At 66.4% G+C, this 87,307-nt stretch carries 78 protein-coding genes, 1 tRNA gene and 2 pseudogenes (1 of these 81 only partly in view); 49 read left to right on the top strand and 32 right to left on the bottom strand.

Annotated elements, in window-relative coordinates; all coding sequences use genetic code 11:
- Positions 1 to 30: 30 nt before the first annotated feature.
- Both FHG09_RS10840 and FHG09_RS10835 read right to left on the bottom strand, forming a co-directional pair.
- Complete coding sequence (locus FHG09_RS10840; RefSeq protein WP_152347646.1) at positions 31 to 1,665, bottom strand: DNA repair helicase XPB; 1,635 nt, start codon at positions 1,663 to 1,665, stop codon at positions 31 to 33.
- A gap of 136 nt (positions 1,666 to 1,801) precedes the next feature.
- On the bottom strand, positions 1,802 to 3,940 hold the full coding sequence (locus FHG09_RS10835; protein WP_152347695.1) for a helicase-associated domain-containing protein: 2,139 nt from the start codon (positions 3,938 to 3,940) through the stop codon (positions 1,802 to 1,804).
- Positions 3,941 to 4,019: 79 nt separating this feature from the next.
- On the opposite strand from FHG09_RS10835, the gene FHG09_RS10830 reads away from it, so the two are divergent.
- The 5 genes from FHG09_RS10830 (at position 4,020) to FHG09_RS10810 (ending at position 7,927) form a co-directional block, all read left to right on the top strand.
- Positions 4,020 to 4,250 (top strand): hypothetical protein, encoded by a 231-nt coding sequence (locus tag FHG09_RS10830; protein ID WP_152347645.1) that lies wholly within the window; start codon positions 4,020 to 4,022, stop codon positions 4,248 to 4,250.
- A gap of 364 nt (positions 4,251 to 4,614) precedes the next feature.
- Positions 4,615 to 4,995, top strand: coding sequence for a cold-shock protein (locus tag FHG09_RS10825; RefSeq protein ID WP_152347644.1), 381 nt, complete (start codon positions 4,615 to 4,617; stop codon positions 4,993 to 4,995).
- Positions 4,995 to 5,960 carry a DUF3027 domain-containing protein gene (locus FHG09_RS10820; protein WP_152347643.1) on the top strand — a complete coding sequence of 322 codons (966 nt, stop codon included), beginning with the start codon at positions 4,995 to 4,997 and terminating at the stop codon, positions 5,958 to 5,960. Before FHG09_RS10825 ends, FHG09_RS10820 begins: the two co-directional genes overlap by 1 nt.
- Before the next feature lie 8 nt (positions 5,961 to 5,968).
- Complete coding sequence (locus tag FHG09_RS10815; protein WP_152347642.1) at positions 5,969 to 7,246, top strand: MFS transporter; 1,278 nt, start codon at positions 5,969 to 5,971, stop codon at positions 7,244 to 7,246.
- 183 nt (positions 7,247 to 7,429) lie between these two features.
- Positions 7,430 to 7,927: a DUF456 domain-containing protein gene (locus FHG09_RS10810; protein ID WP_152347641.1), complete on the top strand. Its 498-nt coding sequence runs from the start codon at positions 7,430 to 7,432 to the stop codon at positions 7,925 to 7,927.
- Between the two features lie 497 nt (positions 7,928 to 8,424).
- Here the strand turns inward: FHG09_RS10810 and serC are convergent, their stop codons facing one another.
- Positions 8,425 to 9,606 carry a phosphoserine transaminase gene (gene serC, locus FHG09_RS10805; RefSeq protein ID WP_227492702.1) on the bottom strand — a complete coding sequence of 394 codons (1,182 nt, stop codon included), beginning with the start codon at positions 9,604 to 9,606 and terminating at the stop codon, positions 8,425 to 8,427.
- A 102-nt stretch (positions 9,607 to 9,708) separates the two neighbouring features.
- Here serC and pdxH point away from each other — a divergent pair, with 102 nt between their 5' ends.
- From pdxH to FHG09_RS10775, 6 genes are all read left to right on the top strand, one after another.
- Positions 9,709 to 10,380 (top strand): pyridoxamine 5'-phosphate oxidase, encoded by a 672-nt coding sequence (gene pdxH, locus FHG09_RS10800; protein WP_152347639.1) that lies wholly within the window; start codon positions 9,709 to 9,711, stop codon positions 10,378 to 10,380.
- Between the two features lie 220 nt (positions 10,381 to 10,600).
- Entirely contained in the window at positions 10,601 to 12,073 is a 1,473-nt protein-coding gene (locus tag FHG09_RS10795) for an aldehyde dehydrogenase family protein (RefSeq protein WP_152347638.1), read from the top strand.
- Between the two features lie 263 nt (positions 12,074 to 12,336).
- Entirely contained in the window at positions 12,337 to 13,023 is a 687-nt protein-coding gene (locus tag FHG09_RS10790) for a metal-dependent transcriptional regulator (protein WP_152347637.1), read from the top strand.
- 482 nt (positions 13,024 to 13,505) lie between these two features.
- Positions 13,506 to 14,333 (top strand): C40 family peptidase, encoded by an 828-nt coding sequence (locus tag FHG09_RS10785; protein ID WP_152347636.1) that lies wholly within the window; start codon positions 13,506 to 13,508, stop codon positions 14,331 to 14,333.
- A 427-nt stretch (positions 14,334 to 14,760) separates the two neighbouring features.
- The gene (locus FHG09_RS10780; RefSeq protein WP_152347635.1) at positions 14,761 to 15,261 is read left to right on the top strand and encodes an HNH endonuclease; all 501 of its coding nucleotides are present in this window, start codon (positions 14,761 to 14,763) and stop codon (positions 15,259 to 15,261) included.
- Positions 15,262 to 15,406: 145 nt separating this feature from the next.
- Positions 15,407 to 16,471 carry a universal stress protein gene (locus tag FHG09_RS10775; RefSeq protein ID WP_152347634.1) on the top strand — a complete coding sequence of 355 codons (1,065 nt, stop codon included), beginning with the start codon at positions 15,407 to 15,409 and terminating at the stop codon, positions 16,469 to 16,471.
- Positions 16,472 to 16,566: 95 nt separating this feature from the next.
- Here the strand turns inward: FHG09_RS10775 and FHG09_RS10770 are convergent.
- Positions 16,567 to 16,642 (bottom strand) — tRNA-Arg (locus tag FHG09_RS10770).
- 107 nt (positions 16,643 to 16,749) lie between these two features.
- Between FHG09_RS10770 and FHG09_RS10765 the strand changes: the two genes are divergently transcribed.
- Together FHG09_RS10765 and FHG09_RS10760 are read left to right on the top strand one after the other, a co-directional pair.
- Positions 16,750 to 21,660, top strand: a complete 4,911-nt coding sequence (locus FHG09_RS10765) for a DUF4011 domain-containing protein (protein ID WP_227492701.1) — start codon at positions 16,750 to 16,752, stop codon at positions 21,658 to 21,660.
- A complete protein-coding gene (locus tag FHG09_RS10760; RefSeq protein ID WP_152347633.1) occupies positions 21,653 to 21,958 on the top strand; it encodes a hypothetical protein in 306 nt (101 codons plus the stop codon). The genes FHG09_RS10765 and FHG09_RS10760 overlap by 8 nt, the downstream gene beginning before the upstream one ends.
- A gap of 150 nt (positions 21,959 to 22,108) precedes the next feature.
- Here the strand turns inward: FHG09_RS10760 and mscL are convergent, their stop codons facing one another.
- On the bottom strand, positions 22,109 to 22,570 hold the full coding sequence (mscL, locus tag FHG09_RS10755) for a large conductance mechanosensitive channel protein MscL (protein WP_152347632.1): 462 nt from the start codon (positions 22,568 to 22,570) through the stop codon (positions 22,109 to 22,111).
- Between the two features lie 262 nt (positions 22,571 to 22,832).
- The gene (locus FHG09_RS10750) at positions 22,833 to 23,342 is read right to left on the bottom strand and encodes an SAF domain-containing protein (protein WP_227492700.1); all 510 of its coding nucleotides are present in this window, start codon (positions 23,340 to 23,342) and stop codon (positions 22,833 to 22,835) included.
- Between the two features lie 221 nt (positions 23,343 to 23,563).
- Here FHG09_RS10750 and FHG09_RS20380 point away from each other — a divergent pair.
- Both FHG09_RS20380 and FHG09_RS20270 read left to right on the top strand, forming a co-directional pair.
- Positions 23,564 to 23,623: pseudogene (locus tag FHG09_RS20380) on the top strand (hypothetical protein); the annotation flags it as partial.
- Positions 23,624 to 23,661: 38 nt separating this feature from the next.
- Positions 23,662 to 23,814 (top strand): hypothetical protein, encoded by a 153-nt coding sequence (locus FHG09_RS20270; RefSeq protein ID WP_319803258.1) that lies wholly within the window; start codon positions 23,662 to 23,664, stop codon positions 23,812 to 23,814.
- 14 nt (positions 23,815 to 23,828) lie between these two features.
- Here FHG09_RS20270 and FHG09_RS20265 read toward each other — a convergent pair.
- Both FHG09_RS20265 and FHG09_RS10735 read right to left on the bottom strand, forming a co-directional pair.
- Positions 23,829 to 23,969, bottom strand: a pseudogene (locus FHG09_RS20265) (FmdB family zinc ribbon protein); the annotation flags it as partial.
- Positions 23,970 to 24,092: 123 nt separating this feature from the next.
- The gene (locus FHG09_RS10735; protein WP_227492699.1) at positions 24,093 to 24,851 is read right to left on the bottom strand and encodes a 5-formyltetrahydrofolate cyclo-ligase; all 759 of its coding nucleotides are present in this window, start codon (positions 24,849 to 24,851) and stop codon (positions 24,093 to 24,095) included.
- A 45-nt stretch (positions 24,852 to 24,896) separates the two neighbouring features.
- Between FHG09_RS10735 and galU the strand changes: the two genes are divergently transcribed.
- The 3 genes from galU (at position 24,897) to FHG09_RS10720 (ending at position 28,780) form a co-directional block, all read left to right on the top strand.
- The gene (gene galU / locus FHG09_RS10730; protein WP_152347629.1) at positions 24,897 to 25,799 is read left to right on the top strand and encodes a UTP--glucose-1-phosphate uridylyltransferase GalU; all 903 of its coding nucleotides are present in this window, start codon (positions 24,897 to 24,899) and stop codon (positions 25,797 to 25,799) included.
- Between the two features lie 65 nt (positions 25,800 to 25,864).
- The gene (locus FHG09_RS10725) at positions 25,865 to 26,458 is read left to right on the top strand and encodes a GNAT family N-acetyltransferase (RefSeq protein ID WP_152347628.1); all 594 of its coding nucleotides are present in this window, start codon (positions 25,865 to 25,867) and stop codon (positions 26,456 to 26,458) included.
- A gap of 129 nt (positions 26,459 to 26,587) precedes the next feature.
- Positions 26,588 to 28,780 (top strand): hypothetical protein, encoded by a 2,193-nt coding sequence (locus tag FHG09_RS10720; RefSeq protein ID WP_152347627.1) that lies wholly within the window; start codon positions 26,588 to 26,590, stop codon positions 28,778 to 28,780.
- A gap of 115 nt (positions 28,781 to 28,895) precedes the next feature.
- On the opposite strand, the gene FHG09_RS10715 is transcribed toward FHG09_RS10720, so the two are convergent.
- Both FHG09_RS10715 and FHG09_RS10710 read right to left on the bottom strand, forming a co-directional pair.
- A complete protein-coding gene (locus tag FHG09_RS10715) occupies positions 28,896 to 29,405 on the bottom strand; it encodes a putative immunity protein (protein WP_152347626.1) in 510 nt (169 codons plus the stop codon).
- 73 nt (positions 29,406 to 29,478) lie between these two features.
- On the bottom strand, positions 29,479 to 30,276 hold the full coding sequence (locus tag FHG09_RS10710) for an IclR family transcriptional regulator C-terminal domain-containing protein (RefSeq protein ID WP_227492698.1): 798 nt from the start codon (positions 30,274 to 30,276) through the stop codon (positions 29,479 to 29,481).
- A 156-nt stretch (positions 30,277 to 30,432) separates the two neighbouring features.
- Between FHG09_RS10710 and shiA the strand changes: the two genes are divergently transcribed.
- On the top strand, positions 30,433 to 31,797 hold the full coding sequence (gene shiA, locus FHG09_RS10705) for a shikimate transporter (protein WP_152347624.1): 1,365 nt from the start codon (positions 30,433 to 30,435) through the stop codon (positions 31,795 to 31,797).
- A gap of 128 nt (positions 31,798 to 31,925) precedes the next feature.
- Positions 31,926 to 32,954: a zinc-dependent alcohol dehydrogenase gene (locus tag FHG09_RS10700; protein ID WP_193627358.1), complete on the top strand. Its 1,029-nt coding sequence runs from the start codon at positions 31,926 to 31,928 to the stop codon at positions 32,952 to 32,954.
- A gap of 18 nt (positions 32,955 to 32,972) precedes the next feature.
- Here FHG09_RS10700 and FHG09_RS10695 read toward each other — a convergent pair whose 3' ends face one another.
- Together FHG09_RS10695 and FHG09_RS10690 are read right to left on the bottom strand one after the other, a co-directional pair.
- Positions 32,973 to 34,430, bottom strand: coding sequence for an NAD-dependent succinate-semialdehyde dehydrogenase (locus tag FHG09_RS10695; protein ID WP_152347622.1), 1,458 nt, complete (start codon positions 34,428 to 34,430; stop codon positions 32,973 to 32,975).
- 162 nt (positions 34,431 to 34,592) lie between these two features.
- Complete coding sequence (locus FHG09_RS10690) at positions 34,593 to 35,318, bottom strand: MerR family transcriptional regulator (protein ID WP_152347621.1); 726 nt, start codon at positions 35,316 to 35,318, stop codon at positions 34,593 to 34,595.
- A 135-nt stretch (positions 35,319 to 35,453) separates the two neighbouring features.
- On the opposite strand from FHG09_RS10690, the gene FHG09_RS10685 reads away from it, so the two are divergent.
- Complete coding sequence (locus FHG09_RS10685) at positions 35,454 to 36,008, top strand: DUF2306 domain-containing protein (protein ID WP_152347620.1); 555 nt, start codon at positions 35,454 to 35,456, stop codon at positions 36,006 to 36,008.
- Between the two features lie 18 nt (positions 36,009 to 36,026).
- On the opposite strand, the gene FHG09_RS10680 is transcribed toward FHG09_RS10685, so the two are convergent.
- On the bottom strand, positions 36,027 to 36,353 hold the full coding sequence (locus tag FHG09_RS10680) for a GNAT family N-acetyltransferase (RefSeq protein ID WP_152347619.1): 327 nt from the start codon (positions 36,351 to 36,353) through the stop codon (positions 36,027 to 36,029).
- 139 nt (positions 36,354 to 36,492) lie between these two features.
- On the opposite strand from FHG09_RS10680, the gene FHG09_RS10675 reads away from it, so the two are divergent.
- Complete coding sequence (locus tag FHG09_RS10675) at positions 36,493 to 37,080, top strand: GNAT family N-acetyltransferase (protein WP_152347618.1); 588 nt, start codon at positions 36,493 to 36,495, stop codon at positions 37,078 to 37,080.
- 139 nt (positions 37,081 to 37,219) lie between these two features.
- Here the strand turns inward: FHG09_RS10675 and FHG09_RS10670 are convergent, their stop codons facing one another.
- Both FHG09_RS10670 and FHG09_RS10665 read right to left on the bottom strand, forming a co-directional pair.
- A complete protein-coding gene (locus FHG09_RS10670) occupies positions 37,220 to 38,638 on the bottom strand; it encodes an SLC13 family permease (RefSeq protein ID WP_152347617.1) in 1,419 nt (472 codons plus the stop codon).
- Between the two features lie 308 nt (positions 38,639 to 38,946).
- On the bottom strand, positions 38,947 to 40,044 hold the full coding sequence (locus FHG09_RS10665) for a YeiH family protein (RefSeq protein WP_152347616.1): 1,098 nt from the start codon (positions 40,042 to 40,044) through the stop codon (positions 38,947 to 38,949).
- An 86-nt stretch (positions 40,045 to 40,130) separates the two neighbouring features.
- On the opposite strand from FHG09_RS10665, the gene FHG09_RS10660 reads away from it, so the two are divergent.
- From FHG09_RS10660 to FHG09_RS10640, 5 genes are all read left to right on the top strand, one after another.
- Positions 40,131 to 41,048, top strand: a complete 918-nt coding sequence (locus FHG09_RS10660; protein WP_152347615.1) for a LysR family transcriptional regulator — start codon at positions 40,131 to 40,133, stop codon at positions 41,046 to 41,048.
- 99 nt (positions 41,049 to 41,147) lie between these two features.
- A complete protein-coding gene (locus tag FHG09_RS10655; RefSeq protein WP_152347614.1) occupies positions 41,148 to 42,377 on the top strand; it encodes a trans-sulfuration enzyme family protein in 1,230 nt (409 codons plus the stop codon).
- Entirely contained in the window at positions 42,377 to 42,949 is a 573-nt protein-coding gene (locus tag FHG09_RS10650; RefSeq protein ID WP_152347613.1) for a GNAT family N-acetyltransferase, read from the top strand. Before FHG09_RS10655 ends, FHG09_RS10650 begins: the two co-directional genes overlap by 1 nt.
- 184 nt (positions 42,950 to 43,133) lie before the next feature.
- Positions 43,134 to 43,895: an enoyl-CoA hydratase gene (locus FHG09_RS10645; protein WP_152347612.1), complete on the top strand. Its 762-nt coding sequence runs from the start codon at positions 43,134 to 43,136 to the stop codon at positions 43,893 to 43,895.
- 186 nt (positions 43,896 to 44,081) lie between these two features.
- Positions 44,082 to 45,713: a long-chain-fatty-acid--CoA ligase gene (locus tag FHG09_RS10640; RefSeq protein ID WP_152347611.1), complete on the top strand. Its 1,632-nt coding sequence runs from the start codon at positions 44,082 to 44,084 to the stop codon at positions 45,711 to 45,713.
- Between the two features lie 18 nt (positions 45,714 to 45,731).
- Here the strand turns inward: FHG09_RS10640 and chrA are convergent, their stop codons facing one another.
- Both chrA and FHG09_RS10630 read right to left on the bottom strand, forming a co-directional pair.
- A complete protein-coding gene (gene chrA / locus FHG09_RS10635; RefSeq protein WP_152347610.1) occupies positions 45,732 to 47,006 on the bottom strand; it encodes a chromate efflux transporter in 1,275 nt (424 codons plus the stop codon).
- Between the two features lie 142 nt (positions 47,007 to 47,148).
- Positions 47,149 to 48,012 carry a hypothetical protein gene (locus FHG09_RS10630; RefSeq protein WP_152347609.1) on the bottom strand — a complete coding sequence of 288 codons (864 nt, stop codon included), beginning with the start codon at positions 48,010 to 48,012 and terminating at the stop codon, positions 47,149 to 47,151.
- 108 nt (positions 48,013 to 48,120) lie between these two features.
- Between FHG09_RS10630 and FHG09_RS10625 the strand changes: the two genes are divergently transcribed.
- Positions 48,121 to 49,041, top strand: a complete 921-nt coding sequence (locus tag FHG09_RS10625; RefSeq protein WP_152347608.1) for a 3-hydroxyacyl-CoA dehydrogenase NAD-binding domain-containing protein — start codon at positions 48,121 to 48,123, stop codon at positions 49,039 to 49,041.
- Positions 49,042 to 49,194: 153 nt separating this feature from the next.
- Entirely contained in the window at positions 49,195 to 49,995 is an 801-nt protein-coding gene (locus tag FHG09_RS10620; RefSeq protein WP_152347607.1) for a DUF981 family protein, read from the top strand.
- Between the two features lie 14 nt (positions 49,996 to 50,009).
- Here the strand turns inward: FHG09_RS10620 and FHG09_RS10615 are convergent, their stop codons facing one another.
- Both FHG09_RS10615 and aztA read right to left on the bottom strand, forming a co-directional pair.
- Positions 50,010 to 50,363, bottom strand: coding sequence for a nuclear transport factor 2 family protein (locus FHG09_RS10615; protein WP_152347606.1), 354 nt, complete (start codon positions 50,361 to 50,363; stop codon positions 50,010 to 50,012).
- Between the two features lie 4 nt (positions 50,364 to 50,367).
- A complete protein-coding gene (gene aztA / locus FHG09_RS10610; RefSeq protein WP_152347605.1) occupies positions 50,368 to 51,069 on the bottom strand; it encodes a zinc ABC transporter ATP-binding protein AztA in 702 nt (233 codons plus the stop codon).
- Between the two features lie 30 nt (positions 51,070 to 51,099).
- Between aztA and aztB the strand changes: the two genes are divergently transcribed.
- The 7 genes from aztB (at position 51,100) to betT (ending at position 61,095) form a co-directional block, all read left to right on the top strand.
- Positions 51,100 to 51,930, top strand: coding sequence for a zinc ABC transporter permease AztB (gene aztB, locus FHG09_RS10605; protein WP_152347604.1), 831 nt, complete (start codon positions 51,100 to 51,102; stop codon positions 51,928 to 51,930).
- Positions 51,931 to 51,958: 28 nt separating this feature from the next.
- On the top strand, positions 51,959 to 53,194 hold the full coding sequence (locus FHG09_RS10600; RefSeq protein ID WP_152347603.1) for a PQQ-binding-like beta-propeller repeat protein: 1,236 nt from the start codon (positions 51,959 to 51,961) through the stop codon (positions 53,192 to 53,194).
- Positions 53,191 to 54,162, top strand: coding sequence for a zinc ABC transporter substrate-binding protein AztC (gene aztC / locus FHG09_RS10595; protein ID WP_152347602.1), 972 nt, complete (start codon positions 53,191 to 53,193; stop codon positions 54,160 to 54,162). Before FHG09_RS10600 ends, aztC begins: the two co-directional genes overlap by 4 nt.
- A 49-nt stretch (positions 54,163 to 54,211) precedes the next feature.
- Positions 54,212 to 55,459: a zinc metallochaperone AztD gene (aztD, locus tag FHG09_RS10590; RefSeq protein ID WP_152347601.1), complete on the top strand. Its 1,248-nt coding sequence runs from the start codon at positions 54,212 to 54,214 to the stop codon at positions 55,457 to 55,459.
- 221 nt (positions 55,460 to 55,680) lie between these two features.
- The gene (locus FHG09_RS10585; protein ID WP_152347600.1) at positions 55,681 to 57,063 is read left to right on the top strand and encodes an NAD-dependent succinate-semialdehyde dehydrogenase; all 1,383 of its coding nucleotides are present in this window, start codon (positions 55,681 to 55,683) and stop codon (positions 57,061 to 57,063) included.
- Positions 57,064 to 57,340: 277 nt separating this feature from the next.
- Entirely contained in the window at positions 57,341 to 58,720 is a 1,380-nt protein-coding gene (locus FHG09_RS10580) for a short-chain fatty acid transporter (protein ID WP_152347599.1), read from the top strand.
- A gap of 293 nt (positions 58,721 to 59,013) precedes the next feature.
- Positions 59,014 to 61,095 (top strand): choline BCCT transporter BetT, encoded by a 2,082-nt coding sequence (betT, locus tag FHG09_RS10575; protein ID WP_152347598.1) that lies wholly within the window; start codon positions 59,014 to 59,016, stop codon positions 61,093 to 61,095.
- A 148-nt stretch (positions 61,096 to 61,243) separates the two neighbouring features.
- Here the strand turns inward: betT and FHG09_RS10570 are convergent, their stop codons facing one another.
- Positions 61,244 to 62,086, bottom strand: a complete 843-nt coding sequence (locus FHG09_RS10570; RefSeq protein ID WP_152347597.1) for an aspartate dehydrogenase domain-containing protein — start codon at positions 62,084 to 62,086, stop codon at positions 61,244 to 61,246.
- Positions 62,087 to 62,202: 116 nt separating this feature from the next.
- Here FHG09_RS10570 and FHG09_RS10565 point away from each other — a divergent pair, with 116 nt between their 5' ends.
- Together FHG09_RS10565 and FHG09_RS10560 are read left to right on the top strand one after the other, a co-directional pair.
- A complete protein-coding gene (locus tag FHG09_RS10565; protein ID WP_152347596.1) occupies positions 62,203 to 62,823 on the top strand; it encodes a DNA-3-methyladenine glycosylase I in 621 nt (206 codons plus the stop codon).
- Positions 62,820 to 63,275: an NUDIX hydrolase gene (locus FHG09_RS10560; protein ID WP_152347595.1), complete on the top strand. Its 456-nt coding sequence runs from the start codon at positions 62,820 to 62,822 to the stop codon at positions 63,273 to 63,275. The genes FHG09_RS10565 and FHG09_RS10560 overlap by 4 nt, the downstream gene beginning before the upstream one ends.
- Positions 63,276 to 63,280: 5 nt before the next feature.
- Here FHG09_RS10560 and FHG09_RS10555 read toward each other — a convergent pair whose 3' ends face one another.
- Both FHG09_RS10555 and FHG09_RS10550 read right to left on the bottom strand, forming a co-directional pair.
- A complete protein-coding gene (locus FHG09_RS10555; protein ID WP_152347594.1) occupies positions 63,281 to 63,784 on the bottom strand; it encodes a hypothetical protein in 504 nt (167 codons plus the stop codon).
- Positions 63,785 to 64,066: 282 nt separating this feature from the next.
- Positions 64,067 to 65,245, bottom strand: coding sequence for a helix-turn-helix transcriptional regulator (locus FHG09_RS10550; protein ID WP_152347593.1), 1,179 nt, complete (start codon positions 65,243 to 65,245; stop codon positions 64,067 to 64,069).
- Positions 65,246 to 65,410: 165 nt separating this feature from the next.
- On the opposite strand from FHG09_RS10550, the gene FHG09_RS10545 reads away from it, so the two are divergent.
- The gene (locus tag FHG09_RS10545) at positions 65,411 to 66,598 is read left to right on the top strand and encodes an integrase (RefSeq protein ID WP_152347592.1); all 1,188 of its coding nucleotides are present in this window, start codon (positions 65,411 to 65,413) and stop codon (positions 66,596 to 66,598) included.
- Between the two features lie 79 nt (positions 66,599 to 66,677).
- Here the strand turns inward: FHG09_RS10545 and FHG09_RS10540 are convergent, their stop codons facing one another.
- Positions 66,678 to 67,229 carry a hypothetical protein gene (locus tag FHG09_RS10540; RefSeq protein ID WP_152347591.1) on the bottom strand — a complete coding sequence of 184 codons (552 nt, stop codon included), beginning with the start codon at positions 67,227 to 67,229 and terminating at the stop codon, positions 66,678 to 66,680.
- A 110-nt stretch (positions 67,230 to 67,339) separates the two neighbouring features.
- Between FHG09_RS10540 and FHG09_RS10535 the strand changes: the two genes are divergently transcribed.
- Positions 67,340 to 68,572 (top strand): MFS transporter, encoded by a 1,233-nt coding sequence (locus FHG09_RS10535; RefSeq protein ID WP_152347590.1) that lies wholly within the window; start codon positions 67,340 to 67,342, stop codon positions 68,570 to 68,572.
- A gap of 92 nt (positions 68,573 to 68,664) precedes the next feature.
- On the opposite strand, the gene FHG09_RS10530 is transcribed toward FHG09_RS10535, so the two are convergent.
- Positions 68,665 to 69,024, bottom strand: a complete 360-nt coding sequence (locus tag FHG09_RS10530; protein ID WP_152347589.1) for an ArsR/SmtB family transcription factor — start codon at positions 69,022 to 69,024, stop codon at positions 68,665 to 68,667.
- Between the two features lie 16 nt (positions 69,025 to 69,040).
- Between FHG09_RS10530 and FHG09_RS10525 the strand changes: the two genes are divergently transcribed.
- The gene (locus FHG09_RS10525) at positions 69,041 to 69,556 is read left to right on the top strand and encodes an SRPBCC domain-containing protein (protein ID WP_152347588.1); all 516 of its coding nucleotides are present in this window, start codon (positions 69,041 to 69,043) and stop codon (positions 69,554 to 69,556) included.
- 225 nt (positions 69,557 to 69,781) lie between these two features.
- Positions 69,782 to 70,333, top strand: coding sequence for a TetR/AcrR family transcriptional regulator (locus FHG09_RS10520; protein ID WP_152347587.1), 552 nt, complete (start codon positions 69,782 to 69,784; stop codon positions 70,331 to 70,333).
- A gap of 24 nt (positions 70,334 to 70,357) precedes the next feature.
- Here FHG09_RS10520 and FHG09_RS10515 read toward each other — a convergent pair whose 3' ends face one another.
- From FHG09_RS10515 to FHG09_RS10485, 7 genes are all read right to left on the bottom strand, one after another.
- The gene (locus tag FHG09_RS10515; RefSeq protein ID WP_152347586.1) at positions 70,358 to 71,809 is read right to left on the bottom strand and encodes an MDR family MFS transporter; all 1,452 of its coding nucleotides are present in this window, start codon (positions 71,807 to 71,809) and stop codon (positions 70,358 to 70,360) included.
- A gap of 300 nt (positions 71,810 to 72,109) precedes the next feature.
- Positions 72,110 to 73,120 (bottom strand): aldo/keto reductase family protein, encoded by a 1,011-nt coding sequence (locus FHG09_RS10510; RefSeq protein ID WP_152347585.1) that lies wholly within the window; start codon positions 73,118 to 73,120, stop codon positions 72,110 to 72,112.
- A 748-nt stretch (positions 73,121 to 73,868) separates the two neighbouring features.
- Positions 73,869 to 74,540, bottom strand: a complete 672-nt coding sequence (locus FHG09_RS10505; RefSeq protein ID WP_152347584.1) for a GntR family transcriptional regulator — start codon at positions 74,538 to 74,540, stop codon at positions 73,869 to 73,871.
- Complete coding sequence (locus FHG09_RS10500) at positions 74,537 to 75,961, bottom strand: MFS transporter (RefSeq protein ID WP_152347583.1); 1,425 nt, start codon at positions 75,959 to 75,961, stop codon at positions 74,537 to 74,539. Before FHG09_RS10500 ends, FHG09_RS10505 begins: the two co-directional genes overlap by 4 nt.
- 169 nt (positions 75,962 to 76,130) lie before the next feature.
- Positions 76,131 to 77,342, bottom strand: a complete 1,212-nt coding sequence (locus tag FHG09_RS10495) for an MFS transporter (RefSeq protein ID WP_152347582.1) — start codon at positions 77,340 to 77,342, stop codon at positions 76,131 to 76,133.
- Between the two features lie 72 nt (positions 77,343 to 77,414).
- Positions 77,415 to 78,071 (bottom strand): NAD(P)-dependent oxidoreductase, encoded by a 657-nt coding sequence (locus FHG09_RS10490; protein WP_152347581.1) that lies wholly within the window; start codon positions 78,069 to 78,071, stop codon positions 77,415 to 77,417.
- The gene (locus FHG09_RS10485; protein ID WP_152347580.1) at positions 78,068 to 79,015 is read right to left on the bottom strand and encodes an EamA family transporter; all 948 of its coding nucleotides are present in this window, start codon (positions 79,013 to 79,015) and stop codon (positions 78,068 to 78,070) included. Before FHG09_RS10485 ends, FHG09_RS10490 begins: the two co-directional genes overlap by 4 nt.
- Positions 79,016 to 79,094: 79 nt before the next feature.
- Between FHG09_RS10485 and FHG09_RS10480 the strand changes: the two genes are divergently transcribed.
- From FHG09_RS10480 to FHG09_RS10470, 3 genes are all read left to right on the top strand, one after another.
- Positions 79,095 to 79,883 (top strand): LysR family transcriptional regulator, encoded by a 789-nt coding sequence (locus FHG09_RS10480; RefSeq protein ID WP_152347579.1) that lies wholly within the window; start codon positions 79,095 to 79,097, stop codon positions 79,881 to 79,883.
- Positions 79,884 to 80,094: 211 nt separating this feature from the next.
- Positions 80,095 to 80,832: an enoyl-CoA hydratase/isomerase family protein gene (locus FHG09_RS10475; RefSeq protein WP_152347578.1), complete on the top strand. Its 738-nt coding sequence runs from the start codon at positions 80,095 to 80,097 to the stop codon at positions 80,830 to 80,832.
- A gap of 292 nt (positions 80,833 to 81,124) precedes the next feature.
- Complete coding sequence (locus FHG09_RS10470; RefSeq protein WP_152347577.1) at positions 81,125 to 81,925, top strand: sulfite exporter TauE/SafE family protein; 801 nt, start codon at positions 81,125 to 81,127, stop codon at positions 81,923 to 81,925.
- Positions 81,926 to 81,952: 27 nt separating this feature from the next.
- Here FHG09_RS10470 and FHG09_RS10465 read toward each other — a convergent pair whose 3' ends face one another.
- Complete coding sequence (locus FHG09_RS10465; RefSeq protein ID WP_152347576.1) at positions 81,953 to 82,627, bottom strand: DUF5134 domain-containing protein; 675 nt, start codon at positions 82,625 to 82,627, stop codon at positions 81,953 to 81,955.
- Between the two features lie 180 nt (positions 82,628 to 82,807).
- Here FHG09_RS10465 and FHG09_RS10460 point away from each other — a divergent pair, with 180 nt between their 5' ends.
- The 4 genes in view from FHG09_RS10460 to FHG09_RS10445 are tightly spaced (at most 38 nt apart) and all read left to right on the top strand, a layout consistent with a single transcriptional unit that may run on beyond the window.
- Positions 82,808 to 83,158, top strand: coding sequence for a BlaI/MecI/CopY family transcriptional regulator (locus FHG09_RS10460; protein ID WP_152347575.1), 351 nt, complete (start codon positions 82,808 to 82,810; stop codon positions 83,156 to 83,158).
- 11 nt (positions 83,159 to 83,169) lie between these two features.
- Entirely contained in the window at positions 83,170 to 83,946 is a 777-nt protein-coding gene (locus FHG09_RS10455; RefSeq protein ID WP_152347574.1) for a M56 family metallopeptidase, read from the top strand.
- Positions 83,947 to 83,984: 38 nt separating this feature from the next.
- Positions 83,985 to 86,015 (top strand): cytochrome c oxidase assembly protein, encoded by a 2,031-nt coding sequence (locus tag FHG09_RS10450; RefSeq protein ID WP_152347573.1) that lies wholly within the window; start codon positions 83,985 to 83,987, stop codon positions 86,013 to 86,015.
- Positions 86,005 to 87,307, top strand: the 5' portion of a protein-coding gene (locus FHG09_RS10445; protein ID WP_264674068.1) for a heavy metal translocating P-type ATPase. 986 nt of this gene lie beyond the right edge of the window; 1,303 of the gene's 2,289 nt are visible here — the first part of the coding sequence; the start codon lies at positions 86,005 to 86,007; its stop codon lies off the right edge, out of view. The genes FHG09_RS10450 and FHG09_RS10445 overlap by 11 nt, the downstream gene beginning before the upstream one ends.

Here is an 87,307-nt window from a genome sequence, read left to right as displayed (position 1 = left end):
CTGGGCCCCCGTCAGGTAGTTCGGGAGGGGTCAGCGGACTTCGATGCTGTAGCTGTAGCCCTGCTCGGTGAGGAAACGGCGGCGCTGAGCGGCGAAGTGCTCGTCGATCGTATCGGCGGCGACGACGGTGTAGAACGTGGCCGAGCCCTGATCTTCCTTCGGCCGCAGAATCCGTCCCAGCCGCTGCGCCTCCTCCTGCCGGGATCCGAAGGCTCCGGAGACCTGAATCGCCACCGAGGCGGCCGGCAGATCCACGGAGAAGTTCGCGACCTTCGAGACGACGAGGACCGGGATCTGTCCGGACCGGAACTCGCGGAAGAGCTCCTGGCGCACCGATTCGGGAGTCTGCCCGGTGAGCACGGGCGCACCGAGCTCGGCCCCGATCTCCTCGAGCTGGTCGAGATACTGCCCGATGACGAGGATCTGCGCATCCGGATGATCGGCGACGAGCTCGGAGACGATCGGCAGCTTCGCATCGGACGTCGCCGCCAACCGGTACCGGTCCTCACCATCGGCGCGGGCATACGCGGTTCGGGTGCCGCCATCGAGCCGGACCCGCACTTCATGGCAGGCGGCCGAAGCGATATAGCCGAGGCGTTCGAGTTCCTTCCACGGCACTTCGTACTGTTTGGGGCCGATGAGGGAGAAGACCTCGTCCTCGCGTCCGTCCTCGCGCACAAGGGTCGCAGTCAGCCCGAGGCGACGACGAGCCTGGAGGCTTGCGGTCAGCCGGAAGATCGGTGCCGGCAGCAGGTGCACCTCGTCATAGATGACCAGGCCCCAGTCCTTGGCGTCGAGGAGCTCGAGGTGGAGGTACGAGCCCTTCCTCCGGGTGGTCAGCACCTGGTAGGTGGCGATGGTGATCGGGCGGATCTCCTTCGTCGATCCCGAATATTCGCCGACCTCGTCTTCGGTCAGGCTGGTGCGGCGCAGGATCTCGTCCTTCCACTGCTTCGCCGACACCGAGTTCGTCACGAGGATGAGCGTCGTCGTCTGCAACCGTGACATTGTGGCCACGCCGACGATCGTCTTCCCGGCGCCGCACGGCAGAACCACGACCCCGGACTCGCCCGACAGCGACTGGTCGATGGCCTGCTTCTGATAGTCGCGCAGATGCCACTGACCACCGTGGGCATCATCGGACAAGGCGATCTCGTGGGCCTCGCCGTCGACGTAGCCGGCGTGGTCGGAGACCGGGTGACCCAGCTGCAGCAGCGCGTGTTTGAGTTCGCCGCGTTCGGAGGGATGGACGAGGACGGATTCGTCGTCGATGCGTTTGCCGAACTTGCCGACGAGGTCGGGCTGACCGGTCAGCTCATCGAGCAGTCCCGTCTCCGTCGAGGTCAGGGTCAGTCCGTGGATCGGATGGTCGATGAGGGTGAGCACACCGAAACGGTCCATGATGTCGACGATGTCGACGAGGAGCTCATGCGGGACCGGGTACTTGGCGAATTCGAGGAGCACATCGACGACGGACTCGGCATCATGGCCGCTGGCGCGTGCGTTCCACAGTCCCAGCGGAGTGATCTCGTAGGTGTGGATGTACTCCGGAGTCCGTGACAGCTGCGCGAACGGAGCGATCGCCACGGCCGCCTCGACGGCCTGGGGATGTCCCGATTCCAGCAGCACAGTCCGATCGGACTGCACGATCAACGGACCATTCATTCAGAACTTCCCTTCCCGAAGTGTGATGACACCAGAGGACACAACACGTCGTCATCCCCGATTGTTCCCGCTCCGAGCTACCTGACGGGGGCTCAGATACGTGGCGCCAGGTTGCTGGGACGCCGTCGGGTAGCAATCAGGGGGCGGGGTCGACGGAGACGATGCGGGCGACGGCCAGAGAGGCCTCGGCTCCGGTGGTGGTGACGGTTCCGCGGACGCGGCCGGCGTTGAGGGTGGCCGGCTGCATCTCGATCGTCCGTTCCTTCCCCTGCGAATCAGCGATCCGGATGAGCACGCGGCGCTTCGCCTCCGCTGCCTCCCGCAGCCGGTCCATATGCCCCAAAGGCTCATCCGTGCTCACCTGCGCGGCCGCCGCGGCCGGTGCCGAACGCAGGATCCGCATGTACTCGCCGAGGTGGCTGTCACTGACCCGCGGACGCCGCCGCACGCTGACCTCGGGTTCCGACTCGGTGATCACCCGACGCCTGCGCACCGGTCCGCCCGCCGAATGCAGCAGCGCATGATGATCACCGGCCTCGAGCAGGTGCATGGTCCGCTCCGGCCCGAGCTGAGAGATCGCCACCGTCGGGGCCAGACGTTCGAGACCGGCCGGCATCATCGCCTGATCGGAGAGGATGACATCGAGGTCGACCGGATCGTCGACGATGAGCACCGCCCGGGCTCCGGCCACACGCACCCGTCGCAGCTTCGAAGCCGTGTTCTGCACGAGGAACTCCAGCGTCGACGGCAGCTCTTCGACACTGATCTCAGCGAGTTCGGCCAGAGCCTCCTCCGGGGTGAGACCGGCCTGCATGGTGTCTTCGATGGTCTCTGCGTCGATGCGATAGACGGTGCCCTGACCACGCGCCTCTACGACGGCGTACCTGCGCAGAACATGGTGGACCCGCGGTTCGATCGGGCCCGTCGCCACAGCCGTGAGATCGGACTGGATGAGCACCGAATCGACCTCGGCCCCGAGCCCCTCGCTGACCGCGGCGATGACATCCCCGGGCACGGTCAGCGCCTCCACGGCCACACCCAGCGGAAGGATGGAGGGATCCTGTTCGGCATGCTCGGCCATCGCCCGATCCAGACCGGCGGCCAGGCGGAGACCGAACCGGCTCGGTCCGAAATGATCCGGCTGCTGCAGAGGGGTCGTCGCCAGCCCCAGGGTGACGCAGGTGTGGAGCACGGCTTCGGTCATCGCGAACTCATGGGCCGGCAGCAGCGGGTGCCGTCGCAGCACCTCGGCATGGATCCAGCCTGCCGACCGCGCCGTACCCAGACCGATGTCATGGAGGACGGACAGGACGGCGAAGCGCAGCAGCGGCATCGCCGGCACCGAGAGGCCGTAGCCCTTGAACAGGGACTTCTTCGGGGTCGCGAGCACGGTGAGGCGTTCGTTCTCACTCGCCCCCGCCGCCAGCTGAGTGACATCGAGCAGCTCACGCAGCCATGCCCCGACCAGAGCCGCCCACAGTTCGGCACGATCACCGGCGAGGACGGAATCGGCATCGTCGGCGGCCGTCCACTGCGGATCGAGCGCATCGTCGAGGACCCCGATGAGGTGCAGCGACTTCGCGGCCAGCAGCAGTGTGATCGACTGCTCGAGATTGAGATCGAGAGTGCGAGCGAGCCGGGAGACATCCCGTTTGGAGATGCCGCCGCTGGTCAGCCGGGAGATCGGGGAGACGGCGAGCTCATCGACGAGCCCACGCAGGGACGAGATCACCTCGGCCACGGCGGCCTGTTCGCTGTTGTGGATGAGCGGCTGGCTGATCGTGGCCGTGCTCGAATCGATCACGGATTCATCGATCTGCCACGGATAGGCCCGCGAGGATTCGGCCGCCGAGGTCGGCAGCAAGGTGATGGCCTCGGACTGGATCCGCCAGACCGGGCAGACAGAGAGCAGGCTGCCGCCGGCTGATCCGTCACCCGTCCCCGAACCCTCGGACCCGTCCCCGCCTGCGGGCCATGCCAGGCCGAGGTCGCGCAGTCGGGGCAGGGCCGCCTCGGCGAGGGCGGGATCGATATGCGGATTGCCGACGACCTGGATCTCCGGAGTCGTCCGGGCCGCCTTGGCCAAGGAGACGAAGACCTCGAGGGTGCGCGCCTCGAGGGCTTCGATGCCGCAGGAGACCCCGATGCGTGAGGACGCGGCCGCGGCCAGGGCCGCCATCGTCGGGGACTCGGGTTGGAGGAGGTCGCGTCGAGTCCGGACGAAGGACTCGAAGTCGGCATCTGCACTGTGGGACAGCCACTGGCTGAAGGTCATTGACATCGCAGATCAGTCTATCGCGAGGGGTACAATGGAGGGGCAGATCAGGATCAGAGAACGGACGGAAGGACGCGCATTGTCAGCCACTCGAGTCGACACGACCATCGTCGTCGCCGCGGTTGCCGCCGCAGCCATCGGGGCGCTCGGCCTCATCGGCGTCCTCGGTCAGGCCTGGATGGGACTGACCCCCAGTCCGCTGCTGACCTACCTGCCCATGATCCTCGTGCCCATCGCCATCATCCTCGCCTGCGTGGCCATGATCCGAGCAGCCATCCGACGCAGACAGACCGGGGTGGGCCACCGCTGAAACCATCACTCATGCCGCCCGCCGGTGCGGGGACGGGCATGAGTCACACCCGCACAGTGTGATCCAGACGGTGCCGATCCCCACCTCGCCGAGGCGGCCGACTGCCCGCCCGTGACCGTGATCTTCGCCACCGATCGGGCGCTCGCCGACAACGCACTCACCGCCTGCACGGACACAACGGACCGAGGCAGGGCAGGGTAGGGACCACATCGCCTGCACGATCACGGCCGCTCACTGGCGGCGGCCTGCACAGACCACTCCGGCTGCGGAATCGGATCCCGTGGCCGACCGACACACAGCCCGCACCAGCGGGCACCGAACGTTGAGCCCGCCACTGCGGGTACGACCAGACAGAAAGGACATCATGCCCACCGGACGCGTGAAATGGTTCGATGCCGAGAAGGGCTTCGGCTTTGTCATCGCCGAGGACGGCTCGCAGGCCTTCCTCCATTCCTCCGTGCTGCCCGAAGGGGTCGACGTCACCAAGGGCACCCGACTCGAATACGACGTCGTCGATTCCCGCCGCGGAGCGCAGGTGCTCAAGGCCCGCCCCCTGACCTCTCCGGGCAAGGTCGCCAAGGCCCGCCGACGTCCGGCCGTGGACATGGCAGTTATGGTTGAAGATGTCATCAAAGTATTGGATGACCTCAACAACGGACTGCAGCATGGCCGCTACCCGGATCCGACACATGGGAACAAGGTGGCCAGCCTGCTGCGGGCGATTGCCGACGATTTGGAGTCCTGATGTCATCACTGTTCAGTGATTGGCTGGCCCGGCAGACCGCCGCGCCCGCTGCCGCAAGCGACGTCGAGCAGACCACCGGTGGAGACGGGGCCGTGCAGGCCTCGACCACCGGTGAGGTCGAGCCGACCGCGGCTGGAAGTGCAGCGTCGACCGGCGACGGCACGGCCGCCTCGGCGAAGGGATCGAAGACCGGCCGTGGACGGTCAGGCACGGAGAAGGTCGTCCTCGACACCCAGCTGGCCGCGGCGATCGACATCGCCCGCACCGCCATCGCCGAGGTGGCCGGCAGCGCCGTCGTCGGCGAACACCTGGGAACGGTGGCGGAGGCGACCCGCCTGGTCACCCACTACTTCGTGTGCACCGACCCGACCTACCGCGGCTGGCGGTGGGTGGCCGTGCTCGCCCGCGCCCCGCGTGCGAAGAAGGTCACGGTCTGCGAGACCGCGCTGCTGCCCGGCCCCGACGCCCTCGTCGCCCCCGAATGGGTGCCGTGGGAGGAGCGACTCGAACCCGGTGATCTGGGTCCGCGCGATACCCTGCCGAAGCTCGACCGAGATCCGAACCTGCAGCCGGGCTTCCAGCAGACCGAGGACAATTCGGCGGACAACGTCGACCAGATCCCGAACTTCGAATTCGGTCTCGGCCGCGAACGCGTGCTCTCCTCCGACGGACTGAGTGAGGCCGCGACCCGGTGGGCGGAATCCGATGCCGGGCCCGACGGTGAGTTCGCCTCACGCGCGGCCGGACACTGCGGCAGCTGCGGATACCTCATGCCGATCGCCGGATCGCTGCGCCAGAAGTTCGGAGTCTGCGCCAATGCGTGGTCACCCTTCGACGGTCGCGTGGTCGGACTCGAATCCGGGTGCGGTGCGCATTCGGAGACCGATGTGAGACGCCCGAACAACGAGCCGGCCGAAGCCGTCGTCGACGACTTCTCCGGCGAGCTCGAGTTCCAGGAGGGCTGACTCACTCGATGTCCCAGATGTTCCGGTCGTTGTCGGAGCCGAACTACCGGCACTGGTTCGCCGGTGCCCTGATCTCCAACACCGGGACATGGATGCAGCGCACGGCGCAGGACTGGATCGTCCTGACCATGCTCACGGACAACAACGCTTCGGCGCTGGGCATCACCATGGCCCTGCAGCTGGGCCCGCAGCTGATCATGTTCCCGTTCGCGGGCAACCTCGTCGACAAGTTCGACAAACGACGTCTGCTCATGGTCACTCAGGCGCTGCTGGGATTCATCGGACTCGTCCTCTTCGTCCTCACCATCACCGACGTCATCGTCCTGTGGCACGTCTACGTGCTCGCGTTCACGCTCGGAATGCTCACGACGCTGGACAACCCGTCGCGGCAGGCTTTCGTCTCCGAACTCGTCGGTGAGAAGCTGCTGCCGAACGCGGTCAGCCTCAACTCGGCCTCGTTCAACGGCGCCCGCATGATCGGCCCCGCCGTCGCCGGTGTCCTCACCGCCCTCATCGGACCCGGCCCCGTCTTCCTCATCAGCGGGCTCGGCTTCGCAGCGACACTGACGGTGCTCATCCGCCTCGACAAGTCGAAGCTGCATCCCTCCGGTCGGCGCGGCAAGGGCGGAGTCCTCGGGGGACTGAAGTACCTGCGCAGGCGCCCGGACATCACGATCGTCCTCGTCGTGCTGTTCATCATCGCGACCTTCGGATTCAACTTCAACATCTACACCGCGACGATGGCGAAGATCGAGTTCGGCAAGGACGCCAGCGGCTTCGGTCTGCTCAACTCCGTCATGGCCATCGGCTCTGTCACCGGGGCGCTCGCCTCGGCGCGGCGGGAGAAGCCCCGGCTGCGGTTCATCTTCGGTGCCGCCGGCGGATTCGGTGTGGCCGTCGGAGTGGCATCGCTGATGCCGAACTACTACCTCTTCGCCGCCTCCCTCATGTTCGTCGGCTTCTCCTCGCTGACGATGATGACCTCGGCGAACGCCTATGTGCAGACGACCACGGCCGCGAACTACCGCGGCCGGGTGATGGCGATCTACGCAGCCGTCGTCATGGGCGGCACCCCCATCGGCGCACCCCTGGCCGGGTGGGTCGCCGATCTCTTCGGACCGCGGATGGCGCTGGTCGTGGGAAGCGCCTCGGGGATCATCGCCTTCGCCGTCGGACTGACGTGGATGATCTCGGCCAAGGACCTGCGCCTCCACCGGGATCCGAAATCGCGCATCCGCCTGCACGTGAGCTATCACGGTCGGCCTCCGGGCGGCAGCGGAGACTGATGAGCCCCAGCGGGCGAACTGAGTGCCGGCGGGGGTCGGTGCTCGACGGCCGACGTTGTGCGGGTGTCGGCACGCGTTGGGCCCGGAGGTCTGTGCTCGGCGGATCCGAAGGTTCATGTCATAGACTCTCGGACGACCGCCTCGGCGGAGGATTCGAGGTCATACGATCGAAACGGACGGACTGTGACAACTGACATCATCACCTCGGTGCTGGTCGGCGTGGCGATCCTCGTCGGCTGCCTGGGTATCATCGTGCCGGTGCTGCCCGGATCGATCCTCATCGCCATCGCGGTTCTCATCTGGGCGATCATCATCGGCGGGCCGACCGCCTGGATCATCTTCGCCATCGTCGCCGTGCTCGTCGCGGCCGGTATGAGTGCCTCGCTCGTGCTCACGGGCCGCAGACTCAAGTCCATGCAGGTGCCGAACTCCTCGGTGCTGCTGGGCGGGGTTCTGGCCATCATCGGCTTCTTCGTCATCCCCGTGCTCGGGCTGCCGATCGGTTTCGTCGCGGGCCTCTACCTCGCCGAATACTCCCGCCTCAAGGACGGCAAGACGGCGTGGAATTCCAGCTGGGAGTCGATCAAAGCGATCGGCCTAGGGGCCGGCATCGAATTCATCCTCGCCATGCTCGCCGGCATCACCTTCGGCATCGGCGTGCTCATCCACTTCTTCGCCTGAGGGCACTTCACTGTCTGAGAGAACTCCTTGGCCGGAGGCGCCTGGTGCGACGGGGCGCGCATCCCTCACCGTTCGTGGCAGCCCGTACCCGGAGCGGCTGCTCCTACAGGTACTGACGCATCCGTCACCCATAGCGGCAAAACACCTCGGTGAATCGGGGTGTTGTGCCGCGACAGGTGAGCGATGCTCAAAGTGGTCGGCGGGAGGGCAGGGCATCCCGCACCGTCGGTGGCGAATCACCCCGTTTTCGAAGGCTTTCCGAAGGTCGTGTGCGCCCGCGGAGAGCGGTCCGCACCTGCTGGGTCGACGGGCGAGGAATGGGCCGACGGGCGCGGAGTGGGCCGACGGGCAGGAGGTGGGCTGCCCGGCGAGGACCGGGGCGTCGCAGTGCCTGCTCATACACGTAGTGCCATAACACCCCGGTGCATCGGGAGGCTATGGCACTGCGTGGAGGAAAGGGACGGCCGGCGCGCCGCGAGCCGAGTTACCTGGTTGAGTTACTTGAGGGCATCGATGACGTAGTCGATGCAGGCCAGCAGCGCGCGGACGTCGTCCGGGTCGACGGAGACGAACGTCGCGATGCGCAGCTGATTGCGGCCGAGCTTGCGGTACGGCTCGACGTCGACGACGCCATTGGCCCGCAGCACCTTGGCCACGGCAGCCGCGTCGACCGACTCATCGAAGTCGACAGTGGCCACGACGGAGGAACGATCGGCCGGCTCGGTCACATAAGGGTGAGCCGCCTCGGCGGATTCCGCCCAGTCGTAGACGAGTCCGGAGGACTCACGGGTCCGCTCGGTCGCCCACACCAGGCCGCCGCTGCCGTTGATCCACTCGATCTGCTCGGCGAGCAGCAGCAGGGTCGCCACGGCCGGGGTGTTGTAGGTCTGGTCCTTGCGCGAATTCTCGATCGCGGTCACGAGGTCGAGTGAGGTCGGGATCCAGCGACCGGAGTCCTTGATCTCCTGCGCGCGGGCGATGGCGCGCGGCGACATTATCGCCGCCCACAGGCCGCCGTCGGAGCCCATGTTCTTCTGCGGGGCGAAGTAGTAGACGTCGGTCTCGGCGATATCGACCTCGAGCCCGCCGGCACCGGAGGTCGCGTCGACGACGACGAGAGCGTCCTCGGCGATGCCGGTCGGTCGTGCGATCCGGGTGGCGACACCGGTCGAGGTCTCATTGTGGGGCCAGGCGAAGACGTCGGCGGCGTTCTCACCGGTGGCCGCCTCGGCGGGGGAGGAGACGATGCCGGCTTCGGCCAGGGCCTGCGGCGACGGGATCGCGGACGTACCCGGATCGGCGCTGAGGATGAGCGAGGACCCCAGATGCGGGGCCGTGTCGGTGGCTTTCGCGAACTTCTGGCCGAACTCGCCGAAGGTCGCGTGGGCGGCCCGCTCGCGGACGAGGCCGAAGGCCGCGACGTCCCAGAACACGGTCGACCCGCCGTTGCCGAGCACCACTTCGTAGCCCTCGGGCAGGCTGAACAGCTCGGCCAGCCCGGAGCGGATGCGGCCGACGAGGTTCTTCACCGGCGCCTGGCGGTGGCTGGTGCCGAGCACCTCGGTCGCGGCCGAGGTCAGCGCCTCGATCTGGGCGGGGCGGATGCGGGCCGGGCCGGACCCGAAGCGTCCGTCGGCGGGCAGGAGGTCGTTCGGGATCTCAATATTCGTCGCAGTCACGCTCGACATTCTACGGCGGACCCTGACCGCGTCGGGGACCGGCCTGACATATGACGCAGACGCGTGCTGACTCATGTCCGTGCCGCGTCGTAGAGTGAAGGCATGAGTGAACCCGTCGACCGCCTGCCGCAGACCCGCAAGTCCTATGACTCCGCCGTCTTCGAACACCCGGACGCCGCACCCCTGGCCCTGCTTCGCCAGTGGTACGACGAGGCGGCCGACCACGTCCGCGAACCGAATGCGATGACCGTCTCGACCCTGGACGAATGGGGTCCGAGCTCGCGCATCGTCCTGCTCAAAGGTCTCGACGAACGCGGACTCCTGTTCTTCACCGACTACGACTCCGCGAAAGGTCGGCAGCTGGCCGACGACCCCCGCATCGCCGTGAACTTCCCGTGGCAGGACATGGAACGACAGGTCCGCATCCGCGGCCTCGCCGAGGCGGCCGCCCCCGACGACTCGGACGCGTACTTCGGCGTGCGCCCCCGTGGTTCGCAGATCGGGGCGACCGTATCCAAGCAGTCCCAGCCGGTGACCGATCGCGAACAGATGCAGGCCGAATACGATGCCGCGACGGCCGAGTTCGAGGGCCGGGATGTGCCGCGGCCCGATCATTGGGGCGGGTTCCGCGTACGCGTCTTCGAGATCGAATTCTGGCAGGGCCAGCAGAACCGGTTCCACGACCGGTGGGTCTTCCGCCGGGCCGACGGCAGCCACGACGTGGCCGACCTCGATGATGCCTCGGCCTGGGAAGTCGTGCGCCTCTACCCCTGAGCGCGGCAGATCTGTGTCGCGGCACGGCTCTGTGCGGCAGCACGGCCCGGCACGGCAACACGGCCCGGCACGGCAACACGGCTCGGTGCAGCAGCACGGTGCCGTGCAGCGCCGCATGCCCGTGTTGCAGAACGACTCAGCACAGGTGCCCGGGCACACAGCAGAATGGACAGTACCAGTGCGCCGCGAACAGAGACGCAGACGATGCAAAGGAGCAACGATGACTCAGGCGACCTCCGCCACCCAGTACGGACCCGAAGCGATCTTCGACAATCTCATCGGGGGCGAACGCGTCCCCAGCGATGATCGGTCGACGAACACGAACCCGTCCGACCCTTCCGATGTGATCGGCCGCTATGCCCGCGCCGATGCCTCTACGGTCGCCTCGGCGATCGACGCCGCCCGCGCCGCCGCTCCCGGCTGGGCGGACATCGGCTCTCAGCAGCGATTCGCGATCCTCGACAGAGCCGGCAGCCTCATCGCCGAGCGCGCCGACGAACTCGGCGACCTGCTCGCCCGGGAAGAGGGCAAACAGCTCGCCGAGGCCAAGGGCGAAGTGCTGCGCGCCTCGCAGATCTTCAAGTTCTTCGCCGGTGAGACCATCCGCAACACCGGAGAGGTCGTCGACTCCGTCCGCCCCGGACTCATCGCCGAGATGACCCACGAGCCCATCGGCGTCATCGGCATCATCACCCCGTGGAACTTCCCGATCGCCATCCCGGCCTGGAAGATCGCCCCGGCCCTGGCCTTCGGCAACACGATCGTGTTCAAACCGGCCGAACTCGTTCCCGCCAGCGCCTATGCGCTCACCGACATCCTCGCCGAGGCGGGACTTCCCGACGGGGTCCTCAACCTCGTCATGGGGCCGGGTTCGGTGGTCGGGGACGCCCTTCCCACCTCGGCGAAGGTCGACGCCGTGACCTTCACCGGATCCGTCGCCGTCGGACGATCCGTCATCGCATCGGCCGCGGCCCACCAGATCCGGGTGCAGTGTGAGATGGGCGGGAAGAACCCGCTCGTCGTGCTCGGCGACGCCGACCTCGAAGCGGCCGCCGATGCCGCGATCAACGGGGCCTTCTTCTCCACGGGTCAGCGCTGCACCGCGTCCTCCCGGCTCATCGTCACCTCCGATGTCCATGACGAATTCGTCGCTCTGCTCAAGGACAAGATGACAGCCCTGTCGGTCGGGGACGCTCGCGGTGACGGAGTCGCCATCGGTCCCGTGGTCTCTCAGACCCAGCTCGACCAGGATCTCGACTACATCGCGAAGGCCCGCGCCGAAGGCGGGGAGGTCACCGGCGGTGAGCTCATCGACTCGGACAGGGGCGGCTACTTCCTCGCCCCCGCCCTGGTCACCGGCACGAGACCGGGCGACACGATCAACGTCGAGGAGGTCTTCGGTCCGGTCGCCTCGGTGATCGAGGTCGACGACTACGACGAAGCGCTCGCGGTCGCCAACGACACCGAGTTCGGACTGTCTGCCGGCATCTTCACCACCTCGCTGAAATATTCGACCCACTTCAAGCGTTACGCCGAGGCTGGGATGGTCATGGTCAACGCCCCGACGGCAGGCGTGGACTATCACGTGTCTTTCGGCGGACGGAAGGGCTCGAGCTACGGGCCCCGGGAACAGGCTCGAGCGGCACGTGAGTTCTTCACAGTGCACAAGACGACCTACACGAACGCGGGCTGAGCCGTCCGTTGTGAATGCCGGTGGAGTGTGCCGATGGACGCGCCGATCGAGCCGTCAGACGGCGGCCCGCGACAAGCGTGAGCCGGGGCAGCTCCTCGACTCACGAGTTTGGCTGAACGCACGATAGGATTGGGACAGATCGCAACGGCCGCGAACGGGTTCGCCTGTGCGGGGCGGGGCAGGGTCGCGACGACCCGAAATGGTGACAGCGCCTGAAACGGTCGAAACGACCTGAAGACGAAGAGTGGAGTGGCTGGTCAGAAGTGAACGACCTCATTGATACAACCGAGATGTACCTCAAATCGATCATCGAGCTCGAAGAACAGTCGATCGTGCCCTTGCGTGCCCGCATCGCCGAGCGTCTGGATCATTCCGGGCCGACGGTGTCACAGACCGTGGCGCGGATGGAACGTGACGGACTGCTCCATGTCGGCAACGACCGTCATCTCGAGCTCACCCCGGAGGGCCGCCGGATCGCCACCGATGTCATGCGCAAGCACCGTCTGGCCGAGCGGCTCCTCTCCGATGTCGTGGGACTCGAGTGGGAGCTCGTCCATGATGAGGCCTGCCGGTGGGAGCATGTGATGAGCGAGCAGGTCGAGCGCAAGCTCGTGAAGCTGCTGCCCGAGACCTCCTCCGGACCCTACGGCAACCCGATCCCCGGCCTCGACGTCATCGGCGGTGACGCCGCGAAGAACACTGAGGTCATCGACCTCGCGACGGCAGTCGGCCGGGACGGTGCGAAGAAGCTGACGATCGCATGGTTGGCCGAACCGCTGCAGGTCGATATCCACCTGCTTCAGCAGTTCCAAGTCGCCGGCGTCCTGCCTGAGAGCGAAGTCGAGATCTCTCGCAACGGTGAATACATCACCGTGCAGGTGCCCGGTGCGCAGGACGTACTCGATCTGCCGATCGAGACCGCCTCGCATGTCTTCGCCTACCGAAGCTGAGACGCACAGAAGTCTCTGCTCGATAACGGCGAGACCGTGCTCGATAACGGCGAGGCCTTGGCTCGGTAACGGTAACGACGCGTCTGTGGCTCGATAACGGCGAGGCCGTGTTTCGGTAACGACGAGGCCGAGCAGTGGTAACGGAGGGGCAGGTGCCCCAGGTTCGATTCGTTATAAATCAGTGTGATCCGTGACCCAGGGAGTGGTTCCCCACCCCTGGGCCACGTCGTATAACGAGAAAATGTTACGGAATCTCTGAGCGGTTTTGAGCCTCTGACCTGCGGTTTTATGGAAAACATCACGGGTTCCCTCCGGTGGTTGTGACAAAAACGTGACAATCGGTCACCGATTGGTTACAGTTATTGAGGTCGTTCACGCAATGACGACTTCACAACGAGATCCGAGCGCCACGCTCGCTGTGAGATACCAAGGACCGATAGTGGCGGTTGGCCCGGAAAGCCAATAGGGACGAGAGGGAAAACGTGGCAACTAAGCAGCATGGCCGCCGCGCCGCAGATGCCAAGGTCAAGACTCCATTGACCGAGCTCACTGAACTTCTGAACGCCAACTCAGGCGTCTTCGGCCGTCGTGCAGCAGTTGTCGCTGCCAGCGGTGGTCTGCTGACCGCCGCAGTGATGCCGGCCGCCGGCCAGGGTGCCGACGACCAGAGCAAGGTCTCAGCAGAAGCCGAGACCACCCAGAAGGTTGACTTCGAGAACCAGACCGTCACCATCGGTGACGACTCGAACAGCAAGAAGGAAGAAAAGGGCGACAAGAAGTCCGATTCCTTCGGTGTCGAGAGCAAGGCCATCACCGCCGAGGCTGCTCCGAAGCCCGAGCCGAAGCCTGAGCCTTCCGAAACCTCCACCCCGGCCTCCACCGGATCCGATGACACCGCCAACAGCGGCTCATCCGACTCGGGCAAGAGCGATTCCGAAGATTCCGGCTCCGACGCCGGATCCATCGACGGCTCCAAGGCCGAGCAGGTTCTGGCCTGGGCGGCCAAGGGCGTCGGAACCCCCTACGTCATGGGCGGAACCAGCCAGAGCGGCTGGGACTGCTCCGGCTACACCTCGTGGGTCTACAGCCACGTCGGCGTGAACCTGCCCCGCACCTCCGGTGCGCAGAAGGGCGCAGGCCAGGTCGTCTCGCAGTCCGAAGCCAAGCCTGGTGACCTCGTCTGGCATCCCGGCCATGTCGGCATCTACGCCGGTGGCGGACAGATGTACGATGCCGGTTCGCCGAGCTCGGGAACTTCGAAGCGCAGCTACAGCTGGATGGGCAACGTCACCTTCATCCGCGTGCTCTGATCTTCACCGAAAAGCTCCCCGCACGACTCGACGGTCCTCGAGTCGTCCGGGGAGCTTTTGTCTGCCCGGAAGCATCGGCGTGCTTCCCATGCGCCCGCGTGCATATACCTGATTCGGTGAACGGAAGCCGAAGTTTCCGTGGCGCGAGCCGTATGAATTGGGTCACGGGCGCGCGCGGCGTTACTCTGGAGAGGATTGAGTTCCATGAACGGTGGGTGCCGGACGGTGCCGACCGCTGATTCGAAGGAAAGCAGATGGGGCATAGTCGAATAATTCGAATAGCCGCTCCAGTCTCTGGCGCGGAGTACATATCTGTCTCCGTGCCCTCTTTTCCAGGCGTCGTGCCCATGAGCACGGCGCCTTTTGTGTTCCCTGGGGCCGGGGCAGCCGGTTTCGGCCCAGAAGAGAAGAAGATGAGGGGCGAGATATGAAGACTCTCGTGCTGAACGCCGGTTACGAACCGCTGTCGATCGTTCCGTTCACACGCGCCGTGGTGCTCGTGCTGACCGGGAAGGCGACAGTGCTGGCCGCAGAGGACATTCCGGTGAGATCCGAGCACATGAGTCTCGATCAGCCCTCCGTCATCCTGCTCACCCGCTATGTGCGCCCCCCGAGCAACCGTCGCGTCTCGCTCTCCCGCCGCGGAGTCCTCCGCCGTGACGGCCACCGGTGCGCCTACTGCTCCAAGCCGGCGTACACCGTCGACCATGTCGTCCCACGTTCCCGCGGGGGAGCGAACACATGGGAGAACCTCGTCGCCTGCTGCCGCGAATGCAACAACCGCAAAGGCAACCGCACCCTCGGCGAGATCGGATGGAAGCTCAGCTCCCTCCCCCAGGAGCCCCGCCTGGGGCAGCTGTGGATGCGCGGGATCGACAAACCCGTCGAGAAGTGGCGGCCTTTCCTCGAATACTCCAGCGCCGCCTGAAAACGCGGCATCGTCCCAGATAAGGGACGGTGTTGTCCAAATGCTGGTGCAATTCGGATAACGATGTGACATAGGTGAAGTTCTCATCGTCAATGTGATTTAGGGTGGACGAAACAGAAGTTCGCTTCGACCCAAGGAGCTTGCGATGAGTGAGCAGGATCGCCCCCAGAACGCCGACCCGGCCCCGGCCGGTGAGCCCGAGGCCGTCATCGTCGGAATCGACGGTTCGCCGCCGAGCCGCAACGCCCTGGCCTGGGCGATCCAAGAAGCGCGTTCCCTGGACCGTCCGATCCGCCTCGTCGGTGCCTACACGATCCCGAGCGTGGCCGCGGCCGCAATCGACGTGTCCTATGTGCCCATCGACGACAGTTCGATCCGTGCGGCCGTGACGAACACTCTTAAGGAGGCAGCCGCCGAGGTCAAGGCCGCCGGCGTTCCCGTCGAGGCCGTCATCGAGATCGGTGACGCCGCCGGTGTGCTCATCGACGAATCGAAATCTGGCTGCCTCACCGTCGTCGGCTCCCGTGGCCGCGGCGGGTTCGCCGGTCGTCTCCTCGGCACGGTCTCGAGCGCCCTGCCGGCGCACTCGGCCTGTCCGACGGTCGTCGTCCCCGCATGCTGGGAAAACCAGGCCGAACGCCCCGCGCACCCGACCTCGTCGCGACCGATCCGGCAGGACGGCATCGAGGTCGAAACCCATGATCCCAATGCCGAGGCGATCGAAGGCCTGCGCTTCGACAGGAAGGTCGTCGTCGGCGTCGACTCCCTCGGCGCCGAGTCTCCGGCACTGTGGAAGGCCGCCCGACTGGCCGTGCGTCGAGGCTCACCGTTGCACATCGTCGCCGTGATCACCACGACGGTCATCGGACCCGAATGGCTGCCGAGCACCGCCGATCTCGAGCGGCTCGTCAATGAGGGAGCGGACAAACTCGTCGTCGCCAAACAGCGTCTGGCCGAGGAATTCCCGGATCTCGACGTCACGTGGACACTCTTCGACGGTCAGCCCGCTGAGGTGCTCGTCCGAGCTTCTGACACAGCCGAGGTGCTCGTCATCGGATCGCGCGGACGCGGCGGGTTCGCTGGCCTTCTGCTCGGTTCGACGTCGCAGTCGGTGCTGCCGTACTCGCAGTGCCCGACGATGGTCGTGCGCGTCACCCGCGATCACGGTCGCCGCAGACAGCACGAGACCCCGGCCGAGCCGGGGCTCTAGAGACCATAGGCTCAGCACGAACCGACCGAGGCGGCCGATCAATTCGATCGGCCGCCTCGGTGATGGTGGCTCATGACGAAACCAGCAAGTGATTCTGGCGCCCCCGGGCAGATTCGAACTGCCGACACCCGCTTTAGGAGAGCGGTGCTCTATCCCCTGAGCTACGGGGGCCAGGTGGTCGTCCCCAACCACGATCACCCAGTGTAGCGTAGAAGAAACCTCACTGTTCCACGGTGTGCCAGCACCTATTACGGACAGTTTCTCGTTAGGGTCGAATTGTGTCGGATTCCGTTAGAGACGAACAGTTCAAAGAACTCGGAGATGTCTTCGCCGAGTGGAAGAAGCAGGCCGCCCATCTGGGCGGTCGCGACACCATGCTTCATTTCCGGGACTCCCGTGACGGCAGCATCGACCTCTCCGGCGCTCATCCCTCCGGCCTGGCACAGCTGCTGGCCGGTCGCGCCACCCGACTCTCCAGCCTCATCCGCGACCACGACATCCTCGCCGATGCGCGCCGACGTGCGAAATCCATCCGGTCGAAGGCCGAACAGCTCGACAACGAACGCGGCATCCGCACCGCTCACCTGGCGATCGGATTCGCGTCGTGGACGGAGAAGGACGCAAAGTTCAAGTTCAACGCGCCCGTCGTCATGCGCCACATCGCGCTGGTGCCCCGCGGTTCCCGCGTCGAAGACTACGAGATCGTGCTCGACAACGAGATCACGATCAACCCGGCACTCGTCCAACACCTGCGTGAGGAATACGACCTCGAGGTGCCCGTCGACGAATGGGTCGACGCGACCGGGGGACCGCACGGCTTCGACCCGGGTCCGGCCCTCGACCGACTGCGTGATCTGGGCCAGAGCGTGCCCGGTCTGCGGATCAACCACCGCCTGATCATCTCGACGTTCGCGAACATCGCGAACCCGTTCTCCACCGACTACCTGCCCACCCAGCACCCCGTTCTGCGCGCGCTGGCCGGCGACGAAGATGTCCGCGCTCAACTCGGCGGGCCCTCCTATGTGCCGCAGCCGGGCGTCCTCCCCGACGAGAAGGTCGCCGCGGCCGAGAAGGCCGAAGCCGAGCAGAACCGTGCCGAAGCCAAGAGAGTCGCCGGCGCCGGCGCTGGGACGGATGCCGACGGCGCATCGACGTCGGCTGAGTCCGACGGAGATGCACCTGAAGCCGAGACCGGTACCGAGGCCGCGGCCGATGACAAGGGCGCGACGACTGTGGGCGAGGCGAAGTCAGCCGACACGAAGGCCGCGGACGATCCCGAAGCCGGTGCCGATACCGTTTCCGCGGAAGCGAACGCCGATGCGGATGACGACGAGGACTTCGGTCAGCCGACCGTGCCGATCACCGAGGAACCACTCGATCCGGCGAAGCCGATCGCCGGTGGCGAATCGGCGGGCGACAACACGGCTGAAGGCAAGACGAGTGCGCCGGCGGTTGACGCCGCCGCGGCGGACAAGAGCGAACCCACCACCGAGCCCGACACAGACTCTGACGCGCACGCCGATGCCGCACCCGCTGCCCAGGCTGACGGCGACGATGTCGTCCCCGCCGCGCTCCAGGAACCGATCACCCCGCTTCCGGACCGGAAGCCGCAGGAAGAGTTCCTCGTCATCGACGTCGACGGTGACCAGCAGGCAGTTGTCGACGCGGCCGTCTCCGGCCACTCCGTCGTCGTCGACACCCCACCCGGAACCGGCGCGACCCAGGTCGCCGTCGCCGTGGCCACCACTCTGGCCCACACCGGCAAGAGCGTGCTCTTCCTCGCACAGACCTCCGATGCGCTCGACGATTTCTCCACCCGCCTCGGCGAGGTCGGTCTCTCCGATTTCGCCGTCGACACCCGTGCGGGGTCGGAAGACATCCGCAAGCAGCTCGTCGGTCTCATCGCCTCGGCAGAGAAGTCCGAACGCCCGGACCTCTCCCACCTGCTGTCCGAGCTCAACGAGCAGCGTGCGACCCTGGCCGACCATGTCTCCTCCCTGCACCGCAGGCGCGAGCCGTGGGACGTCTCCGTCTACGAGACCATGCAGCACCTCGCCGAGCTGACCTCCGGTGACAACTCCCCGCAGACACCGGTGCGCTTCGACGACGACATCCTCGGCGCCAGCGAAGACCGCCGGAGTGTGCTGCGCGGCAAGCTCGGCGAACTCGCGTCACTCGGCGCCTTCACCCTCGACGTCGAAGACACCGTCTGGTTCGGTGCCGACCTCAAATCCGTCGAAGAGGCCGAAGCCGCACGCACGGTGGCCGAACGCATCGGTCGGATGATCCCCGACCTCATCGCCGCGACCGAACCGGTCCTGCAGAAGGCGAAGCTCAACCCGCGTCGCAATGTCGATGACTGGGCCCGTGCCATCCGCGTGCTTCTGCGTGTGCGCAAGACGCTGGACAGCTTCGCTCCCGATATCTACGACCATCGCCTCGACGACCTCATCGCCGCCACCGGCACACCCGAATACCGGGCCGAGGTCGGTGTCGAGATGGGCATGATGCAGCGTCGTCGACTGAAGAAGTCGGCCGCTGAGTTCCTCCGGCCCGGCGCCGAGGTGGCTGACCTCCACGACGCCCTCATCGACGTCCGCGCGCAGCGAGTCATCCTCTCCGACCTCGCCGGACACGACGGCCGCCCGCAGATTCCGCGCGGCGTCCTCGAAGCCGACGAGATCCTCCAGAGCGTCGAAGCCGATATGGCCAAGCTCTCCCCGATCCTCGAGACCACTCCCGACGGCGGGGACCTCGGATCGATGCTCATCGAGGAACTCCAGGCGCGGGCCGAAGCGATGGGCAGCGACTCGGAGAACCTCGCCGAACTGCCCGAACGCTCCCGCCTGCAGCGGGAACTCGACGGCGAAGGCCTCGGCGACCTCATGGCCGATCTGCGCCGTCGCAAGGTCGACGAATCACTCGTCGGCCCCGAGTTCGACCTCGCCTATTGGGCCTCCGTGCTGCAGACCATGGCCGGTGAAGACCCCGCGATCGGCCGCCACGACGGTGCCGCTCTCCACCAGGTCGCCGAAGGCTTCCGCGAGAACGACCGCGCCTTCGTCGCCGCCGGTGCCTCCCGCCTGCGCTATAACCATGCGCAGGCATGGAAGCGCGGAATCGACTCCGACCCCATCGCCGCCGGAGTCATCAAACAGGAGCTGCTGTCGAAGCACACCTCGACCAAGCGGATCTCCACCCAGGCACCGGACCTGCTCACGACTCTGGCCCCGGTGTGGATGGGCAGCCCGTACACGGTGCCCGAACTCTTCTCCGCACTGCCGCTGTTCGACGCGGTCGTCATCGCCGATGCCGGCCGCCTCTCGGTCGCCGACGTCGTCCCCGGGATCACCCGCGCCCGCCAGGTCATCTCCCTCGGCGACTCCCGGCTGCTCGGGCCGCGCCCGTTCTCGATCGCAGTCGATCGCTTCGGCATGGACGACGGGAATCATCCGCGGTCGGTGCAGGACCGCCTCGGCGAGTTCCTGCCGCGGATGCGGCTGTCGAATTCCTACCGGCTGTCCCCGGTCGGGCTCATCGACCTGGCCAATCGGCACTTCTACGATTCGACGATCTCGACGCTGCCGACCGCGCACACGGGTGAGGGCAGCGGCCTCGAATTCTCCTATGTCGCCGACGGCCGGGGGCCCACGGACATCGGCACGGGCCGGGTCGAGAGCCCCGACGCCGAGGTCAAACGGGTCGTCGATCTCGTGCTCAAACACGCGCGGAACCGATCGCGGGAATCTCTGGCCGTCGTCGCGCTCACCCCGCATCACGCACAGCGGGTGGCCACCGCCATCTCGCGGGCGATGAAGGATCTGCCCTATGTGGCGGCGTTCTTCAACGATTCGACGAAGGAGCCCTTCGTCGTCACCGACGCCGAACGCGTCCAGGGCATGTCGCGCGACGCCGTGATCTTCACTCTCGGCTACGGCCGGACCGTCCACGGCCGCGTCATCCACGACTTCGGCCCGCTGTCCGGAGCCGACGGTCGACGCATCCTCGCGGCCACGATGACGCGGGCCCGGAAGCGGCTGACCCTGGTCTCGAGCATCGAGGCCGAGGACTTCGACCGCAGCAAGCTCAACGGGGGAGCGGTCATGCTGCCGCGCCTGCTCGAGGAGATCGCGACCGGCGGCGTCCATCAGCCCGGACCGCACGGCGAGATCTACGATCCGCTGTTCAACGACATCGCCGACCGGCTGCTGCAGCTCGGCGTCGTCGCTCACGAGCATTACAACGGCATCGACCTGGCCGTGGCGAACTCGACCGAGGACGAGCACGGAATGATCATCGCCATTGCCGGTGACGGTCCCGAGTACGCCTCGATGCGCAGCCTGCGCCAACGCGACCGGGTGCTTCCCGAGCAGTTGAACCGCCGTGGGTGGAAGTTCATGCGCGTGTGGTCGACCGATGCGTTCGTCGACCCGCAGACCGAGACCGAGAAGATCTTCGAAGCCTGGCGTTCCACCGTGGAGACGATGAGCCCGCAGGCCGTGCTCAATGCGGCGCGTGCCGCCTCGGTGGTCGTCGGCCGCACCGGCAGCCGACCGAAGCTCGTGCCCGGTCTGCCGATGCACAAGTACTCCGCCGAGGGCCTCGACGAGATGATCGACTGGATCCAGTCGGATGCGGTCGTGCGCGGTGACGGTGAGATCAAGGATCTGCTGCGCACCGCGCTGGCGCAGAAGGGCAGCTCGACCCGGGGCGATTCCCAGCTGCAGGCCGCGGTCGACCGCTACCGTGAACGCCACGCACAGGCGAAGAAGGTCACCGGCTCCGAGGTGTTCATCCCACGCTCGAACTCGACCGGGCCCGTCGAAGACGACATCCTGCCGACCTTCGACACCGGTAAGATCCGTGCCGATGAGCTCCGGTCCGCCGGACTCGTCCAGACCGCCAGCAATGACCAGGTCCCCGAGGCGGCCGACGCCTCCGCCGACACCGTTTCGGTCGGTGCGAAGTCCGGTCCCGCCCGTGACGCCGGCGCTGGTGATGGTTCGGCTGCCGGTGCAGCGGGCTCGGACGACGTCGAAGCCGCCGGAGCAGCTGGGGCGGAGTCCGAGGACTCGGGTTCGGCCGACGCAGACTCGGCTGGAACGGAGTCAGCCGAGACGAACTCGGCCGGGACAGAGTCAGATCGGACCGCCTCGGCGAAGTCGGGGTCGAAGAACGACGATGCCTGATCGGCCCGCCGGCGCCGAGGATGCTGATCGCGACCGCGAACGAGTCGATCCCAGCGAGGGCGAGGTCGGCAGGGATCCTGAGGGTGCGGCACACACCGGCGATGGTGCCGAGGCCAGCACTGATCCTGAGGGTGCAGGACACATCGAGAACGATGCTGAGTCCGATGAGTCACGGAAGGCCCGGATCGAAGCGGCGAAGCGCCGATACCGCGCCACTCTGCGCAACGAAGCCGACACCGGTGGCGGCGGCTTCAGCGAGGACTACTACCGTTCGCAGAAGCCTCCGCACTGGTCATAGCCACGGAACTGGACAGAGCCTTCGAACTGGTCAGAACCGGCGAACTGGTCTGGGTCGCCGCCCGACCGGGCCCTAGCGCCCGACAGGTTTCAGACATGAAGAAGGCCCGACCTCCGGAGAGAGCGGGCCTTCTTCACAGTCGGCTGGTGATCAGTGCCGCGGAGGCTGGTTCGGATCGACCGGCCCGTCGGTAGCAGGACCCTCGGCGGGACCAGCAGGCGAGGCGACCTGGTTGCGCAGGATCTCGCGGATATCGCCGAGCAGATCCTCGGTGGTCGGAGGAACTTCTTCCTCGGGAGCTCCGCGCTTGCGCAGCTCGTTGAGCTTGTTCATCGGGACGATGATGATGAAGTAGACGATGGCGGCCACGATGAGGAAGTTGATGGCCGCGGTGATGACCGCACCGATATCAAGGGTGGCCTCCGGCACGCCTTCCTTGAGCGGAATGGAAAGAGCCGGGCCCTCAGCGCCGCCAACAGCGGCGATGAGCGGATTGATGATCTTGTCAGAGAATGCGGTGACGATGGCGGTGAATGCGCCGCCGATGATGACCGCAGTTGCGAGTTCGACGACATTCCCCTGGAGAATGAAGTCTCTGAATCCCTTCAGCATTAGAGAAACCCTTTCGGTGTGTGTTCACTGAAATGCGGTTGATGAATAGCTCAATTACGTTCCAATAGTACACATGGATAACACATTGTCAGCAGGATTGTTCTGCGAGTCTGATCATGGCATTGAAGATCCGGAGCGCCGGAATGCATCGGTGAAAGCCGGCTCGGAGGGTGCACAAGCGTCCGGACACAACGGCTCAGCAGGGATGATGGTCCGCCGATGGCAGGGAGCGACGGGGCTGATAGCCAGCCGAGCATGCGGATCAGCGAGGAAGAATGGCAAAGCTGATCGGAAGCCCGGCGAACTCGGCGACGCGCCCGGCATCCTCGACGGAGAGGATCACGGATACAAGTTGGCCTGACTCTGCGGCAATTCCTTCGGGTTTGTCGACAAGGCGGGCGATCGTCACCTTTTCGACGACGACTTCCGATCCGCCGTCGGGAAGTGACGAGAAGAGACGGATCTTCTGCCCCGGTTGGAGCAACGCCGCCGAGGCGTCATCGGCCAGACGGATCGGCATGAGCAGGGCACGGCTGCCCTTCGGCAGAGCCTGCTGATCGAGCACGACCGACGAGGTCAGCGGTGATCCCTTCGACAACCCCGCCGAGGTGGCCCGACCCTTCACCTCTTCAACGGAGGTGAATGCCTTGTCGGGGACCAAGTCGGTAGGAAACTGAGTGAGGGCGAGGTGCTGAGCTCGGAGTTCTGTTCCAGGAGCCAGGTCCGATTTCGCGACGACGATCGCCGTACCCGTGCTGGTCGGGGTGAGCATCCAAACGGCCAGAGCACAGGCACATGCAAGGCAGACGGCGGCGAGAAGGCGCTGAGGTCGGATGCGAGACGGCCGTGCCCAGCCCGAAGACGAGGTGCGGATGCGGTGGAAGATGCCCATGCACCGAGCCTGCGACGGCATTTGGTGAGCGGCAAGGACGCGGAAGTCACCTGTGGACAGTTCGTGCCGTCCACAGACGATCGGCGTTTGAGTGATGCGGAGGTCAGCTTGTGGCTGGAGCCGGTCGGATGGCTGCCGGGGCGGGTCAGCTTGCGGCCTGAGTCGGCCAGCTCGGTGCTGGGGTCAGCTCGCGGCTGGGGTGCTCGCTGCCGAGGAGCTGTTCGATGAAGAGGTCGACGAGGAGGAGCCGGAGGACTCCGTCGACGACGAGCTCGAGGACTCCTTCGACGAGGAGTCGGAACTCGACGAGCTGACGGTGCTCGAATTGGCCGAGCGGGAGTCGGTGGCGTAGAAGCCGGATCCCTTGAAGCTGATGCCCACAGCGCCGAAGACCTTCTTCAGGCGGCCCTGGCATTCCGGGCAGACGGTGAGCGAGTCATCGCTGAAGTCCTGATGAATATCAAAGGCGTGACCACAGCTCTTGCAGGCGTAGGAGTAGACGGGCATTCGAGACCTTTCTTCGACGACAAGATTATAGTGCACGTCGGAACCTCCCTGGAGCACCGGTCCGGGATATGCACAAGGTTATCCACATATCAACACGCGCGAGTGGGTGCTGATTCCCGACGATCAGGCAGTGAAGATGTGAGTTCCGTCTTCGGTGACGGCCGCTGGAATGCGCAGGTCCCAGTCCTCCGCGACGAGGCCCGTCAGATCGAGCTCCTCGGCGAAGCACACTCCGAGGACGCGAGGCCCCGAACCAAGAAGCCCCGAACCAAGAGGCCCCGAACCAAGAGGCCCCGAACCGAGAGACGCCGAATCAAGAGGCGACGCTCCGTGAGGGCCGAAGGTCCTGTCATAGAATCCACCGCCGTTGCCCAACCGGGCGCCATCGGCACCGAAGCCCAGGGCGGGGACGAAGATGAGGTCGAGACCGACCGTGGGGGAGAGCAGCTGCGCGGCGGTGAGCAGCGTGCCATCCCGGGCCGGTTCGCGGATTCCCCATCTGCCCCACGGCTTCAGGCCGGCCATCGGACCGGTGACCTTGCCGAACATCAAGGGCTCGCCGACCTTCGTGACGACCGGCAGATAGACGGTGCCGCCTACTGCGAGAAACCGGTCGAGCGCCGGGTCGAGGTCCGGCTCTCCGGGCAGAGCCGCATAAGCAAGGAGGGAGCGGACCGGCACTTCCCGGATGACATTCCACGCGGCAGCGGCCACGGCGTCCGCAGGTGAGGTTGAAGTCGGGGTCGCGTCGGCCGGGGTGACCTGCGGCGATGTCGTCGCCACGGACGACGATGAGGCGGGAGCCGCCTCGGCGAGGGAGCGGTCGGCGCGAGCGGCGCGGATGCGGGACCTCAGCTGCGCCTTCGAAGTTTCTGGTTCCACGCATTTCAGACTAACCGGGGTCGGCGGATTAGTTAAGATGACTTCATGAGTGATGAAGCGCAGCGCACCGTTCGCAAGGCCGTGATCCCCGTCGCCGGTCTCGGAACTCGGTTCCTCCCCGCCACGAAAGCCACCCCCAAAGAGATGCTGCCCGTCGTCGACAAGCCGGCGATCCAGTACGTCATCGAGGAAGCCGTCGACGCCGGTCTGCAGGACGTTCTCATGATCACCGGCCGGAACAAGCGGCCGCTGGAGGATCACTTCGACCGGGTCGACGGGCTCGAGGCGGCGCTGGCGCAGAAGGGCGACGACAAGAAGCTCGCCGCTGTGCGCCATCCCTCGGAACTCGCTGATATCCACTATGTGCGCCAGGGAGATCCCAAAGGTCTCGGTCACGCCGTGCTCAAGGGGCGCCAGCATGTGGGCAATGAACCGTTCGCGGTGCTTCTCGGCGATGACCTCATCGACGAGCGCAGCCCGATCCTGCCGAAGATGATCGAGGTCGCAGAGAAGACCGGCGGCAGCGTCGTCGCACTCATGGAGGTCCCGCCGGAGGCGATCCACCTCTACGGCTGCGCAGCCGTCGAGACCACCTCCGATGATGAGGTCGTCAAGGTCACCGACCTCGTCGAGAAGCCCGCCACCGAGGATGCTCCCTCGAACCTCGCCATCATCGGCCGCTACGTGCTGGCGCCGGAGATCTTCGACGTCCTCGAGACCACGAAGCCCGGACGCGGCAACGAAATCCAGCTCACCGACGCCCTTCAGGAACTCGCCGGCGACGACGACGGCCACGGCGTCTACGGTGTCGTGTTCAAGGGTGCGCGCTACGACACGGGTGACAAGCTCGACTACCTCAAAGCGGTTGTGCAGATCGCCTGCGACCGTGACGACCTCGGCGACGATCTCAAGGCGTGGCTGCGCGACTTCGTGCCGACGCTGGACTGAGCTGACTTCTCTGGTGCGGCCCGTCTGGGCAGACCGACATCGAACCCGAGAGCGAGGGCAGCCGCGTGTGGCCTGTCATCCTGACTGATCGACAGTCCGATATCGTGCTGCGACCGCTGCGCCGCCGTGACGAAGAGGCCTGGCGAGAAGTCCGTCGATTCAACCGCGACTGGCTGCGTCCGTGGGATGCGACTCTGCCCGCGCCCGGCCAGGAGCTGCCGGGGTTCCGCACGATGGTGCGGATGCAGGATAAGCAGGCCAAGCGGGGACAGACCGTGCCGTTCGCCATCGAAGTCGACGGGAGCTTCCGCGGCCAGATCACCGTGTCGGGACTGAGCTGGGGCTCGATCCTGTCCGGGCAGATCGGGTACTGGATCGACTCGCGCGTAGCCGGGCGCGGAATCACCCCGATCGCCGTGGCCATGGCCGCCGACCACTGTTTCTTCGCCCTCGGTCTCCACCGCATCGAGATCAACATCCGCCCGGAGAACACTGCGAGCCTGCGCGTGGTTGCCAAGCTCGGCCTGCGCGACGAAGGGCTGCGCGAGAAGTACATGCATATCGACGGACAGTGGTGCGACCACCGCTCGTTCGCCCTGCTTTCCGAAGAGGTCCCGCAAGGACTGCTTGCCGCATACCGGCACGGCACCAGCGGGTGATCGGCGTGAACGAGTGCCGCTCGGGAAGGTCCAGCCGCCACCTGGGAATTCGGTGAACTTCGCCCCTGTTTGACCGACACACCTCACGCCTTCACGTCTTCGCAGATGCCCGCAACTTAGGGTGGCATTGTGGACACCAGCATCATCGTCGTCATCGCCATCGTCGTGGTCTTCGCCGTTGCTGTGCCCGCAATGATTCGGAAGTCCGCGACGGATCTCTCGCGCGTCGAAATCGACACGGTTCCGGACAATGCCGCCGTCGTCTCCGCCGAGACCGCGATCCCCGGGCACGACCATTCGGAGCGCATCCAGGTCTTCCACGACAGACCCCGGAAAGTGCCGTCGGTTCCGACGCCGGACATCTCACCCAGAGACGAGGCCCCGAAACTGAGTCTCTCGGCCTCTCTTCCCGAGTTCGCAGTCATCGACGGTCACGCCGAAGCGCATACCGTCACCGAGGCCGCCGAGCACACCCAGCTCAACGTCCTGCCCATCGCGGTCGGTGAAAGCAGCTCCTCCCTATCCAGTGACTATGCGATAGCCGGTCGCGCTGTCGGTGGTTCCAGGGTAGGTGCCGGCACTGACGCAGGATTCGGAGCGGGCACTGGCGCCGACAATGTGCGGATGCTCCACCCCGCGGTCCATGCCGTCTTCAATGGCAGCAGCCGCTCAGCCGGGCACTCGGACAGTCAGGACCGCCCGCCCCAGGCGACTCCACCCCAGGGGAATCCACCTTGGGCGACCGACGCCGGTCGCAATGTGTCGGCGAACCGGACAGGTCCGACCGGTGCCGGTCCTGACCGGCGAGGTGGCGGACCACGCGAGGGGCAGTCCCGGACGGGACGCGGCGACCACCTCGGCGAGAGGGCGACCAGCACGAACGGACACGACCCACAATTTTCCAATCCGACCATCGGAACCGATGAGGAACATGCGATGACTGAGCAAGCCACGACCCTGCGGGAGTCCCTGAAGTCGCTGAACACCATGGTCAGGGGCTTCTCCCTGGTCTTCCTCGCCTCGGTTCTCGGCATTCTCGTGTCGAGTGTGCTCGCGGCCTTCTCGGTCGTGCACATCGCCCTGCCAGGGGTCTTCCTCGGTCTCGCGGTCGTGACTCTGTTCCTCGTGCGCACGCTCAACCTGCGCAAGCGGGAAGCGAAGAAGAAGCTGCGGCGCCTGCAGGAGACCGCGCGGTCACAGTCGGCTGCCAAGCCGGAGAGGGCCACTGAGCCGGAGCGTGCCCCCAGGCCAGAGCGTGCCGCCAGGCCCGAGCGTGCTCTCCAGCCGGAACCGGCAGCGCAGTCGACGGCTGCGGCCCAGCCGACTGCTGCGGCTCGACCGAAGACGAGCGCTCAGCCTGCGACTGAGTCGCGGACAACGGCTCGACCGGGTGCGAAGTCACAGACTGTTCCGGTCAAGGAGCAGCGCCGCACAGCATCTGTATCGACCTCGAGCGGAACCGCTGCCCGGATCGCCGCGGCGGCACAGGGCACGAGCGCGGCGGCGAAGGCCGCGCAGGCACGCGCCGCGATGAACCGCTCCGTTGAGGCGAAGAAGTCCCGCGAAGAGGCCGACACCGGCGAGATCCCACTCGTGCGCATCCGCAAGGAAGCCGCCGAGGGCCACACCACCCGGCAGGTCCTCCTCACCGGACCGATTCCGGTCGTGAAGGAGAACGCCGCCGCTGACAGTGACGCCGCCTCCGCCGAGGCGACCGCCGACTCCGATGGTGCGTCGACTTCGGGCGCTGCTGAGACGCCGGCTTCGAAGCAGCCGGTTGAGAAGACGACGGCGGCGAAGGAATCCCCGGCTGAGCGTGAGAACGACGCTGATGCGACCTCGACACAGTCCGTAGAGAAGACCCCGGCCGAATCCGCGGATGCTCCCGTCTCGCTCGGAGCCGACCTTGCCGGCGAGACCGACACGGTCGCAGGCACAGCCGATCGGGAGGACGCCGATGTGGATGTGCACGCTGCGCTCAACGCGGCAGCACCGAAGGTCGATGACCCGTTCATGCAGCGACTGAAGTCACGTGACGGCTGGTCGCCGACTCCGCTGCCGGTGCCCAGCTACGTCGACGCTCCCGAGGCCGAGCACCCGGTGCCTTCGGCAGCGGCGGCGGACGCCAGCTCGTATGAAACCGAAGCCCGCAGCCGTGAGGACATCGCGGCCCAGTTCGCCGAGGAGCTCGGCTACCGTCCGGAGCTCAGCGACTCAGCCCGCGAGGAGGGGCCGCTCGGCCACGGCCGCAAGGCGATCCGGACGCCGAAGGCCGCCGACCTCGGCGCCGTCAACGACGTCCTCGCCCGGCGACGCGCCTGATGCCCCGAAGCAGCTGAATCGAGGTCCACACCGATCTCTGAACGCAGATGACGAAGCCCCGCACCATCCGTGCGGGGCTTCGTCGTACCACTGTCGTGGACTGGGCTGCCAGCGATCAGGTGCTGAAGACGAACCAGCAGATCGGATCACGCCGAGCCTGATCCTCCAGCACGAGTTCACGGACTTCGGACGGCAGCCTGTCGCGCTGCCGATCGCGTTCGGCACGACCGGCCGCGAGGTCCTTCCCGGATGGTCCACGGGCAGCTTTGATCGCGTAGGCCGCCGCGCCGAGATCGTGCTCGGCGACGTGGCCGACACACGCGGCCTGTCCCGCCGCATACGCGGCGAATCGAGCAGGTCCCCGCAGCGGTCGAGCCGCACCCATGGCGTGACCGCCGAGGGCGCGAGCCTCCATCATCGGCATCTCCCCGGCCGCCCAGGCGCGGGCGGCAGCGATGGCCTCACGAGGGCGTACGTCGTCCGGGAGAGTTTCCTCGAAGACGGGGAGGACGTGGTCGGCACAGTCGGCGGCCCACAGGGCGAGGAGCCGGTGGTGATCATCGGTCAGCGAGCCGCCTCGGCGCAGGGTGATCATCCGCGGATCACGGACTTCGGGAAGGATCACGGGAAGTCTCCGATGGGGCGAGGCAGGGCACGGCCCATGGACATCGATGCACGGTCGATGCGGCCGATACCCGTCATTGCGACCGGCCGCCGAAGTCCTCGGCGATCGACGCGGCGACTGTCTGCAGACGCGGGACGACGTCGTCTTCGATCGAGAGCCCGTGCAGGTGGGAGGTGTGCAGCGAGACGTTGAGTGCGGCCAGAGTGGTGTCCCCGCGGCGGACGGGCACGGCCAGTCCCCGCAGTCCCTCATCGAGCTCCTGGGACACAAGGCACCATCCCTGTTCTCGGATGCGCTCGAGTTCCTTGCCGAGCTGCTCCCGGGAGGACACGGTCCGGTCGGTGAACGTTGAGATCTCCGTGCGGGCGAGGAAAGCCTGCCGATCGGCCGGCGGCAGTTCGGAGACGAGGATCCGGCCCATCGAGGTCGCCCACGCGGGCAGACGGTTGCCGAGGTTGACGGTGACGGTGTGCAGCCTCGGGGCGGTGGCGCGCGCGATGTAGACGATATCGTCCTCGTCGAGGATGCTCAGTGTCGCGGATTCGTCGAGGTCGTTGGCGAGCCGGTTGAGATGCGGCTGCGCGACCTTCGGCAGGTCGAGCCCGGCAAGGAAGCCCGCACCGATGTCGAGGACGCGCGGGGTGAGCGAGAACTGGGCGCCGTCGGTGCTGAGGTACCCGAGATCGACGAGAGTGAGGAGAAACCTGCGGGCTGCGGCCCGCGTCATGTGAGTCGCCTCGGCGACCTGCGTGACCGTCAGGCACGGATTGTCGGCAGTGAACGCCAGCAGCACGGACAGAGTCTTTTCGGCAGACTTCACGTAGTGGTCGCCGGTGGACGGCTGGCCTCCTGAATTCTTCTCTGACTTCACCGTCCCAGGGTATCGGGAAGAGCCGAACCGCTCCTCATTGTGCGCTATGCGTACAACTGTACGTAGAGCGCACGTCATGGTACTGTGATCTGCGACAAGCACGAACACGCCCTCATCGCGGAGGAACCGCGAGGTCATCATTCGAAGGGGAATGCCATGTCAGCAGCGGACAGCACTCACGCGGGAGCCACCGCGGAACTCAAACGGGCCAGGCGGGCCGCGGCGGGCTCGTTCATCGGCGCCGTCGTCGAATGGTACGACTTCCTCCTCTACGGAATCGTCGCCGCCCTGGTCTTCGGGGAGCTCTTCTTCCCCGACTACAGCTCCCATGCCGGAACGCTGGCGGCGTTCGCGACCTTCGGTGTCGGATTCATCTTCCGCCCCCTCGGCGGCATCATCTTCGGCCACTTCGGTGACCGCCTCGGCCGGAAGTCCATGCTCGTGTGGACGATGACGATCATGGGCGTGGCCACCGCCCTCATCGGATTCCTGCCGACCTACCAGTCCGTCGGCTGGCTCGCGCCCGCCCTGCTGGTGCTGCTGCGTTGCATTCAGGGCATCGCCGTCGGCGGCGAGTGGGGCGGTGCCGCCCTCATGGCCGTCGAGAGCGCACCGTCGAAGCTGCGGGCCCTCTTCTCCAGCGGAGTCCAGATCGGCTACTCCTTCGGACTGCTGCTGGCCACGGGTCTTGTGGCTCTGCTCAGCAGCAACTTCTATGCCGAGGCCTTCCTCGCGTGGGGCTGGCGCATCCCATTCTTCTTCAGCGCCGTCCTCGTCCTCGTCGGGCTGTGGATCCGCGCCGGCGTCGAGGAATCCGAAGAGTACGTCGAGCGTGTGAAGAATGCGAAGACCGACAAGACCGCGAAGCTGCCGATCCTCGAAGCCTTCAAGCGCTACCCCGCACAGATCTTCCAGATCGTCGGCCTGCGCTTCATCGAGCTGCTGACCATGTACATCGTCACGACGTTCGCCCTGTCGTACTCGACCGAGCAGCTCGGCCTGGACCGGCAGATCATGCTCAACATCACCCTCATCGTCGGCGGCCTCGGCATCGTCACTATCCCCGCCTTCGCCTATCTCTCCGACCGCTACGGACGACTGCGCGTCTATCTCACCGGCGGCGTCATCGGCCTGGCCAGCGCCGTGCCGTTCTTCCTCTTCCTCGAAGCCGGCAACATCGTCGGCATCGTCATCTTCGCGGTGCTGCTCATCAACATCGCCCACGACGCCGTCGTCAGTGTCCAGCAGCCGCTGTTCGCCGAGATGTTCAGCCCCGAATTCCGCTACAGCGGAGCCGGCGTCGGCTACCAGCTCGCCAGCGCCATCGCCGGCGGCTTCACCCCGTTCATCGCGACGTTCCTCGTCGGACTCGGCAACGGAACCTGGTACCTCGTGGCGGCCTACCTCGGCGGCGGCTGCCTCATCTCGATCTCGATCGCCATGCACCTTGTGCGCAAGTGGCAGATCGGCCGCCGCGCCGAACGCTCCACCGTCGACACCGCACAGGTCGTGTCAGCCTGATGGCTCGCCACTCCTCTTTCGCCACCGCCATGCCGACCTCTGGGCCGCACGCCCAAGCGATGCCTGCCGCGATGACTCCGGCACCGACGGCACCGACGCAGGCGACCGCTCCGTCGTCGCCTGGGTCGATGGATACGTCATCGAACGGCTCGAACGGCTCGAACGGCTCGATCCGGTCGGCCGAGATCACCGCGGTCGGTCGCGTCGAGGTCCTCACCCGTCCGGGCCCGCAGGGCCGGCCCGCGGCCGGACACGTGCGGGTCCGGATGCTCGCCGTGGGAATCTGCGGCACCGACCTCAGCCTGGCCTCCGGGTCGCGGACGCCTCCCGAGCTGCCGTGGCGGCTCGGCCACGAAGGTGTCGGTGAGATCACCGAGGTGGGGCCCGGCGTCGAGGAGTGGATGATCGGTGACAGGGTCGCGCTCGAACCGAACATCACCTGTGGGCAGTGCGAGTACTGCCGCCGAGGCGTGACCTCGGCATGTGCGTCCCGGCTGAGCGCCGGAGTGCTCACCCAGCCGGGGTTCCTCGCCGAGGTGGTCGACCATCCCAGCGGATTCTGCCACCGCCTGCCGGCCGGGATACCCGTGGAGCGCGCCGTGTGCGCAGAACCGCTGACCGTGGCGGCCGCGGCGATCCGCCGCACCGGACTGCAGGGAGGGGAAGACGTCCTCGTCATCGGCGCCGGAGCCCAAGGCCTGTTGGCAACACTCGTCCTCGTCGACCGTGGCTATCGCCCCTGGGTGCGAGAACCGGACGAGGCGCGGCTGCGGGTGGCGATCGAACTCGGGGCGCAGGCTTTCGACCTCGGCACCAGCCCGGCACCTCAGGTCGTCATCGATGCGGCCGGAGTCCCGGAGGGACTCGCCGCCGTCGTCGACCGACTTGCTCCGTTCGCAAAGGTCACGATCGTCGGAGAGGATCAGGACCACCTCGGCGCGTCGAGCTTCGACATCGTCCAGCGGCAGCTGAGCATTCGGGGCTCATTCATCTATGAGCACCCGGAGGACATGGCGACCGCGGTCGCGATGCTCGAGAAGCTGCCGACCGAGGCGATCGTCGGGCCGGGACTCGCTCTCGACGAAGTTTCCGAGCTCCTCGGTGCCCATTCCGGTCGTCGACCCGGCGTCAAGCAGTGGGTGGACCTGCGCGGCTGACCGGACTCCGATCTCGTGTCAGCTGCGGGGCAGGGCCACGTACTTGACCTCGAGGAACTCATCGATGCCCACGCGGCCGCCCTCGCGGCCGAGGCCGGACATCTTCACTCCGCCGAACGGCGCCGCCGGGTTCGAGACCAGGCCGGTGTTAAGCCCGACCATTCCGACTTCCATCTTGTCGGCGAGTCCGAGGGCGCGTTCGACGTTCTCGCTGTACAGGTAGCCGACGAGGCCGAACTCGGTCTCATTGGCCAAGGCGATGCCCTGTTCGTCGGTGTCGAAGGTGACGATCGGAGCCACGGGGCCGAAGATCTCCGTCGTCCGGATCTCGGCGTCATCGGGAATGTCGGTCATCACTGTCGGGGTGTAGAAGAAGCCGTCGCCGTCGATCCTGGTCCCTCCGGTGAGGACCTTCGCTCCCTTGGCCACGGCCTCATCGACGAGGCCGGCGACCTTGTCGAGGGTGTCCTGGTCGACGAGCGGACCCATCTCGGTTCCTTCGTCGAGGCCGTTGCCGACCTTCATCGCACCGATGCGTTCGGCCAGCCTCGAGGAGAACTCCTCGGCCAGAGAGGAATGGACGAACATGCGGTTCGCCGCGGTGCAGGCCTCACCGCCGTTGCGCATCTTCGCGACCACCGCGCCTTCGACGGCCTTGTCGACGTCGGCGTCGGCGAAGACGACGAACGGCGCGTTGCCGCCGAGCTCCATCGAGGTCTTCATGACGCTGTCGGCGGCCTGCTTGATCAGCCCCACCCCGACCTCGGTGGACCCGGTGAATGTGACCTTGCGGGCGATGCCGGACTCCATCCAGGGAGTGACGACGCGGCGCGCGGAGTCGGAGGTGACGAGGTTGAGCACGCCGGCGGGCAGGCCGGCTTCGACGAGGACGTCGACGAGCATGAGCGAGGTCAGCGGGGTCAGCTTCGCAGGCTTGAATACCATCGTGCAGCCGGCGGCGACGGCGGGTCCGATCTTGCGGGCGCCCATGGCCAGCGGGAAGTTCCACGGAGTGATGAGAATGCAGGGTCCGACGGGCTCGCGCGAGATGAGCATGCGGTTCTTGCCGTCCGGTGACTGCGAGTAGTCACCCTCGATGCGCACAGCCTCTTCGGAGAACCAGCGGAAGAACTCGGCGCCGTAGGTGACCTCGCCCTTGGACTCGGCGAACGGCTTGCCCATCTCGGCGGTCATCACCGCGGCGATGTCGTCGGCGCGGTCGTGCAGCAGTTCGAAGGTCCGGCGCAGGATCTCGGAGCGCTCGCGCGGCGAGGTGGCCGCCCAGTCTGCCTGTGTGTCACCGGCGACCGTGATGGCCTCTTCGGCATCGGCGGCGGAGCCGTCGGCCACGGTGGTGATGATCTCGCCGGTTGCGGGATTGCGGACGTCGATGGTCTTGCCGCTCTCGGCCTCGCGCCACCGGCCGTTGATGAACAGGCCGGTGCCCAGTTTGTCGATGATAGGGGTGATGTCCACGACGCGTCCTCCTTGAGTGTCGTCGGTGCAGAACCGCGTGGTCGGCGTGAGAACGTCCCCGCCGGAGCATCGGAACGCGGCCGCTTCCAGTCTAGTGCTCTTCGGGCCGATGCGTCTGGGGGATTTCGCTGCCGGCCCCAGTCAGGCGGGGGATTCGTCGGGTCAATCGGCTGCGGAGCCACCGTCGGCCGCAGCCGAAGCGCGGGCGATCATCGACAGTGAAGCGTGGGTGAGTGCACTGACGGCGATGAGCTGGCGGTTGTGCATCGTGATGCCGCGGATCACTCGGAGGCAGACTTCGTCGCGACTGAGCTCGGTGCCGATCGGTCGGATGTGGTCTTCGGCCGTTGAGGCGATGGCTCGGCACTGATCGACGACCGAATCGGCGCTGACGGAGTAACCGGCGGCATCGACCATCTCGAGGGTTCGAGCCACGGCTGTCCGAGCGGCGGACTCTTGATCCGGCCAGCCCAGCCGGTCGAGAGCCTCGGTCACGATCCCATCGAAGCGGTCCGAAGGAGACCGTGTCGCGGCGGCGGGGCTGGTGCCCGATCTCAGTGTGAACGGAGGTGACCCCGATGCTCGGAGCGCCGAGGCGGGAAGCCCGGAGTTCCCGCGCAGGGCGAACTCCTGGCAGATCCCCATCAGCTCGATCGTCGGCAACGACGCGTCACCGATCGCTCGGGTGAGTTCGGCGATTCCGGAGATCGGTGTATTCAGCTCGTCGCGGAGCCAGCGGATGAGCTCGAGTCGGTGGAGATGAGCATCGTCATAGACCGCCGTGGTCGCATTCTTCTTCCGGCCGGGGCGGAGGAGCCCCTCATGGATGTAGAACTTGATGCTCGCGGTCGAGACTCCCGATGCGGCGGCCAGGGCACCGAGCTTCATCGCTGGTCCAGTCGTGTCGATCTCATCCCAAGTCCTGTCTCATCGGCAGCCTCACTCTGCGGGCGGGATCAGATAGCGGAAGCGGCTCATGCTATCTACGTTGCCGCAGTTGGTTAGTGAAACTATCTTAATGTCATGTCCTCACTCTTCATCGCCATCCATGCCATTGCCGCCACGGGTGTCGTCCTGCTGGGACCCATCCAGATCATCCGCCGCACCAAGGACCGCAGACACCGTTTCATCGGGCGGTCCTGGGTCATTCTCATGTACTTCGTGTGCACCAGCGGAATGTTCATCTACTCACTCACCGGTTCCTTCACGATCTTCCACGCCTTGGCGATCTGGACCTTCATCTCCACCACGCTCGGCGTCATCGCCATTCGCCGTGGCAACGTCCGACGACACATCGGAATGATGGTCGGCTCCTATCTGGGCGCACTGATCGCCGGCGTCTTCGCCGCGGTCGTTCCCGGTCGTGAGATCCCGCGGCTGGCCGTGAGCGACCCCGGGCTGCTGTGGTCGCTCGTGGCCGTGATCATCGTGGCTGTCACCGCTTGGGCGATCGTCGTCCTGCGCTTCGTCTCCGGGCACGACCGGGAGACATCCGCAGCGCAGACGCGAGAAGGCACCGGCGGCGAACCGCTGACGCCCTCGAGCCTGAGCAACGCTGCCCCAGTCACCGCGAAGTGACGCGACCGGGTCGGGGCCTCAGGCGACGAACTTGCCGAACTCGTCGTTCTTGTGCAGGAAATTCTGCACATAGGAGCACGTGGTGCGGAACTTCAGCCCCTCCTCGGCGCTGGTCTCCAGCGCGTAGCGCACCAGCTCGGCCGCCAGACCGCGACCGCCCCACTCGGGGGACACCTCGGTGTGGGTGAAGATGCGCACCGTGCCTTCGGCGGTGTCATCGGCACCGGCCTCACGGTCGATGTAGTCGGCCAGACCGATGACCTTGCCCTCGTGGGAGACGGTGAAGCGTTTGGCCGCAGCATCCTCGGCGATGGCGAAGGTCTCTCCCGAGATGTCGATGTCCATGGTCATTCCTCCCGAATGTCCGTGCCGGCGGCACTGCGCGATGGTCGCTGTCCTGACAGTTGACACTATAGTTCTGGGGCGAGCGGAACGACTAGCCTGGTCAGTGAGCCGCACTGAAAGTCGTGAAGGAGTCCCATCTATGTCCGCACATCCCTCGGTCACCGTGGTCGATGCGCACCGCCAGAAGCTGCGCGAAGCCGGGTTCGAGGTCGCCGAACTCACCGCCGCTGACATCGCCGACTACGTCGAGCTCGTCTCCTCGGCCTACCGCGGTGAGGGGTCGAAGCAGGGGTGGACCACCGAGGCGGACCTCCTCGGCGGGCAGCGGCTCGATGCGCCCATGGCCGAGGAGATGCTCGCCGAGGCGGACTCACAGATCCTGCTCGCCCGTGGTGAGCAGGGCCGCGCCGTGGCCAGCATCTACGTGCGCGAACCCGAAGACGGAGCGGCCTACCTCGGGGTGCTCGCCGTCTCGCCGGTGGGGCAGGGGAAGGGCGTGGGGTCCTCGCTCATCAGCCTCGCCGAGGCGTGGGTGGCCGAACGCTGGGGCGCGACGTCGATGCGGATGAGCGTGATCAACAAGCGTGACGAACTCATCGCCTACTACGAGCGCCGCGGGTACGAGCGCACCGGCGACGTCGAGCCCTTCCCCTACGGCGACGAACGCTTCGGAGTGCCGAAGGTCGACGACCTCGAGTTCGTGCTGCTGCGCAAACAACTGAGCTGAAGGAACGGGCGGCCCACAGACTCGGGGCACGCGCTGCCAAGCCAAGAATAGGTCAGCATCGGACACTTCGGTTGAAAGAAAGTATCCGATACTGACCACTAGTTTGGAGGAGAAGGGCGCTGGCCCGCTGGCGCGCCCCTCAGAAGACCATCGCGGGCACGACCAGGCCGCCGACGAGGGCGACCGGGCCGATGACGACCATCGACATGCCGAACTTCACGAGGATGCGGGTCAGGCGCGGCTTGTCCTCGACAGGGGCGGTCGCGACGACCGTGGCGCCCAGCGTCGAGAACGGTGAGACGTCGACGACGGCCGAGCACACGCCCAGTGCCGCGATGAGTGCCCACCCGGGCACCCCACCTGCGGCGATGAGGGGCAGCGCCAGCGGCACGAGCGCGGCCAGGATGCCGGTGGTCGAGGCGAATGCAGAGACCAGACCGCCGACGATGCAGAGGACGAACGCGGCGATGAGCGGCGAACCGATCGCCTCGGCGCCCTCGCCGAGCAGGTCGACGGCGCCCATGTTCTGCAGCACGCCGACGAAGGTGATGATGCCGCCGACGAGCAGCACGGTCGGCCAGTCGATCTTCGGGATCGCGGCCTTGCCCGTCTTCGGGTCGACGAGCGAGAGGATCGCGCCGAACATGAAGCACAGCAGACCGATGTCCGGTTCCTGGCCGAGGGCCGCGAGGACGACCACGGTGCCGATGAGGCCGACCATGAAGATCACGGTGAGGATCTGCGCGAAGGTGAAGGGCGAGGACTCGACCGTCTCAGAGCTGGAGGAGGAGTCGAAGAGCGCTTCATCCTCGTCGTCCTCACCGAAGGCGACACTCGACGCCGAGGCGGAACCGCGCGAGATCGTCGACTGCGCGCTTCCGGTGCGGGCCCCGGCCGAAGCGTTCCCGGAATGTGCCCCGCCCCCGGCCTCAGCATGCGCAGCGGCCGCCACCGTGGTCTTCGAGAACAGTGACCGCCCGTACATGAAGTAGGCGACGGCGAGCATGACGAGGTAGACGGCCACGGCGATGCCGAAGAGCAGGAACGGTGACAGATCGATTCCGGCATCATGCGCGGTCGAATAGGTGACGATTCCGTAGAGGCTGGTCGGGGCGAATCCGCCGGCGCCGATGGCGAAGCAGATCGCCAGGCCCATGAGCGCATAGTCGACCCCGTACTTGCGCGCGACCTGCATGCCCACCGGCATCATCACCAGGCCGGCCAGCGGGGCGCCCATGGCTGCGATCCCGCCGGTGATGAGGAAGAACACGACCGGCAGCAGCACCGCCGAGGATCCGACGCGTTCGAGGGCCCAGTCGATGATCTTGTCGACGGTCCCGTTCTCCTGCGCGATCGCGAAGAAGTAGGTCACTCCCGCCAGCAGGATCATGATGCTCAGCGGAAACTCGGCGATGATGTCCTCGACCGCCATATCGGTGAATAGGAGCCCGGTTCCGGCCGCGCCGACGAGCATGAGCACGCCGATCTGCACACCGCGGACAGCACCGACCGCGAAGAGAGCGATGAATATGAGCAGAGCAATGATCTGAGTGAGCATGATGTCCTTGCGAAGGCTGAAGCGACACTGAGCATCGCTGGCTGATTCGCTGAGAGACACTACCAGTGTTACCGGCAGGTACAGGTGAGGCGTGCCCGATCCGTCGGAAAGTCCCGACAGACGGAAAACCCTCGCCGAGGCGGCCACCGGGAATCCGCGGTCCCGCTCGGTGGCGATGACGTGAGAACGGGCCGTCGGTTGGCGCCGACGGCCCGCAGGGAGAGGGCGGCCTCAGGACTACCTGACGGCGGCTCAACAACCTTGCGCCAGGTTGCTGAGCCGCCGTCAGGTAGTAATTGGGGGCGGCCTCAGGTGAGCAGAACGGCTCCGCCGAGAGCGATGAGGGCGACGATGATCGTGACCAGTGTGGCCAGTGCGATCGGTCGGGCACCGAGGTTCTTCAGCGACCGCCACTGCACTCCGCGGCCGAGGGCGAACATCGCCATCGCCAGGCACACGGTCTGGATCCAGCTGAGTCCGGTGACCGCGAACTCCGGCAGCAGACCGAAGGTGCGCAGGGCCGCCATGACGAGGAAGCCGACGACGAAGAGAGGCACGATCGGCGGGCGCTTGCCCTGAGCCGGAGCCGCCTTCGTCGTCGTCGACACCGACCCCGCGGACGAGGCACCCGAGCCCGCCTCTGCGGAGGTCTCAGCGGATCCGTCGGCCGTCTCGGTGGTGGAGTTCGCCGGTGCCCTGTTCTCGGCGCGGCGCACGGCATAGCTGAACACGGCGACGGTGGGAGCGAGCATGATGACGCGGGCGAGCTTGACGAGGACGGCGATCTCGAGGGCGGCGGGTCCGATGATTCCGCCGATCGCCACGACCTGAGCGACCTCATGGGTGGCGGCCCCGCCCCACATTCCGGCGGTCTCCGGGGACAGGCCCATAGCGGTCGAGAGGCCGGGGACGATCGCGATCATCAGGGTGCCGAAGAGGACGACGAGGCCGATCGCTGCCGCCACATCCTCCTTCTTCGACTTCAGAGTCGACTCGACGCCGGCGACGGCGGCAGCACCGCAGATGCCGAATCCGCTGCCGATGAGCACGGCCAGGGGTCGGTCGACCTTGAGCGGTTTGGCCAAGGCGATGGCCGAGAGGATGCCGGCGGCGACGATGACGGCGGCGAGGACGAGGACGAGCCAGCCGAGGTCGAGGATGTCGCCGAGCACGACCTGCGCGCCGAGGGCGACGATGCCCAGGCGCAGCAGCGGCTTCGCCGCGAAGTTGAGTCCGGGCATGAACGTCTCGGGGAGGTCGGGCACGAGATTGCCCAGGAGGATGCCGAGCACGATCGCCACGAGCAGCGGCGAGAGCACGGGCAGGAGCATGGAGATCGGCCACGCGACGGCCGTGGCCGCAGCGGCGACGGCGAGTCCGGGCAGAAGGGACGTGAAGCGGTTCATGGCTTCAGTCTGTCAACGCCCGGTCAGTCGCAGTAGACGGTGATTCCGACGCAACCCATATGGATCTGATATGTCATGATGAGCATATGCACGATCTCGGGAATATGAAGAACTGGCCCGAGCTCCAGGCGCTGGGGCTGCTGGTGGCCCTCAGCGGCAACGCCAGATCGATCGGTCAGGCCGCGGCGAAACTCGACCTCGCCCAGCCGAATGCCTCCCGCAGCCTGCGCAACCTCGAACGCGACCTCAAGGTGCCGCTGCTGCGGCGCTCGCCGCGGGGAACCGAACTCACCGTCGAAGGCCGCGCCGTCGCCGAATGGGCGTCGACGGTCATCGAAGCCTATGACACCCTCTACACCGGGGCCCGCGCCATCCAGGACGCCCGAGCCGGAACAGTCAAGGTCAGCGCCTCGCTGACGGTCGCCGAGTACCTCATGCCCCGCCACCTCACGACCTTCCGCGCCGCGCACCCGAAGATCGACATCGGACTGTCCGTGGAGAACTCCGCGACCGTCATCGACCGGGTGCGCCGGCAGACCTGCGACCTCGGCCTCATCGAAACCGTGTCCCTGCCCCAGGATCTCAACGCCGAGGTGGTCGGCCGTGACCGACTCATGATCGCCTGCGCCCCGGACTTCGCCCACGCCTGGACGAAGCCGATCACCGCGGAGGAGCTGGCGCAGGTGCCCCTGCTGGTGCGCGAGATCGGATCGGGCACCAGGGAGGCCATCGACGCGGCACTCGCCGAAGCCGACGGGGTGCGCGTGGCGGGGGAGTACGGCTCGAACTCCGCCCTGCGCATCGCCGCGGCCACAGCCGTCGCACCCGCAGTGCTCTCCGAGCTCGCGCTGCGCGACGACTTCCGGGCCGGACGTCTGGTGCCGCTGCCGGTCGCCGACGATGTCGATCTCACCCGCGAACTCCACGCCGTGTGGGCGAAGATCCGACGGCAGTCACCCGGGGCACGTCTGCTGCTCGACCATATGGTCGCCAGCCTGGGGTAGGGGACTCGCAGCAGGCTGAGGGCGGCGTGGGGCAGAGGGCCCGGAGGGCGGCCCCGGACGGCTCAGCATAAGCGGCGGCCGTACCCTTATATTGGGCACATGACACAGCCTGAGCCTGCCTCCTCACCCGTCACTCGCTCCGAGTTCGCTCCGGACACCATCGTCGTCGAAACCGGACGCCCGCAGCGCACCGACGGTGCCGCGGTGAATCCGCCGATCGATCTGTCCTCGACCTTCGTGAGCACGGGCGACATCTCCGCGTCCCCCTATGCCTACGCCCGCTTCGACACTCCCGCGTGGACGCCGTTCGAAGAAGCGCTCGGTCAGCTGGAGCACTCGGCACTGCCCGGGCTGGTCTTCGGCTCGGGTCTCGCGGCGATCTCGGCCGTCGTCAGCCTCGTTCCCGCCGGAGGCACACTGATCATCCCGACCCACAGCTACCAGGGTGCGCTCGCCTCCGCGGAGCAGATCGCGAAGCGCCAGAACTTCGACCTCGTCACCGTCGACATCGCCGACACCGAGGCGGTCATCGCCGCCCTCGACGACGCGGGGCACGCGACACCGGGCCAGGTGGCAGCGGATGGGAGGGCCGCCTCGGCGAGAGCGGACGGAGCCGGATCCCCGGGCATGCTGTGGATCGAGTCGCCGACGAACCCGATGCTCGAGGTCGCCGACGTTCCCGCGCTGACCGCGGCCGCAGGGGACCGCGGTTTCCTCGTCTGCGTCGACAACACCTTCGCCACCCCGCTGCTGCAGACTCCGCTCGACCTGGGCGCCGACATCGTCGTGCACTCGGTGACGAAATACCTGGCAGGCCACTCCGACGTCGTCCTCGGCGCAGTCGTGACCGGCAGCACCGCACTGCGGCAGGACCTGCACGCGGAACGGTCGATGCGCGGCGGCATCGCCGGACCCTTCGAGGTCTGGCTGGCCCTGCGCGGACTGCGCACCCTGGCGGTGCGCCTCGACCGTGCGCAGACCAACGCCCAAGCCATCGCCGAGCGCCTGGCCGTCCACCCCGCCGTCGTCGAAACCCGCTACCCGGGCCTGCCGAACGACCCAGGCCACGCCCGCGCCGCTGCGCAGATGAACGGTTTCGGGGCGATCATCTCCTTCACCGTCGAATCCGCGGACAGGGCCACCGCCATCGCCGAGGCGGTCCGACTGTGGACACCGGCAACGTCCCTGGGCGGGGTGGAATCCCTCATCGAGCGTCGTCGCCGGCATCCGTCGGAACCCGCGACCGTGCCCGAGGGACTCATCCGCCTGAGCGTGGGCATCGAGAACCTCGACGACCTGTGGGACGACCTCGAGGCGGCCCTGGCCTGATGGGGCACACGCCCGACTATGTGCTCGACCGGCCCGGCGTGGGCGACCTCGACCAGTTCTTCGCCATCGACTCCGACCCGCGGGTCTGGACACACCTGCCCAGCGGACGGTTGACAGAGGCGGAAGAGGCCGAGGCGGTCCTCGTCAAGCTGGTCTCGCAGTGGGAGCTCGACGGAATCGGGCCGTGGATGGTCAGGAGGGCTGCCGGAGGGGAGATCGTGGGCCACTGCGGATGTTCGCTGCGCGGCGTGCCCGGACCCGGTGCCTCCCGCCGCACACCCGGAGCGTTCTGGAACCTCGGCTACCGCTTCCGCCCCGAAGCGCAGGGACACGGATTGGCGACCGCGGTGTCGCGGGATGCGATCGCAGCCGCCACGGACATCGATCCCGAGCTGCCGGTCGTGGCGTATCTGCTCGAGCACAACACCGCCTCGGCGGTGGTCGCCCGCAAGCTCGGGCTCGAACTCGTCCGTCGGGTGCCCGACGCCGGCAATCCCGACCCGGCTGCCGTTCGACTGGTCTTCGCCGACCGGGACCTCACCGCCGCTCAGCTCGACGCCACCGTGGTCTGAGGCAGACGAATCCGTTCGGCACCGTGGCCTCAGGCAGACGAATCCGTTCGACGGTCGGTCTGTGACGCAGATCAACTTAACGTACGTTAAAGTGGCGGTAGAAGCTTCCGAACGCCGACTCGGCGGACGGGGGCCGACGCCCTACCATCCAATCGGATCAGCGGATTCGTACGAAGGAGTCGCATTGTCCACCAGTGTTCTCACCGAAGTCAGCGGTGGTGTCACGACTGTGACCATCAACCGTCCGGAGAGCCTCAACGCACTCGACGAGGAAACGTTCCAGACCATCGGCAGAGCCGTCACCGAGGCGGCCGCGAACTCCCGTGCGCTCATCCTCACCGGCAGCGAACGGGCCTTCAGCTCCGGTGCGGATCTGCAGGGAGGAGTCGAGAGGCGCGAGGGCATCGACCTCGCCGGTGCAAACGCGATCATCGCGTCGATCCTCGACCTGTCCATTCCCACGATCGCAGCGGTCTCCGGACCGGCGGCCGGAATCGGATGCTCCCTCGCCCTGGCCTGCGACTACCTGGTGATGAGCGAGAAGTCCTATCTCATGCTGCCCTTCACCAAGATCGGTCTCATGCCCGACGGCGGTTCGACCGCCTTGGTCGCCGCCTCGGCCGGGCGCCACCGGGCTCTGCGCCTGGCGCTGACGGGAGAGAAGCTGCAGGCCGCCGATGCTCTCGACTGGGGGCTGGCCAGCGAAGTCGTCCCCGCCGGAAGCCACCTCTCACGTGCCGAAGAGGTCGCCGCGGTCTTCGCGCAGGGCCCCACCCGGGCCCTGACCGCCTCGAAGCGAGCGATCAACCGGGCCAGCCTGGCCGAACTCGACTCGTCGTTCGGTCGCGAAGTCGAAGGGCAGGACACTCTGCGCGCGAGCAAGGACTTCTCAGAAGGAGTCGCCGCATTTCTCGACAAACGCGCTCCGACGTTCACCGGGGAGTGATGCTCGGGCTAGTTCGGAGGAATCGGTTCATAACTGTTTGACCACGAATCGACACATCCGCATCCGTGCCGCTGTCGGTACTGATGTGATGGTGACGACCGCCCACCACGAAACAGGCGATCACGACACTTCCCTCGCCGCGGCCACAGCGTCGCGGCGGGACCGGAGCACGAACGAAGGAGTCTCATGCTGACAGGAATCCCGTCCACCCTGGGCGACAGCTATCAGCTCAATACCACCAGCCTCATCCGCCATGCAGCCACCGTCTTCGGTGATGCCGAGGTCGTCTACCGCCGTTCGGACGGTTCCTGGGGCCGGTCGAACTACGCCGACGAGTTCAAACGCATGGCTCAGCTCGCGCAGGGTCTCGCCGACCTCGGCGTCGGCGCGGGCTCCATGGTCGGCGTCCTCGACTGGAACTCCCGCCGCCACCTCGAGCTCTACTTCGCCGTCCCCGGTGTGGCCGCCACCATGCTCCAGCTCAACCTGCGCCTGGCTCCCGAAGACCTCGCCTACGTCGTCAGCCATTCGAAGTCCGATTGGATCTTCGTCGACGAATCGCTTCTGTCCGTCGCCGAATCGCTGGCCCCGAAGCTCGACGTCAAGGGCTGGGTCGTCATGACCGACAGACCGATCGCCGAGATCGAGACGAGCCTGGACAACGTCATCTCCTACGAAGATCTCATCGCCGACAAGTCCGAGACCTTCGACTGGCCGGTCGTCGACGAGAAGACCGCCGCCTACGCCGGATACACCACCGGCACCACCGGCCGTCCCAAGGGCGTGTACTACTCGCACCGCTCGATCTACCTGCACACCATGGGCGGTCTTGCCGCACTGCACGCGAGCTTCGACGACTGCGTCATGCCCATCACCCCGATGTTCCATGTTCTGTCGTGGGGCTTCCCGCAGAACGCTGTGGCCGCCGGCGCCAAACTCGTCCTGCCGGGCAAGTTCGCCGCCGAGGAGTTCGGCGCCATCGCTCAGGCCTTCGTCGAGGAGAAGGTCACCCTGGCCAATGGCGCGCCCGCCATCTTCGGACCGATGCTGCAGATGATGAAGAAGATGCCGCAGGCTCCGGATCTCTCCGGCGTCCGGCTGGTGTCCGGATCCTCGGAACCGCCGCTGTCGATGATGCGCGGCTTCAAGGAACTCACCGGTGCCGACGTCATCCACGGCTACGGTGCCACCGAGACCACCCCGCTCGCGTCGACGAACTGGAAGATCCGTCCCGGTCTCGACCTCGATGATGAGGAGAAGTGGGATCTCAAGCGCTCGCAGGGTCTGCCGATCATCGGTGTCGAGATGAAGATCGTCGACCCCGAAGGCAATGAGCTGCCGCGTGATGGGAAGGCGATGGGCGAGCTGCTCATGCGCGGGCCCTGGATCACTGAGTCGTACTTCCAGCTGCCCGACAATGCCGATCGCTTCCTCGACGGCTGGTGGCGTTCGGGTGACGTCGCCACCATCGATGAGCACGGGTACCTCAAGATCACCGACCGTCTCAAGGACGTCATCAAGTCCGGCGGCGAGTGGATCTCGTCGATCGACATGGAGAACGCGATCCTCGACAATTCCGACGTCAGCGAGGCCGCCGTCATCGGCGTCCCCGACGAGAAATGGGATGAGCGCCCCGTCGCGTATGTCGTCGCCAACCCCGGCGCCGAGGTGACCAGGGACTCGATCGTCGAGACGCTGAGTTCTCGTTTCGCGAAGTGGCAGATGCCCGACGAGGTCAGGGTCGTCGAGGAGATGCCGCGCACCTCGGTGGGCAAACTCGACAAGAAGCTGCTGCGCAAGGACTGGGAAGAGTCCTGAGCGTCCGAGCCTTCAGGCTCACAGCAGCAGCCAGCCTGCCAGCCCGGCGCCGATCACCGTCGCCCACGCGGGGACCTTCCACATGGTCCCGGCGACGAAGGCGGCGACGGCCAGCGCCAGGGTCGCAGGCGAGGTGATCCCCTCGACGAACACGGGGTCATAGAGGGCGGCCCCCAACAGCCCGACGACGGCGGCATTGACTCCGGTCAGTGCCGCCGTCGCCGGTTCCCAGGCGCGCAGCCGTTCCCAGAACGGCAGAATCCCGATCACCAGCAGTCCGGCTGGAAGGAAGATCACCAGCAGAGCGATGCCGGCACCGAGGATGCCGCTGGGCCCCGTCGTCATCGACGCGCCGAGGAACGCCGCGAAGGTGAATAGGGGACCGGGGACGGCCTGAGCGGCTCCGTACCCGGCGAGGAACGTGTCGTGATCGACCAGCCCGGTGGGCACGAGTTCGGCCTCGAGCAGGGGCAGGACGACATGGCCGCCGCCGAAGACCAGGGCTCCGGCCCGATAGAAGATGTCGATGAGGCGGATGGTCGCGTCCCCGGTCGTCGCGGTGAGCGCGGGCAGTCCGAAGAGGAGCGCGGCGAAGGCGATGAGGGCACCGATGCCCAGCCGCCGCGCGCCTCGTGTGCCGAGCCGAGAGGCGGGGGCGTGAGACCCGACCGCGGCGGTCGCTGTGTCGGGGGCGGCCGCCTCGGCGAGGGGCTTCTGGTCGTTCGCACCTCGGTGGTCCCGTTTCAGCCAGACCAGGCCGAGCACTCCGCCGAGGACGATCGCGGCGATCTGGACGAGGGCCGTCGGCACGATCGAGTCCGGGACGACGAGCATGAGGATGAGGGCGGCCGCGGCGATGCTCGCCCGCCGGGCGTCCGGGGTCAGCGTTCGCGCCATCGACTGCACGGCCCCGGCGACGACGGCGACCGCGGCGGCCTTGAGCCCGAGCAGCCATCCGGCATCGCCGAGGTCGCCGAAGGCCGAGAGCCCGAGTGCGAAGAGAGTGAGCAGAATCGCCGACGGCAGGGTGAAGCTCACCCACGCCGCCGCCAGCCCCGGCAGGCCTGCACGGCGCAGACCGAGACCCATCCCGACCTGACTCGACGCGGGGCCGGGCAGCATCTGGCACAGGGCCACGAGGTCGGCATATTCGCGGTCGTCCAACCACGAGCGGCGGTCGACGAAGGTCTCGCGGAAATATCCGAGGTGGGCGACGGGGCCGCCGAACGAGGTCAGGCCCAGGCGCAGGAACGATCCGGCCACCTCGGCGGTGCGGGCGAGTGCAGCGGTCATCGCATCAGTGAACACGGGTCAGATGACGCCGCGGTGAACAGACCCGGTGAACGAGCCGGGTGAACGGACCCGGTGAACGAATCGGGTGAACGGGCCCCGGCGGGGTGGGTGCGACGGCCGGACCGCGAATCGGGCCCGAGCCTCAGGGGTGGTGGAGGAGGTATGTGCCGCCCTTGAGGCAGGTGTCGACGACCCAGCCGTCCCCGACGAGGCCCGTCAGCGACGTGCGCAGCGCCAGTCGCCAGCGGCTGGCGAGCTCGGCATCCTGGCCGCGCAGGTCTTCGATATCGGAGGGGAAGTCCAGTGAGACGAATTCGGTCTCCTTCGGCACCTCGCTCAGCAGCGGTTCCCCGTCGTCGTCGGCGCGCAGGCAGGGGAACGCCGATCCGGGATCGACGACCGAGGCCCGCGCCGGACGGTCGAGCGGCCATGACACCATCATCCGATCGCTGGCTTGGCCGGAGTTCACGCCGTCGCGCATCTGCCCGTAGAAGTCCTCGAGGTATTCGACCATGCCGACGCCCAGGCGCTGGAAGTTGAAGTAGGCATTTCGGGCGACCAAGGGGTCGAAGGTCCAGGTCATCTCGGTGATCCCGAGGTTGAGGCACCACAGGCGCTGGTGCAGCTTCATCGCAGATCCGGCGCCGCGGCCGATGACCTGGTGGCGGACTCCCGCGATATGCGAATGCATGAGAGTGCCCAGCGGCTGGCCGAAAAATCCGATGGTGACACCGATCATCTCGTCGGGTTCGTCGAGGCTGTACGCGGCCGAGACATAGTTGCCGGCGTGGGCGAAGGCGATGATGAGGCTGGGTTCGAACACATTCGCGCCGGTCTCATCGACGTTCCAGACCTCATCGAGCAGCATCGACGCCTTCGCCGCCTCGTCGGCGGTGTGGATCTCGCGCACGTCGATGCGGGCGGTCTCTGCCGCGGCGGCGTATTCGTCCTCCGCCAGGGCGAGGATCTCCGAGTCCACAGTTCTCAGTTCTGGGTTCGCGCTCATGGTGACATTGTGCCACCCGATCCCGGCCTCGGTGGGACGCGCACGGCAACGATTCGACTACGGCGAACCCCGCCGCCTGAGCCGGCGGGGCGGGTATAGCCTGGACACATGAGCTCAACAGTCGCCGTCATCGGCGCCGGAACCATCGGCCGATCGTTCGCCTATCTCTTCGCCCGCAGCGGGTACACCGTGCGGGTCTTCGACCCGCGTTCCGACCTCGCCGAGGTGGTCGCCGGCCTGCAGGCCGAGGTCACCGCTGATGCCTCGGCCAGGAATGAGCTGGCCTCACAGGTCGGCACCGTCGAGACCGCCGATTCCGTCGAGGCCGCCGTGGCCGGCGTCGTCTTCGTTCAGGAATCCGGTCCCGAGGATCCCGAAGCGAAGCCGGTGCTGTTCTCTCAGATCGCTGAGGCGGCTCCACGAGAGGCCGTGTTCGCAACGTCATCATCGACGATCCCGGCCTCATCGATTGCGCCCGCGCTGCCGGAGTCGGCCGCATCCCGAGTCATCGTCGGTCACCCGTTCAACCCGCCGCATCTCATGCCGCTCGTCGAGGTCGTGCCCTCCCCGCAGACTTCGCAGGGAACCGTGGGCGCCGCGGTCGAATTCTATCGCAGCTGCGGTCGCGAACCTGTGGTGCTGGGGCGGGAGATCCGTGGGTTCGTCGGCAACCGGCTGCAGAATGCGCTGATGAGAGAGGCGATCTCGCTCGTGCAGAACGGAGTTGTCACTGCTGCAGACCTCGACACGGTGATGAAGAATTCGCTGGGTCTGCGGTGGTCGGCCGTCGGCCAGTTCGAAGGCATGCACTTCGGTGGGGGAGAAGCCGGGATCCGCGGATTCATGGACCATATCGGTCCGGCCTTCGCCGCCATCGAGGATCTGCCCGTCGACGTCGATCCCGTCGGCATGGAAGAAGTCTTCGAACAGGTCGAAGAAGCCTATGGTCCGCAGCCGACCCCACAATCCGCCGAGGTCCGCGACCGGATCCAAAGAGCGGTCCTCGAAGCCCGCGGTCAAGGTCGCTGAATCATCTGTTCGGTGACGGGACAGACATTCTCACCAGCCTGAATAAGGAATCTCTGAGGTGGCTCCCAGCGTTGTCTCTAGGACAAGAGCATCTGCGCTTCGGGGCAATCCGCCCCGGAGGCTGCGATGCGATCACCTCAGGAGGAGATGACTATGGGCAGTTTCTTCACCGGCGTCGAATCGCCGGGAATGATCGATTGGGCCACGATGCCCACCTACAACACGGTCATGTCGGTGGCGGTCGGGGCCGGACTGCTCGCCGTCGTCCTCTTCTACCGGGAGCTGCGTCTTGCCGGTGGAGCAGCTGGAACCGCTGACAGCGGACGATCGACATGGCGCAGCGGCAGACATGTGCTCAATACCGACGGATGGGCACTGACCTTCGGCGTACTGGGACTCATCCTCACCCTGACCGGCCTGCACATGACGCTGACCTGGCCGCTGGCGGCGGGCGGATTCGCCTTTGACAACGTCATCTTCGGTGAGACGAGCCTTGCTTTCGGCGTGCTCATGCTCGCTGCCGCCTGGTATCTGTGGAAGCGCGGGAGTGACCTCGAGGCCGATGTCGATCCGCTGGGCAGGGCGGCGAGCACGGTTCGGCCCCTGTCGATCTTCATCGCCGGGCTCGGTCTGGCACTGTTCGCCATCGCGCTCGCAGGAAGCGTCTACCAACTCTTCGCCGCGCCGGCACAGGAGCCGATCTCAGGCGCCTTCGCCGACTACCCGGTCATCGAAGCCACGTTCATGTCGCTGCTGTTTGCTCTGGTCGGCCTCGGAGCGGTGCTGTTCCCCTTCGCCGTGCGCCAGGTGCTGGGCACCCCGGCCGACTCACCGGCCCGCGGTGCCGCAGTCTCCGTGACCGGTGTGGTCTGGACGATCACCGGAATCGTGTTCGTCCTCTTCGGTGCGATGAACTTCTACACGCACATCGGGCTCATCGTCAACACCATGTGACGAGCGGCCGGGGATCAGACGGCTGCCCGGTAGAAGTATGTGGTGCGTTCGGCGATGAGGCCCTCGGTGTCGAAGAGGAAGAAGTCGGCGAAGCCCACCGAGGTCTCCGTACCGTCCTTGAGGCGGCCGCTGAAGACGCCGCGGCTGGATGCCCGGTCGCCGTCGACGAGGATCTCCTGCAGCGAATGCGCACCGGATTCGATGACGCGCTCGCCGTGGTAGAAGTCGGTGATCTGCCGGCCGACCATCGTCGGATAGCCGGGGCGATCATAGCTGGCGTCGGCGGCGAACAGCGCCGAGGTGGCGTCCGCATCTTCGGCATCGACGGTGGTGTAGTAGCGCTTCACGAGTTCAGTCACACTGGCCATGGGCTTACCGTAGCAGTCGTCTGTGCTGTGTCAGCGCCTCTGAGCCGCCTTCGCGGCCCCGTGTGCGCACCTCGGCAACGGATCCTTGGCGCAGCCGGACCACCTGATCCGCGGAGTCGGCCTGCGCCTGGTCGTGGGTGGCCAGGACGATCGTCGTACCCTCGGATCGCACCCCGCCGATCGCTCGACCGATGAGCGCGACGGCCTGGGAATCGACTCCGGCCAACGGCTCGTCGAGGAGAAGCAGGGGCGCCTTCTGGGCCAATCCTTGGGCGACGAGCGTACGCTGCCGCTGGCCACCCGAGAGGCCGCCGAGGCGACGGTCGGCAAGATCGGAGATGTGCAGCCGTTCGAGACAGTCGTCGACGATCCGGCGATCCCTCCGGCTGAGGCGACCGAAGGGGCCCGTGGTCCTCCAGCGGCCCATTTCGACCGTCTGTCTGACGGTGATCGGCAGATGGTCGGGAGCGCTGCTGTGCTGGGGGACGAAGGCGATATCGGCAGGGCGGCCCGCGATCGCTCCGGCGCTGGGGCGGAGCAGCCCGGCCAGGGCCATGAGCACGGTGGACTTGCCCGAACCGTTGTGGCCGACGAGCGCGGTGACCACCCCGGCCGGAATGTGCAGGTCGATGGCATCGACGGCGAGATGCCCGCCGTAGTGGCAGGTCAGGCCCGTGACGTCGACAGAAGGCGGCGATTTCTCCATTCAATAATGATAACGACTATCATCACATGAATGGAATTCCTCCTCGAGCCCTTCGGTGTCTCCTTCGTCCTCCGCGCGCTCATCGCCGGCGTGCTCGCGGCCGTACTCTGCGGCTGCATCGGCACCTGGGTGGTGCTGCGCGGCCTCGCGTTCTTCGGGGATGCGATGTCCCACGGCATGCTCCCCGGGGTTGCGATCGCATCCCTGCTCGGTGGGCATCTGATGATCGGCGCAGCGATCAGCGCCCTGCTCATGGCCGCGGGCATCACCTGGGTCGCACGCGAATCCAAGCTGTCCCAGGACGTGAGCATCGGGCTTCTGTTCGTCGGCATGCTCGCATTCGGCGTCGTCATCATCTCCCATTCGCAGTCCTTCGCCGTCGATCTCACCGCCTTCCTGTTCGGGGACGTGCTCGGCGTCCGCTGGGTCGATCTCGTCATCCTCGGCGTCGCGACCGGCCTCGGCGTGCTCGCCTGCATCCTTCTGCGGCGGCCGTTCCTCGCCCTGGCCTTCGATGAGCGCAAGGCCGCCACCCTGGGCATGCGGCCGGGGTGGGCGCATGCGGCGCTGCTCATCCTCACGGCCCTCGCGGTGGTCGCGTCGTTCCAGGTCGTCGGCACGCTGCTCGTCTTCGGGCTCCTCATCGGACCGCCGGCCACGGCATTCCTGCTGTTCAGGAGCGTCGGGGCGATGATGGTCGCCGCGGCGGTCCTCGGCGCTCTCGCGACCTTCGCGGGTCTGTTGATCAGCTGGCATGCGGGGACTTCGGCCGGGGCGACGATCGCCCTCGTCGCCGTCGGGGCCTTCTTTCTCGCCCTCGTCGCGAAACGACTCCGCAATGCGCTAGTATTTCGCTGGTAATGAGAATGAATATCAGTAGAAAGTCGTCATGAAGAACCTGCCACTCCCCGCCGCCGCATCGATCCTCGCGGCCGCCGCACTGCTCGTCGGATGTCAGAATGCCTCTCCGGACGCGGCTGAGCCCGAGTCCGACACCGACTCCGCCACGCCGCACGGCTACGTCGAAGGCGCCGAGGAGGCGAGCGAACCGCAGCTGCGCCTGAGCGTCAGCGACTCGGAATCGGGTGCCGTGCAGATCCTCGACCTGCTCAGCGAGGAGACCGTGCTCGAGGTGCCTGCAACCGCGGACACCATCCTTGCCGGGGCCGACGCCCGCTACCTCTACCTCGCCGATCAGGAGGCCGGAGCCGTGACCCCCGTCGACACGGGAGTCTGGACCGTCGATCACGGCGACCACAAGCACTACTACCGCGCCGAACCGACAGCGCTCGACGCGGTCACCGGCGCCGATCCCGCCCATGTCGTCTCGGCCGGCACGGGCGTCGCCCTCTTCTTCGACGGAGAAGGACGCGCGAAGCTCCTCGACCGCGGCGGACTCGGCGACGGGAACGTCGAACAGCTCGGCACCATCAGGCCCGGTCCCCACCACGGTGTTGCGGTGCCCTACGAAGACCACCTGATCTCCACCGTCCCCGGCGAATCGTCGGAGGATCTGCCGTCCTCACTCGCCGTCTACGACGAGAAGGGCACAGCCGCGCCCGTCGATGAGGACTGCGCGGAGATCCACGGCGCCGGGGTCACCAGAGAGGGTCCCGCCTTCGCCTGCGCCGAGGGGCTGATGACGTTCGACGACGATCTCTCCGCGAAGCTCGTGCCCTACCCCGACGAGGCCGACGGGTCGCGTGCCTGGTCGGTGGAGGTCGGCCGCGACCTCGCCGCCGCACCTCTCGATGACCACGGAATCGGCCTGTTCGATGCGAAGTCCGGTGAATGGACGTATGCCGACACCGGCGCCGAGGTGGTCGCCGCCTCCGTGGCCGGCGACGACTCCGCCGTGGTCGCCCTCGATGCCGACGGCACGGCCTATGCGATCGATCCCGAGACAGGAGAGACCGAGACGAAGGAAGACCTCGTCGACGTTCCGAAGACGGAGAGCGAGGGGCACGGGTCCGGTCCCGATGTCGTCGTCGACCGGGAGCGCACCTATGTCAGCGACCCGAGCAGGGGCACCGTCCTCGAACTCGACCAGGCCGACGGGCTGCGCCAGGCGCGCAGCTTCGACGTCGGCGGAACTCCGGCCGCGCTCGCGGTCACCGGCCGATGAGCACGGGAGGCGCGAGGCGCGGACGCCCGAGGGATCCGCGCAGGCCCCGACCGTTCACTTCGCTGTTCGCCGGGGCGCTCGCCCTCGGCCTCACCGCCGCGGTCACGGCCTGCTCGACCGGGCAGGAGACCCCGCGCATCGTCGTGACGACGAACATCCTCGGCGATGTCGTGCGCAATGTCGTCGGCGAATCCGCCGACGTCACGGTGCTGATGAAACCCAACGCCGATCCCCACTCCTTCGGGATCTCGGCGAAGGAGGCCGGGCAGATGGAGTCAGCGGATCTCATCGTGTCCAACGGCCTCGGACTCGAAGAGGGACTGAACGCGAACCTCGACAATGCCCGCAGCGAAGGCGTCGAGGTCCTCGAAGTCGGGGAGCACATCGATCCGCTCGACTATCGCAGCGGGGAGAGCTCGGGCCAAGCGGATCCGCACTTCTGGACCGACCCGGAACGCATGCTCACCGCCGTCGACGCCATCGAAGACACCCTGGCTGATCAGGTCGGAAGTGAGGTCGCCGCTGCGGTCGCCGATTCCGCAGACACCTACCGGGACCAGCTGAAAGACCTCGATGCCGAGATCGCGGGCATCGCCGAGGCGATTCCTGCCGACCGGCGGAAGCTCGTGACCAACCACCACGTGTTCGGCTACTTCGCCGAGCGCTTCGACTTCGAGGTCATCGGTGCGGTCCTGCCCAGCGGCACGACGCTCGCCTCACCCTCGGCAGCCGACCTCGAGGAGCTCGCCAGAACGGTCGAGGAAGCAGGTGTGCCGACGATCTTCGCCGACTCCTCCCAACCGCAGAAACTCGCCGAGGCGCTCTCCGGTGAGGTCGATACCGAGGTCGAGGTGGTGCCCCTGTACTCGGAATCCCTGACCGAGGCCGACGGGGGCGCCGCCTCCTACATCGACATGCAGAAAGCCAACGCCGAGGCCATCGCCGCGGGACTGGCACCCGAAGACTGATTTCCACCACAGAGAAGAAGAGAGAACAGAGGAAATGAGAACACCACTGATGAGGCGACACCGCACGATCATCGGCTCCGCATCCGCGGCCCTCGCCGCGACCCTGCTGCTGTCCGCCTGCGGCACGAGCGGAAGCGAAACGGCCGGTCACGACGAACACAGCGGCGAACAGGCCGGAGCCGAGGACGCCGAGGAACTCGACGCACCCGCCCCGCGCCTGGTGACCACCTACGACGGTGGGATCATGACGCTCGACGCGCAGACCCTCGAGGTCATCGACGATACGAAGCTCGAAGGCTTCAATCGGGTCAACCCCGTCGGCGACTCCCGCCACGTCATGGTCTCCGTGGCCGAGGGGTTCCGGCTCTTCGACGCCGGGGTCTGGACCGAAGAGCACGGCGACCACACGCACAGCTACGCGGCGGCGCCGACCCTGACCGACACGGTCTACGAAACCGATACTCCCGGGCACGTCGTCCGGCACGGCGGGACGACCGTGCTCTTCGGCGACGGGGACGGCAAGATCCAGACCTTCGACACCTCCTCCTTCGCCGAAGGCGCATCGGAACCTCAGGTGATTCAGGCGGAAGAACCGCATCACGGTGTCGCTGTCAGGCTCGAAGACGGCTCGACTCTGCACACCATCGGCACCGAGGAGGAGCGCTCCGGGGCGAAGGTCGTCGACGCCGAGGGCAAGGAGATCGCCCGCAGCGAAGACTGCCCGGGCGTTCACGGCGAGGCGGCGGCCCAGGACGAAGCCATCGCGCTCGGCTGCGAGGACGGAATACTGCTGTACAAGGACGGCGAGTTCAGCAAGGTCGATGCGGAGGATGACTACGGGCGCATCGGCAATCAGGCCGGCAGCGATGAGTCTCCGGTCGTTCTCGGCGACTACAAGGTCGACGAGGACGCCGAGCTCGAACGTCCCGAGCGCATCAGCCTCACAGACACCGAGGCGGGCACGATGAAGCTCGTCGACCTCGGTGCCTCGTACAGCTTCCGCTCGCTGGGCCGCGGTCCCGACGGTGAGGCCCTCGTCCTCGGTACGGACGGGGCACTGCGGGTCATCGACCCGAAGTCCGGAACCGTGGACGAGGAATACCCCGTCATCGGCGAATGGGAGGAGCCGGTCGATTGGCAGCAGGCCCGACCGACCCTGTTCGTGCAGGGAGAGAAGGCCTACGTGTCCGAACCGGAGAAGTCCGAGATCCACATCGTCGATCTCGATACCGGGAAGGTGGAGAAGACCGCCGAACTGCCGCACGCCACCGATGAGATCACCGGTGTGACCGGGTGAGGTGCGACGTTCGTGAGTGAGTGAATCCAACGGCATGGCCGGCGGTCCCAACCCGACGAATCCGCGGAGCTGTCAGCGGCGCCGGGGCAACCGCCTCGGCGCCGGCTGACAAGATGCTCAAGAACTCGCCCAGGGGGTGAGACATGGATTGCCGGGGCAGGGAATCGGCCATAGGTTGGAAGGTGACCGACGTACTGCCCCGAAGTGAAATGAGGACCGTCATGACCACCACCATGTACCGTGTGACCAACCCGGCGACCGGCGAAGTCGCCGAAGAGTTCCCCACCAACACCGATTCCGAGATCCTCGCCGCTCTCGACCGCTCCGCCACGGCCTTCACCGAGTGGGGCCGGACCCCGGTGGCCGACCGCGCCGCCATCCTCACTCGCGTGTCCGAGATCTATGCCGAGCGCGCCGAGGAGCTCGCCGAGGTCATCCAGCTCGAAATGGGCAAGTCCGTGCCCGAGGGCAAGGGCGAGGTCCAGCTCAGCTCGATGATCTACAAGTACTTCGCCGACAACGCCGAGGCCTTCATGGCCGATGAGCCCCTGCGCGGGCCCAAGGACGCCACCGCGATGATCCGCCGCAAGCCCGTCGGATCGCTGCTGGGCATCATGCCGTGGAACTTCCCCTACTACCAGGTCGCCCGCTTCGCCGCCCCGAACCTGGCCCTGGGCAACACGATCCTGCTCAAGCACGCCCCGCAGTGCCCGCGCTCGGCGCAGATCATGGAAGAGATCTTCATCGAAGCCGGCCTGCCCGAAGGCGCCTACATCAACATCTACGCGAGCAACGAGCAGGTCGCCGACATCATCCTGCCCGATCCGCGCAACCACGGGGTGTCACTGACCGGATCCGAGCGCGCCGGTGCCGCCGTCGCCGCCGAGGCGGGCAAGAACCTCAAGAAGGTCGTCCTCGAACTCGGCGGATCCGACCCCTACATCCTCCTCGACTCCGCCGATGTCACGGCCTCGGCGAAGACCTTCTTCCGCACCCGTATGGGCAACACCGGGCAGGCCTGCAACTCGCCGAAGCGGATGATCGTCATGGAGGACCTCTACGACGACTTCGTCGCCTCCATCACCGAGGAGGCCAAGAACTCCACCCCCGCAACCCCGGGTGAGGAGGGCTCCCGCCTGTCGCCGCTGTCGTCGACGGCCGCGGCCGACCGCTTCGTCGAGCAGGTCCAGGACACAGTCAGCCAGGGTGCGACCCTGCACGCCGGTGGAAAGCGCTACGACGGAGGCGGCGCCTACGTCGAGCCCGTAGTCCTCACCGATGTGAAGAAGGGGATGCGCGGCTACTACGAAGAGCTCTTCGGGCCCGCCGTCATCGTCTACCGGGTCGGCAGCGAGGAAGAGGCCGTGGAGCTGGCCAATGACACCCCGTTCGGTCTCGGCGCCGCGGTGTTCTCCGGCGATATCGAACGGGCCGAACGCGTCGGCGCCCAGATCGATTCGGGCATGGTCTTCCTCAACGCCCCCGAGGGCACACGCGAATTCCTGCCCTTCGGCGGAGTCAAGCGCTCCGGCGTGGGACGTGAGCTCGGACCGCTGGCCATGGACGAATTCGTCAACAAGCAGCTCGTGTACAAGCAGCACTGATCTGCCCGGACCCGTCGAGGGACAGTGTCCGGTCTGATAAGGACCGTCGAGGGACAGTGTCCGGCCTGATAAGGACCGTCGAGGGACACTGCCCGGCCTGAAAAGGCCCGTCGAGGGACACTGTCCGGTCTGCGAGGGCTGTCCGACCCGAAAGGGCTGTCCGAATTGATTACGATCGGGTTCTGATCTCCGTCAGGGCGCTGTTCCGTTCCAAGGAACAGCGCCCTGATTGTATGCTGAGACCACACACAGCAGATTCTCAGCGGGAGGTCTTCCCATGTCGGCACCGAAGCCGTCGACCCAGGTCAACGCCGCAGCCTCAAAAGGGATCATGCGGCCGGTCAACCGATTCCTCGAACAGTGGATTCCCTCGGCACTGACCTTCGCCATCGTTCTCACCCTCATCGTCGCGGTCCTCGCGTTCATCTTCACCGATGCCGGCCCCACTGCCGTCCTCACCGGTTGGGGTGAGGGGCTGGCCGGTCTGCTCGAGTTCATGACGCAGATGTGTCTGATCCTCCTGCTCGGCCACATCCTCGCCAACACCGGGCCGGTGCGGAAGCTGTTGGTCTGGCTCGCCCGTGTCCCGGGCAACGCCACCTTCGCCTATGTCTTCGTCTTCCTCGTCGCCGCACTCGCCAGCCTCATCACCTGGGGTCTCGGTCTCGTCGTCGGTGCTCTGCTCGCCCGTGAGATCGCCGTGCAGTCACGCGAACGCGGAATCAGAGTCCACTTCCCGCTGCTCGTCGCCGCCGGATACTCCGGATTCGTCGTCTGGCATATGGGCTATTCGGGATCGGGCCCGCTGACCGCGGCCACTCCGGACTCGTTCCTCGCCGAATCCCTCGGGGGACAGACGATTCCTGTGTCCGAGACGATCTTCGCCGGTTGGAACCTGCTCGCCATCGCCGGGGTCATCGTCGTCTGCGGTCTCCTCTTCTTCCTCGTCGCGCCCAAGGCCGGTGCCCCTGTCTACGAACTCCCCGCCTCGGTGAGTTCGGAGAAGCAGTCGCAGATCGATGAAGAGGTCGTCACCCCCGCCGACCGGATCGACGCCTCACGTGTGCTTACTCTGGTCGTCGGTCTCGCACTCGTGGCCTACCTCGTCATCCACTTCGCCCAAGGCGGGGGACTGACCCTCGACATCGTCAACTGGTCGTTCCTCGCCCTCATCCTCCTGCTCGTGCGCAACCCGTTCGAACTCATCCACCTGACGAAGGAGGCGGCGTCGAACGTCGGCGAGATCCTCCTGCAGTTCCCGCTCTACGCCGGAATCCTCGGCATCATGTCCTCGACGGGACTCATCGCCGTGTTCTCCGACGCCTTCGTCTCGATCTCGAACACCACGACCTTCGGCGTCCTCGCCCTGCTCTCGGCCGGACTCGTGAACTTCTTCGTCCCCTCCGGCGGTGGCCAATTCGCCGTGCAGGGCCCGATCATGCTCGATGCGGCCAACCAGCTCGGCGTCGATCCCTCGGTCGCGATCATGGCGGTGTCCTACGGCGACCAGTGGACGAACATGCTCCAGCCCTTCTGGGCGCTGCCGGTGCTGGCCATCGCGGGTCTGAAGATGCGCGACATCCTCGGCTACACCGTCATCACATTCCTCGGCTCCGGGGTGGTGATGGCTGCAGCGCTGATCCTGGTCTCCCTCTGAGACCCAACGCACCTCCCACTGAGGCGGGCGGGGCAGAACCGGCGCGGACACGGTTGGTGAAGCCCCACCTCGGCGAGAGTGAGTCGCTGATCTGCAGGTCCGTATGGCATATCAGGGCAAGTGACCGTAAGTGTCCATGTGGTAACCTCCGTTGTTGGCCTTCCCCGCAGGTGCGGGGACTCGGCGAGGACGGAATCTCATTCAGCAACAGCCGTTGATCATGCTCGGTTGAGCACGCTGTTCGACCGGGTCCGATGCCACGACGCAGAAGCGTCCGGATAAGGAGCAGAACAATGTCAGCATCAGTCGACACCCCACCGGGTGAACCGAAGGGAGAAGCGAAGGGCAAGGCGAAGCCGTCGCTGCCGCCCGTGAACAGACGGGTGTTCATCGCCGCAGCCCTGGTGGCGCTCGCCATCACCGTTTGGGCTCTCATCTCACCGACCAACGCCGAGGGAGTCCTCGGTGCCGTCGTCGGCTGGACCTCCGATTGGTTCGGCTGGTTCTACGTCCTCCTCGTCCTCGCCGTCCTCGTCTTCGTCATCTATCTGGCGGCCTCCCGCTACGGAAACACGAAGCTCGGCCCCGAACACTCGAAGCCCGAATTCGGCCTCGTCGCCTGGGCGTCGATGCTCTTCGCCGCCGGCATCAGCACCGACCTCATGTTCTTCGCCGTGGCCGAACCGGTCACGATGTACCTCACCCCGCCGAGCACCGAACCCGAAACTGTCGCCGCCGCCCGCGAATCCACTGTGTGGGCGCTCTTCCACTACGGTCTGAGCGGTTGGGGCCTCTACGCACTCATGGGCATGGCCCTGGCCTACTTCGCCTACCGGATGAACATGCCGCTGGCGATCCGTTCGGCGCTGGCCCCGATCTTCGGCAAGCGCGTCCACGGGGCGCTCGGTGAGACCGTCGACTTCGCTGCACTGCTGGGCACGATCTTCGGTGTGGCCACCTCGCTGGGCATCGGCGTCGTCATGGTCAACGTCGGCCTCAACACGGTCTTCGGGATCCCGATCGGCACCGCCACTCAGGTCGGCATCGTCATCGTCGGCGTCGGCGTCGCCACTCTGTCGGCAGTCTCGGGTGTGGACAAGGGAATCAAGTTCCTGTCGATCCTCAACGTCGTCCTTGCCATTGCGCTGAGCCTGTGGGTGCTCGTGGCCGGAAATACGAAATTCCTGCTCAATGCCCTCGTCCTCAACGTCACCGACTTCGTCCGCCTGTTCCCGAACATGGCCGGGCAGACCTTCGCCTTCGAAGACACCGGAACATGGATGACCGACTGGACCCTGTTCTTCTGGGCCTGGTGGATCGCATTCGCCTCGTTCGTCGGACTCTTCCTCGCCCGCATCTCCCGCGGACGCACCATCCGCCAGTTCGTTCTGGGCACCCTGACGATCCCGTTCATCTACATCTTCATGTGGATCTCGATCTACGGAAACTCCGCTCTCGACATCATCCGCGGCGGTGACAAGGAATTCGGCGAGCAGACGATCCTCAACCCCGAGGGCGGCTTCTACGAGCTGCTCTCGCGCTACCCGGCGTTCGCCTTCATCGCCGGTCTGGCCACGCTCACCGCCCTGCTGTTCTACGTCACCACGGCGGACTCCGCGGCCCTGGTGATGGCGAACCTGTCGTCGAACCTGCGCAACCCGCAGGAGGACGGACGCGCCGGTCTGCGCATCTTCTGGGCGCTGGCGACCGGAGCCCTGACGGTGGCGATGCTGCTCGTCGGGGGCATCGGCGCACTGCAGAACGCGACGGTGATCATGGGCCTGCCCTTCGCCTTCGTCGTCATCCTCGTCATGATCGGCTTGTACAAGGCGCTGCGGGTCGAAGCGAACCGTGTCGACAGCGTCGATACGAGCCTGCCCGGATCGCTGGCGCGTCGTTCCCGCGGTCCCGGTCACGAGAACTGGCAGCGCCAGCTCGGTCGGGTGCTGTCCTTCCCGAATCAGGCCCGAGCCGAGGAGTTCGAGCAGAAGGTCCTCATCCCCACCCTCAACGAGGTGGCCGAAGAGATGGAGGGCCGCGGAATTTCCTCCCGCTGCGGTCGCATCGATTCCGAAGGCGTGTTCGTCGACGACGGCGAGCTCTTCCAGTTCGAGGTCGACGGAGAAGGGGAGTACCCCTTCCGCTACCAGGTGTGGCCGCACAAGGTCAGCGTGCCGTCGTTCGGTGGAATGGTCCCGCGCGGAACCGGTGAGGACTACTACCGGATGGAGGTCTACCTCGACGGCGGCACCGGTCAGGGCTACGACATCATGGGCTTCTCGAAGGAGCAGATCATCGATGACGTGCTTGACCAGTACGAACGCCACGTCGAATTCCTCCAGCTGCAGGAGAACATCATCCACCGCGATGACTGAACCCGCTGAGGGACTCGTTCGCAGCCGCGGGTGAGTCCCTCGTCCGGGAGCCGACGCCCGGGAACATCGATCGGAAGATCGAGGTTCCCGGGCGTTGTGATTCACTCGCCGAGGCGGGCGGACGACCGGGCATCATGTCGGCAGATCATCACCCCGCAATCACGCTGCGCAGGGTGCGAGTGACGGACAGGGCCGTGAGTCCGCTGGTGGCGGGGTTCTCGGGGCTGGGAGTCGACCGGATGTCGAAGGAGAAGTCTCCTGCGGACCCGGATGCCCGGATCCGGTGGGCGGACTGGGTCTGACCGGCCACCGCCTGGAGCTCGACCTGCACTCGTCCCAGGGATGCGTCGAGCAGGTGGGCATCGGTGCTGCTGTGGGACAGCCCGCGAGTGGCCCAGGCGAGAGCGACGGCGATATTGACGTTGGCCGGGAACTTCTCGATCGCCTCGGCGGGGTTGCCCGTGAACACGGTCACGGGGCCGTCCTCGGGGCGAAGGGCACGCAGCCGGTCGGCTTCGGCCTCGGACATCCATGGTCGGATGAGCCCGGTCGCCTCCTTCGACGTGGTGATCCGGGCGGTGTCGAGGCCACCGGCCTGCGCCGCCGCCTCGAGCACATCGAGTCCGCCGATCGCCCCATTGGTCACGTGCAGCCGGCCTGGTCCGGCGAGCAGACCCGCACGGGCACCGGGCTCGGCCAGGGCTCCCACACTGGTGAGGACGAGAGGACGGCCGGCCGCGATGGCGGCGGGTCCGAGCCGGGCGGCGGCAGGGACCCCGGCGCATTCGACGATGACATCGAAATCGGAGAACTGCCTCGGCAGAGGGAGAACGTCGACCACCTCGGCGCCGTGATCGAGACGGTCGGCATGCTTGGCCCGGTCCGAGACCAGGGCGGTCAGTCGGAGCGTCCCGGAACCGAGCTCGGGAGAGAGCAGCTGGGCGACGTGGCGGCCGATGGCGCCGAAACCGAGGAGGAGCACTGAGGTCATGGCCGCACCTTATCGGAGGTGACTGACATGGGACTCAGAACTGAGAGACCGTGGCCTGGGGAGGCCAGAGGGTGGGGCCTGCGAGCTGCGTCAGTCCGACGCGATACGGTTGCAGAATGGACGACGAAACACAGGCGAGCCCCTCCGGCGCAGCCGTCATCGGCGATGACGGACTGGCCCGCACACCGTGGGCGTACGGCGACGCGATGCTGCTGGACTACTACGACAGCGAATGGGGCCTGCCCATCCACGACGAAGCGGGACTGTTCGAGCGGATGAGCCTCGAAGGATTCCAGGCCGGACTGTCGTGGCTGACGATTCTGAAGAAGCGGGACCGGTTCCGCGAAGTCTTCGCCGGATTCGACCCCGATGCCGTCGCCCGCTTCGGTGAAGCCGAGGTCGACACGCTGCTGACCGATCCGGGGATCATCCGCCACCGCGGCAAGATCGAAGCCTGCATCAACAACGCCGCCCGCGTGATCGAACTGCGTGAAGACGGCGGACTCGACGCGTTCCTGTGGTCGTTCCAGCCGGAGCAGACACCTCGACCGCGCGCCGTCGCCGAGATCCCGACGACGGGACCGGAATCCGTGGCACTGTCGAAGGCACTGAAGAAGAGGGGATTCCGCTTCGTCGGACCGACCACGATGTATGCGCTGATGGAGGCCATCGGCATGGTCGATACGCACCTGCTCGACTCCCACCGCCGAGGCGCCTCCGGAGTGTGGTCGGAATGAACGATATCCGCGTCTCTGCGCTCGTCCTCCTCCACCCGCTGCGCCCGGAGCTGCTCATGGTCCGTAAGACCGGGACCACCTCCTTCATGCTGCCCGGCGGCAAACCCGAAACGGGGGAGACGCCTGAGGACACCATCGTCCGGGAGATCGCCGAGGAGCTCGGACTCGATCTGGACCGGCACCGGCTGCACGCGCTGGGCACGTTCTCGGCAGCGGCGGCGAACGAGGCCGAACACCGGGTCATCGGTGACGTGTTCTGCTACGACGGGCTGCCGGAGGAGCTCGATGGGGAGAACATCGCGCATCTGGCCGAGATCGCCGAAGCCGGATGGTTCCCCATCGACCCGCTGCCCGCAGACACCGACGTCCGCCAGTTCGCGCCGCTGACTCGGAACGAGGTCATTCCCGCACTGCGTGTGGCGGGGAGGTCGGAGGGTGGCTCCGCCGACTGACGAGCTCACGCGGTGCGGCGCTGGAATCCGAGGTCGAGGGTGAACAGGTGCAGGGAGTGCACCAGGGTGATCGCGGCGATGAGGAAGCTGAGTGCGATGTCGACGATGCCGAAGATCGTCAGCGCCGGCGGGCTGACATAGCCGGGCGCCTGCAGGAGAGTGCATCCGATGACGATCGAGCCGGTGAGGATCGCAATCAGGACGGCGCTCGTCGTTCTGCCCATCGCGGCCAGGCACATCAGTCCGGTGGTGAGCAGCAGTGCGAAGAGGGCGAACACATCGACTCCGCGACCGATGATGAGGACTTCCTGCCACAGGTTTCCGTACGTGACCGTACTGTCCGGTTCGGGGGAGTAGTAGGGGAAGAACGATGCGGCGATGACCAGCACCACCAGCGGTCCGTAGAAGCGGGCATAGATGATGTTGGTGCGGCGGATGCGCTCGGTGAGGTCGTCGGTGCTGCGAAGATGCCCGCTCGTCATCGACCGGTCGTCGTCTGTCGCTGTCACTGCGGCCTGCTTTCGATGTCGAAGCTGGTGGCACGCGGACTCGTTGCTGTGCCGGTGCACGGCAGAAACATCGCAATTCTCCGATCACGGAATAGAGGGATTGTGGTCGACAATGGCCCGAATGGATTAGTCGCAGCCATGCGGGCCGATACCTGAAACGTATCCAGGAAAGTTACCGCTCGGTGTTCTCAGGCGACAAGGAATGGTCGCGACTCACGGGGCGTGCCCGCGAAATTTCACATATTCGCACAAAGGTCTTTATGCCGGGTTGTGACTTTATCCCTATTCCGTTCCGCGGGCAGCCGCTTTCCTCGTCCGGGCAGCCGCGAGGTCGGGCAGCGCCCGCTCATCGACCGCGCGGCCGAGCCGGAGCGAGAGCCGGTCGAGGCATCTGCGGAGTTCGGGGCTGTCGATGACGGTGAAGTCGACGTCCAGGCGAGCCAACGCCAGGGCCATGGTGGTCAGGCTCTGCCCGCCGACGGTGACGAGGCAGCGGTCGTCTTCGAGGGCTTCGACTGTGCCTTCGGCGGAAGTGAGTCTCTTCATCACCGTGGCGGCAGGGGCGTCGACGACAGCCTCGGCCGAATGCCGCCACCTGGGTTCCGTCGTATGCCGTTCGACGAAGTCGCCGATGTCGTCGGCCGGCAGAGGGCGAGGAGTGAAGCTGCGACCGCTCGGAGTCTTCGGCACGATGCGCTCGGCGCTGAAGACCCGCCAGGCCCCGGTTCCGGGGTCGAAGGCCAGCAGGTGCCATCGGTGCTGACGGTTGACCAGTCGGTAGGCCTCGACTTCGAGGTGGACCTCTTCGGCCGGGGAGCTGCTCGCGGCCTCCGACGTCGGAGGACCACCGGCCTCGGAATCGGCAGCGTCGATGTCGCCGGTGCTTGCGTCGGCTGTGCCAGGGTCGGCGGAGCCTGGGTCTCCGGTGCCTGAGTCGGCGGAGCCGCCGGGCGGTCGGTCGGCGGACTCGCTGCGGTACCTGAAGCGCAGGCGCTCATGCCGGCGACAGTGGTCGATGAGGGTGACGATGAGGTTGGGATCGACGATCGGCATCGGCTGGTTGCCGACGACTGGAACAGTGAAGTGCGCGAGGCTCTGAACCCGTGCTCGGACCGCGGCGGGCAGAATGCTCTCGAGCTTCGCCAGCGCCAGGGCCGAGGTCTCTTCCATCCCGCCGATGATGCAGCTCAGCCCGGAGTGGAGGCCGACGGCGACCGCCACCGCCTCATCGGCGTCGAACATGAGCGGCGGGATGCCGGCACCGTTGGAGGAGAGGCGGTAGCCGCCCTCGGTTCCGCGCGTGCCGTCGATCGAGTAGCCGATATCGCGCAACGTGCCGATATCGTTCCGGACGGTCCGCGGACTCACTTCCAGACGATCTGCCAATTCCGTTCCCGACCAGGTTCGGGGCACCATCAGCAGTGACAATAACCCGAGCAGCCGTGCTGCAGTCTGTGACATCTCTGCGTCTTCTGTCGTTTAGGAAGACCTCCTGCCTGAACTCAGAATAGCATTATGCAAATCGTTCCGGGGCAGAGCGAAAACAATGAAGTGGCTTCCCCGATTTCGGAGGATCAAACGAAATTGATGCACGATCAGCAGAGTATTCAGAGTATTTCTTCCCCAGTGACAACAGAAACAGAATTCGATGTCGATGACTATCTTGAGTTGTATTCGTCGGCGCGGAAGAAGGACAAAGGGTGGATCCTCGACGAAGTCATGATCCTCACCGGGTGGTCGCGTGACCATGCACGGCGCCGGTTGGCTGCCTTTCGCGTCGGTGAAGACGCCGCCGGGTACGACGATCAGTCCGCCGAACAGTCACGGCCGAGGTGCTGTAAGTACTCACCCGAATCACGCGCACTCCTCGTTCGGATCTGGGAATGGTCGGGGTATCAGAGCGGCAAGTACCTGGCCGCGGTGATGCCGCAGCTGCTCGATGCGGCAGAACGCCACGGCGCACTGGTGCCTGACCGTGAGGGATACAGCCTCGAGGTCCGTGCCGAACTGCTTGCCGTCAGCCCGGCGTCGATCGACCGGTACCTGCGCACCGCGCGAGCCGAGGACTTCCGAGACCGCAGAGTGTCGACGAAACGGTTCACCAGTCCCAGCGAAGACTTTCTCGACTTCGCTTCGGGACCGAACGAGGGCGAACCGGGATTCTTCCTCGTCGACACCGTCGCCCATGCGGGACCGACCCGAGCCTCGAACTGCGTGTTCACGGTCAGTGCCTCCTGTCTGCACACCGGCTGGGTCTTCACCCGCAGCCTTGCCGACAATGCCCCGGAGTCCATGGTGGAACTGCTGCAGTGGTCACTCGATGAGGTGCAGGGGATTCCCTTCTGGGTCAATGCCATTGAGCTGAGCAATGCCGACGGCGCCGTCCATGAGGCGGCCGATCGGTGGGCACGCGGCCTGGACATCCATTTCAGTTCGGTCCTCAAAGACCCCCGCCGCGATCGGCTTCCGGAAGCGTCGCGGCATCAGCAACTTGTCCATGAGTACGGCGACATCCGCCGCTATGACACCGACGAGGCCCGGTCTGCGCTCAACGAGCTCTGGCGTGCCGTCGACGACCGGCTCAACTACTTCACCCCCACACGCAAACCCGCGGGGTGGACAGATGACGGTCACGGCGAACAGCGCCGCATCTACGACGAGCCGAGCACACCGTTCGAGCGTCTGCGCGCAGCCGGGGTCATGTCGCCGACCCAGGAGAGCGAGCTCAGCGAGTATGCGGACGGTCTCGACCCGGCCAGGCTGACCGAGGAGATCACGTTCTGGCAGAAGCGTCTGCAGGAGCTGGCCGCCTGAGTGCGGTTCGGCCAGCGGCGCTCGGCCGTCGGCGCTCAGCCCTCGGCCGTCGGCAGCGCCGCGTCCGAGGGCCGGAGCTTCAGTCTTGTTCCTGCCGCGAGTAGGCGATGAGCGCCCGATACAGATCGATCGGCGCGCAATTGGCACCTTTGGCCAGGGACTTCATGAGTTTGCGGTAAGTCTGGTAGTCCATCTGCGTCGGGTTGTCCGTGGTCACGAGATCGAAGTCGTGCAGCACGGTCAGTGCCCGGGAATCCATGATGGAGAATTTCTTCGGATTGACCACGGTGAGCAGAGTGCTCGCCATCGGGACTCCCACTCCGGGCAGCATCCGGAGCAGCGGCAGACGGAAGCGATTGGGTGTGTCCTCGTCGAGAGCGACACCGGTGACGAAATCGATGTCGTCGGATGCGATCTCCTCGAGACCCGGCAGGACTCCGATGGCCTTCCATTCGGCGACCTTGAGGAAGTGCTTGCGTTTGTATGACTCACGGGTCCGTGTCTTCGGGCCGATGTCGCTGAAGATCTCCGACTCGAGGTCCGTGAGGACATAGAGCGGTTCGAATTTGAGGACGAATGCGGTGTCGATGGTGCCGCTGGGGGCGTCGCGGTTCAGTTTCGCTGAGTTCATGAGCCGATGGTAGGTGAACATTCTGACGCGCAGGTGAACACTGCTCCGCCGGGTGGACGGCAGACGGGTCGGACACGGCAGGTGCAGTGCAGATGTCGTAACCTCGGACTATGAGCCCCGATCACCAGCCTCAGCGGACGTATACCCCGGCCCTGCTGGGCTTGGTGTGGACGGCGATGTTCGGGTTCTCCGCCTTCTTCTTCAGCTATTCGACGATGGTGACGATCGCAGCGACGGACGGACTGTCGACCGTCACCGGCGGCTCCGTTCTGACGACGATGATGATCGGTGTCATCGCCGCCCAGCCCTTCGCTCCGTGGGCTGGCCGGGTCTTCGGGTTCAGGGCCTCGCTGATGTTCGCTCTTGTGCTGCAGTTCCTCGGCCAACTCCTCGGGCTCTTCGTCACCCCGCCCCTGCTGGCGCTCGTCCTCGCCGGACTCTGCGGTGGTGTCGGGTTCGGGCTCTTCGTCGTCCTCGCCAATGCGGCGGTTCCCGGAACGACCTCGCCGGGTCGGATCGGCAAAGCCCTGGGCTTCTTCGGAGGGATCACGTCCTTGGCGGCGGCTCTCGGGGCTCCGTTGGGACTGTGGTTGGTCGAGACGATTCCGATCTGGATCTTCCGCGTCATCGTCTGTGCCTGTCTGCTCTTGGCCATCCCCACGGTGCTCAAGTACGTACCCGGTCGGCCGCCTCGGCGAGGGAAGGACGATGCGGGAGCGTCGGAGGGCGGCACCGGGACGGTCGGGGTGCGGGCCGGACGCAATGAGAGACGGAGCCTGCGGAAGGTGGGACGCCGAGCGGGGGAGGCCTTCGGACTCGTGCTCATGCTCTCTCCGTTTCTCGTCGGCATGATCGTCTTCGGGATCATCGTCGGCTTCGGACCGGGCGAGGACGTCGCGGTGGCGGCACTGTTCATCGCGGGCATGCAGATCTCGGCGGTCATCGGGCGCTTCGTCGTCGGGGCCGTGTCGGACAGCTTCCCGCCCTTCGCGCTCAACATCTTGGGCCTCGTCCTGACGGCGATCGGCCTGGTCTGCGCTGTTGTCTTCTACGGCGCAGCGCTGTTCGTCGCGATGCTCATCATCGGTCTGGGGCTGGGCGCCATGCAGTCGGCGAGCCTCGTCATGGCCTTCGCCTCGGTCAGTTCGCCGAGCCGGGCCAGCGTCGCCTGGAATATGAACTTCGACATCGGCCTCGCCATCGCCGGAGTGGTCGGCGGTCTCGGGTTCACCTACCTCGGATCATCTTCGACCTTCCTGGTGTGCGCCCTGGTGCTGCTGGTTGCCGGGGCCCTGTCCTGGATCGCTCGGACCCTGCAGATGCGCAACACCGGACGCAACTGACACGCTCATCGCGACGGAGTCGGTCGACAGAATGCGGTGTGTGCTGATCGGGAAGACGTCGAGCCGGTCGCTGCCCGAGCCTCTCGGATTGCTCAGTGCTGCTGTGTATCGCTCTGCTGCGCATCGTCGTCGAGCTGCGCCAGCAGTCCGACGGCGGCGCGAGTGTATTCGCCGATCCAACGATCGTGGATCCGTTTGATCGGCAGAGGCGCCAGAGCCAGCAGCCGGGTGCGTCCATCCCTGCGGCCGGTGACCAGCTCTGCGCCTTCGAGCACCCGAATATGCTGCAGCACCGTCGTGCGATCGAGATCGGAGAACTCATCGCAGACTTCCCCGGTCGTGCGCGGTTGAGTCCGCAGCAGATCGAGGATGCGTCGACGGGTGGAATTGGCCAGTGCTTTGAACACCGCGTCATCGGATTCGTTCGAACCCGTTCCCTCGACCAGCGACATGTGGTAAAAATATCACATGACAGATGAGCAGAGCACCCAGAACGCACCTGCCGAACAGAATGATCAGTCCCGCCCGCTGGAGGAGCTGTCCTTCACCGTGACCGGATATGTCTCGAAGACTCCGCACGAAACCTACGAGGCGGTCGCCGACCCCGAGCAGCTCTCGCACTACTTCACCACGGGAGGAGCTCACGGCCGCCTGGAGGCCGGGGGCGAGGTGACATGGGACTTCGCCGACTTCCCGGGGCGATTCCCCGTCGAGGTCGTCGAGAACGTCCAAGACGAGAAGATCGTCATCCGCTGGGAAGGCTCCGACGACTCCGTGGACAAGGACACGACGACGACCTTCGAATTCACACCCGTCGACGACGGGGCACGGACCCTCGTGACGATCACGGAGAAGTCCTGGAAGCTCACCGAGGGCGGCGCGCAGGGCGCATTCGGCAACTGCATGGGCTGGACCGGAATGCTCTCGGCGCTCAAGGTCTGGATCGAGCACGGAATCAACCTCCGCGAGGGATACTACAAGTAGCCCTGGCGCGCGAACGCCTCGTCGAAGCGTCTGGCGCCAGCGACCTGCACGCTCTCCGCCGTGACCGGATGTCCGGAATAAGCACGGCGAGGACTGCGGCAAGAAAGAGGACCTTCATCAGCGTACGCGGCAGGTGGTCGCGGCCACGACAAATCTTTGCAGTGAAAAGATGAATCGCCGACAGCTATCTTGTCAATGAAAAGTTCGCTCCGGTACGATCGAGATGTGGCTTATCATCATGGGGATCTGCGTCGGGCCCTGTTGGCGGAGACCGCCTCGGCGATTGCCGAAGACGGCGTGGCCAAGCTGAGCATGCGTGCGCTGGCGAAACGGGCCGGAGTCTCGAACGCTGCCCCGACCTACCATTTCAGTGACAAATCCGGTCTGCTCACGGCCCTCGCGGCCGAAGGGTTCGACCGTCTGGCGGAAGCGATGGCCGGAGTCGACGATGACGGCGGTCTCATTTCCCGCGGAGTCGCCTATGTCGAATTCGCACTCGCGTGCCCGTCTCACTTCACGGTGATGTTTCAGCCGCGGCTGCTCCACGACGACGATGCTGAGCTGATTGCGGCCCGGCAGCGCGCGTGGGCCGCGCTCTCCGTCGGAGTCGCGACGACCAGATCGGGGCCGGACTCCGACTTCGGGGTGGCGGCGTGGTCGATCGTCCACGGATACGCCACTCTGGTTCTCAGCGGGGCGGTGGAGCCCGAAGACGCGCTCAAACAGGCGCGCATCGTGGCGGGCCACCTCGTCGAGGGGTCGGACTGGAGCCGTTGAAGGGTCGGTCCGGCAGCTGCGGGATCACTTCCCGGCTGTCTTCTTCTGTCCGGGTTCGAGGCCGTGGGAGTTCTTGATGAAGAACGCGCCGATGATGCCGAGGACTCCGACACAGGCGGCGACGAAGAACGCGACGTTCGCACCGTGGACCAGGCCCGCCATGCCGTAGGTCTCGGGGTTCCGTGCGGCCGAGACCATGATCGTCACGAGCGCTGCAGTGCCGACGGAGGCGGCGATCTGACGCATCGTGTTGTTCAGGGCGGTGCCGTGGGGGATGAGGTGCGAGGGCAGCTGGTTGAGTGCTGCCGTGGTCACCGGCATCATCACCATGGCCACGCCGAACATGCGAATGGTGTTGACGACGGCGAGATAGACGAACGACGTGTCCGGTTCCAGTCGAGCGAACAGGAAGGTCGTGCCCGTGAGCAGAGTGAATCCGGCCACGGCCAGCCACTTGGCGCCGATCGCATCGAAGACACGGCCGGTCACCGGCGACATCAGCCCCATCACCGCAGCGCCCGGCAGCAGGGCCAGGCCCGACTCCATGGCCGAGAATGTATTCATATTCTGCATGTACAGGGGCAGCACCATCATGCCGCCGACCATGACGATGAACACGCACATGCCCAGCAGAGTGTTGAGGGTGAACATGCGGTAGCGGAGGATGCGGAACTCGAGGATCGGCTGCTCGAGCTTGAACTGGCGGATGATGAAGAACGTCAGCGTCACCGCGCCTATGGCGAGCGGGATGAGCACCTCGGCGCTGACCCAGCCGGCATCGCCGGCGGTGCCGAAGCCGAAGAGCAGGCCGCCGAAGCCGAGGGTGGAGAGGATGATCGAGAGGACGTCGAGGCGCGGGAAAGTCCGTTCGGTGACGTTCTTGAGCAGGAAGTAGGCGACGGCGAGGTCGATGATCGCGATCGGCAGCATCATGTAGAACAGCGTCTGCCACGGCAGATGGTCGACGATCCATCCCGAGAGGCTGGGGCCGATGGCTGGTGCGAAGGCGATGACGAGCCCGAAGGTGCCCATAGCCGAGCCGCGCTTCTCGACGGGGAAGATCGCGAACAGGATCGTCTGCATGAGCGGCATGATGATGCCGCCGGCCGAGGCCTGGATGACACGGCCGATGAGCATCACCGGGTAGACCGGCGCGATCGCACACACAAGGGTGCCGACGATGAATAGGCCCATGGCCGTGAAGAACAGACCGCGCGTGGTGAACTTCTGGATGAGGAAGGCGGTCACCGGGATCATGATGCCGTTGACGAGCATGAAGCTCGTCGTCACCCACTGGGCGGCACCGGAGGTGATGTCGAAGTAGTGCATGAACGCCGGCAGGGCGGTGTTGAGCAGCGTCTGGTTGAGGATGATGACGAACGCACCGGAGACGAGCACGGCGAGGACGAGGTTCCGGTTGACCGGGGTGCCTTCAGCCGAGTCCTTCTGGTTGCTGTCTCCGTTCGTCAATGGCATCCCCTCACCTGTTCGTCATCTGCGTCTCTTCTCGTCCTTCAACGACTGCCTGCCTGAGGCGGAGTGCTGAATCGGCCCCTCTTCGCGCCCGGAAGTCAATTCCCTGGTTATATAACCGCTTCATGCAGTTTAGCGCACCACCCTCGCCGAGGCGGCCCCGGGGCGGTGTGAGATTCGTCGAGTTCAGCTGCCGGCCGGCGAGGGCGGAGATCCGCCGCCGGTGCGGAGGATTCCGACCGCGGCCCCACCGGAGGACCGCGGTCGGGCTCGCAGCGGACGATCAGCCGCCTCGGCGAAAGGTCAGGTCAGCCGCGCGGCCGGTGACTGGGTCTTGTTCGGGTCGGTCTCCGGCAGATCGCCGAGGACCTCATCGATGCGGGCGAGGACGTCCGCGCTGAGGGTGACCCCGGCCGCCTCGGCGTTCGAAGCGATCTGCTCGGGACGGGAGGCACCGACCAAGGCGGTGGCGACATTGTCGTTGGCGAGCACCCAGGCGATCGCCAGCTGAGCCATCGTGATTCCGAGCTCGGCGGCGATCGGTTCGAGCTTCGCCACGGCAGTCAGCTTTTCGTCGTGAAGGTAGCGGCTCTTGATCGACTCCGCACCTCCGCCGTCCTCATCGGTCGCACGTGAGCCGGCAGGCAGCGGCTGGCCGGGCTTGTACTTGCCTGTCAGGACGCCCTGGGCGATCGGTGACCACACGATCTGGGAGATGCCGAGTTCCTGCGACGTCGGGACGACCCGGTCTTCGATGACCCGCCAGAGCATGTTGTACTGCGGTTGGTTCGACACCAGCTGGATGCCGAGGTCGCGGGCCAGATGGTGGGCGGCGCGCAGCTGGTCTGCGTTCCATTCGCTCACCCCGATGTAGAGGGCTTTCCCCGCGCGGACGATGTCCGCGAAGGCCTGCATCGTCTCCTCCAGCGGAGTCTCGTAGTCGTAGCGGTGAGCCTGATAGAGGTCGACGTAGTCGGTGCCGAGCCTGCGGAGCGAACCGTTGATCGACTCCATTATGTGCTTGCGCGACAGGCCGGTGTCGTTGTGGCCGCGCGGGCCGGTGGGGAAGTAGACCTTTGTGAAGATCTCGAGCGATTCGCGTCGTTGACCGGCCAGCGCATCGCCGAGGACCTGTTCGGCCACCGTGTTCGCATAGACGTCGGCGGTGTCGAAGGTCGAGATTCCTGCGTCGAGAGCGGCATGCACGCACTTCGTGGCCGTCTCGTTCTCCACCTGCGAACCGTGGGTGAGCCAATTGCCGTAGGTGATCTCGGAGATCTTGAGTCCGCTGTTTCCCAGATATCTGTGCTCCATGACCTCAGCCTACGACCGGACGGAGGAGTGGGGAACCCCTCGCCGAGGGGGCGGACGGCGCGGCGTGGTGGGCCGGCGTGGGTGCGAACGGTGGGTCGGCGTGGGTGCGGACGGCGGGTCGGCGTGGATGCGAACGGCGGCGGCACAGTCTGAGGTGGCCAGCCCAGTTTCAAACTCGAGCTATTCACCTCGCACTGTGCCGTCACGGACAGTGGCCATGACCCCACTCATTTGCACACACACATTCGCCGACTCTGGAGTCCTCGTGGGCCACATCCGTTCACCGCTGCGGGCCACACTGCCGCATTTCGACGCCGACACGGTCGCAGCGGCGTCGTTGCCGCGGTGCGATCCTGCGAATCGGTACACCTTGTTCTGAACTGCCCACCGAAGAACGTGATGAGCTCAGAGAAGACGAGACCACAACAGTCTTCGCCGCTGGCCCTCGTCTGCGAACCGCAGGAATGGCTCAGGCACTGTCCGGTGAGTGTGCAGGAACTGTGTCCGGTGAGTGTGTAGGAACTGTGTCCGGCGAGTGTGTAGGAACTGTGTCCGGCGAGTGTGTAGGAATACCGTCCGAGAAGAGACGAGACAACCTGTCCGATACGTCGCCAGGCAGCACACCGAGGGCTTGGGCTATTCACCTCGAACTGTGCCGTCACGGGCAGGGCCCGGGGCGCGCCTCCAGAAGCTCACTCTCTCACCGGTCGTGCGACGCCGAGGTGGGGCTGAAGTCCCTTGAGGGCGCTCAGTGCGACCTGGGAGCGGCGCCGTGAGCACGCGCCGCCGGCGCGGCATTCTCGGCGATGTGCCCCTGCATGGTGGCCGCGAACGCTGCGGAGTCGCCTGCGCGCAGATGGACGACCAGCTTCTCGTGTTCGGCGATGATCTCATCGCAGCGATCGAGCAGGTGACGGCTGTTCATGAACAGGATGAAGCGGTGCCGGTCGGACAGCAGCGAATACATCTCGAGCATCACCTGGCTGTCGCCGGCTTCGACGAAACCGCGGTGGAACTCCAGGGTCAGTTCGATGAATCGGGCCACGTCCGCCTCGGCGAAGGCGGTCCGCTGCTGCGTGATGAGCTCATCAAAGCCGGCGGCCAGACGCTGTCGCAGGGCTTCGGGGGCGCGGTCGACCGCGGTCGTCTCGAGAACGTAGCGGGCATCGGCGAGCTCGGCGATGGTGCGGTCGTCGACGCCTTGGACGATGGCTCCGCGCTTGGGGTAGATGCGGATCCAGCCCTCGTCCTGCAGCCTGGCCATGGCCATACGGACCGGGGTGCGGCTGACACCGATTTCGGTGGCCAGAGCCGCCTCGCCGAGCATCGTCCCCGGTGTGTGCCCGCCGTCGAGGATCTGGCTTCGAATGACCTGGTAGGCGCGTTCGGCCGCACTCGGCGTCTCGGTCTGCGCGCTCATTCCTCGGCTCCCCGACCGCTCGCAGGGCTTGACTGATCGCTCCCGGCTCCGCGTCGAGCGTGGTCGCTCGTGCCCTCACCCGGCTGGTCGAGGGCGTCCTCACCCGGCTGGTCGCTCGTGACCTCATCCGGTTGGGACGGCGCTGCCGACGAACGATCGGCCGCCTCGGCGGGGGCGGGTCGACCGGGCCAGCTCATCAGAGGGATCGCCCGGATCGAGAACCCGACGGCGATGACCAGGACGAATGTGGCCATGAGGTTGATCCAGAGGAACCCTCCGGCGCCGAGCACGGACCCGGCCATCGCGGCCATGAGCGCACCGCCGAGGTTCATTGCCGAATCCGAGGCGCCCTGCAGCGGCACCTTCGCATGCGCCGGCACCGAGGCGGTCAGCAGGGACGAACCGCCGATGAGGAACATCGACCACCCGATCCCCAGCAGAGACAGCGCGGTCGACAGCAGCACCATCGACGACTCCGGAGCCATCGCGTCGATGACGCCGAGGATGATCGTCAGCGTGAAGATGCCCGCCCCACCGGCGATGACGACGCCGGGACTCCACCGGTCGGCCATCCACCCGAAGACAGGGGAGAGTGCGTACATGCCGGCGATGTGGATGCTCACGACGATGCCGATCGCCCCGAGGGTGAACTCCTGATGGTCCATGTGCACCGGGGTCATGACCATGACGTTGGTCATCATCATCTGCCCGGCGATGATCGTGACCATCGCGAACAGCGGCACCGGGCGGGCCAGGGCGAAGCGCAGAGCTTCCCCGAGCTTCATCGGCGGCAGGGGAGCGGCCGCCGCGGTGCCGGTTGAGGTTCCGATGGGAGCGCCGGCGCCGACGGACTTCGTCAGCGTCGATGCGGCCAGGGTGGCCAGCGCGAAGGCGACCATCGAGATGAGATAGGGGCCTGCCAGGCCATTCATGCCCAAGGTCTCACCGAGGTGGGCCCCGGGAGCGGTGAAGCTCGGTCCCAGGACGGAGCCGATGGTCGTCGCCCACACCACCAGCGACATCGCCCGTCCGGCGGCCGCGGGGTCGGCAAGGTCGACCGCGGCGTAGCGGGCCTGCAGGCCCGAGGCGGTCGAGGATCCGCACATCATCATCCCGAGCATGAACAGCGGCAGGAACTGGAGGGCGACACCGACGAGGACGACCACTGCCCCGAGCGTGCCGATGCCGAAGCCCAAGGTCAGGGCCTTGCGGCGGCCGGACCGACCGGCGAGGACGGCAAGGGGATAGGCGATGAGTCCGGCGCCGAGGATGACGCTCATCTGCGCGAACCCGGCCATCGAGGTCTGCCCGGAGATCTCCTCGGCCAGCAGCCCGCCGACGGCATAGCCTGAGGCGATGCCGGCTCCGGAGAGGAGCTGGGCGGTGATGAGTTTGGCCTGTTCGCGAATGTGACTGGTCATAGTGGTCTCACGTCGTTGTGGCGGCTTGGACTCCATCACGGTAGCTTGCATCCATCTTGGATACAACACGTGTTCGAGGGGCGGGACGGGATGAAGCGGGAGTGTCGCGGTGGGATTCGTGGTGAGGTCAGTGCCAGTGCCGGTGCCGGCACCGGCGTCGTGGAGAGAGCTAGAGCCGGGAGGTGCGCAGCCCGATGGCCGCCTGCGTCGCCGCGATGAGAGCCAGCCCGATGACCGGGACGACAGGCGACCCGACCGCTTCGAGGCCGAAACCGAAGGCCAGCGGGCCGATCGCGGCGAGCGCGACTCCGACGGCCGAGGTCACCGCCGAGACCGATGCCGTATGGGCGGGGGTGCGGCCGAAGTTGACGATCTGGTCATAGGAGGCGCCGAGGCACAGACCCTGCGAGATGCCGAGCAGCACGGTGATGAGCACGGCGGCCGATGATCCGGCGCTGAGGAGAATGATGAGTCCGATGACGGCGAGCAGCGGTGCCGCCGGGGTGATGAGGCGGGCGAGACCGCGTCGCAGGACGATCGGGGCGATGAGTCCGAAGGGGATGGCGACGATGCTGATGAGAGAGGTGAAGCCGCCGGCGGCCTGCTCGGTCATTCCGTCGCGGACGAAGACTGTCGGCAGCCATGCCGAAGTGGTGTAGAACGTCAGCGAGGTCACGCCCAGGTAGAGGGCGAGCAGCCAGACCGATGGGTCGGTGACCACCCTGGGAGGTCGGGCTGCGCCGGTGATGGGAGTGGACACAGGGGCTGAGTCGGCGGGTGCGCGGCGCGAGTAGAGTGCCCACAGGACGAGCGCGAGCACCGAACATGCGGCCCAGGTCAGCAGGGTGCCCCGCCAGCCGAGTCCCGTGAGCTCGCGGATCGGGATCGTTGCGCCCAGAGCCAGCGCCGGACCGAGGCTCAGCGACATCGAATAGGTGCCGGTGAGGCGCGCTCGGATCTCGGCGCTCTCTGCCGTGATGATCGAGGGCACTAAGACTGTGCAGACGGCGATCGCGAACCCCAGCAGTCCGGTGCCGATGAGCAGCGGCGCCTCACCCGGGACCGAGCGCACGGCCATGCCCATGACGACGGCGAGCAGAGAGACGCCGACCGTCCGGTTCCTCCCGAATCGCTTCGCCAAGGCAGGGGCGATGGGGGCCGCCACGAGGGTGAGCGCGAGCGGGATGCTCGTCAACAGCGACAGGAAGGTCTCCCCGTGTCCGGTGTCGGACTTCATCACCGGCACGAGCGGGGCCAGAGAGATCGTCGGGATCCGCAGAGTCAGGCCGATGAACAGGAGCGCGGCGACGGCGATGAGAAGCCTCAGGAGCGTTCGCCGAGGCGGTGGTCGAGCACCGGCGGGACGGGAGACGTCGGTCATTGCTCAGCATCATAGTCCTCACCTGGTTCGACACCGGGCGACGGGGTGGCAGATGGCAGTCCGGGATGCGATCTACGTGTCAGCCACGGTGATGTGCCGGTCGCCTCCGGGCAAGGTGAGTTCGTCCACGGCGGCGGCCGCGAGGTCCTCGACGCTGATCCTCGAGCGTCCGTCCCGTCCGAGCAGGAGCGTCGTCGTCCCGCGCTGGTAGTCGCCGAGGCGGTCGCCGGGTTCGAGAATGGCCGGAGGACTGAGGTAGGTCCAGTGGTTCCCGGCGTGATTCCGGCAGACCTCGAGTTGCGCGACGCTGGCCGCGGCAAGCTCCCTCCACTCGTCGGCGACGAACTCCGAGTCGTCGACGACGAGGATCTCGGGGCCGTTCGGTGAGTGAAGCGGTCCGGCGCCGCCGATGATGAGCAGCGGGACCTGTGCACGGGCGGTCGCTGTCAGCACCGCCTCGGTGAGGGTGAGAAACTGCGCTGTCCGGCCGGGCACGGCCCGGACGGTGAGCACGACCGCATCTGCATCGGTCAGCGCTTTGTCGAGGTCGGATGCGATGTGTGCGTCGACAATGATCGACTGGACCCCGGGGCGGATTGCGGCGGTCAGAACGGTGGATGCGCTGTTCGGGTGACGTGAGGCGGCGATGATGTCATGGCCGCGGTCGGCCGCCTCGGCGACGATGCGGGATCCGACCATACCGGTGGCTCCGATGACGGTGATTCTCATGCTGCGGGCTCCTTCTTCTTGTGATTCGACGTGCGTGGACGGGCGAAGACAGTGGGGGAGAGCTGCCCGCACGCGAGCGCTGCCAGCGCGAGGGCGAAGCCGGTGATCTGCGCGGGGTTGAGGCTCTCACCGGCGAAGACGATGCCGAGGCCGGCGGCCACGAGTGGGGAGAGCAGTCCGAGCAGGGCAGTGGCGGTGACCGGCAGGCGAGAGAGACCGCGGAACCACAGGGTGTAGGCGAGGAGTCCGCCGATCGCGCCCAGCCACAGGTAGCCGGCGACGCCCGGGGCATCGATGTGGGCGGGGACGCCTTCGATGAACAGGGTGGGCGCGAGGAGGACGAGCCCGCCGGCGCTCAGCTGCCAGCTTGCGAAGCCGATCGGTCCGATCCCCGGCGGCAGTCCCCATTTCTTGACGAGGATGACACCGGTGCCCATCGACGCGGCACCGAGGATGCCCGCCGCGATGCCGAGGCCGTCGAACCCGGCGACGGGGCCGAGGACGACGAGACCGACGCCGATGACGCCGACGATGCCCCAGCTCAGGCGCCAAGTGGACAGGCGCTCGCCCAAGACGAGGACGGCGAGGACGGTGACGAGGATCGGCTGGGTGGCACCCAGGGTGGCGGCGACCCCGCCGGGCAGGCGGGCCGCGGCGACGAAGAGGAGCGGGAAGAAGATCCCGATGTTGAGCGTGCCGAGCACAGCGGCCTTCCACCACCATGCGCCTGTGGGCAGACGGCGAGCGATGAGGAGGCCGATGAGGCCGGCAGGCAGGGCACGCATGAGTGCGGCGAAGAGTGGGTGGCCGGCGGGCAGGAACTCGGTCGTCACGAGGTAGGTCGTGCCCCAGACCGCCGGGGCCAGAGCCGTGAGGACGGTGGTGCCGATCCGTGGACCGGACGGCGAGCTGATCGGAGGGGCAGATGCGGTCGTCGATGTCATGACTCCAGCTTCAGCCGTGCCCTGACCATGAGTCCAACACATTGTTTTCATCGAATCCATGAACTGTCATCATGAATAGATGGAATTGCAGCAGCTGCGCTATGTTCTCGCCGTCGCCGAGGAACGGAATTTCACCCGAGCGGCGGCGAAGACGCACGTCGTCCAATCAGCGCTGAGCCATCAGATCAAGGCTCTCGAGCGCGAGCTCGGTGTCCGGCTCTTCGCCCGCACCAGCCGTCGCGTCGAACTCACTTCGGCGGGTCGGGCGTTCATCACCGGTGCCCGGGCCACTCTCGATGCCGCGGAACGGTCTGTCGCCGAGGCTGTCGCTGCGACCGGTCAGATGCGCGGAAGTCTCACCGTCGGGGCGATTCCGACGGTGACCCGCCTCGATCTCGTCAGCGTGCTCGGAGAGTTCCACCGGTCTCATTCGCAGGTGAGCATCGGCATGAGCGTGGGCGGCAGTCTCGATTTCATCGACCGGATCCGGGCCGGGGCGCTCGATGTCGCGGTCCTCGGTCTGCCCGAAGATGTGGAGCCGACAGGGGTGGCGAGCACAGTTCTGGCTCGTGAGAAGCTCGTGGCTGTGCTCGGTCCGCATCACCGGTTCGCCGGTCGCAGACGGCTGCGGTTGGCTGACCTGGCCGATGAGCCGTTCGTCGACTTCCCCTCCGACAGCCCCGGTCGATCACAGTCCGATCGGGCCTTCGCCGAGGCGGTGCTGACCCGCACGGTCGCGTTCGAATCGATGCTCGTCGACATGATGCTCGACCTCATCGCTCAGGGACTCGGCATCGCGCTGCTTGCCCAGGCGGTCGTGCCGGACGGACGCGGCCTGGTCACCGTGCCCGTTCGAAAGCAGAAGTGAACACTCTCCTCCGAATGGCTCACGTTCTTCTGTGAGTAATTCAGAGGAAGGTGATCCATTAGGTGGGGTGTTGGGGTTCGTCTCACCGGTGAGCGCGGCGTCGACGGCAAATCGCTCACCGGGTACGTTGCTGACTACGAGTCCGAATCGCGCACGGTAGCGCAGCCACGGTCCGCTGTGGCCGAGTTTCGTTCGGCGTCAGGAGCAGCACATGATCAGTCAAGACCGCACAGGCGACATCCTCACCATCACCATCGACAATGCCTCACAGGCTAATGCACTCACCGAAGAGATGTTGGACCAGCTCATCGGTGCCTTCATCGAGGCGGGTGCGGACGAAAGCCTGCGCGCCGTCCTGCTCACCTCGACGGGCGGGTGCGGGTTCTCCGCGGGGATGGACACCACGCAGTTCGCACATTCGAGTGCGTCGCGGGCGTACGAGACGATCAGGCGCCTCGGCGAGGTGTGCGAAGCGATCAAGAACTGCGCCCTTCCGGTGGCCGTGGCGATCGAGGGCTACTGCATCGGCGGTGCGGTCGAGATCGCGGCGGCCGCGGATTTCCGGATCGGTGGCAGCGGCTCCTGGTATGCGATGCCCGAGGTGCGCATCGGCATTCCGTCGGTGCTCGAGTCGGTCAACCTGCACCGCCTCATGGGATGGACGAAAGCGACCGAGTTCATCCTCACCGGCAATCGGTTCACCGCTGAGGACATGCTGGCCTGCGGGTTTCTCAACGAAGTGGTCGACAGCGTGGGTGGGGCGGAGGAGGCCGCGTCTGCGGTCGAAGAGCACGCGCTCGCCCTGCTGCACGCCACCATGCAGTCCGACCGTGGGGCCATCGCGCAGCAGAAGCGGCTGCTGCGGACCTGGAAGAACACCTTCGAGCGTGAGGCGGTCGAGGACAGCAAGAAGGAGTTCGCGATCGCCTTCGCGCGGCAAGGCGACTGACCGAAGAACGGTTGACTGAGCTCATCGGTACGTGGACGGAGCGCGGCCGATCTCGCGGGTGAACGCGGCCGAGAACGCTGCCGGTGAGGAATATCCCAGGCGTTCGGAGACCAGGGAACGCTGGTCGGTTCGATGTAGAGACTCCATGTCGTGACGTCGAGGAACCGCACGAGATGGGAGTCGACGGCGTCGATTGCAGGAGTGCGCATGACGCGATCATAGTGGCGAGGTCTCGCAAGAACACGACAGACTGACGATTGCCGGCCCGGCGGCAATGCGCTGGAATGGACGAGTGGAATTCCTCGGACTCATCCTCGTCGGCTGCCTCGTCGGCCTGACGACCGTGCTCTTCGGATTCGGCGGAGGTTTCGTCGCCGTCCCGATCATCACCTTGGTCGATGCGGATCTCGGGCACGACACGGCACGGGTGGCGGCGGCCACCTCGGCGCTGGTCATGCTCGTCAACGCCATCGTCGCGACGGTGTCGACAAAGCGATCCACGCTCGCCCATCTGAGAGGCCGGTGGTGGCTGCTGGGGCTGCTGGGCCTTGGCGGGGCGCTCGGAGCCTTCGGCGGCAGGTTCGCGCCGGATGCGCTGCTGCAGTGGGGGTTCGTCGCGTATATCGCGGCCACGGCGGTCGATCTGCTCGCCCGACCCGGATTCTTCCGGCGGAAGGCCGCGGTCGTCGATGAGGCCGGCGAAGTCAGTGAGGGAGGCCGCGGCATCGCGGCCGTGTGGGGTGTCCCGATCGGCGGTCTGGCCTCGTTCCTCGGCGTCGGCGGATCGGTCATGACAGTGCCGATGATGCGCCGGTCCGGAGCGACGATGACCGTGGCCACGACCCTGGCCAACCCGCTGACCTTGGTGATCATGAGCCCGGCAGTGCTCGTGACGATCCTGGCCCCGGCGTCGATCGAGGCGCCGGGCATCGTCGGATCCCTCGACCTGTTCTCCGCTGCCGCACTGCTCATCGGCGGACTGCCGATCATCGTCTTCCTGCGTCGGAGGGTGCCGAAGATCCCCGAGATCCTCCACGCCTGGGGGTACTTCGTGCTGCTGATCTCCGCCGGAGTCGTCGTCGCGGTGGCGTGATGGACAGGCTTGACCTGGCGGAGCAGCTCACATGAGCGCGAGCATGCCTGCCATGCCGAGTCCCATGACCGCATGGCAGAGCGTGTGGATTCCGATTCGACGCGAACGCACGATCAGGGTGAGCCACCAGACTGCGGCCAGTGCGGACAGGGCGATCGCGACCCAGTTGACGGCCGTCGCCCAGTCGGGAGTCTGGGCCATCGCCTGCGCCATGTCGGATCCGCCGGAGTGACCGTGGTCGTGGTCTCCGTGGTCTCCGTGGTGGCCGGCGTCGTGGCTCCCGCCGCCTGCGTGCCCATCGCCGTGTGCACCGGAATTCATCTGGTGGGCCATCAGGAGAGGCATCGCCAAGAGCATCCACACCATCGCAGCATTGAGCACGATGTGTGAGGCCAGGCTGATCTTCGGCGTCCGTCCCTCGATTCTGATGGCTCCGATCATCATGACCACAGCGAGGATCGTGAAGAAGGCGACTTGGGCCCAAGTAGCGAGCGTTCCCGTGCTGACCCAGACCATGGCGATCATGCCGATGCTCATCACGAGGTGGTTGCCGTGCACGACCAGGTCCATCCTGGCTGCGCCGACATCCGGACATGTCCGGCTCCGAGTCTCGCTCCAGTGCCTGCCGAGGTGGATGAGGCACACGAGGCCGGTGAATGCGAACGCCGCGGTGAGGAGGAGGGACCATGGAAACGAGATCATCCCGAAATACTACACATTGTAGTAATGTGATGCATAACCGCGGCACTGCGGTGCTCTATGGCGGCGCGTGCGGTTGGTCGGTGCTGAGGTGGGAGCCGCGGCCCGGGCGAGACGCATGCCGATCACGAAGTCGACCGGGTATCCTCGGTGATACGACCTACCGACGAGCGAGAGCGGACGATGAAGCGCAGGAGCAACGGCGAACTGGAGAATGCGGTTCTCACGGCACTGTGGGAGCGCGGCGAGCCCATGACGGTCGCTGAGCTGCAGTCGGCCGTCTCTCCGCCGATGCCTGCGTACACGACGATGATGACGGTTCTGACCCGGATGGAGGACAAGGGTCTGATCACTCGCGATCGGGTCTCACGGTCGCTGATGATCAGCCCGGTGCGCTCTCAGGCCGCGACCGCGGCCTCTCGGATGTCGCAGACGCTGCGCGACTCGACCGATTCCCGTGAGGTGCTGATGTCGTTCATCGGCTCGTTGGATGATGACGAGATCGAAGTGCTTCGCTCCTTCGTCCGCGACTGACCCGCTCCGGCATGCTCGTCACGGCGATCATTCTCCTCATTGCGGCTGCCGCCGTCTTCTTCCTCTCCCCGGTCGTCCTCTCTTTCGGCCGCTGGCAGTCCAGACGGCCGAGCCTTGCGCTCAACGCCTGGCTGACCGCGCTGATCGGCGGCCTGCTGCTCAGTGCGGCCGCCGTCATCGCTCTCATCGCCGGCGCGCTCGAGGTGCAGCGTGGGGATGCCGGCCCCCATGTGCTGGTTCCGTGGATCGCGGGCTGGGCCGCGCTCTTCGCAGCCGGAATCGCGCTCGCTGTCGTGCTCAGCGCATCGGACGACTTCGGGCGTCGGCTCAGGGCCGAAGCCCAGGTTCTGCGTTCACGATGGACCGACTGGTATGTCGATTCGCCGTTTCGCATCGTCACCGTCGACGATGACGACCCCTCTGCCTGCTCGCTGGCGGGACGACCGCCGGAAATCTATCTGAGCACGGGCATGCGTCGTGTCCTCAGCGGTGACGAATGCGCGGCGATCATCGCCCACGAAAAGGCTCATATCCTGCGCCGACACAACCTCGTCCTCCGGGCGGCGGCGATCAACTCCGCCTGTCTGCCGCGGCGGCTGCCCGTGTCTCGGCGGTTCCGGGCCAGTGTGCTCACCCTCGTCGAGATGATCGCCGATGACGATGCGGTGCAGGCGACATCGGCCGATGCGGTCAGAGATGCTCTCGAGTCCATCGGCCGATTCAGCGGCGATTCCTCGCTGCGTCTGCGGTCGCTGCGCCTGCGCCGCATCCAACTGGGAGCCGGCTGAATCACTCTCAGGTCGTATCTACTACACTGTTTCGTAATATGGTGGACACGACGACGGCGGTTCGCGACGAACCAGCCAGCGGAACCAAAACAGCCAAAGCACCTGCAGCCGCAGCAGTGCTCACGATCTCGGTCATCGCCGCGACGGTCGCGATCATCACCGGAATCCTCGCCGGCCCCGAGGTCTACACCTCGATCGCACGGGAATTTCCGGGGCAGGCGGTCGTCGCCGCTGTTGCAGTGCTGCGTTCAGTCCACGAAGTCTTCTCGGTCCTGGCCCTGGGCATGCTCGCTGTCGTGCTCATGTCCACCTCGCGCACGATCCGGCCAGGCTGGTCTGAGACCAATGCGACGGCGCGAAGCCTGCTGAGGGCCTTCAGCGCGATCTGGGCCACTGCGGCGCTGCTGCTCGCGGTCGTCGACGGACTCAACACCAATGGGCTGTCACTGACGGCACTCAATGACCCGAACCAGCTGAGGTTCGCCCTGACGGGGACCTTCTATCCGGCCGCGTGGCTCATCGTCGCCGTCGCGGCATTCATCGTCTTCGCCGTGTCCCTCCTCGCCGAGTCCTGGGCCGCTCATGCAGTGAGCCTGTGGATCGGGATGATCGCCATCCTCGCTCCGGTCGTCATCTCGCAGGTGCTCGTCGGGCCCGACCACGATCTGGGCGAGGACGCGGCGATCATCCAGACTCCGCTGGCGGCAGTGGTTCTCGGACTTCTGGCGGCCGGCGTCCTCCTCGAACTCGTCCACCCCCATTGCGGGATCCTCCGCCGGATGGCTCGCTCGAAGCTCATGTGGGCGGGAATCGTGGTCATCGCCTGCGCGGACGTGATGATCTCGATCTTCAAGCTCGCCGGGACCCCGCTGCTCGAGTCGACCACCGGATGGCAGCTGCTCACACGTTGGGCGGGGCTGGCCGTCATCGTCATGGCGCTCCTGGCGGCCGCCTCGGCGCGAAGGGGCGCGGCACGCACCGGCATCCTCGTCGGATTCACCACCTGGGCGGCGATGACGGCCGCCATGGTGCTCGTTCCCTCACCGAACTACTTCGCACCCAACAGCACCGTCGCCGTATTCCTCGGCTACACCGTCGAGGCCGCACCCGATCCGCTCGTCCTGCTCACGCACTGGCGGATCAACCTCCTGCTCACCGCGCTCGCAGTCGCCGCCATGGCCGCCTACGGCCTCGGCGTGCTCAGACTCCGCCGCCGCGGCGACTCCTGGCCGGTGATCAGAACGCTCTGCTGGATGACGGGGTGGATCATCACCATCGTGCTGATGGGATCGGGCCTGGGCAAATACTCCCCGGCCGACTTCGGCATCCACATGATCGTGCACATGACGCTGAACATGCTCATCCCGGCCTTCCTCGTCGGCGGCGGGCCGATCACGCTCCTGCTGCGAGCGACGACGGGCACCGGACGCCTCGGAAAGCAGGTCCACAGCCGCGTCAACCAACTCATCAACTGGCCGGGACTGCGGCTGCTGCTCCACCCGCTCGTCGTCTTCGTCGTCTACGTCGCCTCGTACTACGCCCTCTACCTCACCCCGCTGTTCGGCGAACTCATTCGGTACCACTGGGGGCACCAGCTGATGAACGTGCACTTCCTCATCGTCGGGTACATGTTCTTCTCGCTCGTCATCGGCGTCGACAAGCTTCCGATCGAACTGCCGCACATCGGCAGACTCGGCTATGTCATCGCCGCCATGCCCTTCCACGCGTTCTTCGGCATCGTTCTGATGATGACGAACACCCCGGTGGCACAGAACTTCTATCGCACTCTCGACCTGCCCTGGCTCGACATCGCTGCCGAACAGTACTTCGCCGGCGGCATCGCCTGGGCAGGTGGAGAGCTGCCCCTGCTGGGAGTCGTCCTCGTCCTCGCCGTGCAGTGGACCAGACAGGACAAGCGCGATGCGCGGCGCTTCGACCGCCATGAGGACACGGGCCTGAGCGATGAGTTCTCGGCCTACAACGACATGCGGCGAAAGCTGGCCGAAAGGGACGGAGTCGTTGCCGCCGGCAGCGCGGCGAGGGAAGGAACGAACGAACGTGAGCAGTGACAGCACGGTCCGTGAGGGCAGCTCGGCACAGTCGACGGGCCTGACCGGCGGGGTCGACATCGACATCACCGGCATGACGTGCACCGCCTGTGCCCGCCGGGTCGAGAAGTCGTTGAACCGGATCGACGGAGCCACGGCGTGGGTGAACTTCGCGACCGAACGCGCTCGCGTCACCGGCCTCGACGATCCCGAGGCGGCTCTCAGCGCGGTGAAGAAGGCCGGATACGGGGCTCAGATCCACACGCCCGGCGACGACGCCTGGTCCCAACGGGCCGCCGAGGTGCGGCTGGGCTCCCTGCGCCGGCGCCTCATCCTCGCCGCCGTCCTCACCGTGCCGCTCATGGACGCCACGATCGCGCTGGCGCTGGTCGAGGCGTGGCGGTTCCCCGGTTGGGAATGGGTGTGCGTGCTCGTGGCTCTGCCGATCGTGACGTGGGCCGCCTGGCCGTTCCACCGGTCGGCGTGGAAGAACCTGCTGAACCGGACGACGAACATGGACACTCTCGTGTCCCTGGGCATCATCGCCGCCTTCGGTTGGGCCGTGGTGACCGCGGCCTTCGGCTTCAGCGGACCCGATGCCTGGCTGGGCTTCGGGCTCGTCCCCGAGGGTGCTGACGCCCTCTATCTCGACGTGGCCGCCGGGGTGACGACGTTCCAGCTGGCAGGCCGGTACTTCGAGACTCGGTCGCGTCGCAAGGCCGGTGACCTGCTGGCCGCGCTCAGCGATCTGGCTCCGAAGACCGCCCGCGTCCGTGGTGAGGACGGAGCCTTCGTCGACACCCCCATCGAATCGGTCAGACCCGGTGATGTCGTGCTCGTGCGTCCCGGCGAGACCGTGCCCGTCGACGGCACGATCGTCGACGGGACCGCCGAACTCGACACCAGCAGCCTCACCGGCGAACCGGTGCCCGTGCCCGTGTCCGCCGGTGATCGCGCCGTCGGCGGTTCGTTCGCGACCAATGGACAGATCACGATCGACGCCGAGGCCGTCGGCGCCGACACCCAATTGGCGCAGATCGCGACGATGGCGGAGAAGGCACAGTCGCAGAAGGCTCTGGTCGAGAGCCTCGTCGACCGGATCACAGCGATCTTCGTACCGGTCGTCCTCGTCCTCGCACTCGCCACCCTGCTCGTGTGGCTGCTGCCGCTGGGGCACACGCCGTCACGGGCGATCGGAGTCGGCATCTCCGTGCTCATCATCGCCTGCCCCTGCGCACTCGGGCTGGCCACCCCGACCGCACTCATGGTCGGCATCGGTCGAGGTGCCCGCTCGGGCATCCTCGTCAAGGGCC

The sequence above is a fragment of the Brevibacterium sp. CFH 10365 genome (genome assembly GCF_009299785.1).
GTDB lineage: Bacteria > Actinomycetota > Actinomycetes > Actinomycetales > Brevibacteriaceae > Brevibacterium > Brevibacterium limosum.
The sequence above is the reverse complement of the archived record's forward strand: the minus strand, read 5'-3'. Positions and strand labels throughout refer to the sequence as shown.

What these genes read in the sequence shown, in the direction of transcription:
- FHG09_RS10840 (WP_152347646.1), bottom strand. Translation starts at nt 1,665, where the DNA reads ATGAATGGTCCGTTGATCGTGCAGTCCGATCGGACTGTGCTGCTGGAA.
- FHG09_RS10835 (WP_152347695.1), bottom strand. Translation starts at nt 3,940, where the DNA reads ATGACCTTCAGCCAGTGGCTGTCCCACAGTGCAGATGCCGACTTCGAG.
- FHG09_RS10825 (WP_152347644.1), top strand. Translation starts at nt 4,615, where the DNA reads ATGCCCACCGGACGCGTGAAATGGTTCGATGCCGAGAAGGGCTTCGGC.
- FHG09_RS10820 (WP_152347643.1), top strand. Translation starts at nt 4,995, where the DNA reads ATGTCATCACTGTTCAGTGATTGGCTGGCCCGGCAGACCGCCGCGCCC.
- FHG09_RS10815 (WP_152347642.1), top strand. Translation starts at nt 5,969, where the DNA reads ATGTCCCAGATGTTCCGGTCGTTGTCGGAGCCGAACTACCGGCACTGG.
- pdxH (WP_152347639.1), top strand. Translation starts at nt 9,709, where the DNA reads ATGAGTGAACCCGTCGACCGCCTGCCGCAGACCCGCAAGTCCTATGAC.
- FHG09_RS10795 (WP_152347638.1), top strand. Translation starts at nt 10,601, where the DNA reads ATGACTCAGGCGACCTCCGCCACCCAGTACGGACCCGAAGCGATCTTC.
- FHG09_RS10780 (WP_152347635.1), top strand. Translation starts at nt 14,761, where the DNA reads ATGAAGACTCTCGTGCTGAACGCCGGTTACGAACCGCTGTCGATCGTT.
- FHG09_RS10775 (WP_152347634.1), top strand. Translation starts at nt 15,407, where the DNA reads ATGAGTGAGCAGGATCGCCCCCAGAACGCCGACCCGGCCCCGGCCGGT.
- FHG09_RS10760 (WP_152347633.1), top strand. Translation starts at nt 21,653, where the DNA reads ATGCCTGATCGGCCCGCCGGCGCCGAGGATGCTGATCGCGACCGCGAA.
- mscL (WP_152347632.1), bottom strand. Translation starts at nt 22,570, where the DNA reads ATGCTGAAGGGATTCAGAGACTTCATTCTCCAGGGGAATGTCGTCGAA.
- FHG09_RS10750 (WP_227492700.1), bottom strand. Translation starts at nt 23,342, where the DNA reads ATGCTCACCCCGACCAGCACGGGTACGGCGATCGTCGTCGCGAAATCG.
- galU (WP_152347629.1), top strand. Translation starts at nt 24,897, where the DNA reads ATGAGTGATGAAGCGCAGCGCACCGTTCGCAAGGCCGTGATCCCCGTC.
- shiA (WP_152347624.1), top strand. Translation starts at nt 30,433, where the DNA reads ATGTCAGCAGCGGACAGCACTCACGCGGGAGCCACCGCGGAACTCAAA.
- FHG09_RS10700 (WP_193627358.1), top strand. Translation starts at nt 31,926, where the DNA reads ATGGATACGTCATCGAACGGCTCGAACGGCTCGAACGGCTCGATCCGG.
- FHG09_RS10690 (WP_152347621.1), bottom strand. Translation starts at nt 35,318, where the DNA reads ATGAAGCTCGGTGCCCTGGCCGCCGCATCGGGAGTCTCGACCGCGAGC.
- FHG09_RS10685 (WP_152347620.1), top strand. Translation starts at nt 35,454, where the DNA reads ATGTCCTCACTCTTCATCGCCATCCATGCCATTGCCGCCACGGGTGTC.
- FHG09_RS10680 (WP_152347619.1), bottom strand. Translation starts at nt 36,353, where the DNA reads ATGGACATCGACATCTCGGGAGAGACCTTCGCCATCGCCGAGGATGCT.
- FHG09_RS10675 (WP_152347618.1), top strand. Translation starts at nt 36,493, where the DNA reads ATGTCCGCACATCCCTCGGTCACCGTGGTCGATGCGCACCGCCAGAAG.
- FHG09_RS10670 (WP_152347617.1), bottom strand. Translation starts at nt 38,638, where the DNA reads ATGCTCACTCAGATCATTGCTCTGCTCATATTCATCGCTCTCTTCGCG.
- FHG09_RS10665 (WP_152347616.1), bottom strand. Translation starts at nt 40,044, where the DNA reads ATGAACCGCTTCACGTCCCTTCTGCCCGGACTCGCCGTCGCCGCTGCG.
- FHG09_RS10660 (WP_152347615.1), top strand. Translation starts at nt 40,131, where the DNA reads ATGCACGATCTCGGGAATATGAAGAACTGGCCCGAGCTCCAGGCGCTG.
- FHG09_RS10655 (WP_152347614.1), top strand. Translation starts at nt 41,148, where the DNA reads ATGACACAGCCTGAGCCTGCCTCCTCACCCGTCACTCGCTCCGAGTTC.
- FHG09_RS10650 (WP_152347613.1), top strand. Translation starts at nt 42,377, where the DNA reads ATGGGGCACACGCCCGACTATGTGCTCGACCGGCCCGGCGTGGGCGAC.
- FHG09_RS10640 (WP_152347611.1), top strand. Translation starts at nt 44,082, where the DNA reads ATGCTGACAGGAATCCCGTCCACCCTGGGCGACAGCTATCAGCTCAAT.
- chrA (WP_152347610.1), bottom strand. Translation starts at nt 47,006, where the DNA reads ATGACCGCTGCACTCGCCCGCACCGCCGAGGTGGCCGGATCGTTCCTG.
- FHG09_RS10630 (WP_152347609.1), bottom strand. Translation starts at nt 48,012, where the DNA reads ATGAGCGCGAACCCAGAACTGAGAACTGTGGACTCGGAGATCCTCGCC.
- FHG09_RS10625 (WP_152347608.1), top strand. Translation starts at nt 48,121, where the DNA reads ATGAGCTCAACAGTCGCCGTCATCGGCGCCGGAACCATCGGCCGATCG.
- FHG09_RS10620 (WP_152347607.1), top strand. Translation starts at nt 49,195, where the DNA reads ATGGGCAGTTTCTTCACCGGCGTCGAATCGCCGGGAATGATCGATTGG.
- FHG09_RS10615 (WP_152347606.1), bottom strand. Translation starts at nt 50,363, where the DNA reads ATGGCCAGTGTGACTGAACTCGTGAAGCGCTACTACACCACCGTCGAT.
- aztA (WP_152347605.1), bottom strand. Translation starts at nt 51,069, where the DNA reads ATGGAGAAATCGCCGCCTTCTGTCGACGTCACGGGCCTGACCTGCCAC.
- aztB (WP_152347604.1), top strand. Translation starts at nt 51,100, where the DNA reads ATGGAATTCCTCCTCGAGCCCTTCGGTGTCTCCTTCGTCCTCCGCGCG.
- FHG09_RS10600 (WP_152347603.1), top strand. Translation starts at nt 51,959, where the DNA reads ATGAAGAACCTGCCACTCCCCGCCGCCGCATCGATCCTCGCGGCCGCC.
- aztC (WP_152347602.1), top strand. Translation starts at nt 53,191, where the DNA reads ATGAGCACGGGAGGCGCGAGGCGCGGACGCCCGAGGGATCCGCGCAGG.
- aztD (WP_152347601.1), top strand. Translation starts at nt 54,212, where the DNA reads ATGAGGCGACACCGCACGATCATCGGCTCCGCATCCGCGGCCCTCGCC.
- FHG09_RS10585 (WP_152347600.1), top strand. Translation starts at nt 55,681, where the DNA reads ATGACCACCACCATGTACCGTGTGACCAACCCGGCGACCGGCGAAGTC.
- FHG09_RS10580 (WP_152347599.1), top strand. Translation starts at nt 57,341, where the DNA reads ATGTCGGCACCGAAGCCGTCGACCCAGGTCAACGCCGCAGCCTCAAAA.
- betT (WP_152347598.1), top strand. Translation starts at nt 59,014, where the DNA reads ATGTCAGCATCAGTCGACACCCCACCGGGTGAACCGAAGGGAGAAGCG.
- FHG09_RS10570 (WP_152347597.1), bottom strand. Translation starts at nt 62,086, where the DNA reads ATGACCTCAGTGCTCCTCCTCGGTTTCGGCGCCATCGGCCGCCACGTC.
- FHG09_RS10565 (WP_152347596.1), top strand. Translation starts at nt 62,203, where the DNA reads ATGGACGACGAAACACAGGCGAGCCCCTCCGGCGCAGCCGTCATCGGC.
- FHG09_RS10560 (WP_152347595.1), top strand. Translation starts at nt 62,820, where the DNA reads ATGAACGATATCCGCGTCTCTGCGCTCGTCCTCCTCCACCCGCTGCGC.
- FHG09_RS10550 (WP_152347593.1), bottom strand. Translation starts at nt 65,245, where the DNA reads ATGTCACAGACTGCAGCACGGCTGCTCGGGTTATTGTCACTGCTGATG.
- FHG09_RS10540 (WP_152347591.1), bottom strand. Translation starts at nt 67,229, where the DNA reads ATGAACTCAGCGAAACTGAACCGCGACGCCCCCAGCGGCACCATCGAC.
- FHG09_RS10535 (WP_152347590.1), top strand. Translation starts at nt 67,340, where the DNA reads ATGAGCCCCGATCACCAGCCTCAGCGGACGTATACCCCGGCCCTGCTG.
- FHG09_RS10530 (WP_152347589.1), bottom strand. Translation starts at nt 69,024, where the DNA reads ATGTCGCTGGTCGAGGGAACGGGTTCGAACGAATCCGATGACGCGGTG.
- FHG09_RS10525 (WP_152347588.1), top strand. Translation starts at nt 69,041, where the DNA reads ATGACAGATGAGCAGAGCACCCAGAACGCACCTGCCGAACAGAATGAT.
- FHG09_RS10515 (WP_152347586.1), bottom strand. Translation starts at nt 71,809, where the DNA reads ATGCCATTGACGAACGGAGACAGCAACCAGAAGGACTCGGCTGAAGGC.
- FHG09_RS10510 (WP_152347585.1), bottom strand. Translation starts at nt 73,120, where the DNA reads ATGGAGCACAGATATCTGGGAAACAGCGGACTCAAGATCTCCGAGATC.
- FHG09_RS10505 (WP_152347584.1), bottom strand. Translation starts at nt 74,540, where the DNA reads ATGAGCGCGCAGACCGAGACGCCGAGTGCGGCCGAACGCGCCTACCAG.
- FHG09_RS10500 (WP_152347583.1), bottom strand. Translation starts at nt 75,961, where the DNA reads ATGACCAGTCACATTCGCGAACAGGCCAAACTCATCACCGCCCAGCTC.
- FHG09_RS10495 (WP_152347582.1), bottom strand. Translation starts at nt 77,342, where the DNA reads ATGACCGACGTCTCCCGTCCCGCCGGTGCTCGACCACCGCCTCGGCGA.
- FHG09_RS10490 (WP_152347581.1), bottom strand. Translation starts at nt 78,071, where the DNA reads ATGAGAATCACCGTCATCGGAGCCACCGGTATGGTCGGATCCCGCATC.
- FHG09_RS10485 (WP_152347580.1), bottom strand. Translation starts at nt 79,015, where the DNA reads ATGACATCGACGACCGCATCTGCCCCTCCGATCAGCTCGCCGTCCGGT.
- FHG09_RS10480 (WP_152347579.1), top strand. Translation starts at nt 79,095, where the DNA reads ATGGAATTGCAGCAGCTGCGCTATGTTCTCGCCGTCGCCGAGGAACGG.
- FHG09_RS10475 (WP_152347578.1), top strand. Translation starts at nt 80,095, where the DNA reads ATGATCAGTCAAGACCGCACAGGCGACATCCTCACCATCACCATCGAC.
- FHG09_RS10465 (WP_152347576.1), bottom strand. Translation starts at nt 82,627, where the DNA reads ATGATCTCGTTTCCATGGTCCCTCCTCCTCACCGCGGCGTTCGCATTC.
- FHG09_RS10460 (WP_152347575.1), top strand. Translation starts at nt 82,808, where the DNA reads ATGAAGCGCAGGAGCAACGGCGAACTGGAGAATGCGGTTCTCACGGCA.
- FHG09_RS10455 (WP_152347574.1), top strand. Translation starts at nt 83,170, where the DNA reads ATGCTCGTCACGGCGATCATTCTCCTCATTGCGGCTGCCGCCGTCTTC.
- FHG09_RS10450 (WP_152347573.1), top strand. Translation starts at nt 83,985, where the DNA reads ATGGTGGACACGACGACGGCGGTTCGCGACGAACCAGCCAGCGGAACC.